Annotated in this window: 103 protein-coding genes, 1 tRNA gene and 3 pseudogenes (2 of these 107 running past the window's edge); 44 read left to right on the forward strand and 63 right to left on the reverse strand. The window is 65.1% G+C overall.

All coding sequences use genetic code 11. The features are described 5' to 3' along the window. From EEB15_RS06980 to EEB15_RS06990, 3 genes are all read right to left on the reverse strand, one after another. Nucleotides 1–628: the 5' portion of an ABC transporter permease gene (locus EEB15_RS06980; protein ID WP_141509313.1), read on the reverse strand. Its footprint begins 410 nt before the window's first position; the window shows 628 of its 1,038 coding nt (coding positions 1–628); it begins with the start codon at nucleotides 626–628; its stop codon lies beyond the left edge, outside the window. An 85-nt stretch (nucleotides 629–713) separates the two neighbouring features. After that, the gene (locus EEB15_RS06985) at nucleotides 714–1,733 is read right to left on the reverse strand and encodes a microcin C ABC transporter permease YejB (RefSeq protein WP_141509021.1); all 1,020 of its coding nucleotides are present in this window, start codon (nucleotides 1,731–1,733) and stop codon (nucleotides 714–716) included. Nucleotides 1,734–1,739: 6 nt separating this feature from the next. Beyond that, on the reverse strand, nucleotides 1,740–3,572 hold the full coding sequence (locus tag EEB15_RS06990; RefSeq protein WP_141509314.1) for an extracellular solute-binding protein: 1,833 nt from the start codon (nucleotides 3,570–3,572) through the stop codon (nucleotides 1,740–1,742). 37 nt (nucleotides 3,573–3,609) lie between these two features. On the opposite strand from EEB15_RS06990, the gene fabI reads away from it, so the two are divergent. Then, nucleotides 3,610–4,404, forward strand: coding sequence for an enoyl-ACP reductase FabI (gene fabI, locus EEB15_RS06995; protein WP_141509023.1), 795 nt, complete (start codon nucleotides 3,610–3,612; stop codon nucleotides 4,402–4,404). Between the two features lie 25 nt (nucleotides 4,405–4,429). Here the strand turns inward: fabI and EEB15_RS07000 are convergent, their stop codons facing one another. The 4 genes from EEB15_RS07000 to EEB15_RS07020 all read right to left on the reverse strand — a co-directional run bounded on the left by EEB15_RS07000 (nucleotide 4,430) and on the right by EEB15_RS07020 (nucleotide 9,263). Continuing rightward, nucleotides 4,430–5,239, reverse strand: coding sequence for a LytTR family DNA-binding domain-containing protein (locus tag EEB15_RS07000; RefSeq protein ID WP_141509025.1), 810 nt, complete (start codon nucleotides 5,237–5,239; stop codon nucleotides 4,430–4,432). Then, nucleotides 5,236–6,486 carry a sensor histidine kinase gene (locus tag EEB15_RS07005; protein ID WP_158290024.1) on the reverse strand — a complete coding sequence of 417 codons (1,251 nt, stop codon included), beginning with the start codon at nucleotides 6,484–6,486 and terminating at the stop codon, nucleotides 5,236–5,238. Before EEB15_RS07005 ends, EEB15_RS07000 begins: the two co-directional genes overlap by 4 nt. Continuing rightward, nucleotides 6,483–6,788: a hypothetical protein gene (locus tag EEB15_RS07015; RefSeq protein WP_141509031.1), complete on the reverse strand. Its 306-nt coding sequence runs from the start codon at nucleotides 6,786–6,788 to the stop codon at nucleotides 6,483–6,485. Before EEB15_RS07015 ends, EEB15_RS07005 begins: the two co-directional genes overlap by 4 nt. Nucleotides 6,789–6,998: 210 nt before the next feature. After that, entirely contained in the window at nucleotides 6,999–9,263 is a 2,265-nt protein-coding gene (locus EEB15_RS07020) for an arginine/lysine/ornithine decarboxylase (protein WP_141509033.1), read from the reverse strand. 129 nt (nucleotides 9,264–9,392) lie between these two features. On the opposite strand from EEB15_RS07020, the gene EEB15_RS07025 reads away from it, so the two are divergent. Further along, nucleotides 9,393–9,815: an NfeD family protein gene (locus EEB15_RS07025; protein ID WP_141509035.1), complete on the forward strand. Its 423-nt coding sequence runs from the start codon at nucleotides 9,393–9,395 to the stop codon at nucleotides 9,813–9,815. Between the two features lie 24 nt (nucleotides 9,816–9,839). After that, the gene (locus EEB15_RS07030) at nucleotides 9,840–10,754 is read left to right on the forward strand and encodes an SPFH domain-containing protein (protein WP_141509037.1); all 915 of its coding nucleotides are present in this window, start codon (nucleotides 9,840–9,842) and stop codon (nucleotides 10,752–10,754) included. A gap of 19 nt (nucleotides 10,755–10,773) precedes the next feature. On the opposite strand, the gene EEB15_RS07035 is transcribed toward EEB15_RS07030, so the two are convergent. Both EEB15_RS07035 and EEB15_RS07040 read right to left on the reverse strand, forming a co-directional pair. Continuing rightward, nucleotides 10,774–11,058: a hypothetical protein gene (locus EEB15_RS07035; RefSeq protein WP_233259387.1), complete on the reverse strand. Its 285-nt coding sequence runs from the start codon at nucleotides 11,056–11,058 to the stop codon at nucleotides 10,774–10,776. 89 nt (nucleotides 11,059–11,147) lie between these two features. Continuing rightward, a complete protein-coding gene (locus EEB15_RS07040; protein WP_141509041.1) occupies nucleotides 11,148–12,572 on the reverse strand; it encodes a MerR family transcriptional regulator in 1,425 nt (474 codons plus the stop codon). A 186-nt stretch (nucleotides 12,573–12,758) separates the two neighbouring features. Between EEB15_RS07040 and EEB15_RS07045 the strand changes: the two genes are divergently transcribed. After that, nucleotides 12,759–12,849: transfer RNA gene (locus EEB15_RS07045), tRNA-Ser, on the forward strand. Nucleotides 12,850–12,898: 49 nt separating this feature from the next. Here EEB15_RS07045 and EEB15_RS07050 read toward each other — a convergent pair. From EEB15_RS07050 to EEB15_RS07075, 6 genes are all read right to left on the reverse strand, one after another. After that, nucleotides 12,899–14,992: a response regulator gene (locus EEB15_RS07050; RefSeq protein ID WP_141509043.1), complete on the reverse strand. Its 2,094-nt coding sequence runs from the start codon at nucleotides 14,990–14,992 to the stop codon at nucleotides 12,899–12,901. Next, entirely contained in the window at nucleotides 14,977–21,006 is a 6,030-nt protein-coding gene (locus EEB15_RS07055; RefSeq protein ID WP_199236472.1) for a HAMP domain-containing protein, read from the reverse strand. Before EEB15_RS07055 ends, EEB15_RS07050 begins: the two co-directional genes overlap by 16 nt. Before the next feature lie 268 nt (nucleotides 21,007–21,274). Next, nucleotides 21,275–22,408, reverse strand: a complete 1,134-nt coding sequence (locus EEB15_RS07060) for a branched-chain amino acid ABC transporter substrate-binding protein (RefSeq protein ID WP_141509045.1) — start codon at nucleotides 22,406–22,408, stop codon at nucleotides 21,275–21,277. A gap of 167 nt (nucleotides 22,409–22,575) precedes the next feature. Beyond that, on the reverse strand, nucleotides 22,576–22,872 hold the full coding sequence (locus tag EEB15_RS07065; RefSeq protein ID WP_141509047.1) for a hypothetical protein: 297 nt from the start codon (nucleotides 22,870–22,872) through the stop codon (nucleotides 22,576–22,578). Further along, nucleotides 22,869–23,306 carry a DNA polymerase III subunit chi gene (locus EEB15_RS07070; protein ID WP_141509048.1) on the reverse strand — a complete coding sequence of 146 codons (438 nt, stop codon included), beginning with the start codon at nucleotides 23,304–23,306 and terminating at the stop codon, nucleotides 22,869–22,871. Before EEB15_RS07070 ends, EEB15_RS07065 begins: the two co-directional genes overlap by 4 nt. Further along, nucleotides 23,303–24,793, reverse strand: coding sequence for a leucyl aminopeptidase (locus EEB15_RS07075; RefSeq protein WP_141509050.1), 1,491 nt, complete (start codon nucleotides 24,791–24,793; stop codon nucleotides 23,303–23,305). The genes EEB15_RS07070 and EEB15_RS07075 overlap by 4 nt, the downstream gene beginning before the upstream one ends. Before the next feature lie 39 nt (nucleotides 24,794–24,832). Between EEB15_RS07075 and lptF the strand changes: the two genes are divergently transcribed. The 5 genes from lptF to EEB15_RS07100 all read left to right on the forward strand — a co-directional run bounded on the left by lptF (nucleotide 24,833) and on the right by EEB15_RS07100 (nucleotide 29,635). Then, nucleotides 24,833–25,930, forward strand: a complete 1,098-nt coding sequence (gene lptF / locus EEB15_RS07080; protein ID WP_141509052.1) for an LPS export ABC transporter permease LptF — start codon at nucleotides 24,833–24,835, stop codon at nucleotides 25,928–25,930. 55 nt (nucleotides 25,931–25,985) lie between these two features. Further along, nucleotides 25,986–27,089, forward strand: a complete 1,104-nt coding sequence (lptG, locus tag EEB15_RS07085; protein WP_141509054.1) for an LPS export ABC transporter permease LptG — start codon at nucleotides 25,986–25,988, stop codon at nucleotides 27,087–27,089. Then, nucleotides 27,086–27,454 carry a sirohydrochlorin chelatase gene (locus tag EEB15_RS07090; RefSeq protein WP_141509056.1) on the forward strand — a complete coding sequence of 123 codons (369 nt, stop codon included), beginning with the start codon at nucleotides 27,086–27,088 and terminating at the stop codon, nucleotides 27,452–27,454. Before lptG ends, EEB15_RS07090 begins: the two co-directional genes overlap by 4 nt. Nucleotides 27,455–27,537: 83 nt before the next feature. Beyond that, entirely contained in the window at nucleotides 27,538–28,482 is a 945-nt protein-coding gene (locus EEB15_RS07095; RefSeq protein WP_141509058.1) for a CysB family HTH-type transcriptional regulator, read from the forward strand. Then, on the forward strand, nucleotides 28,472–29,635 hold the full coding sequence (locus EEB15_RS07100; protein WP_141509060.1) for a pyridoxal phosphate-dependent aminotransferase: 1,164 nt from the start codon (nucleotides 28,472–28,474) through the stop codon (nucleotides 29,633–29,635). Before EEB15_RS07095 ends, EEB15_RS07100 begins: the two co-directional genes overlap by 11 nt. A 4-nt stretch (nucleotides 29,636–29,639) precedes the next feature. Here EEB15_RS07100 and EEB15_RS07105 read toward each other — a convergent pair whose 3' ends face one another. From EEB15_RS07105 to EEB15_RS07120, 4 genes are all read right to left on the reverse strand, one after another. Continuing rightward, entirely contained in the window at nucleotides 29,640–30,344 is a 705-nt protein-coding gene (locus tag EEB15_RS07105; RefSeq protein ID WP_141509062.1) for a (2Fe-2S)-binding protein, read from the reverse strand. Between the two features lie 145 nt (nucleotides 30,345–30,489). Beyond that, nucleotides 30,490–34,347, reverse strand: coding sequence for an ATP-dependent RNA helicase HrpA (gene hrpA / locus EEB15_RS07110; RefSeq protein ID WP_141509064.1), 3,858 nt, complete (start codon nucleotides 34,345–34,347; stop codon nucleotides 30,490–30,492). After that, on the reverse strand, nucleotides 34,340–34,756 hold the full coding sequence (locus tag EEB15_RS07115) for a type II toxin-antitoxin system VapC family toxin (protein ID WP_141509066.1): 417 nt from the start codon (nucleotides 34,754–34,756) through the stop codon (nucleotides 34,340–34,342). Before EEB15_RS07115 ends, hrpA begins: the two co-directional genes overlap by 8 nt. Next, entirely contained in the window at nucleotides 34,756–34,992 is a 237-nt protein-coding gene (locus EEB15_RS07120) for a DNA-binding protein (protein ID WP_141509068.1), read from the reverse strand. The genes EEB15_RS07115 and EEB15_RS07120 overlap by 1 nt, the downstream gene beginning before the upstream one ends. Nucleotides 34,993–35,332: 340 nt before the next feature. On the opposite strand from EEB15_RS07120, the gene EEB15_RS07125 reads away from it, so the two are divergent. After that, complete coding sequence (locus EEB15_RS07125) at nucleotides 35,333–37,297, forward strand: AAA family ATPase (RefSeq protein ID WP_141509070.1); 1,965 nt, start codon at nucleotides 35,333–35,335, stop codon at nucleotides 37,295–37,297. On the opposite strand, the gene EEB15_RS07130 is transcribed toward EEB15_RS07125, so the two are convergent. Next, nucleotides 37,261–38,484, reverse strand: coding sequence for a diguanylate cyclase domain-containing protein (locus tag EEB15_RS07130; protein WP_141509072.1), 1,224 nt, complete (start codon nucleotides 38,482–38,484; stop codon nucleotides 37,261–37,263). The two genes, EEB15_RS07125 and EEB15_RS07130, sit on opposite strands and share 37 nt — an antisense overlap. A gap of 103 nt (nucleotides 38,485–38,587) precedes the next feature. Here EEB15_RS07130 and argA point away from each other — a divergent pair, with 103 nt between their 5' ends. From argA to EEB15_RS07160, 6 genes are all read left to right on the forward strand, one after another. Next, nucleotides 38,588–39,937: an amino-acid N-acetyltransferase gene (gene argA, locus EEB15_RS07135; protein WP_141509316.1), complete on the forward strand. Its 1,350-nt coding sequence runs from the start codon at nucleotides 38,588–38,590 to the stop codon at nucleotides 39,935–39,937. 43 nt (nucleotides 39,938–39,980) lie between these two features. Further along, nucleotides 39,981–40,415 carry a hypothetical protein gene (locus EEB15_RS33945; protein ID WP_199236473.1) on the forward strand — a complete coding sequence of 145 codons (435 nt, stop codon included), beginning with the start codon at nucleotides 39,981–39,983 and terminating at the stop codon, nucleotides 40,413–40,415. Continuing rightward, nucleotides 40,415–40,837: a VOC family protein gene (locus EEB15_RS07145; RefSeq protein ID WP_141509074.1), complete on the forward strand. Its 423-nt coding sequence runs from the start codon at nucleotides 40,415–40,417 to the stop codon at nucleotides 40,835–40,837. The genes EEB15_RS33945 and EEB15_RS07145 overlap by 1 nt, the downstream gene beginning before the upstream one ends. Beyond that, nucleotides 40,834–41,469: a LysE family translocator gene (locus tag EEB15_RS07150; RefSeq protein ID WP_141509076.1), complete on the forward strand. Its 636-nt coding sequence runs from the start codon at nucleotides 40,834–40,836 to the stop codon at nucleotides 41,467–41,469. The genes EEB15_RS07145 and EEB15_RS07150 overlap by 4 nt, the downstream gene beginning before the upstream one ends. Before the next feature lie 94 nt (nucleotides 41,470–41,563). Then, nucleotides 41,564–42,268, forward strand: a complete 705-nt coding sequence (locus EEB15_RS07155; protein WP_141509078.1) for a dienelactone hydrolase family protein — start codon at nucleotides 41,564–41,566, stop codon at nucleotides 42,266–42,268. Next, the gene (locus tag EEB15_RS07160) at nucleotides 42,250–42,933 is read left to right on the forward strand and encodes a phosphoribosyltransferase (protein ID WP_233259388.1); all 684 of its coding nucleotides are present in this window, start codon (nucleotides 42,250–42,252) and stop codon (nucleotides 42,931–42,933) included. Before EEB15_RS07155 ends, EEB15_RS07160 begins: the two co-directional genes overlap by 19 nt. Nucleotides 42,934–43,047: 114 nt before the next feature. Here the strand turns inward: EEB15_RS07160 and EEB15_RS07165 are convergent, their stop codons facing one another. From EEB15_RS07165 to EEB15_RS07200, 8 genes are all read right to left on the reverse strand, one after another. After that, a complete protein-coding gene (locus tag EEB15_RS07165; protein WP_233259389.1) occupies nucleotides 43,048–43,518 on the reverse strand; it encodes a GNAT family N-acetyltransferase in 471 nt (156 codons plus the stop codon). Nucleotides 43,519–43,556: 38 nt separating this feature from the next. Next, nucleotides 43,557–43,850, reverse strand: coding sequence for a DUF1778 domain-containing protein (locus tag EEB15_RS07170; RefSeq protein ID WP_141509082.1), 294 nt, complete (start codon nucleotides 43,848–43,850; stop codon nucleotides 43,557–43,559). Between the two features lie 77 nt (nucleotides 43,851–43,927). Beyond that, nucleotides 43,928–44,428, reverse strand: coding sequence for a disulfide bond formation protein B (locus EEB15_RS07175; RefSeq protein ID WP_141509318.1), 501 nt, complete (start codon nucleotides 44,426–44,428; stop codon nucleotides 43,928–43,930). A gap of 52 nt (nucleotides 44,429–44,480) precedes the next feature. Further along, nucleotides 44,481–45,596: a sulfate/molybdate ABC transporter ATP-binding protein gene (locus EEB15_RS07180; protein ID WP_141509084.1), complete on the reverse strand. Its 1,116-nt coding sequence runs from the start codon at nucleotides 45,594–45,596 to the stop codon at nucleotides 44,481–44,483. 69 nt (nucleotides 45,597–45,665) lie between these two features. Then, nucleotides 45,666–46,568, reverse strand: a complete 903-nt coding sequence (gene cysW, locus EEB15_RS07185; protein ID WP_141509086.1) for a sulfate ABC transporter permease subunit CysW — start codon at nucleotides 46,566–46,568, stop codon at nucleotides 45,666–45,668. After that, complete coding sequence (gene cysT, locus EEB15_RS07190; protein ID WP_141509088.1) at nucleotides 46,565–47,443, reverse strand: sulfate ABC transporter permease subunit CysT; 879 nt, start codon at nucleotides 47,441–47,443, stop codon at nucleotides 46,565–46,567. The genes cysW and cysT overlap by 4 nt, the downstream gene beginning before the upstream one ends. Beyond that, nucleotides 47,444–48,436 carry a sulfate ABC transporter substrate-binding protein gene (locus EEB15_RS07195; RefSeq protein ID WP_141509090.1) on the reverse strand — a complete coding sequence of 331 codons (993 nt, stop codon included), beginning with the start codon at nucleotides 48,434–48,436 and terminating at the stop codon, nucleotides 47,444–47,446. 102 nt (nucleotides 48,437–48,538) lie between these two features. Continuing rightward, nucleotides 48,539–49,297, reverse strand: a complete 759-nt coding sequence (locus tag EEB15_RS07200) for an IclR family transcriptional regulator C-terminal domain-containing protein (protein WP_141509092.1) — start codon at nucleotides 49,295–49,297, stop codon at nucleotides 48,539–48,541. A 130-nt stretch (nucleotides 49,298–49,427) separates the two neighbouring features. Here EEB15_RS07200 and pobA point away from each other — a divergent pair, with 130 nt between their 5' ends. Beyond that, the gene (gene pobA / locus EEB15_RS07205) at nucleotides 49,428–50,603 is read left to right on the forward strand and encodes a 4-hydroxybenzoate 3-monooxygenase (RefSeq protein ID WP_141509094.1); all 1,176 of its coding nucleotides are present in this window, start codon (nucleotides 49,428–49,430) and stop codon (nucleotides 50,601–50,603) included. Here pobA and EEB15_RS07210 read toward each other — a convergent pair. Next, nucleotides 50,600–50,905, reverse strand: coding sequence for a hypothetical protein (locus EEB15_RS07210; protein ID WP_141509096.1), 306 nt, complete (start codon nucleotides 50,903–50,905; stop codon nucleotides 50,600–50,602). The two genes, pobA and EEB15_RS07210, sit on opposite strands and share 4 nt — an antisense overlap. 85 nt (nucleotides 50,906–50,990) lie before the next feature. On the opposite strand from EEB15_RS07210, the gene EEB15_RS07215 reads away from it, so the two are divergent. Then, entirely contained in the window at nucleotides 50,991–53,927 is a 2,937-nt protein-coding gene (locus EEB15_RS07215; protein WP_141509098.1) for a Tn3 family transposase, read from the forward strand. Nucleotides 53,928–54,139: 212 nt separating this feature from the next. Next, a pseudogene (locus tag EEB15_RS07220) lies at nucleotides 54,140–54,391 on the forward strand (efflux RND transporter permease subunit); the annotation flags it as partial. A 181-nt stretch (nucleotides 54,392–54,572) separates the two neighbouring features. On the opposite strand, the gene EEB15_RS07225 reads toward EEB15_RS07220, so the two are convergent. Further along, the gene (locus EEB15_RS07225) at nucleotides 54,573–55,235 is read right to left on the reverse strand and encodes a DJ-1/PfpI family protein (RefSeq protein ID WP_141509100.1); all 663 of its coding nucleotides are present in this window, start codon (nucleotides 55,233–55,235) and stop codon (nucleotides 54,573–54,575) included. Nucleotides 55,236–55,365: 130 nt separating this feature from the next. Between EEB15_RS07225 and EEB15_RS07230 the strand changes: the two genes are divergently transcribed. Together EEB15_RS07230 and EEB15_RS07235 are read left to right on the forward strand one after the other, a co-directional pair. Continuing rightward, nucleotides 55,366–56,355 (forward strand): GlxA family transcriptional regulator, encoded by a 990-nt coding sequence (locus tag EEB15_RS07230; protein ID WP_141509102.1) that lies wholly within the window; start codon nucleotides 55,366–55,368, stop codon nucleotides 56,353–56,355. A 136-nt stretch (nucleotides 56,356–56,491) separates the two neighbouring features. Continuing rightward, on the forward strand, nucleotides 56,492–56,782 hold the full coding sequence (locus tag EEB15_RS07235; RefSeq protein ID WP_199236474.1) for a TfoX/Sxy family protein: 291 nt from the start codon (nucleotides 56,492–56,494) through the stop codon (nucleotides 56,780–56,782). A 90-nt stretch (nucleotides 56,783–56,872) separates the two neighbouring features. Here EEB15_RS07235 and EEB15_RS07240 read toward each other — a convergent pair whose 3' ends face one another. Together EEB15_RS07240 and metE are read right to left on the reverse strand one after the other, a co-directional pair. Beyond that, complete coding sequence (locus EEB15_RS07240) at nucleotides 56,873–58,657, reverse strand: chorismate-binding protein (protein ID WP_141509106.1); 1,785 nt, start codon at nucleotides 58,655–58,657, stop codon at nucleotides 56,873–56,875. Nucleotides 58,658–58,661: 4 nt separating this feature from the next. After that, nucleotides 58,662–60,995, reverse strand: a complete 2,334-nt coding sequence (gene metE / locus EEB15_RS07245) for a 5-methyltetrahydropteroyltriglutamate--homocysteine S-methyltransferase (RefSeq protein ID WP_141509108.1) — start codon at nucleotides 60,993–60,995, stop codon at nucleotides 58,662–58,664. Nucleotides 60,996–61,097: 102 nt separating this feature from the next. On the opposite strand from metE, the gene EEB15_RS07250 reads away from it, so the two are divergent. Next, nucleotides 61,098–62,021 (forward strand): LysR family transcriptional regulator, encoded by a 924-nt coding sequence (locus EEB15_RS07250; protein WP_141509110.1) that lies wholly within the window; start codon nucleotides 61,098–61,100, stop codon nucleotides 62,019–62,021. Between the two features lie 65 nt (nucleotides 62,022–62,086). On the opposite strand, the gene mmsB is transcribed toward EEB15_RS07250, so the two are convergent. The 9 genes from mmsB to EEB15_RS07295 are packed head-to-tail and all read right to left on the reverse strand — an operon-like array spanning nucleotide 62,087 to nucleotide 71,487. After that, nucleotides 62,087–62,977 (reverse strand): 3-hydroxyisobutyrate dehydrogenase, encoded by an 891-nt coding sequence (mmsB, locus tag EEB15_RS07255; RefSeq protein ID WP_141509112.1) that lies wholly within the window; start codon nucleotides 62,975–62,977, stop codon nucleotides 62,087–62,089. A 16-nt stretch (nucleotides 62,978–62,993) separates the two neighbouring features. Next, nucleotides 62,994–64,103, reverse strand: coding sequence for an enoyl-CoA hydratase/isomerase family protein (locus EEB15_RS07260; RefSeq protein ID WP_141509114.1), 1,110 nt, complete (start codon nucleotides 64,101–64,103; stop codon nucleotides 62,994–62,996). A 10-nt stretch (nucleotides 64,104–64,113) separates the two neighbouring features. Further along, entirely contained in the window at nucleotides 64,114–64,899 is a 786-nt protein-coding gene (locus EEB15_RS07265) for an enoyl-CoA hydratase (protein WP_141509116.1), read from the reverse strand. After that, nucleotides 64,896–66,056 (reverse strand): acyl-CoA dehydrogenase family protein, encoded by a 1,161-nt coding sequence (locus EEB15_RS07270; protein WP_141509118.1) that lies wholly within the window; start codon nucleotides 66,054–66,056, stop codon nucleotides 64,896–64,898. The genes EEB15_RS07265 and EEB15_RS07270 overlap by 4 nt, the downstream gene beginning before the upstream one ends. Nucleotides 66,057–66,064: 8 nt before the next feature. After that, nucleotides 66,065–67,570: a CoA-acylating methylmalonate-semialdehyde dehydrogenase gene (locus EEB15_RS07275; RefSeq protein WP_141509120.1), complete on the reverse strand. Its 1,506-nt coding sequence runs from the start codon at nucleotides 67,568–67,570 to the stop codon at nucleotides 66,065–66,067. 23 nt (nucleotides 67,571–67,593) lie between these two features. Continuing rightward, nucleotides 67,594–68,460, reverse strand: coding sequence for an oxaloacetate decarboxylase (locus tag EEB15_RS07280; protein ID WP_141509122.1), 867 nt, complete (start codon nucleotides 68,458–68,460; stop codon nucleotides 67,594–67,596). Between the two features lies 1 nt (nucleotide 68,461). Beyond that, nucleotides 68,462–69,913 carry a bifunctional 2-methylcitrate dehydratase/aconitate hydratase gene (locus tag EEB15_RS07285; RefSeq protein ID WP_141509125.1) on the reverse strand — a complete coding sequence of 484 codons (1,452 nt, stop codon included), beginning with the start codon at nucleotides 69,911–69,913 and terminating at the stop codon, nucleotides 68,462–68,464. Nucleotides 69,914–69,955: 42 nt separating this feature from the next. Further along, nucleotides 69,956–71,110 carry a 2-methylcitrate synthase gene (prpC, locus tag EEB15_RS07290; RefSeq protein WP_141509126.1) on the reverse strand — a complete coding sequence of 385 codons (1,155 nt, stop codon included), beginning with the start codon at nucleotides 71,108–71,110 and terminating at the stop codon, nucleotides 69,956–69,958. Further along, nucleotides 71,107–71,487, reverse strand: coding sequence for an acyl-CoA thioesterase (locus EEB15_RS07295; protein WP_141509128.1), 381 nt, complete (start codon nucleotides 71,485–71,487; stop codon nucleotides 71,107–71,109). Before EEB15_RS07295 ends, prpC begins: the two co-directional genes overlap by 4 nt. A 103-nt stretch (nucleotides 71,488–71,590) precedes the next feature. On the opposite strand from EEB15_RS07295, the pseudogene EEB15_RS07300 reads away from it, so the two are divergent. Further along, nucleotides 71,591–73,015 (forward strand): annotated as a pseudogene (locus EEB15_RS07300) (short-chain fatty acyl-CoA regulator family protein); the annotation flags it as partial. Nucleotides 73,016–73,097: 82 nt separating this feature from the next. Continuing rightward, entirely contained in the window at nucleotides 73,098–73,319 is a 222-nt protein-coding gene (locus EEB15_RS07305) for a hypothetical protein (protein WP_141509132.1), read from the forward strand. Here the strand turns inward: EEB15_RS07305 and merR are convergent. After that, nucleotides 73,316–73,780 (reverse strand): Hg(II)-responsive transcriptional regulator, encoded by a 465-nt coding sequence (gene merR / locus EEB15_RS07310; RefSeq protein ID WP_141509134.1) that lies wholly within the window; start codon nucleotides 73,778–73,780, stop codon nucleotides 73,316–73,318. The two genes, EEB15_RS07305 and merR, sit on opposite strands and share 4 nt — an antisense overlap. A gap of 65 nt (nucleotides 73,781–73,845) precedes the next feature. On the opposite strand from merR, the gene merC reads away from it, so the two are divergent. Together merC and EEB15_RS34180 are read left to right on the forward strand one after the other, a co-directional pair. Continuing rightward, nucleotides 73,846–74,268, forward strand: a complete 423-nt coding sequence (merC, locus tag EEB15_RS07315; RefSeq protein ID WP_141509135.1) for an organomercurial transporter MerC — start codon at nucleotides 73,846–73,848, stop codon at nucleotides 74,266–74,268. Continuing rightward, entirely contained in the window at nucleotides 74,265–74,504 is a 240-nt protein-coding gene (locus tag EEB15_RS34180) for a GDCCVxC domain-containing (seleno)protein (RefSeq protein WP_141509136.1), read from the forward strand. Before merC ends, EEB15_RS34180 begins: the two co-directional genes overlap by 4 nt. A gap of 83 nt (nucleotides 74,505–74,587) precedes the next feature. Here the strand turns inward: EEB15_RS34180 and EEB15_RS07325 are convergent, their stop codons facing one another. The 4 genes from EEB15_RS07325 to EEB15_RS07340 are packed head-to-tail and all read right to left on the reverse strand — an operon-like array spanning nucleotide 74,588 to nucleotide 77,005. Then, nucleotides 74,588–75,076: a DoxX family protein gene (locus tag EEB15_RS07325; RefSeq protein WP_141509138.1), complete on the reverse strand. Its 489-nt coding sequence runs from the start codon at nucleotides 75,074–75,076 to the stop codon at nucleotides 74,588–74,590. After that, nucleotides 75,073–75,885, reverse strand: coding sequence for a DNA-binding domain-containing protein (locus EEB15_RS07330; RefSeq protein ID WP_233259390.1), 813 nt, complete (start codon nucleotides 75,883–75,885; stop codon nucleotides 75,073–75,075). Before EEB15_RS07330 ends, EEB15_RS07325 begins: the two co-directional genes overlap by 4 nt. After that, the gene (locus tag EEB15_RS07335) at nucleotides 75,858–76,700 is read right to left on the reverse strand and encodes a DUF692 domain-containing protein (RefSeq protein WP_141509140.1); all 843 of its coding nucleotides are present in this window, start codon (nucleotides 76,698–76,700) and stop codon (nucleotides 75,858–75,860) included. The genes EEB15_RS07330 and EEB15_RS07335 overlap by 28 nt, the downstream gene beginning before the upstream one ends. A 17-nt stretch (nucleotides 76,701–76,717) precedes the next feature. After that, nucleotides 76,718–77,005 (reverse strand): DUF2282 domain-containing protein, encoded by a 288-nt coding sequence (locus EEB15_RS07340; protein ID WP_141509142.1) that lies wholly within the window; start codon nucleotides 77,003–77,005, stop codon nucleotides 76,718–76,720. Between the two features lie 155 nt (nucleotides 77,006–77,160). Between EEB15_RS07340 and EEB15_RS07345 the strand changes: the two genes are divergently transcribed. Together EEB15_RS07345 and EEB15_RS07350 are read left to right on the forward strand one after the other, a co-directional pair. After that, complete coding sequence (locus EEB15_RS07345) at nucleotides 77,161–77,730, forward strand: sigma-70 family RNA polymerase sigma factor (protein ID WP_199236475.1); 570 nt, start codon at nucleotides 77,161–77,163, stop codon at nucleotides 77,728–77,730. Beyond that, nucleotides 77,727–78,368, forward strand: coding sequence for an NrsF family protein (locus tag EEB15_RS07350; RefSeq protein WP_141509143.1), 642 nt, complete (start codon nucleotides 77,727–77,729; stop codon nucleotides 78,366–78,368). Before EEB15_RS07345 ends, EEB15_RS07350 begins: the two co-directional genes overlap by 4 nt. 90 nt (nucleotides 78,369–78,458) lie before the next feature. Here EEB15_RS07350 and cadR read toward each other — a convergent pair whose 3' ends face one another. Then, nucleotides 78,459–78,980 (reverse strand): Cd(II)/Pb(II)-responsive transcriptional regulator, encoded by a 522-nt coding sequence (gene cadR, locus EEB15_RS07355; RefSeq protein WP_141509145.1) that lies wholly within the window; start codon nucleotides 78,978–78,980, stop codon nucleotides 78,459–78,461. A 51-nt stretch (nucleotides 78,981–79,031) separates the two neighbouring features. On the opposite strand from cadR, the gene EEB15_RS07360 reads away from it, so the two are divergent. From EEB15_RS07360 to EEB15_RS07405, 9 genes are all read left to right on the forward strand, one after another. Next, a complete protein-coding gene (locus tag EEB15_RS07360) occupies nucleotides 79,032–81,308 on the forward strand; it encodes a cation-translocating P-type ATPase (protein WP_141509147.1) in 2,277 nt (758 codons plus the stop codon). Next, nucleotides 81,298–81,699, forward strand: a complete 402-nt coding sequence (locus EEB15_RS07365; RefSeq protein ID WP_141509149.1) for a DUF3703 domain-containing protein — start codon at nucleotides 81,298–81,300, stop codon at nucleotides 81,697–81,699. The genes EEB15_RS07360 and EEB15_RS07365 overlap by 11 nt, the downstream gene beginning before the upstream one ends. Before the next feature lie 14 nt (nucleotides 81,700–81,713). Then, nucleotides 81,714–82,073, forward strand: a complete 360-nt coding sequence (locus EEB15_RS07370) for a hypothetical protein (RefSeq protein ID WP_141509151.1) — start codon at nucleotides 81,714–81,716, stop codon at nucleotides 82,071–82,073. A gap of 129 nt (nucleotides 82,074–82,202) precedes the next feature. Continuing rightward, nucleotides 82,203–83,354, forward strand: coding sequence for a TolC family protein (locus EEB15_RS07375; RefSeq protein ID WP_158290026.1), 1,152 nt, complete (start codon nucleotides 82,203–82,205; stop codon nucleotides 83,352–83,354). After that, on the forward strand, nucleotides 83,351–83,914 hold the full coding sequence (locus EEB15_RS07380; RefSeq protein ID WP_141509155.1) for a hypothetical protein: 564 nt from the start codon (nucleotides 83,351–83,353) through the stop codon (nucleotides 83,912–83,914). The genes EEB15_RS07375 and EEB15_RS07380 overlap by 4 nt, the downstream gene beginning before the upstream one ends. An 8-nt stretch (nucleotides 83,915–83,922) precedes the next feature. Next, nucleotides 83,923–85,029 carry an efflux RND transporter periplasmic adaptor subunit gene (locus tag EEB15_RS07385; protein WP_141509157.1) on the forward strand — a complete coding sequence of 369 codons (1,107 nt, stop codon included), beginning with the start codon at nucleotides 83,923–83,925 and terminating at the stop codon, nucleotides 85,027–85,029. A gap of 8 nt (nucleotides 85,030–85,037) precedes the next feature. Next, entirely contained in the window at nucleotides 85,038–88,151 is a 3,114-nt protein-coding gene (locus EEB15_RS07390) for an efflux RND transporter permease subunit (protein WP_141509159.1), read from the forward strand. 33 nt (nucleotides 88,152–88,184) lie between these two features. Continuing rightward, complete coding sequence (locus tag EEB15_RS07395; RefSeq protein ID WP_141509161.1) at nucleotides 88,185–88,562, forward strand: hypothetical protein; 378 nt, start codon at nucleotides 88,185–88,187, stop codon at nucleotides 88,560–88,562. A gap of 385 nt (nucleotides 88,563–88,947) precedes the next feature. Further along, nucleotides 88,948–89,592 (forward strand): thiol:disulfide interchange protein DsbA/DsbL, encoded by a 645-nt coding sequence (locus EEB15_RS07405; protein ID WP_141509165.1) that lies wholly within the window; start codon nucleotides 88,948–88,950, stop codon nucleotides 89,590–89,592. 17 nt (nucleotides 89,593–89,609) lie between these two features. Here the strand turns inward: EEB15_RS07405 and EEB15_RS07410 are convergent, their stop codons facing one another. The 5 genes from EEB15_RS07410 to EEB15_RS07430 all read right to left on the reverse strand — a co-directional run bounded on the left by EEB15_RS07410 (nucleotide 89,610) and on the right by EEB15_RS07430 (nucleotide 96,507). Then, nucleotides 89,610–89,957, reverse strand: coding sequence for a copper-binding protein (locus tag EEB15_RS07410; RefSeq protein WP_141509167.1), 348 nt, complete (start codon nucleotides 89,955–89,957; stop codon nucleotides 89,610–89,612). Next, a complete protein-coding gene (locus EEB15_RS07415; protein WP_141509169.1) occupies nucleotides 89,954–93,148 on the reverse strand; it encodes an efflux RND transporter permease subunit in 3,195 nt (1,064 codons plus the stop codon). The genes EEB15_RS07410 and EEB15_RS07415 overlap by 4 nt, the downstream gene beginning before the upstream one ends. Further along, complete coding sequence (locus EEB15_RS07420; RefSeq protein ID WP_141509171.1) at nucleotides 93,145–94,758, reverse strand: efflux RND transporter periplasmic adaptor subunit; 1,614 nt, start codon at nucleotides 94,756–94,758, stop codon at nucleotides 93,145–93,147. Before EEB15_RS07420 ends, EEB15_RS07415 begins: the two co-directional genes overlap by 4 nt. Further along, entirely contained in the window at nucleotides 94,755–96,038 is a 1,284-nt protein-coding gene (locus tag EEB15_RS07425; RefSeq protein ID WP_141509172.1) for a TolC family protein, read from the reverse strand. The genes EEB15_RS07420 and EEB15_RS07425 overlap by 4 nt, the downstream gene beginning before the upstream one ends. Before the next feature lie 76 nt (nucleotides 96,039–96,114). Then, complete coding sequence (locus EEB15_RS07430; protein WP_141509173.1) at nucleotides 96,115–96,507, reverse strand: hypothetical protein; 393 nt, start codon at nucleotides 96,505–96,507, stop codon at nucleotides 96,115–96,117. 60 nt (nucleotides 96,508–96,567) lie between these two features. On the opposite strand from EEB15_RS07430, the gene EEB15_RS07435 reads away from it, so the two are divergent. Beyond that, nucleotides 96,568–96,885, forward strand: a complete 318-nt coding sequence (locus EEB15_RS07435; RefSeq protein ID WP_141509174.1) for a YnfA family protein — start codon at nucleotides 96,568–96,570, stop codon at nucleotides 96,883–96,885. Between the two features lie 89 nt (nucleotides 96,886–96,974). Here EEB15_RS07435 and EEB15_RS07440 read toward each other — a convergent pair whose 3' ends face one another. The 4 genes from EEB15_RS07440 to EEB15_RS07455 all read right to left on the reverse strand — a co-directional run bounded on the left by EEB15_RS07440 (nucleotide 96,975) and on the right by EEB15_RS07455 (nucleotide 101,541). Next, complete coding sequence (locus tag EEB15_RS07440) at nucleotides 96,975–97,580, reverse strand: HAD family hydrolase (protein WP_141509175.1); 606 nt, start codon at nucleotides 97,578–97,580, stop codon at nucleotides 96,975–96,977. A 60-nt stretch (nucleotides 97,581–97,640) separates the two neighbouring features. After that, a complete protein-coding gene (locus EEB15_RS07445) occupies nucleotides 97,641–98,948 on the reverse strand; it encodes a hypothetical protein (protein WP_141509176.1) in 1,308 nt (435 codons plus the stop codon). Between the two features lie 39 nt (nucleotides 98,949–98,987). After that, nucleotides 98,988–100,226 (reverse strand): ATP-binding protein, encoded by a 1,239-nt coding sequence (locus tag EEB15_RS07450; protein WP_233259391.1) that lies wholly within the window; start codon nucleotides 100,224–100,226, stop codon nucleotides 98,988–98,990. Between the two features lie 145 nt (nucleotides 100,227–100,371). Next, entirely contained in the window at nucleotides 100,372–101,541 is a 1,170-nt protein-coding gene (locus tag EEB15_RS07455) for a tyrosine-type recombinase/integrase (protein ID WP_141509177.1), read from the reverse strand. A 167-nt stretch (nucleotides 101,542–101,708) separates the two neighbouring features. On the opposite strand from EEB15_RS07455, the gene EEB15_RS07460 reads away from it, so the two are divergent. Next, a complete protein-coding gene (locus EEB15_RS07460) occupies nucleotides 101,709–102,677 on the forward strand; it encodes a DNA-binding protein (RefSeq protein WP_158290027.1) in 969 nt (322 codons plus the stop codon). Between the two features lie 51 nt (nucleotides 102,678–102,728). Further along, a complete protein-coding gene (locus EEB15_RS07465) occupies nucleotides 102,729–103,046 on the forward strand; it encodes a peptidyl-tRNA hydrolase (RefSeq protein WP_141509179.1) in 318 nt (105 codons plus the stop codon). A gap of 161 nt (nucleotides 103,047–103,207) precedes the next feature. On the opposite strand, the gene EEB15_RS33610 is transcribed toward EEB15_RS07465, so the two are convergent. Beyond that, nucleotides 103,208–103,363, reverse strand: coding sequence for a hypothetical protein (locus EEB15_RS33610; RefSeq protein ID WP_158290028.1), 156 nt, complete (start codon nucleotides 103,361–103,363; stop codon nucleotides 103,208–103,210). Between the two features lie 204 nt (nucleotides 103,364–103,567). Here EEB15_RS33610 and EEB15_RS07470 point away from each other — a divergent pair, with 204 nt between their 5' ends. Then, a complete protein-coding gene (locus EEB15_RS07470; RefSeq protein WP_158290029.1) occupies nucleotides 103,568–103,891 on the forward strand; it encodes an H-NS family nucleoid-associated regulatory protein in 324 nt (107 codons plus the stop codon). 63 nt (nucleotides 103,892–103,954) lie between these two features. Here EEB15_RS07470 and EEB15_RS07475 read toward each other — a convergent pair. The 5 genes and pseudogenes from EEB15_RS07475 to EEB15_RS07495 form a co-directional block, all read right to left on the reverse strand. Then, a pseudogene (locus EEB15_RS07475) lies at nucleotides 103,955–104,488 on the reverse strand (class I SAM-dependent methyltransferase); the annotation flags it as partial. 104 nt (nucleotides 104,489–104,592) lie between these two features. Then, on the reverse strand, nucleotides 104,593–105,288 hold the full coding sequence (locus EEB15_RS07480) for a tetratricopeptide repeat protein (protein ID WP_158290030.1): 696 nt from the start codon (nucleotides 105,286–105,288) through the stop codon (nucleotides 104,593–104,595). Beyond that, nucleotides 105,279–106,715 carry a DUF3943 domain-containing protein gene (locus EEB15_RS07485; protein ID WP_141509183.1) on the reverse strand — a complete coding sequence of 479 codons (1,437 nt, stop codon included), beginning with the start codon at nucleotides 106,713–106,715 and terminating at the stop codon, nucleotides 105,279–105,281. The genes EEB15_RS07480 and EEB15_RS07485 overlap by 10 nt, the downstream gene beginning before the upstream one ends. 93 nt (nucleotides 106,716–106,808) lie before the next feature. Continuing rightward, a complete protein-coding gene (locus EEB15_RS07490; protein WP_141509184.1) occupies nucleotides 106,809–107,786 on the reverse strand; it encodes a tripartite tricarboxylate transporter substrate-binding protein in 978 nt (325 codons plus the stop codon). 80 nt (nucleotides 107,787–107,866) lie between these two features. Further along, on the reverse strand, nucleotides 107,867–108,712 hold the full coding sequence (locus EEB15_RS07495) for a MaoC family dehydratase N-terminal domain-containing protein (protein ID WP_141509185.1): 846 nt from the start codon (nucleotides 108,710–108,712) through the stop codon (nucleotides 107,867–107,869). A gap of 81 nt (nucleotides 108,713–108,793) precedes the next feature. Between EEB15_RS07495 and EEB15_RS07500 the strand changes: the two genes are divergently transcribed. After that, the gene (locus tag EEB15_RS07500; protein ID WP_141509186.1) at nucleotides 108,794–109,693 is read left to right on the forward strand and encodes a CoA transferase; all 900 of its coding nucleotides are present in this window, start codon (nucleotides 108,794–108,796) and stop codon (nucleotides 109,691–109,693) included. Between the two features lie 10 nt (nucleotides 109,694–109,703). On the opposite strand, the gene EEB15_RS07505 is transcribed toward EEB15_RS07500, so the two are convergent. After that, on the reverse strand, nucleotides 109,704–110,510 hold the full coding sequence (locus tag EEB15_RS07505) for a beta/gamma crystallin-related protein (RefSeq protein ID WP_141509187.1): 807 nt from the start codon (nucleotides 110,508–110,510) through the stop codon (nucleotides 109,704–109,706). A gap of 137 nt (nucleotides 110,511–110,647) precedes the next feature. On the opposite strand from EEB15_RS07505, the gene EEB15_RS33950 reads away from it, so the two are divergent. Beyond that, on the forward strand, nucleotides 110,648–110,818 hold the full coding sequence (locus tag EEB15_RS33950; protein ID WP_199236476.1) for a hypothetical protein: 171 nt from the start codon (nucleotides 110,648–110,650) through the stop codon (nucleotides 110,816–110,818). 180 nt (nucleotides 110,819–110,998) lie between these two features. Continuing rightward, nucleotides 110,999–111,223 carry the beginning of a Ku protein gene (locus EEB15_RS07510; protein WP_141509188.1) on the forward strand. Its footprint extends 759 nt past the window's final position, so only the first 225 of its 984 coding nucleotides appear in the window; the start codon lies at nucleotides 110,999–111,001; the stop codon falls past the right edge of the window.

Genomic DNA, 111,223 nt, shown 5'->3' on the forward strand with positions numbered 1-111,223 from the left:
GCAAGAGCGCCACGCTCGGCGCGAAGATCGCGCTGAAAATAATGAGCAGGTACAACTCCGGCATCGAGTCCCAGATTTCGATGAAGCGCTGGAAAGCGAGATCAGTCTTGCCGCCGAAGTAGCCCTGGATTGCGCCACTGATGACACCTATCGCCGTGCCGACGGCCATCAGCGCAAGGCCAAACAGCACGCTCAGGCGAAAGCCATACAGCAACTGCGCGAGAAGGTCGCGGCCCCGTTCATCGGTCCCCAGCCAATTGGTTCGCGAAGGGGGGCTCGGGAATGGGTGCGGTGTCCAGTAAGTGAGGGTCTTCGCGCCATAGGGATTAATGGTGTACAGCGCCCAGTTGGCACCTTCATTGAGCCGCGCCCGGACTACCGGATCCAGGTAGTCCGCCGGCCCCGGGAAGTCGCCGCCGAACGTTGTTTCCGGGTAGTCCTTCACCATCGGAAGATAGAACTGACCGTTGTACCGGACGACCAGCGGCTTGTCGTTGGAAATCACCTCGGCGAACAGGCTCACGATGACCAGCGTGCAGAAGATCACGAGGCTGATGAAGCCCATGCGGTTGCGGCGAAAACGCCGCCACGCCCTTGCGGCTGGACTCTGGGAAGCAGCGGGCTCCATTCGTGGGCCATCGCGGATCGGGCTTTGCCCGTCCGCTGATGGCGCCCCCTCGCGGGGGAGGCGGCCAGAGGCCGCTTCGGGGGGGCTAGTCAAATTTGACACGGGGGTCGGCCCAGACATAACTGAGGTCGCTGATGAGCTTGGTAAACAGCCCGATCAGCGTGAAGACGAACAGGGAACCGAGAACCACCGGATAGTCGCGCCGGATGATGCTCTCGTAACTGAGAAGGCCCAGACCATCGAGCGAAAACAGGGTCTCGATGAGCAGCGCGCCGGTGAAGAACGCCCCGATGAACGCCGCCGGAAAGCCCGTGAGGATCGGGATCAGCGCGTTGCGAAAGACGTGCTTCCAGAGCACGCGCCGTTCGGGCAAGCCCTTGGCCCGCGCAGTCAGGACGTATTGCTTGCGGATCTCTTCGAGGAACGAATTTTTCGTGAGCATGGTCGTCACTGCGAAGCTGCCCAACACCATGGCTGTGACGGGCAACGTGATGTGCCACAGGTAGTCGGCGATACGCGCACCCCAACTCAGCTCAACCCAGTTCGACGACGTGAGGCCGCGCAGCGGAAACCATTGGAAGTGGCCCCCGAAGATCACCAGCAGCGCCAAGCCCAGCACGAATCCGGGAATCGCATAGCCAATCAGTACCAGCAAGGTCGTAATGAAGTCGAACCTGGAACCCGCCCGCACAGCCTTGGCCACGCCCAGCGGTACCGCGATGAGGTAACTGATAAAAAAAGTCCACAAGCCCAGGCTGATCGACACCGGCAGCTTTTCCAGGATCAGTTGGCTGACCGGCTTGTTGTGCATGAAGCTGCGGCCCAGGTCGAAACGCGCGTACTGGCCGAGCATCTGCCAGAAGCGTTCCGTGGGCGGTTTGTCAAAACCATAGAGCTTCTTGATTTGCTCGATCCGCTTGGGGTCTACGCCCTGGCCACCCCGGTAGGCTGACGTATCGCCAGCGCCTTGCGCACGCCGGGCTTCCGCAATGTACTGTTCCACTGGCCCGCCGGGAACGAACTGGGTCACCACGAAGGTGAGCAACAGCACGCCAAACAGCGTGGGCAGCATCAGGAGGACGCGTTTAAGGATGTAGGCGAGCATGGGCGCTTAGCGTGAGGTCTTAGGCGGCATGCGAGCCCACCACGTCATCATGAACCAGTCCATGTAGGGCACGCCTTCCGGCGGATAGGCCGGGGTGACATCAGGCCGCGCCAGCTTCCAGTCACTGAAGGCGATGCGGCGGGTGGCACTGGTCCAGGCGGGAATGAGGTAATGGCCGTGGGCGATGACGCGCTCAAGGGAGCGGCAAGCGGCAAGGAACTCATCGCGGTTTTCAGCAACGGTGAGCTTTGCGACCAGCGCGTCGATGGCCGGGTTCTTGATGCCAGAGTAGTTGCCGGAGCCAGGCGTGTCGGCCGCTTTGCTGCCAAAAAGATCGGCGTAGTCGGCGCCCGGAAAGTGCGTACCCGGAAAGGAGATGCCCAACAATTCGAAGTTGTTGGAGTCGAGTCGCTCTTGCCAAAGGGCGTAGTCGACCTCCCGCAGCTTGAACTCAATGCCGAGTTGCTCCAGCGCGCGCCTCCAGGCTGCGGTGGTCGTGGCACCCTTGGCCTCGGTGCTGTCAAGGAATTCGACGGTAAGCGGCTCGCCCTTCGCGTTGCGCATGGCGCCATCGCGGTAGGTCCAGCCGGCCTCTTTCAGCAGCGCCTGGGCCTTGCGCAGGTTTTCTCGTAGCGAGTTCACGCCGTCGGTTCGCGGCGGCACGGCCATGGGCCCGAACACCTCCTGCGGCAGGCTCGCCCGGAAAGGTTCCATCAGAGCAACCTCGGCCGGCGAAGGCATGCCGTTGGCCTCGCAATCGGTGTTGCCGAACACGCCCTTCACCCTCGCGTAACTGCCTCGGAACAGGTGGACGTTCATCCACTCATAGTCCATGGCCAATTCGATTGCCATGCGTACCCGCCGGTCCTGGAACTTGGGCAGTCGCAGATTGAGCACGAAGCTGTAGTAGCCGAGCGGCAGCTTGTGCTGGAACTCTTTCTTCACCAGCTCGCCACTCTCGATGCGCTTGCCGTTCAGCCGCCGGGTCCAGTCGCCCGCCGAGAAGAACTGCATCAAGTCGAACTCACCTGCCTTCAGGGCTTCCAGCTGCGCGGTGTTGTCGCTGTATATCTTGATCGTGATTCTGTCAAAGTTATTCATGCCCCGGCGCACTGGCAAGTTGCGGGCCCAGTAGTTCGGGTCGCGCAGGTAGGTAACGTCCTTGCCGAACCGCACCGGGCCGATCTTGTAGCCGCCCGTGCCGATCGGAGTGTCCGTGATGATCTGGTCGAATTGCTTGATCTTGCCGTTCTCCATGCCCCACTTCGGGCTGAACACGGGCAGCGCCCCGACAACCAGAGGCATCTGTTTGTCTTTCTTCTTGAAGCGGAACCGCACGGTGCGCTCGTCGACCACGTCGCAGCCGGCGACGTCGGCGAGCAGGGTTGCGTACGAAGGCAGAGCGTACTGTGAAATCAGCGTCTCGAAGCTGTACTTGACATCGGCCGCGCGCACGGGATCACCGTTGTGGAAGCGCGCTTCTGGACGGATTCGAAAAGTCGCGGACATGAGGTCAGGCGGAACCTCGACGTCCTCCGCCAGCAGACCGTAGCCCACGCCGATCTCATCCATCGGCCCCGTCAGCAGTCCTTCGAACAGCAACTCGGCCGCGAAAGAAGGGGCGTTGCCTTTCAGGGTGAACGGGTTGTACTTATCGAACGTCGAAATGCGCGAGCCCGCGACCATGCGCAGTTCTCCCCCCTTCGGCGCATTCGGATTCACGTAATCAAAATGGGTGAAGCCCGGTTTGTATTTGAAGTCCCCCCAGACCGAATAACCGGGGGCGGCCCACCCGGATCGGGCAAGGAAGAGAAGGACGAACAGCAGCCAAACTCGCATGCGACAATTCTGCACAGATTTTTTACGCAAAGAGACTATGGGTTTCCTGACTGGCAAGAAATTGTTGATCACCGGCGTGTTGTCCAACCGCTCGATCGCCTACGGCATCGCGAGGGCCTGCCGGCAGCAAGGCGCCGAATTGGCGTTCAGCTACGTGGGCGAGCGTTTCAAGGACCGCATCACCGAGTTCGCCGCCGATTTTGATTCGAAGCTGATCTTCGACTGCGACGTCGGTGACGACGCCCAGATCGAAAAGCTGTTCACCGATCTCTCGGCCACCTGGCCCAAGTTCGACGGCTTCGTGCACAGCATCGGCTTTGCGCCGCGTGAGGCGATTGCCGGCAACTTCCTGGAGGGCCTCTCCCGCGAAAGCTTCCGCATTGCGCATGACATCAGCGCTTACAGCTTCCCCGCCATGGCCAAGGCGGCGCTGCCGATGCTCAATGACAAGTCGGCGATGCTCACCCTCACCTACCTCGGTGCGATGCGTGCAGTGCCGAACTACAACACCATGGGCCTCGCGAAAGCGAGCCTGGAAGCTTCTGTGCGCTACCTGGCCGAAGCGGTGGGCAAGTTGCCAGACGGGCGCAGCATGCGCGCCAACGGCATCAGCGCGGGCCCGATCAAGACCTTGGCTGCCAGCGGCATCAAGGACTTCGGCAAGCTGCTGGGCGTCGTGGCCAGCGCCTCGCCGCTGCGCCGCAACGTGACCATCGAAGACGTGGGCAACGTGGCGGCATTTCTGCTGAGCGATCTGGCCGCTGGCGTCACCGCCGAAATCACGTATGTCGATGGCGGCTTCAGCCACACCGCCGTAGCAGTAGAAACCTAGCAATAAAAAACCACCTGCCCCGCGCTTACGAGGCGCGGAACAGGTGGGCAAAGCTGCGGCTGACCTCGAGCACCTCGGGATGCCCGCTGATCTGAACCCGCTGACGACCGGTATCGTCGCGGGTTACTGCCGCAATCGCGCTTAAATTGACAATGGTGGACCGGTGGATCTGCCAGAACTGCTGGTTGTCCAGCCGCGGGAGCAGTTCGCGGATCGGCGTGCGGATCAACGCTTCCTGGTCGCGCGTCTGCACCCGCGTGTACTTTTCGTCGGAACGAAAGAACAGCACGTCCTTCACGTCGATGAGCTTGGTGGTTGAACCGGCAGTGCACTGGATGAATCGCATCGCCGGCTCGTGTGTTGAGCCGCGCCCGAGCGACTGCTGCGCGCTCACGAGTTTTTCCAGCAATGCGTCCAGCGCGGCTTCATCCGCCGGGCTTTCCGGCTTCGCAGCCAGCGGCCGCCGCGCCTGCAGCCGCGCCTTCACCCGCTGCACGGTCTGGGCCAGACGCTCGGGCTCCACAGGCTTCAGCAGGTAATCGAGCGCGCCCTGTTCGAATGCCGCGACCGCATACTCGTCATAGGCGGTGACGAACACGATCTCGCCCGACCAGGACGGCAGCGTGACGATCTCGCGGGCCGCCTCCAGGCCCGTCAGGGCCGGCATGCGAATGTCGAGAAACACCACGTCCGGATTCAGCGATTCGACCTTGTCGATCGCCTCCTGGCCGTCGCGGGCCTCGCCGCAAATCTCCAGATCGGGCCAGACCTCGGCCAGGCGCGTCTTGAGCTGCTCGCGCAGCAGCCGCTCGTCGTCCGCAACCACGGCTCTCATGCGGGCTTCCTCTCGTCGAAGGTGGCGTGTTCAGCGGCCACCACTTCGGGGCCCACCTGATAGGGAACCGAGATGCGCACGAGGGTGCCCGTGGCCGGGTCGGATCGCAGCATGAGGCGGCTCTTGCCCGGGTACAGCATCGCCAGCCGTTCACGGATGTTCTGCAGGCCGATGCCCGTCCCCGACGTGGGGCCGTCGAGCAGGTCGCCATCGGGCACGCCGACGCCGGTGTCGCTGACTTCGACCCACAACTGCGCGTTCTGCACGCCGGCGGCGACGCGGACCTTGCCGCCGTCGGCCTTCGGCTCGATGCCGTGCTTGATGGAGTTCTCCACGAGCGATTGCAGCATCATCGGCGGGAACTCCGCCGACTCCAGCCCTTCGGGCACGGCGATCTCCACTTCAAGCCGGTCCTCGATCCGCATCTTGATCAACTCCAGGTACGAGCGGATGAGGCGCATCTCGCGGCCGAGCGTCGAAGACTCCTGGCGCATTTGCGGGAGCGCGCCGCGCAAATAGGTGATGAGCGCCTTCTGCATGCGTGACGCGCGTGGCGGCTCGGTCTCGATCAGGTAGTCGACCGCGGCCAGGGTATTGAAAAGAAAGTGCGGCTCCACCTGGGCCTGCAGCACCTGCAGCCGCGCCTGCACCAGCTGGCGCTCCATCGCTTCCCGCTCGGCCGCATCGACGGCAGTGCGCACCTTCGCGTCGGCTTGCGCGACCTTCTTGACGACGATCTTGGCCGCCGCAAGGTAGGCGAAGAGGATCACCAGGATGGCCCCGGCCAGGTCGCCGACGATGCCGCGGAAGGTGACGATCTGCTTGCTGATCAACCTGTCGTCATCGTCGTCGTTCGACAACGGGTTGGGGTTCGGGTCCGGGTCAGGGTTCGGCTCCGCATCGGCGCTTGCATCCGCGGCGGCTTTAGGGTCCTTGGGCGCGGGCGGAGCGGGCGGCGTCGGCGGGATCACGACCGCGCCGTCCTTGCCCTGCACGATCCGGATGCCGTCCTTGCCCCCGATGCTGACCACGACCTCCTTGCCCTTGCCGGAGACCTTCACACGCTCGTGCTTGAGGTTGAGCAGGTCGCCGATGATGCCCGCGGCGATCAGGATCAGCAGGAAGAGCACGATCAGGCGCCACCACGACATCGAAGATGCCCATTGGGAAACCTGGGTGTTCACGTTCGCGAGCCACTCGATCAGGGAGCCGCGGGTCGGATTCGGATCGGGGCGCTGGGAATTCATTGACTGAGGGTAACGGTGTTGGCCGACGTATTTTGCGCCGTCGTCGTGACCGGTGTGCCCTCCAGGCTATCGCGCCGCCCGACGATGTGGACGGTGGGCAGCGTGACGTGAGTCACCGTCGGTGCCGGGGCCGCGTTGGCACTTTGCACCGCCTGCTGCGGTGCGATGCCCCAGGCGCCGACCGACAGCCAGATCGCGGCTGTGAATACCGCCGCGCCGGCGGCGAGGCCCACTTCCGCAATGGCTTCGGCCGTCCGCGACCGGGTGAAATGGGCGCTGGTGACACTGGTGAACTTGCTCATTGAAACTCCTCCAAGGGGCCGAGGCTGGCCCGTTGGGGAGAACTGTAGGGACGCGCCCTGCCCGTTGCACGCGGGTTGCGACAAACTGCGGGATGGTGCGACAAACCGCCGGAATCCGGGAACGGACGCGGAGTCGTCATTCCCGCGGAGGCGGGAATCCAGGGCTCCAACGCCTTGGATCCCCGCCTGCGCGGGGATGACGTTCCGGCCTCAAGCCTTCACGCAGTCCGCGAAATAGTGGATCTTGCCGTCCGGGCCTTCTTCTTCCACCAGCCCATGAATGTCCGTTTCGAAGCCGGGACACTGGGCATTGAACTCGCGCGAGAACTTGAGGTAGTCGACGATCTTCTTGTTGAAGACCTCGCCCGGGATCAGCAGCGGAATGCCCGGCGGGTAAGGCGTGACCAGCGATGTGGTGATGCGCCCTTCCAGCTCGTCGATCTCCACCCGCTCGGTCTTTCGGTGGGCGATGTAGGCGAAGGCGTCGCTCGGCTTCATGGCCGGCGTCAGGTCCGAAAGGTACATCTCGGTCGTCAGGCGGGCGATGTCGTACTTGGCGTAGAGCTCGTGCACGAACTGGCACAGGTCGGCCAGACCCATGCGCTCGTAGCGCGGGTACTGCTGGCAGAACTCCGGCAGGATCTTCCACATCGGCTGGTTCTTGGCGTAGTCGTCCTTGAACTGCTGCAGCGCCGTGAGCATGGTGTTCCAGCGGCCCTTGGTGATGCCGATGGTGAACATGATGAAGAAGCTGTACAGGCCCGTCTTCTCCACGATGATGCCGTGCTCGGCCAGGAACTTGGTGACGATGGACGCGGGGATGCCTGTCTTGTCGAACTTGCCGTTGAGGTTCATGCCCGGCGTCACGATGGTGGACTTGATCGGGTCCAGCATGTTGAAGCCCTCGGCCAGGTTGCCGAAGCCGTGCCACTTGGCGGTGCGCGCCTCGCCCTTGATGATCCAGTCGTCGGCGCGGCCGATGCCCTCTTCCACCAACTTGTCCGGGCCCCAGACCTTGAACCACCAGTCCTTGCCGTATTCCTCGTCCACCTTGCGCATGGCGCGGCGGAAGTCGAGTGCTTCGAGGATGGATTCCTCCACCAGCGCGGTTCCGCCGGGCGGCTCCATCATCGCCGCCGCCACGTCGCAGCTGGCGATGATCGCGTACTGCGGGCTGGTCGACGTGTGCATCAGGAAGGCTTCGTTGAACAGGTGCCGGTCGAGCTTGCGGTTCTGCGAGTCCTGGCACAGCACGTGGCTGGCCTGGCTGATGCCGGCCAGCAGCTTGTGCGTGGACTGGGTGGCGAAGGTCAGCGACTCCTTGGGTCGCACGCGGCTGCGGCCCATGGCGTGGTACATGCCGTAGAACGGGTGGAAGGCGGCGTGCGGCAGCCAAGCCTCGTCGAAGTGCAGCGTGTCCACGTAGCCATCGAGCATGTTCTTGATGGTCTGCGTGTTGTACAGGACACCGTCGTAGGTGGACTGCGTGAGCGTCATCACCCGCGGTTTGACCGTCTCAGGGTCCACACCTTTGAGCAATGGGTTGGCCGCGATCTTCGCCCTGATGGCCGCCGGCTCGAACTCGCTCTGCGGGATCGGCCCGATGATGCCGAAGTGGTTGCGTGTCGGCTTCATGAACACCGGGATGGAGCCGGTCATGATGATCGCGTGCAGGATGGACTTGTGGCAATTGCGGTCCACCACCACCACGTCGCCCGGCGCCACGGTGTGGTGCCACACCATCTTGTTGCTGGTGCTGGTGCCGTTCGTCACGAAGAAGCAATGATCGGCGTTGAAAATGCGCGCCGCATTGCGCTCGCTGGCAGCCACCGGGCCGGTGTGGTCCAGCAGCTGGCCCAGTTCTTCCACCGCATTGCACACGTCGGCGCGCAGCATGTTCTCGCCGAAGAACTGGTGGAACATCTGGCCGATCGGGCTCTTGAGGAACGCGACGCCGCCGGAGTGACCTGGACAGTGCCATGAATAGGAACCGTCTTCGGCGTAATCGAGCAGCGCCTTGAAGAACGGCGGCTGCACGCCTTCCAGGTAGCTCTTGGCCTCGCGGATGATGTGGCGCGCCATGAACTCCGGCGTGTCCTCGAACATGTGGATGAAGCCGTGCAGCTCGCGCAGGATGTCGTTCGGGATGTGGCGCGAGGTCTTGGTTTCGCCATAGACGTAGATCGGCACCTCCAGGTTCTTGCGCCGCACTTCCTCAATGAACTTGCGCAGGTTCAGCACGGCCGGGTCCAGATCGGGCCCGGGCGTGAACTCCTCGTCGTCGATCGACAGGATGAAAGCACTGGCGCGGCTTTGCTGCTGCGCGAATTGCGACAGGTCGCCGTAGCTGGTCACGCCAAGGATTTCGAAGCCCTCGGACTCGATGGCCTGCGCCAGCGCGCGGATGCCCAGGCCGGAGGAGTTCTCCGAGCGGAAATCTTCGTCGATGATGACGATGGGAAAGCGGAACTTCATGGGCGGCCTTTCGCGCGCGGGGGGCGAAAAATGGAAAACAGGCGCGAAGTGTATGAAATAACCCGCCACCCTTCTTGCGCCCTGCCGTAATTGACCCAAAATGTGGTGCGATCAAGACATGGAGACCTGATGACGGACTCGACGATCTGGTGGCTGCTGACCGGTGCGGCCGTGGCAGTCGAACTGCTGACCGGTACCTTCTACCTGCTGATGCTTGCGGTCGGCCTGGCCGCTGGAGCGCTGGCCGCGCACGCGGGCGCCGGCCCGTCGGTGCAACTGATCGTGGCAGCGGTGGTGGGCGGCGGCGCCGTCGCGGCCTGGCACCTGCTGCGGCCCAAGCAGCCGGATGGCCCGGCCGGCGCCAATCGCGACGTCAACCTGGACGTCGGTGAAACCGTCACCGTCGACGCCTGGAACAGCGACGGCACCGCGTCGGTCAAATACCGCGGCGCCAACTGGACGGTTGTGGCCGCACCCGGTGCCGGCAACGAGACGGGCCTGCACCGCGTTCGCCAGGTGGTCGGTAGCCGGCTGCTGGTCGAAAAAATCTAGTCACCCACAAGGAGGGGAATCCCCATGGAAGTCGCTGTCGTCATTCTGGTCATCGCCATCATCTTCGTCGTTCGAGCCGTCAAGGTTGTGCCCCAGCAGAATGCCTGGGTGGTCGAACGCCTGGGCAAGTACCACGCCGCGCTGGCGCCCGGTCTGAACTTCCTGGTGCCCTTCATCGACAAGGTGGCCTACAAGCACAGCCTGAAGGAAATCCCGCTCGACGTCCCGAGCCAGGTCTGCATCACGCGCGACAACACGCAGCTTCAGGTGGACGGCATCCTGTACTTCCAGGTGACCGACCCGATGCGCGCCAGCTACGGCTCGTCCAACTACATCGTCGCAGTGACGCAGCTGGCCCAGACCTCGCTGCGCAGCGTGATCGGCAAACTCGAACTGGACAAGACCTTTGAGGAGCGCGACATCATCAACGCGCAAGTCGTGCAGGCCATCGACGAGGCCGCGTTGAACTGGGGCGTGAAGGTGCTGCGCTACGAGATCAAGGACCTGACGCCGCCTAAGGAAATCCTGCACGCCATGCAGTCGCAGATCACGGCCGAGCGTGAAAAGCGCGCCTTGATCGCCGCCTCGGAAGGCCGCCGCCAGGAGCAGATCAACATCGCGACCGGCGAGCGCGAAGCGTTCATCGCCCGGTCCGAAGGCGAGAAGCAGTCGATCATCAACAACGCCCAAGGCGAGGCGGCGTCGATCTTGGCGGTGGCCAACGCCACCGCAGAGGCGATCGAACGCATTGCCTCTGCAATCCGCCAGCCGGGCGGCGAGCAGGCGGTGCAGCTGAAGGTTGCCGAAAAGGCCGTCGAGGCCTACAGCAAGGTGGCGTCCGATGCCACCACCACGCTCATCGTGCCCAGCAACATGACGGAAGTGTCGGCGCTGATCGGCTCGGCGATGAAGATGGTCCAGGGTACCAAAGGCGCCTGAAACACGACGCCAACCGAAGCTATTCCCTCGCGCTTGCGCCCAGCGGGCTCGGGCGCGAGCGCAATCCCTGCGGCAACAGGTTGTCGAACATGCCGGACACGCCCACGAGCATCTGGCGCGCCGCAGTCTCTCCATGGGCGGCGGCCAGCACCTCCATCAGGTCCCCGCGCAGGAACCAGAGTGCCTGCACGTCGCCTGCATAGCGGATTCGGCGTTTGACGTGCGAGGCGCGGTCGCCCTCGGCCCCGCCGAGCAAGGCCAGCATCGACTCGCGAATGTCCTCCACGCCGATGCCTTCCGCCACGGCTTGGGAGGAATCATGCGGGTGACTCGCGGAGAAGATTGCGTGGATGCTGCTTCTGAGATTGGGTTTGAACCAGCGCATGGCTTACCTCACTTCCGGTTGTCGGATGGGGGCCCGAAGTCCAGGACTTCGGTGACGGGCAGGCGCGCGACCGCTCGCAGCGCCTCCTGGGCGGGCGAATCCAGGTCCGCCAGGTTCTCTACACGCGAGAAGACGCTGTTCACGGGCGCATCGCCGCCGGCGGCATGGCGGCGTACGCCGTACTTCAGCCGGGCGCGCTCCTCGGGGAGGAGCCTGGCCACCAGGTCGCGCGTCGCCCAGACGGCTCCGTCGCACGCAATGCTCGACAGGGCGGCGGCATGGTCCGCCGCATCCCCCATGACCGTCATTTCCGATTGCGGTCCCGGGCGCACGTGCCCCAGCCATTCCCGGCCCTGGGCGAGGCCCGTGTTCATGAACAGCTCGGTGCTCCAACCCTTGCGGGATTGCCACTGCCGGCTCACGCGGCGCATGGCCGCGCGCACTTCCCATGCGGCCGCCAAGGCGTTGGACAAGTGGCTGGAGCCGGGCTGGGCAAGGAAGTAGCAGACCATTCCTTCGCTCGGGTGCCGTCCGCATGAGCCCTGGTGCCGTTCGAAGATGGGGTCCAGCTGCAGCCAGATGTCGTTCACGAGTTCGAAGTACTCTTCCGGCGGAAGCTCCGCCCACAGGCGGGCCGGCTGCTGCAGGCCCGCGAACAGCACGGCCATCTGGGTAAGGACGGGCCGGCCGGTGCCCGCATCGGTGGCCGCCCGGCCGGGCAGCGCCGCCATCGCAGTCAGCCCGGCCGCGTCCATGCCGCCCGGCAGGTAGATAAAGAGCGTCCCTTCCCTGAAACTGATCGCATAGAGGAACTGCGGCGAAGTGCCGCCAGGCAACGTGAGCACCACCGGTGTGCGCACGACCATCGGGTAGTCGAAGGGTTCGGCCTCGCCGTAGAAGCGTTCCAGAACCACCGCGTCGGGCGCGGCCAAGCCGCTGCAGAGATCGCCGAGGCCGACGCCGCGTTGCCGGGCCAACCCGGCGTGAAGCCGCAGGATGGCTTGGCGCGACTCGGGCGCGACCCCAGCCAACTCGGGCCAGGCTAAGGTTCCGGACCTCTCGTTTGCCCAGACCAGCTCGAACCGATTGTCCAGAAGGTAGGCGGGATGGTCGAGGCTGTCGAAAGACAAGGCGGGAACCGAGCCGGGGCGGGCTGCATTCGCCGCGCCCACCGGAGCCCTTGCGTTTTGCCCCACCCCTCCGCCGAAGTGTTCGGCGATGCGGTCGAGGTTCCAGCCCTCCCGCTTGAGGCGCTGGATTTCCTCAATGCGCTGCAAGACTTCCGCAGGAAAGTAGCCGATGCGCCGCGCCGTCGTGTCGCTCGCCTCGGGCGCCATGACCTCGGGCCGAGGCACGATGCCGCTGCTGATGTAGTTGTTCAGCGTGGCCCGGGAAATCCCGGTTTTCTCCAATACCTCTTTGCTGGAATACAAATCGGCCTCTGTATTTGGACTGTCCAAATTAACTATTAGACAGTCCAAATGCAATGTCAACCTATTTGCGCCCAGCGGCGCCCTTCCGTGTCCGGCCCGCTACACATGGAGTTTTCGGGCATCGCCGATCCGCCGGGCGCGCCGCCGCCGGAGGCCTGAATGCGCACTGCTACAATCGAGGGCTCCGGAGCGGTGGATGAGCGGTTTAAGTCGCACGCCTGGAAAGCGTGTGAGGGTTAATAGCCCTCCGCGGGTTCGAATCCCGCCTGCTCCGCCAGTGAAAACAAAAAAGCCCCGCAGCGCGGGGCTTTTTTACGCCTGCACCTTCATGCCACTTTGGCAGTCTTGCTGCCCCGGCGCGCTTGCTGCGGGTCGGCCAGCATCGACAGAAGCAGGTTGACGTCGGCGGGCTTGACCATGTGGAAGTCGAAACCGGCCTGGGCCGATCGCATGCGGCTTTCCGCCTCGCCATAGCCGGTCAGCGCAATCATCAGTGCATCGCGCGACTCTGGCAGCGTCCGAAGGCGATGCGCCACTTCGAAGCCGTTCATGCCCGGTAACCCGATGTCCAGCAACACCACGTCGGGCCGGAAGTCCTCGGCAATCTTCAGCGCGGCCATGCCTTCGTTGGCGATCTTCACCTCGAAGCCTTCCATTTCCAGCAACGTCATCAATGTTTCGGCGGAAGCAGCCAGGTCGTCGACGACCAGGATGCGCGAAGGCGCCTTGCCGCTGGCGGGCTTGCGGGCGCGGGGCGATGCATCCGGCACCTCGGCCCCACCCGCAACCTGGGCCGGCAAGGTCACGACGATCTCCGTGCCCCGCCCTACCCCCTCGCTGTGCGCGGCGACCCGCCCGCCATGAAGTTCCACCAGGTGTTTCACCAGCGTGAGGCCGATGCCCAAGCCGCCTTGGGCTCGGTCGAGCGACTGGTCGGCTTGGGCAAACAGATCGAAGATGTGTGGCAGGAACGCCGGGTCGATGCCCGCGCCCTCGTCCCGCACGGATATCCGCACCTCCCCGTTGGCGTAGCTCGCGGCCACGGTGATTGCCGTGTTCGGCCCCGAAAACTTGGACGCGTTGTTGACCAGGTTCGAGAGCACCTGGGCCAGCCGCACGGCATCGCCATTGAGCATGAGGTGTTCTTCGGGCAGTTCCACCCGCAGCGTCTGTTCGCGCGCAGCGAGCCGCGGCGAACTCGCTTCGACCGAACGCTCCACCAGGGATGCCAGGCTGAGTTTTTCCGGCTTGACCACGACCTTGCCCTGGACGATGCGCGAAACGTCGAGGAGGTCGTCGATGAGCCGCGCCATGTGGTCGGCCTGGCGGCCAATGACGTCGCGCGCCCAGTTCATGGTGGGCTGTGTGACGTTATCGCCCTGCATGATGTGCACCGCGTTGCGGATCGGTGCCAGGGGGTTGCGCAGCTCGTGGGCCAGCATGGCAAGGAATTCGTTCTTGCGCCGGTCGGCCTCCTGCACGGCGGTATAGAGCCTGGCGTTCTCCATCGCGATCGACGCGCGGCTCACCACTTCCTTGGCGAGTGCCACGCGGGACGAATCCATGGTTGCTCGTGGCCCGAACAGCACCAGCGCACCGCGCACGCGGCCTCCCGCGAGCAAGGGGCAGATGGCGGCCGCGTTGCCGCCATCTGTCCAAATCTCGAACGATTTCTTGTCCAGCACCCGCGACAAGGCGGCGCGCATGCCCTCGGGCATGGTTTCCGGCGCATCCTCGGCGACCCAGGGATGGCTTTCGATCCGCGTGATCGCGCCGTCCGTCACCAACGCCAGAATGGCGCGGTCCGCGAGCATCGGCACGGCCACGTCGAACATCGCCTGGATGGTGTCCTCGATGCTCAGCGAGCGCGACATCTGCTGGCTGGCCTCGGCCAGGAAGTCCGAGCGATGGATGGCGTCTTCCGCGGCTTCGCGCGCGGCTTCGGAGCGCGCCAGCGCCTCCCGCGCGGCTGCCTGCTGCTGCAGCTGGCGGTTCATGCGGAACAGCTCGACGAACACCCTCACCTTGGAGCGCAGCACCTCCGGCACGACGGGCGACGGGATGTAGTCGACGGCACCGAGCGCATAGCCACGCTTGGCCTGGCGCTCGTCCACATAGGCGGTGATGAAAACGATCGGTGTCTGCGACGACTTCTTGTACTGGCGGATCAGGCTGGCGGTTTCCAGGCCGTCGATGTCCGGCATGTTCACATCGAGCAGGATGACCGCGAATTCCATCTCGAGGATGTAGCGCAATGCCTCCTGGCCCGAGCGGGCGCTGACGATGTTCTGGCCCAGCTCGTCCAGGATGCTGCGGAAGACGACGTGCTTTTCCTGCAGGTCGTCCACCACCAGGATGTTGACCTTCTCCCGCTCGAGCTGCGCCGGTTGCGTGCCTTCGACGGTCACTGGTGCAGCCATGCCCGCAAGACCGCCAGGAGATCCTGCGTGTTGACCGGTTTGGAGAGGTAGTCCCATGCGCCTGCTTCGATGCATTTCTCGCGGTCGCCCTTCATGGCCTTGGCAGTCACCGCAATCATCGGCAGGTCTTTGCCCGCCGGCAGTTTGCGGATTTCCTTCATCGTGGCCATTCCGTCCATCTCCGGCATCATGATGTCCATCAGCACCACCTTGATCTGGGGATCGGTTGCCACGCGGGTGATCGCATCTCGACCATTATCGGCCCAGACGATGTCCATGGCGTGCTCTTCCAGCACCGTCGCCAGGGCAAAGATGTTGCGCATGTCGTCGTCGACGATCAGAACGCGCTTGCCGGCCAGCGGTTTGCTCGACTCGTGGATGTTGTAGATGAGCGAGCGCTTGGCTTCGGGCAGGCGTGCCAGGTTGTGGTGCAGCGCAAGCAGCGTGTTGTCGAACAGCGTGGGCACCGTATGGGCTTCAAACACCGTCACGGCGTCATCCGAGTGCCAGGACAATTTGCCCGAGTCCTTGGCGCCCCCGTGGTAGACCACCAGCTGCAGCGGGCCTAGCCCCGCCTGCGCAGAGAGCAGGCGCCGAGATTCGTGGGCGTCCAGGCCGGGGAAGCCGTCCTCCAGCACGACAGTGTCGAAGCGGCTCTCTTCCAACGCCTCGTTCAGCTTCTCGCCGCTCTTGACCACGGTGATCGCAATCTCCTCGCCCTCGATCTGCGTGAGGAAATCGCGGCGCGTGGCCACGTCCTTCAGCGCGACCAGCAGGTTCTTCTGCGGCCGAGCCAGGTAGGCGTGCAGCTTGTCAAGCATTTCGTCCAGCACTTCCTTGGACTGGATCGGTTTTTCGACGAAGGCCATGGCGCCTGAATGGAATGCCCGCTCCTTCGAGTCGTCGGTCGAGATCACGCACACCGGCAGGTGGCGCGCCCCCATGTCCTGCTTGATGCGGTCCAGCACGCGCCAGCCGTCCATGTCCGGCAGATACATGTCGAGCGTGATCGCCGAGGGCTTGTATTGCGTGGCGAGCGTCAGCGCACCTGCGCCCATCGCCGTGACCAGGCCCTTGAAGCCCTTGGCCCGTGCGGCGTCGAGCAGGAAGCGAGCGAAGGCCAAGTCGTTTTCCACGATCAGCAGGACCAGGTCGCCCTGCTGGATGGTGTCGCGGTCGTCGTTGGCCTCATTGGCCGCGACGCTGCCCTCCTCGGCCACGACGACAGCGTCCTGCACCGGTTCGACCCGGCCGATCCGCTTCATGCCCGGCGGCGGCAGCTCGACGCGCGTTTCCGCCACCTGCGCCGCACGGCGAACACCGCGGGTGCCGGAGTAGACCAAGGGCAGGTACAACGTGAAGGTGCTCCCCTGCCCGGGCGCGCTGGAAAGGCGAATCTCGCCACCCAGCAGCTTGGAGAGCTCGCGGCTGATGGCCAGGCCGAGCCCGGTGCCGCCGTATTTGCGGCTGGTCGAGCCGTCGGCCTGCTGGAATGCCTCGAAGATGATCTGCTGCTTGTCGCCCGAGATGCCGATGCCGGTGTCGGAGACCGAGAAGGCCAGCACCTGCTGCGTGCGATTCAGCTCTTCGTTGTCCGGCGTCCATCCGGTAAAGACCTCTTCCACCGTCAGCGTCACATGGCCCTGATGCGTGAACTTGAAGGCGTTGGACAGCAGGTTCTTCAGGATCTGCTGCAGGCGCTTCACGTCGGTGACCATCGACGTCGGCAGGTTCAGGCCGGTGTGGATCATGAAGTCCACGTTCTTCGCCTCGGCCACATGGCGGAAAGTGCGCTCAACATACAGCTGCAGGTCCGAGAGGCGCAGCTCGTTGACGTCGACGACCACCGTACCGGATTCGATCTTGGACAGGTCCAGGATGTCGTTGATCAGCATCAGCAGGTCATTGCCCGACGAGTGAATCGTCTTGGCGAACTCCACCTGCTTGGGCGAGAGATTGCCGTCCGGGTTCTTCGACAGCTGATCGGACAGGATCAGCAGCGAGTTGAGCGGCGTGCGCAGCTCATGCGACATGTTGGCCAGGAACTCGGACTTGTACTTGGACGTGAGGGCGAGCTGCTTGGCCTTGTCTTCCAGGGCCTGCCGCGCCTGCTCCACTTCCTGGTTCTTGCGTTCCACCTCGTGGTTCTGGTGCACGAGCAGCCGGGCCTTTTCCTGCAGCTCCTCGTTGGTCTGCTGCAGTTCCTGCTGGCGGCTTTGCAACTCTTGCGCGAGAGACTGCGACTGGGTCAGCAGGTCTTCCGTCCGCATGTTGGCTTCGATCGTGTTGATCACGATACCGATCGATTCCGTCAGCTGGTCCAGGAAGGCCTGGTGGGTCGGGTTGAAGCGCTCGATCGAAGCCAGCTCCACAACCCCGCGGACCTGGCCTTCGAAGATGATGGGCAGCACCAGCACGTTGAGCGGCGCCACTTCAGTGAGGCCGGAAGAGATCTTCAGGCTGTCGGGGATCGACGAGGTCAGCAGGATCTTCTTGCGGTCGTACGCGCACTGGCCGACCAGGCCCTGACCCAGGTCGACTTCCTTGCCGTACGAACCGTGGCCGTCCGACGCATAGCTGGCCATCAGGCGCAGCTTGGGCTGCTCGTGCGTGTAGCGCAGCACATAGAACTCGGCCTGCTGGGCGCCCACCACCGGTGCCAGCTCGGACAGGATCAGGTGACCCACCGCCACCAGGTCCTTCTGGCCCTGCAGCATTCGCGAGAACTTGGCCAGGTTGGTCTTCAGCCAGTCCTGCTCCGTGTTCACCTGCGTCGTGTCCTTCAGGTTACGGATCATCTCGTTGATGGTGTCCTTCAGCGCGGCCACTTCGCCCAGCGCCTCCACGGTGATCGACCGGGTCAAGTCACCCTGCGTCACGGCGGTGGCCACTTCGGCAATTGCTCGCACCTGCGTCGTGAGGTTGGCGGCCAGCTGGTTCACGTTTTCAGTGAGGCCCTTCCAGGTACCTGCCGCGCCCGGCACCTTGGCCTGGCCGCCGAGCTTGCCTTCTACGCCCACTTCGCGCGCCACCGTCGTCACCTGGTCGGCGAACGTGGCGAGCGTGTCGGTCATGGAGTTGATGGTGTCGGCCAAGGCGGCGATCTCGCCCTTGGCTTCCACGGTCAGCTTCTGGTCGAGGTCGCCGTTGGCCACGGCGGTCACCACCTTGGCGATACCGCGCACCTGCGAGGTCAGGTTACCGGCCATGAAGTTCACGTTGTCGGTCAGGTCCTTCCAGGTGCCGGCCACGCCCTGCACGTCGGCCTGGCCGCCCAGCTTGCCCTCGGTGCCCACCTCACGCGCCACGCGCGTCACTTCCGATGCGAATGATCGCAGTTGGTCCACCATGGTGTTGATCGTGGCTTTGAGTTCGAGAATCTCGCCCTTCACGTCCACCGTGATCTTCTTCGAGAGGTCGCCTGCCGCCACGGCCTTCGTCACGTCGGCGATGTTCCGCACCTGCGACGTCAGGTTGCCGGCCATGAAGTTCACGTTGTCGGTCAAGTCCTTCCAGGTACCGGCCACGCCTTGCACATCGGCCTGGCCGCCCAGCTTGCCTTCGGTACCCACTTCGCGCGCCACCCGCGTCACTTCCGATGCAAACGAACGGAGCTGGTCCACCATGGTATTGATGGTGTTCTTGAGCTCCAGGATTTCACCCTTCACGTCCACCGTGATCTTCTTGGACAAGTCGCCGGCCGCCACGGCCGTCGTCACTTCAGCGATGTTCCGCACCTGGGACGTCAGGTTACCGGCCATGAAGTTCACGTTGTCGGTCAAATCCTTCCACGTGCCCGCCACGCCCTGCACGTCGGCCTGGCCGCCCAGCTTGCCTTCGGTGCCCACTTCACGCGCCACCCGCGTCACTTCCGACGCGAATGACGAGAGCTGGTCCACCATCGTGTTGATCGTGGCCTTGAGTTCGAGAATTTCGCCCTTCACGTCCACCGTGATCTTTTTCGAGAGGTCACCGGCCGCCACGGCCTTGGTCACGTCGGCGATGTTCCGAACCTGGGCCGTCAAGTTGGAGCCCATGGAGTTCACTGAATCGGTCAAGTCCTTCCAGGTACCGGCCACGCCCTGCACGTCGGCTTGGCCGCCCAGCTTGCCTTCGGTGCCCACTTCACGAGCCACCCGCGTCACTTCCGACGCGAATGAGGAGAGCTGATCCACCATCGTGTTGATGGTGTTCTTCAGCTCCAGGATTTCGCCCTTCACGTCCACCGTGATCTTCTTGGACAAGTCGCCGGCCGCCACGGCCGTCGTCACATCGGCGATGTTCCGCACCTGAGATGTGAGGTTACCGGCCATGAAGTTCACCGAGTCGGTCAAATCCTTCCAGGTGCCGGCCACACCCTGCACGTCGGCTTGGCCGCCCAGCTTGCCTTCGGTACCCACTTCGCGCGCCACCCGCGTCACTTCAGAGGCAAACGATCGCAGTTGATCCACCATCGTGTTGATGGTGTTTTTGAGTTCGAGAATCTCGCCCTTCACGTCCACCGTGATCTTCTTGGACAGATCACCGGCCGCCACGGCGGTCGTCACCTCCGCGATATTTCGTACCTGGCCCGTGAGGTTCGAGCCCATGGAGTTGACCGAGTCGGTCAAGTCCTTCCACGTGCCGGCCACGCCTTGCACGTCGGCCTGACCGCCCAGTTTGCCTTCGGTACCCACTTCGCGCGCCACCCGCGTCACTTCAGAGGCAAACGATCGCAGCTGATCCACCATCGTGTTGATCGTGTTCTTCAGTTCGAGGATTTCGCCTTTCACGTCCACCGTGATCTTCTTGGAGAGGTCACCGGCGGCCACCGCCTTCGTCACTTCCGCGATGTTGCGCACCTGGGCCGTGAGATTCGAACCCATGGAGTTCACCGAGTCGGTCAAGTCCTTCCAGGTACCTGCAACGCCCTGCACATCGGCCTGGCCGCCAAGCTTGCCTTCGGTGCCCACCTCTCGCGCCACCCGCGTCACTTCCGAAGCGAATGACCGCAGTTGGTCCACCATGGTGTTGATGGTGTTCTTGAGTTCGAGGATTTCACCCTTCACGTCCACCGTGATCTTCTTCGACAGGTCACCGGTTGCCACGGCCTTCGTCACGCCGGCGATGTTCCGCACCTGGGCCGTGAGGTTCGACGCCATGAAGTTCACCGAGTCGGTCAAATCCTTCCAGGTACCGGCCACGCCCTGCACGTCGGCCTGGCCGCCCAGCTTGCCTTCGGTACCCACTTCACGGGCCACCCGCGTCACTTCGGCGGAGAAGGTGCCGAGCTGCTGCACCATCTTGTTGATGATCATGGCCGTCCGCAGGAATTCGCCTTCCAGCGGCCGGCCATCGGCCTCCAGGGCCATCGATTTCGAAAGATCACCCTGCGCCACCGCACCAATCACGCGCGCCACTTCGGAGGTCGGGTGCACCAGATCGGCGATCAGGGAGTTGATGGATTCGGCGGAGTCACGCCAGAAGCCACTGGCGTTGGGTACGAAGGCCCGCTCCTTGAGCTTGCCTTCCTTGCCGACCACGCGCGACAGGCGGGCCAGCTCGTGTGACATGCGCAGGTTCTCGGCGACCACGTCGTTGAAGGCGTCGGCCACCTTGCCGAAGACGCCCGTCCAGTCCTGCGGCAGCTGGGCCGCGGCGTTGCCCTTCTTGAGGTCGGTCAACGCGGTGAGGAACGTGCGCGTGTGGCCCGAGAGCACGTCCACTTCATCCAGCACGGAGTTCACGGCCGCGACGTCGGCCTGCCAGAAGCCGGTGAGCTTGTCGTCGGGCAAGCGGCGCTGCTGGGCCACCGTGCGTGCCCCAGCCTCCACCGCCTTGAGCTTGTGCGATGTGCGGGCTGTCTGCGCCGTCAATTCATTGAATTCGGCGGCAATCTTGCCGTACACGCCGTCCCACTCCGTGGGCAGCGTCACGCCGCTCTGGCCGCGCCTGAACGCGCCCAGCGCTTTCAGGACGAGCTTGAGCTCGCTCTCGCGCTGTTCCGCCGAAGGCAGTTTTGCCACTACTTCCATGCTTAGCCCCCAATAGGTCAGAGTCACCCTCGCCCCACCGCGATGCGGCCGGGCATCCGCCTGTTTGCAACAATTCGCAGCAGAGTACTGTTTTAGATGTTTCCAGACAACCGCGAGAAAATACCCGACGCCCCGCAAACCCAGTACTGGCGCGGCCTGTAGGAGCGCACCTACAGTAACAATCGGTGGCGCATTACAAGCTCTGTGGGCTGGCCGCCAAAGTAAAAAAGCCGCCTCGCGGCGGCTTTTTTACTGGAAGCGCTGGAACTCAGTTCAGCGGAATCTTCTTGGCGTCCTTGTAGACGTACAGGGTCATGGCCGGGTTCTTCAGTTCGCCGTTGGACTCGAACTGCACCGTGGTCGTCACGCCCTTGTAGTTGGTCTTGCCGATTTCGGCGGTGTAGACCTTCGGGTCGACGCTCTTGGCACGCTTCATCGCGTCCACCAGCACCATCACGGCGTCATACACGTACGGGCTGTAGACCTGGAACTGGCCGGGGAACTTGGCGTCGTACTTGGCCTTCCAGGCCTTGCCGCTGGGCATCTTGTCCAGCGAAGCGCCGCCTTCTGCGCAGATCACGTTTTCCAGGGTCTTGGCGCCGCCGGCCTGCTTGATCAGGTCCATGGTGCAGATGCCGTCGCCGCCGAAGAACTTCTGCTTCGTCAGGCCCAGTTGTTCCATCTGACGCAGCATCGGGCCGGCTTGCGGGTCCATGCCGCCGTAGAAGATGGCGTCGGGGTTCTTGGCCTTGATGGCCGTCAGGATGGCCATGAAGTCGACGGCCTTGTCGGTCGTGAACTGCTCGTCCACCACGGTCATGCCCTTGGTCTTGGCGGTGTTCTTGAACACGTCGGCGACGCCTTGGCCGTAGGCCGTGCGGTCGTCGATGATGGCCACGGTCTTGAGCTTCAGGCCGTCGGCGGCGTAGAAGGCCAGGCCGGCGCCCAGGGCATTGTCATTGGCCAGCAGGCGGAAGGTGGTCTTGTAGCCCGGCTTCGTCAGGTTGGGGTTGGTGGCCGAAGGCGTGATGTGGGGGATGCCGCAGTCGTTGTAGACCTTGGACGCGGGGATCGTCGTGCCCGAGTTCAGGTGACCTGCCACGCCGGCGACCTTGGCGTCGCACAGTTTCTGTGCAGCGGCCGTGCCCTGCTTCGGATCGGCGGCGTCGTCTTCAGCGACCAGCTCGAACTTGATCTTCTTGCCGTTGATGACGATGTTCTGGGCATTGAGGTCTTCGATGGCCATGCGCGCACCGTTCTCGTTGTCCTTGCCGTAGGAGGCCTGGGGACCCGAGATGGGAGCGACGTGGCCGATCTTGACCGTCTGAACGTCTTGCGCGCTGGCCACGCCTGCAATAGCGGCGAGAGCAGCGACAACCGTCAGTTTGAACTTCATTTGCATAAATTGACCTCCAGAGTAGGAAAAAGGTTGAGATATCTTTTAAGGCTCAACGGCGGCGAACATATCGCAATTTCCAGACCCGAACCATAGGGAAAGGTCTAGGTCGGCGCCGATAAGGGGGATTACCCCGAGTACAGCCGCGCTAATGCATGACCTGCCGCATGCATTCATCGGGGGCGTTTGGGGCCGAGCTCATCGGCAAATGCCTGGGATACCGTCTCGCGCACGACCGACTCGATCTCCTCGCGCAGCAACGGCGCGATGGTCCGCGTCTGTTCGAGCACCGTCTCCGCGATGGCCTCGCGCAACTTGCGCTCCAGCGCCAAGTCGACACGCTGCATGACACGCATGATCAGCTGGTCTTGCGAGAGCTCGGTCTCGCCGACGCGGCGCGTCTCGACCGACGACTTCACCACTTCGGTGAGCGTCGGCACGAAGCGCGGTGGCGTGCGCCCGGGCGTCATGACGCCTCCCGCGCAGCCAGGTCATGGCGCGTGATCGCGTAGCCGCGGTCGGCATAATGCTTCCAGCGCCTGCGGCCCTGCTGCCGCTCTTCTTCGTCCACCGTCACGACCTCGATCAGGCGCTCGAAGCGCTCGAAACCTTCGGGCACCGACGAGCCCAGGTTCACCAGCACCTGTTGATGCGGCGCGGACCGGGCGGATTCCGACAGCACCACCGGCGACGCGGCCAGCACGGCGGGCGGGCTGCCGCTGCCCAGACAGTGCGGCACGAATTCAAGCGGCGAAAACGTCCACAACGCGGTGTCCAGCTCGCGCAGGAGCGCGCTGTCCCCGGTCACGACCACCTTGGCGCCGGTACCGACCGCCTTGCGCAGCAGCCGGCACGCATACCCCGTCTTGTCGGGCGCGTTGAAGTGGAACGTGACCTCGGTCATGCCGCCTTTTTGCGTTTGGCGCCGGCCTTGGCGGCCTTCGGCGGGGCGGTGCCCTGCTGGTCGATCAGGAACTGCACGAGCATGCCGACCGGGCGGCCCGTGGAGCCTTTCGCGCCGCCGCTTTTCCACGCGGTTCCGGCGATGTCGACGTGAGCCCACGGGTAAGCGCCTGCGAAGCGCTGGAGGAACTTGGCCGCGTTCACGGCGCCGCCTGCGCGGCCCGCCACGTTGGCAACGTCCGCGAAGTTGCTCTTCAGGCCATCGGCATATTCGTCGTCCAGCGGCATGCGCCAGCACGGGTCCAGGGCCGTGTCGCCGGCGTCGAGCAGGGCCTGCGCCAATGCGTCGTCGCTGGAGAACAGGCCGCTGCGCACACCGCCCAACGCAACGACGCAAGCGCCCGTCAGCGTGGCGATATCCACCACCGCGCGCGGCTTGAAACGCTCGGCGTAGGTGAGCGCGTCGCACAGGATCAGGCGGCCCTCGGCGTCGGTGTTGAGGATCTCGATGGTCTGGCCCGACAGGCTCTTGACGATATCGCCCGGCTTGACCGATCGGCCATCGGGCATGTTCTCGCAGCTGGGGATGAGGCCGATCAGGTTGATCGCCGGCTTCAATTCGGCGATGGCGCGGAAGGTGCCCAGCACGCTGGCCGCGCCACCCATGTCGAACTTCATCTCGTCCATGTCCTGCGAAGGTTTGATCGAGATGCCGCCGCTGTCGAAGGTGATGCCCTTGCCGACCAGCACCACCGGCGCCTCGGAAGCAGCAGCGCCGTTGTAGCGCAGCACGATAAAGCGCAGCGGCTCGTCGGAGCCCTGGGCCACCGACATGAAGGAGCCCATGCCGATCTTGGCGACTTCCTTGGGGCCCAGCACCTCGACCTTCAGGCCGTGGGCCTTGGCCAGCTTCTTGGCTTCCTCGCCCAGGCGCGTCGGCGTGGCGTGATTGGGAGGCAGGTTACCCAGCTCGCGCGCGAATTCGATGCCGTTGGCCGCAGCTTTTGCGGCGGTGAAGGCGGCACGGTGGCGCGTCGCGTCGGCCACGGCGATCGTCACGCGCTCGAGCTCGCGCCCTTCGGGCTTAGACTTGGTCGCGACGTAAACGTAGGTCGACTCCGCGGTCGCCGAGACGGCGGCGCGCACCGCGTCCTCCTGTGCGTCAGCGGGCAGGCAGATGACCAGCCGCTTGACACCGGAGGTGCGCAACGCTCCCACCGCCGCCTGGACAGCGGCCTGAACCCGCTTGCCCGAACCGTCGCCACAACCCGCCAGCACGACGCGTGCCGCGGCAATGCCGGCCGCGCGATAGGCCTGCAGCAGCCGTCCGGGCTTGGTTTCGAGGTGGCGCGCCTTCAAGGCTTCGCCGGCGAGCGCCGAGAGTGCGTCCTTGCCGGGCTTGAAGCCCTCGCCCACCAACAGCACGATCGCATCGCATTTTTCGCTCGCTGCGGCGGCGACGTTCAGGGTCTTGAGTTCGAAGTCCATAATTCGCTGTTTTTCTTTCGCATATTGCCGATCGCGCTGATGTTATTCCATTCGTCCCTCCGCAAGGAACTCGCTCGCAGTTTCGGCGCGACCCTGGTGGTGCTGGTGACGATCGTCATGACCATGACGTTGATCCGCACGTTGGGCCAGGCCACGCGCGGCTCGGTCAATCCCCAGGAAATCATGATGGTGATGGGCTACACCGTGCTGGGTTACCTGCCCACCATCCTCACGTTGTCCCTGTTCATCGCCATCGTCGGCACCCTGTCGCGCATGTACCGCGACAGCGAGATGGTCATCTGGTTCGCCGCCGGCCGGGGCCTGTCCGGCTTCCTGGGCCCGCTGTTCCGGTTCGCATGGCCCGTGCTGCTGGTGGTCGCCCTTCTCGCGCTGGTCGTTTGGCCCTGGGCCAACCAGCAGACGCAGGAGTTGAAGGACCGTTACGGCAAGCGCGGGGACCTGGAGCGCGTTGCGCCGGGCCAGTTCCAGGAGTCGGCCAGCGGCAACCGCGTGTTCTTCCTGGACAAGGACACACCCGATAACAAGTCGGGCAAGAACATCTTCATTTCGACCAACGAGCATGGCAAGGAAACGGTGACTTCGGCACGCAGCGGACGTGTCGACAGCATCGGCGACGGCCAGTTCCTCGTGCTCTCGAACGGGCAGCGCCTGGAAACGACCGCTTCGAAAGATCAACTGAAGATCAGCGAATTCGAGGAGTACGCGGCGCGCGTCGGCGCCAATGAATTGACCGCCAGCGACAACGCACCGGCCAAGACCCGTTCGACCTTCGCGCTCGTGATGGAACCGACGCGGCAGCACCTGGCCGAGCTGGGATGGCGGCTGGGCCTGGCGCTCGCCGCGCTCAATTTCGTCGTCATCGCGATCACGGTGTCGAGCGTCAACCCGCGTGCCGGCCGCAGCGGCAACCTCGTGTTCGCGCTGTTCGCCTTTGTCGTGTACTACAACCTCCTCAACCTGGGCCAGAGCTGGATCGGCTCGGGCCAGGCGGGCTTCGGCGGGTTCATCGTCGGCCTGCACGGCGGCGTGATGCTGGCCGGCCTGCTGTGGCTGGCCAAGCAGCACAACAACTGGGCGCTGCGCCAGCTCTGGCGCCGTCAAGGGCGCGCGCAATGAGCCGCCGGGCCGCTCCCAAGGCAAATACCGCAGCGCTTGGCGCGGAGGTTTCCGAATGAGGACGATCCGCCGCCTGATCTACCGTGAAGTGCTGGGCGCGGTGGTGTTCGTCGCCATCGGCTTTCTCGCGCTGTTCTTCTTCTTCGACTTCGTCGACGACCTGCCGAACGTCGGCAAGGCCGGCGGCGCCTACCGCCTTACCCAGGCCCTCGCCTACGTGACGCTGCTGATTCCCAGCCACCTGTACGAGCTTCTGCCGATCGCGGTGCTGATCGGCACCATTTTCGTGATGGCGCGGCTCGCGCAAAGCTCGGAATACACGATCCTGCGCACCAGCGGCCTGGGGCCGTGGCGCGCGATGCGCACGCTCTTGACGCTGGGCATGATGTTCACCGTACTCACGTTCGCGGCGGGCGACTATCTTGCACCCGTGGCCGGGCGCACGGCGCAGCTGCTCAAGGCGCGGCTGGAAGGCCGCGTCAGCATCGGCCAGACCGGCGCGTGGCTGAAGGAGCGCCAGCCCTATCACACGTACAACGTGAATGTCAGCGCGCTCACGCCCGAAGGCGACATGCAGGGTGTGCGCATCTTCGAATCCGACGCGCGAGGCTTCCTGGTTTCGGTCACCCAGGCTCCAAAAGGCCGCTTTGCGGACGACGGCGCCTGGCTGCTGGAGAACGCCGAGCGCAGCGAATTCACGACCAAGGCCGGAGATGTAGCCAAGGTCGACCGTATCAAGGTGCCGTCACTGCGCTGGCCCACTGAAATCACGCCGGAAATGGTGTCCGTGGCGCTGCTCAAGCCCGACCGCATGAGCACCATCGACTTGTTCCAGTACATCCGCCACCTGGAAGCCAACGGCCAGACCTCGCAGCGCTACGAGATCGAGTTCTGGCGCAAGGTCTTCTATCCCCTGAGCTGCATGGTGATGGTGGTGCTGGCCCTGCCCTTCGCCTACTTGCACTTCCGCTCCGGCGGCATCACGAGCTACGTGTTCGTGGGCGTGCTGATCGGCATCAGTTTCTTCCTGCTCAACAACGTATTCGGCTACATCGGCAACCTCCAGAACTGGCGGCCCTGGTTGACCGCGGCCGCGCCCGGGCTGATCTACAGCATGTTCTCGCTGGGGGCCTTCGGGTGGCTGGTGTTGCGAAGATGACGATCTCTGACAAAGCCATCGTCCTGTTCGGCCATGGTTCGCGGGACCCGCTGTGGCGCGAGCCGATCGAAGCCGTGGCGGCGCGGGTCACGCAGTTGCAACCCGGCGTGCCTGTGCGCTGTGCCTATCTCGAGCTTGAGCAGCCCGACCTCGCGACGGCCGCTGCGCAGTTGGTTGCCGAAGGCGCGACGCGGATCACCATCGTGCCGATGTTCCTGGGTACGGGCCGGCATGCGCGCGAAGACCTGCCCGTGCTGGTCGAGGCGCTGCGGCAGGCACACCCGGGAGTGTCCTTTTCCTTGAAGCCGGCGGTCGGCGAAGATTCGCGCGTCATTGACGTGCTCGCAGGCGTGGCTCTCGAATAATCGTCGCCGCGCGCAGCGCCTGCGGGGCGAGTGGTTATAAGAAACTCATGCATAATGAATTTCTCTCTTAGAAGAAATTCGGTATGAATCTTCACCAATTCAGATTCGTCCAGGAGGCCGTGCGCCGCAACCTGAACTTGACCGAGGCGGCCAAGGCATTGCACACCTCCCAGCCCGGCGTTTCGAAGGCCATTATCGAGTTGGAGGAAGAGCTGGGCGTCGAGATCTTCGCGCGCCACGGCAAACGCCTGAAACGCGTGACCGAGCCCGGCCAGCACGTGCTCAAGAGCATCGAGCTGATCATGCGGGAGGTCGGCAACCTGAAGCGCATCGGCGAGCAGTTCAGCGCCGAGGACAGCGGAACCCTCTCCATCGCCACGACCCACACCCAGGCACGCTATGTCCTGCCGGTGCCTGTGGCGAAACTGCGCGAGGCCTACCCCAAGGTGAACGTCAGCCTGCACCAGGGCTCCCCGGACCAGGTGGCACGCATGGTGATCGACGAGGTCGCCGAGATCGGTATCGCGACCGAGTCCCTGTCGGATTACCAGGAACTGGTCACCCTGCCCTGCTACGAATGGCAGCACGTGCTGGTCTTGCCCTTGAACCATCCGCTGGTCAAGAAGGAGCGCATCCACCTGGAGGAGCTCGCGGCCGAGCCGATCATCACGTATCACCCTTCGTTCACGGGCCGCACCCGCATCGACACCGCCTTCGCCAGCAAGAAGCTGGTGCCGCGCATTGCCCTGGAGGCGATCGATTCGGACGTGATCAAGACCTACGTGAGGCTGGGCCTGGGCATCGGGATCGTGGCCGAGATGGCCGTGCGTGACGATGGCAGCAACACAGACTTGGCGGTGCGTCCGCTGGGCCACCTGTTCGGCCCCAACCTGGCCCGGGTCGCTTTCAAGCGCAGCGCGTACTTGCGCAACTTCGTGTACAAATTCGCCGAGCTGCTGTCCGACCGCCTGGACCGCAACCTCATCGCCAAAGCCATGACTGGCCATGTAAACGACTATGAGCTCTGAGCCCCGCACGCCCGTCCTGCAGACCAAGCTGCCCGCCGTCGGCACGACCATCTTCACTGTCATGTCGACGCTGGCCGCCGAGCGCGGCGCGGTGAATCTCGGCCAGGGCTTTCCGGATTTCGATTGCGACCCGCGCCTGGTGGAAGCCGTTACCGACGCGATGACCCAGGGCCTGAACCAGTATCCGCCCATGACCGGCGTGCCGGCGCTGCGCGCGGCAGTGGCAGCCAAGATCGAGGCGATGTACGGCCACAGCTACGACCCGGCATCGGAAATCACCATCACCGCCGGTGCGACGCAGGCCATCATCACGGCGATCCTTGCGGTCGTCCGGCCGGGCGACGAGGTGATCGTGCTGGAGCCTTGCTACGACAGCTACGTTCCCAACATCGAATTGGCCGGCGGCACGGTGGTGCGTGTGCCGCTGGTGCCGGGCACCTTCCGCCCCGATTTCGACAAGATCGCGTCAGCCATCAACTCGAAGACGCGCGCGATCCTCGTCAACAGCCCGCACAACCCGAGCGCGACCGTGTGGTCGGCGCAGGACATGCTCAAGCTGCAGGACCTGCTGGCGCCGACGGACGTGCTGCTGATCAGCGACGAGGTCTACGAGCACATGGTGTTCGACGGCCAGGCGCACCAGAGCGCGGCCCGCTTTCCCGGGCTCGCAGCGCGCGCGTTCATCGTCTCGAGCTTCGGCAAGACTTACCACGTGACGGGCTGGAAGGTCGGCTACGTGGCTGCACCCGCGTCCCTGACGGCGGAATTCCGCAAGGTGCACCAGTTCAACGTATTCACCGTCAACACGCCGGTTCAGCACGCACTGGCGGCCTATATGGCCGACCCGACGCCCTATCTCCAATTGCCGGCGTTCTACCAGCGCAAGCGCGACCTGTTCCGTGAAGGACTGTCGCGTACCCGGTTCAAACTTCTCCCCAGCCAGGGTAGCTATTTCCAGTGCGTGGACATCTCGCAGGTCAGCGACCTGGGTGAGGCGGAATTCTGCAAATGGCTCACCGCGGAAATCGGCGTCGCCGCCATCCCGCTGTCGGCGTTCTACGGCAACGGCTTCGACCAGCGCGTCGTGCGTTTCTGTTTCGCCAAGAAGGAAGAAACGCTGCACTCGGCACTGGATCGGCTGGCGAAGCTGTAGCGCATCAACACTGGATCGCGTTGCGGCAGAACTTCTCCAGCTCGCTCACCACCGCTTGCCCGGCGACGGGATTCCTGGCTTTGGGACCCACCTCCAGGCTCAGCTTCATTTCGTACTTCTTGAAGAAGTCGTCGAACAGCTCGCCACCCAGCGTTGCATAAGCGGTGAGGGTGTCATGCTGGGTGTCGTGCGACAGCAGCACGGCGCACAAGGGCTGTGACGCGGGGCCGGACAGCACTTCGGCGCCGCGGGCCGGGTCGTACTGGCTGTGATCGGCGCAGCAGTGGATCAAGGCGTCCTGCACACCCCGTTGTGCCCGGTTTTTGCGAAAGCTGATGAAGCTCACGTCGCGTGTGGGGTAGACCAGCTGGTGCGCGCAGATCGCGGAAAAAGCCACCACGCTCCGGTTCGCGCCGACCCCGCCGGGCCAGGCATAGGCGTCCCGGGCCTTGGTGCTCAGCGACTGCGGATTGGCGGGCTTGCCCAGGTCCAGCAGGAACGCCGGCGTCGCTTCGTAGGGGTAATGGAAGACGTAATTGGTGAGCGGCTTGAGACGCGACGCCTTGAGCGGCTCGCCCTGCGCGTTGACCAGCAACGCTTTCGCATAGGACCTGGGCTTGGCGTTGGCAGCAAATGCGGGGAGCGCCGTGCCCGCCGACAGGCATGCCGCGCCCGCCGTGCACGACTCGATGAAGCTGCGTCGATCCATAGTCGCTCGAAGTAGACCATGCGACCCGGCCGCGCAGCACCGGGCTTTGTACCGAAGATGAAAGTAGCCATGCACGCCGAATGCGCAGCCGTATGGATGCACCGTTCGGGCCGATGGGCAATCTCCAGGCCGGCGAGCCTGCCTTTCAGCTATTGAGCTGGCCCCACAATTTCTCCAACCGCTTCACGCTCACGGGCTGCGGCGTGCGCAGCTCCTGGGCGAAGAAGCTCACCCGCAGTTCTTCGAGCAGCCAGCGGAACTCCTGCATGCGGTCATCGACTGCGCCCTTGCGCTCGGCGACCAATCGCCAATAGCGCTGTTCCTGCGGCTTCAGTTCGGCCATGCGGGACACATCGCGTGCCGGATCGGCACGCAGCTTGTCCAGCCGCAGCACGATGGCTTTCAGGTAGCGCGGGAAGTGCTGCAGCTGTGCCCAAGGGGTCACGGCCAGGAATCGCTTGGGCATCAGCCGCTGTAGTTGCTGGGCCGCGTCGCCTGTAGCGTCGGGCTGGTTCTTCGTGTCCTTGATCTTGCGCACCGCCGACGCGTACTCAATCAGCACCGTGCCCGCCAGGCGCGCCACTTCGTTGGCAATGAGCGTCAGGCGGCCGCGCCCCTCCTCGATCCGCCGCTTGAAGCCGGGCTCGTCGTCCGGCAACGGCGTCTGCATGAAGGCGCGGTCCAGGGCGACTTCGATGATCTGTTCCCGCAGTTCTTCGTGGGTGCCGAGCGGCATGTAGGCCACGGCCATCTTCTGCAGGTCCGGGATGTTCTTTTCCAGGTACTTGAGCGCATCCCGGATCTGCAGCGCGAACAGGCGGCGCAGTCCCGTGCGGTGCTTCGCCGCCGCCACTTCCGGTTCGTCGAAAACCTCGATCGTGACGGCGTCGCCCAAGTCGACCAGGGCAGGAAAGCCGATGAGGCTCGTGCCGCCCTTGCGCACTTCCATCAGTTCGGGAAGCTCGCCGAACGTCCAGGCGGTGTATCGCTGGTCTGATACACCCCTCACCCCCGCCCTCTCCCCGGTGGGGAGAGGGAGTTTGGCTCCCTCTCCCGCTTGCGGGAGAGGGCTGGGGTGAGGGTCGGTCTTCGCCGCCACCTTCATCCCCGCGAGTGCCTGAAACGCGCCCCGCGCCTGCGCCCCCAGCTCCGCCTTCAACGCACCCAGGTTGCGCCCCATGCCCATCTGCCGGCCGTGCTCGTCGACCACGCGGATATTCATGAACAGGTGGGCCGGCAGCATGTCCAGCTTGAAGTCGGCACGCTTCACATCGAGGCTCGTGGCGTCTCGCACCAGCTTCAGAAGCGCATCGGTCAGCGACCCGACTGCCCAGGCCTGCGGCTGCGACAGCTGGCCGGCGAGCCGCGTCGCCGACTCCGGCAACGGCACGAAACGCGAACGCGGCCGCTGCGGCAGGCTCTTGAGCAGCGCTTGCACCTTGTCCTTGAGCATGCCCGGCACCAGCCACTCGGCTCGCTCCTCGCTCACCTGGTTCAGCACGAACAGCGGCACCGTCACCGTGAGGCCATCGCGTATGTCACCGGGCTCGTGCAGGTAGGCCGCGGCGCAATCGACGCCGCCAAGCCGGATCGTTTTCGGAAACGCGTCGGTGGTGATGCCGGCCGCCTCGTGCCGCATCAGCTCGTCGCGCGTGAGTTTCAGCAACGCCGGGTTGGACCGGCTCGCTTCACGGAACCAGCGCTCGAAGGTCGCGCCGCTGAACACGTCGCGCGGGATGAACTTGTCGTAGAACGCGTAGATCAGTTCCTCGTCCACCAGCACGTCCTGCCGGCGCGACTTGTGTTCCAGCTCCTCGACCTGCTTGACGAGCTTCTGGTTGGCGGCAAGAAAAGGCAGCTTCGTGTCCCACTGCCCGGCCACCAGCCCTTCGCGGATGAAGATCTCTCGCGCGCCTTGCAGGTCGACACGCGCGAACGGCACGCGCCGGCCGCTGTAGATCACCAGGCCATAGAGCGTCGCGCGTTCCAGCGACATCACTTCAGCCGCCTTCTTTTCCCAGTGCGGATCGAGCAGCTGCTTCTTGAGCAGGTGGCCCGCCACGTGCTCGATCCACAGCGGCTCGATGTTCGCGATGCCGCGGCCGAAGAGGCGCGTCGTCTCCACCAGTTCCGCGCTGACGATCCAGCGGCCGGGCTTCTTTTTCAGGTGCGCGCCGGGATGGCGATAGAACTTGATGCCGCGCGCGCCGAGGTACACATCCTCGTCCTCCGGCTTGACGCCGATGTTGCCCAGCAGGCCCGCCAGCATCGACTTGTGCAGTTCCTCGTAGCTCGCCGGCTGGCTGTTGAGCCGCCACTTGTGCTCCGCCACCACCGTGTGCAATTGGCTATGGATGTCGCGCCACTCACGCACGCGACGGACATTGACGAAGTTCTGCCGCAGCAGCTGTTCGTACTGCCGGTTCGACAGCTTGTGCTCCTTACCGTGCCCGCCCTTCGAGTCTTCCAGCCACTTCCACAGTTTCAGGTAGCCGGAGAACTCGCTCTTCTCGTCGTCGAATTTCGCGTGCTGCTGGTCGGCCTGCGTCTGCATCTCCATCGGCCGGTCGCGCACGTCCTGCACGGAAAGTGCAGATGCAATGACAAGCACTTCGTCCAGCGCACCGCGCTCGCGCCCTTCCAGGATCATCCGGCCCACGCGCGGGTCCAGCGGCAGCTTGGCCAACTCGCCACCCATGGGCGTCAGCTCGTTGCCGTCGTCCACGGCGCCCAGCTCGTTCAGCAACTGGTAGCCATCCGCGATGGCGCGTCGAGAAGGCGCCTCGATGAAGGGGAAGTCTTCCACCGAGCCCAGGCGCAGCGACTTCATCCGCAGAATGACGCCGGCCAGTGAGGAGCGCAGGATTTCCGGATCGGTAAACCGTGGCCGCCCCGCGAAATCCTTCTCGTCGTAAAGGCGGATGCAGATACCGTTGGCCACGCGGCCGCAGCGGCCCGCGCGCTGGTTGGCGGCGGCCTGGCTGATCGGCTCCACCAGCAACTGCTCCACCTTGCTGCGGAAGCTGTACCGCTTCACGCGCGCCGTGCCGGCATCGATCACGTAGCGGATACCCGGCACGGTCAGCGAAGTCTCGGCCACGTTGGTGGCGAGCACGATGCGCCGGCCGTTGTGGTCGTCGAAGATGCGGTCCTGCTCGGCCTGCGAGAGGCGCGCGAAGAGCGGCAGCACTTCCGCGTTGCGCGTCAGCGGCTGATGCGACAGGTGCTTGCGCAGGTGGTCCGCAGCCTCGCGGATCTCGCGCTCGCCGGGCAGAAAGACCAATATGTCGCCACCACCGCCGCCCTGCCAGAGTTCATCCACGCCATCGGCGATGGCCTCGTTCAGCCCGTAGTCGCGCGAGTCCTCGAACGGCCGCCAACGCTGCTCCACCGGAAACATCCGACCCGAGACGTAGATCACCGGCGCCGGCCCCTTGGCCGACCCGAAGTGCTGCGCGAAGCGGTCCGCGTCGATAGTGGCCGACGTGACGATGATCTTCAGGTCGGGCCGCCGCGGCAGGATCTCGCGCAGATAGCCGAGCAGGAAATCGATGTTGAGGCTGCGCTCGTGCGCCTCGTCGATGATGATGGTGTCGTAGGCCTTGAGCAGGGGATCGGTCTGCGTCTCCGCCAGCAGGATGCCGTCGGTCATCAGCTTGACCGAGGCGTCGCGCGACAGCCTGTCCTGGAAGCGCACCTTGAAGCCGACCACCTCGCCCAGCGGCGTCTTCAACTCCTCGGCGATGCGCTTGGCCACGCTGGATGCGGCGATCCGGCGCGGCTGCGTGTGGCCGATCAATGGCCCTTTGCCACCCGGATAGTTCAGCTTGCCCCGGCCCATCGCGAGGGCGATCTTGGGCAGCTGAGTCGTCTTGCCCGAGCCGGTCTCGCCACAGACGATGACCACCTGGTGCGCCGCGATCGCGGCCGTGATCTCCTCGCGCTTGGCGGAGACCGGCAGGGATTCGGGGAAGGTGATCGAAACCGGCAGTCGATCAGACAAAGGGATTTTCCAAGGCTGCGCCGGTGGGCTTGTAGTGCGCGGTGTTGCGTGTCACCACCGTCAGGCCATGCACCAGGGCAATGGCCGCGACCTGCTTGTCGACGATGTTCTGGGCGTGCGGCACGAGAAGGCGCCCCCAAACCTGCGCCGCCTCCTCGCCGAAGGGAAGGATCTGCCCTTCGAACTCGCCTGTCACCCGGTCCAGCCACTTTTCCAGCAGCGCGCTCTGGGATGCGTCACCGCGGTGCCGCACTTTCTCGATGCCGTGCCTCAGCTCGCCGAGTGTGATGACGGACAGGTAGACGGCACGCCGCGCTGCCTGGGCATCGCGCAGGAACGCCACCGCGCCTCGATTGGCGCGGGCCCCTTTGCGCAGTTCACTCACCACGTCGGTGTCCAGCAGGTACATCAGTTCTTCTTGCGTGCGGTTCGGGTCTTGGCCGGGTGGCGGGCGAAATCTTCATCCAGGCCCACATCGGGCATGCTCATCAACACCTCGACGAAGCTCTTCTTTTTCGGCGCCCTCAGGGCCTCTTCGAGAATGCGCCGATGCTCTTCTTCCGCGCTGTGGCCATGCTTGGCGGCGCGCTGCTTGAGCGCCAGCACCAGCGGCGGGTCGACGTTGCGGACAACCAGTTGGCTCATGGGTGGCTCCTTTCGACCTTGTTGATAGCAATGATAGCACCAGGGCGCCATCGTTGCGGCCAGGCCACAAGTGGGCAACACGCTGCCGAAAGCCCTTCCAGAAACCGGGGCACTGCTCGTATCATCGCCCTCCCATGTTTGCAATCACCATGCCCTCCCGCTTGTGCTTAGGCACCGCAAGCCGCGCTTTGCGCGGCGGGGTCATGCGTTTCTCCCTGGCCTGACGCCGCCCCGCGCGCGTCCTGCCGGACGCGACGCCCGACCCCACCTGGTTTCTTGCTGCCTGCCACGGTCGGGCCGGCCGTGGCCCGTCATTATTTTTCTTGTTTCGTTGCACACCATGCAAACCATCGTCGATCCCGCGCTGCGCGCCGTCTTGTCGGAGCGCACCGCCCGCTTGCGCGAAGTCGCGCAGGAACTGAAGGCCGAGCTGTTCGGCATCGATGACGTGATCGACCGCGTCATCGATTCGCTGCGCGCCTGGTACGTCCTGCCGCAGATCATCAGCCGGCCGGTCATCGTCTGCCTGTGGGGCCTGACCGGCACCGGCAAGACTCAGCTGACGCGCAAGCTCGCGCAGAAGCTGGGTTTCTACGACCGCTTCATCGAAGTCCAGATGGACGGCTTCAGCCATGGCTCCGGCTACCGTACCGCGGGCTCGGTCTCTGCCATGCTGGCCGAATCCGGCATCGAGGAAGGCGAGCCCGGCATCCTGGTGCTGGACGAGTTCCAGCGCTTTCGCACCGTCGACACCAAGGGCACCGACATCAAGGTCGAGCGCTACCAGGACGTCTGGGCGCTGCTGTCCGACGGCCGGCTCGCACCTTCGCTGTCCTTTCTCGGCGAGATTGAGTCCACGCTGGCCTGGTCGCAGTACGGCGAAGACGAACGCACTGACGAGGAAAAGGCAAAGAAGGCCAAGTTCCGCCTGTCGCCTTACGAAGCCAAGGAACTCAAGCGCAGCCTCAAGCTGAAGGAACCGCTGTTGGAGATCATGGCCTGGGAGCCCGCGCAGCTGCAGGCCCGCATTTACGAATTCCGCGGCCAGCAGCAGACCTGGGAGACCGACTACAGCAAACTGCTGGTGTTCGTGGCCGGCAACCTGGACGAGATGTACAGCGAGATGGCCACGCGCGTGGAGGACTGCGACACCGACGCCGACATCTTCCACGAGCTCACGCGCAAGTTGTCGCTGATCGACGTGAAGAAGGCCCTATCCGACCGCTTCAAGCCGGAGCAGATCGCGCGCCTGGGCAACAACCACGTCATTTACCCTTCGTTCAGCCGCGCGACCTACGAGCGCCTGATCGTGTCCATCTGCGACCGCTACCTGGCCGAAGTCACCGCCACGTCAGGCGTTCGCTTTCGCATCGACGCCAGCCTGCTGGAGCAAATCTACGCCAATGCCGTCTTCCCGGCGCAGGGCACGCGGCCGCTGTTCTCGTCCATTCACGCGATCCTGAGCGCGACGCTGGTGGACGCGGCGCTGTGGGCATTGGAAGGCGGCGTTGCGGCCGGCGACACGGGCACGATCTCGTTCGACGTCGCGCGACAAGGCCTGCGGGTGCGCTTCGACGGCCACGAGCGCTTCTTTGCCGCCAACTTCGAGCTGAACCGGCTCAAGCAGCGTGCCAACCCGGACTTCCGCGCGCTGCTGGCGGTGCACGAGGCCGGCCACGGCCTGGCATATGGCCTGCTGTTTGGCCGGCCGCCGCAAGAGATCAAGATCAACGTGGCGTCTTTCGAGGGCGGCTACAACAGCTACAGCGCGCTCAAGGCCAGTTCGCGCCGCAACTGCCTGGACCGCATCTGCGTGGGCCTGTCGGGCCGCGCCGCCGAGCACATGGTGTTCGGCAAGGCGGCCTGCACCACCGGCGCCGAGCAGGACCTGCGCACCGCGACGGCGGCAGCCGCGCAGTTCGTGCGGCACCACGGCTTCGGCAGCCGCTTGAGCCGCACCGACGTCGCGCGCGATCCGGACGAGAACCTCAACACCGGCGTCGACGCGACCAATGAGGAAATCGAGGCCCTGCTGGCACAGGAATACGCTCGCGCCCTGGCGCTGTTGAACGGCCATGCCGCCGTCTTCGTCAAGCTGGTGGACTGCCTGGTGCAGAACGGCAGCGTGCCGCGCGAGGAAGTCGCGCATCTGCTTGGCCTCAAGACCGGCGGCGACCTGAGCGTCCTGGAACCCTACGCCGCGCGGCTGGAGGCTTTTCGCGCCGGTGCTGCCGCACTGGACAAAGTCAGCTCGACGCGCGCATCCGCTCACGCCGGCTCAACGTCCGGCACCTCGGCAATCTGACCCGATGCCTGGTCGTGCCAGGCGACGCGGCTGTCATAGCTCCACGCGGTGCGAGACATCGCTCGCGACATCGCCACGGCCGCAGAGGGCCGCACTTGCGCGGTCGTCGCTAGCACGCCGACACCGACTTGGGCGCCCCACTCCGCCCGCCCCACATCCAGGTCAGTGGGCGCGGCGCCTTCGCTGAGCACCACGGGCCGCGACAACCGGTCGGCGACCAGCCGGCCCAGCTGCAGCAGGCGCTGCATGTCGGCCGTGCGGCGCACCAGGAGCAGGAAGCCATCGTCGCCGAGGCGCCCGATCTCGACTTCGGCCGGCACACAGCGGCGCAGGCGGCTGGCGCAGACGAACAGCGCGTGATTGAGGGCCGATCGACCGTGAAGGTTCTCGAGCGTGTAGAGATTGCCGATCGAGACCACGATCACGCCCAACGCGCGGGTCACATCCTCGTGCTGCTTGTAGAAAGCGAGTCCCACCATCTGCCCCGTCTCGGCGTGCGAGCGCATGCGTGTGACCGGGTCGTAGCTGGGGCCATGGGCCACTGCCGCGCGCAACTCGATCAGGTACGAGTAGCGGGCCCACAAGGCTGTCGCCATGGTAGCCAGATAGGCCATGCCTGCCACGGCGCTGACCGCGTGCACGGGCCAGGAAACGCCGTCGCGGTGCAGCGCGATCCAGGAGAGCCCGCCGACCGCCACCAGCATGAACGAGACGCCCGACACCGCGACCCAGGCGAGCCGGTCGCCGCGCCGCGCACTGCGCACGCAGGCCACCAGCATGGCCGCTCCCACTGCGAAAGCCATCATCGAGCTCAGCGCCAGCGATTGCTCGGCCTCGAGCGTCCAGCCGACCAGCAACACCACGCCGGCCAGCGCCAACAGCGCTCCTCGAATCCTTCGGGCCTTGGAGCGGTCGCGCATCAAGCCCAGCATGGCCAGGAGCATCTGGCCGAGCACGACCGCGCTGATGGCTGCAACGTGGGCCAGCAGGCGGGCCTGCACCGTGGGATCGGCAATCGGCAGCCAGCCCAGGTAAGCCACGGCGAAGACGGCTGACACCATCGCCGACAGCGCCGCGGTCAGGGCCACCCGCTGGAGCGAAGCCGCGAACGCGGCCAGAGACCCAGCCAGCATCAAGGCCACGCTGCCGAAGAAGGCTCCCCAGAAACCGATCGCAACCGCATCCATTGGCCACAGACCATACCTGCCGGCCCCACGAAAGGCAATCGGGCCACCCAGGTGATTGCCTTACACTTTCCCGACACCTTTCATGCTTTCGCCTGCCGCGCCGATGTCCACCGTCTTCAACTTCACGTTCGTGCCCTGGTTCCGCTCGGTCGCGCCCTACATCCACATGCACCGCGGCAAGACCTTCGTCGTGGGCATGGCGGGCGAAGCCATCGCCGCCGGAAAGCTGCAACACATCGCGCAGGATCTGGCGCTCATTCAGAGCATGGGCGTGAAAGTGGTGCTGGTGCACGGCTTCCGACCGCAGGTGAACGAACAGCTCAAGGCCAAGGGCCACGCGGCGAAGTATTCGCACGGCATGCGCATCACCGACGAAGTGGCGCTGGACTCGGCGCAGGAGGCTGCTGGCCAGCTGCGCTACGAAATCGAGGCCGCATTCAGCCAGGGCCTTCCGAACACGCCCATGGCCGGCTCCACCGTGCGAGTGATCTCCGGCAACTTCATCACGGCCCGCCCGGTGGGCGTGGTCGATGGCGTCGATTTCAAGCATTCCGGCCTCGTTCGCAAGGTCGACGTGGGCGGCATCACGCGCACGCTCGATTTCGGGGCGATGGTGCTGCTGTCGCCTTTCGGGTTTTCGCCCACCGGCGAGGCTTTCAACCTGACGATGGAAGAGGTGGCGACGAGCGTGGCCATCGCGCTGCAAGCCGACAAGCTGGTCTTCCTGTCTGAGATCCCCGGGGTGCGCGTCAAGCCGCTGGAACCGGATGGGGAAGACAATCCGATCGACACCGAGCTGCCGCTGGCCGCCGCCGAGCAACTGCTGGCCAGCCTGCCGCCGCCGCAAAACCCGACGGACACCTCCTTCTACCTGCAGCACTGCGTCAAGGCCTGCAAGGCCGGCGTCGAACGCAGCCACATCATCCCCTTTGCCACCGATGGTTCGCTGCTGCTGGAGGTGTACGTGCACGACGGCATCGGCACCATGGTGATCGACGAGAAGCTGGAGGAACTGCGCGAAGCCACCGCCGACGACGTGGGCGGCATCCTGCAGCTGATCGAACCGTTCGAGCAGGACGGCACGCTGGTCAAGCGCGATCGCACCGAGATCGAGCGTGATATCGCCAACTACACCATCGTGGAGCACGACGGCGTGATCTTCGCTTGCGCGGCGCTCTATCCGTATCCCGAGTCAAAGACCGGCGAAATGGCGGCTCTGACGGTCTCGCCGCAAAGCCAGGGCCAGGGCGACGGAGAAAAAGTCCTGAAGCGCGTCGAGCAACGCGCCCGCGCCATGGGCCTGGACAGCATCTTCGTGCTCACCACCCGCACCATGCATTGGTTCTTGAAGCGCGGCTTCGTCCAGGTCGACCCGGACTGGTTGCCGGAAGCGCGCAAGCGCAAGTACAACTGGAACCGCAAGAGCCTGGTGTTCGTCAAGAAACTCAACTGAAACTGAAACTGAAACTGAAACTGAGACAGACAGGGAGTCACACATGTACCCATGGCTATGGTTCTGGTCACCGCAATTCCACTTTCCGTTTTCGGGCAGCGTGGCGCAGCGCATCGACCCTGACTTTTTTTCCCAGATTCCGCCTGAGGCAGGCAACGGCGAGGTCGAGAAGCAGATTGCCGACATCGCTTCGTACGGGCGGCAGCTGGGCTGGCTCACCGAGGTGCTGCTGTCGCGCACCAGCCCCGACACGGTGCCGCCTGAACAGGCGGCAGAGGCCCAGGCCAAGCTGGAAGCGACCTATCACGAGATCGAGACCGTGAAGCGCCTCAACAAGGCCAAGCTCTCGCGCTCCGCGATGGCCGTGCTCGAAAAACTGGAAGCGACCGATCCCGATGCGTTGGCGCTCGTCCTGGCTCGATTCGCAAAGACCACGCCGCGCCGCCTCACCAGCGAGGGCACAGCGGCCAAGCGCTGATGTTCATGATCCTGCAGCTGGACCACATCGTCCTGCGTGTGCGGGACGTGGACGCCATGCTGCGCTTCTACATCGATGTGCTCGGCTGCACGATGGAGCGCCAGCAGGAGGAGCTGGGCCTGTACCAGGTGCGCGCGGGCGCATCGCTCATCGACTTCGTCACGCTGGACGGCAAACTCGGCCGGGCCGGCGGCGCCGCACCGGGGCGCGAGGGCCGCAACCTGGATCACTTCTGCCTGCGCGTCGATCCCTTCGAGGGCGAAGCATTGAGGGCCTGGCTGGTCGGCAAAGGCGCCGATCCCGGCGAGATCGGCCAACGCTATGGTGCCGACGGAGAAGGGCCATCCGTTTACCTGCCCGATCCGGAAGGCAACGTGGTAGAACTCAAAGGCCCACCCAATCCACCCCCTGCCACGACATGAACCTCACCACCCTGCTGCTGTTTGCCGCCGTTGCCCTGGTGGCCATCGCCACGCCCGGCCCCACCGTCCTGCTCGCATTGGCCAACGGTTCGCGTTTCGGCGTGCGCCGGTCGCTGCCGGGGATGTTGGGCGCGGTGTTGTCCGATCTCGTTCTGGTCGGCGCCGTGGCGCTCGGACTGGGCGCGCTGCTGGCGGCGTCCGAATTCTGGTTCTCGGTGCTCAAATGGGTCGGCGCTGCCTATCTGGCGTGGCTGGGCATCCGCATGCTGCGTTCGCAAGGCGGCTTCGAAGTGCCCGCCGCCGGCACCGGCGCCTCCCACGACACGACGGCCCGGTCGATCTTCATGAAGTCTTTCCTGGTCGCGGTGACCAACCCCAAGGGCTACCTGTTCTGCTCGGCCTTGCTGCCCCAGTTCATCGACCCGGCGGCCGCGCAAGCGCCGCAGTACGTCACGATCGCGATCGTGTTCGCCTCATTGGATTTCGTCGTCATGTTCGCCTATGCCGTCACGGGAGCGCGCGCCGTCCGGCTACTGAAAGCCTCAGCCACGAAATGGCTGGACAGGGGCTGCGGCGGCGCCTTGCTCGCGCTGGCCGGCTCGCTGGCGTTCTATCGCCGCGCCAACGCCTGAGGCTTGAACCCGAAGGGGTCTCCTACACAGGTATGGCCCCGGTCTGACACCGGTTGCGCGGCGCAGAGCCTAGCGTTGTGCGTGGAGATGCCCCATGCAAAACAACTCTACGCCCGCTTCCGCTGCGCGAGAGGTCCGTATTCCGTCAGGCGATGCCTGGTTGTACGGCGATCTGGTGCTGCCAACAGCGTTCACGGGAGTGGCGCTGTTCGCGCATGGCAGCGGCAGCGGCCGGCACAGCGCGCGGAATCGCCAGGTAGCACTGCGGCTGCAGCAAGCGGGCATCGGCACCCTGCTGTTCGATCTGCTGACCGCGCAGGAAGAACAGGTCGACCTGCATACCCGCGAGCACCGCTTCGATATTCCTCTCCTCACGCGCCGGATGCAGGACGCGACAACGTGGGTTGGGTCACGGCCTGAACTGAGCAACGCGCCGGTGGGGTACTTCGGGGCCAGCACCGGCAGCGCTGCGGCGCTGATCGCCGCGGCCCGCCTCGGCAACAAGGTCGCCGCCGTCGTGTCTCGGGGCGGACGGCCCGACCTCGCAGGCCCGGCCGCACTGGCCGCCGTCAAAGCGCCCACCCTGCTCATCGTCGGCGGCGCCGACCATGGCGTGATCGAGCTCAATCAGGAAGCATTCAAGCGGATGCAGTGCGAAAAGGAGCTGAAGATCGTGCCCGGCGCCACGCACCTCTTCGAAGAGCGTGGCGCGCTGGAACAGGTTCAGGAACTCGCCACCGCCTGGTTCACCGCCCACATGGCGAAGGCAGAGCACACCGCATGGGAGCACGCCACATGAAGGACGTGCAGCTGCCGCTGCGTGACCGGCGCCAGGCAGGCCGGGTATTGGCAGAACGGCTGGAACATCTTCGGGGTGATCCCAACCTGCTGGTGCTGGGCGTGCCCCGCGGCGGTGTCGCAGTGGCTTTCGAAGTGGCGCTGGCGCTGCAGGCGCCGCTGGACATCTTCGTGGTTCGCAAGCTCGGCTATCCGGGCCACGAGGAGTACGCGCTGGGTGCCATCGCCAGCGGCGGTGTGCGCGTGATGAACCCTGCGGTGGATGTTCCGGTGTCGCCTGAAGACCTGGCCGCCGTCGTGGCACGCGAACAGGACGAACTGGTGCGCCGTGAGCTGCTGTACCGCGGTAGCCGCCCCGCCATCGCCATCCAGGGGCGCACCGTGGTGTTGGTCGATGATGGCCTGGCCACCGGCTCCACGATGCGCGCCGCGGTACTGGCAGTGCGCCAGCAAAAGCCGCACCGGCTCGTCGTCGGCGTGCCGGTGGGCGCGGAGGACACCTGCGCCATGCTGCGCCGCGACGCCGACGAAGTGATCTGTGCTGCCATGCCGAGCCCCTTCCGTGCGGTGGGGCTGTGGTACCAGGAATTCCCACAGGCCAGCGACGAAGAAGTGCACCAGCTGCTCGACGAGTCAAGGCGTCTACGCGCGTTGTCGATCCACTGAAAGCAGGCGCAATCATGGTCACCCGCGAATCGCGGTTTCGTTCGGACTACTGTGCCAAGTGGCGTTGATGGGGCGTGCAAACCAATGGAGCGTTTCGCGGTAGCGGCCCTCGTCTCATCCGAGGAGCAGCCGCTGGGCGTCCTTGAGCAACAGGAGCAACATGCCCTCGCCGGCGGGGGATGGAATAAACCCGAATTTGAGATAGAAGCTGATGGCCTCTGCGTCGAGCGGATGCGTCATCATGGCGCGCACGCCAGCCTGTTCGGAGATCGTCAGGGCCCGGGTGATGGCATCACGAAGCAGCCCCTGTCCAACGCCTTGCCCGTGGTAGCGTTGGTCCACCGCGAGTCTGGCGAGCAAGACCACCGGAATCGGGTATTGGCCCATGCCTTTGCGAACACGTTCAGGCACCTCCAGACTATCGACTTGGCCAACGGCCAGGCTGTAGTAACCAGCGACCGTGCGAGCATCGTTCGCGTCGTCCACGACGGCGAAGGCGCGAGCCGAACCACTGGCGCTGGCTTGGCGGGCATGCCGAGCCAACCATTCGTTCAGGGAAGGTTTGCCGCAGTCGAATCCGTCCAACAGGTCATCCGCGGCCAACGGCCGCGGCGCGCACAACATCAGCGCTTCTCCCAGGACGCCTTCTTGGAGAACAACCGCTCAAGCCCGGGGTTCGGCTGCGCCGGACGATCCAGCATGTCCATGAGCGTCTCGTACTGGCCGGTCGGCACGACGAATAGACGCTGGTCGAGCAAGGTTTGCTCAGCTGCGCTGCAGGCGCTATCAAGGATGAATTCGGTCAGCGATTTATGCCGGGCTTCCGCCGCGCGCTTGAGGATGGCTTCTTGCTCCGGAGTCGCGCGGATTCCCAAACGCGCGGAGCGCGAAGATGGTCGCAGGACAACTTCAGCCATGATGCGGATCCCTGTTTGTCAATGTACGTCATGTTAGTACATTGGGCGAACACTTGCAAGCGCTGCGCGCTTGCGACTCAGGCGGTCGCGAGGCGCGGCTGCCGCGCCAGGCGAATCACCAGCGCGACCGCGACCAGCGCGAAGAACACGAACCAGACGAACGACCAGTTCGCGATGGAGCCGCCCAGGAAGGTCCAGTCGATCTTCGTGCAATCGCCGCTGCCCTTGAAGATCATGGGAATGGCGCGTTGCAGCGGGAAAGTCTCGATCATTCCGTAGAAATCGCGGCCGCACGACGCGATCTCGGGCGGATACCACTGCAGCCAGCTCTGGCGGGCCGCGACGAAAGCACCGAAGCCCGAGAACAGCAGCATCAGCACGCTGCCGGCAATCCATGCGCCGCGGCTGCGGGAGAAGGCGGCAAGGCCCGCGGCCAGCGTCACCAGCACCAATGCATAGCGCTGCACGATGCACATCGGGCAAGGCTCCAGGCCCACGACGTGCTGCAGGTACATGCCGAACGCAAGCATCGCCACGCAGGCAGCGGCAACGAGCGCCAAGATGCGGCGCGGCGCCATGTCAAACCAATCGATCAAGACTCATCCTCCAAACCAGCCAATGAAGGGCCGGTCAGGCGGCACCTTCCACGAAAACGCGGGCCCGGCGCGGTGTCACCACCAGCGTCTCACCCTCCTTGAACCCCATCTCACGGAACTGCTGCGCGGGAATCTGCGCTTCGATGATGGAATCCTGATTGTCCCCCGCCGGTTTGTTGTCGTCGGCCGGAATAAGTTCCAGCCGGGCGATCGGACCCACCACAATGGCGCGGCTCAATTGAACCACGATGCCGCGCGGGCGTCCGGAGGCGTCCAGGCCCTCCCCGGGCGAATAGCGTTGCACGTCCAGGTCGTGCGGCCGCACGTACGCGGACGCCTTGGCATTCTGCGCATGCGCATGCTCCGGCGAATCGAGCTGCATGCCTTCCAGGTGAACCTCGCCCTCGTGGGCGCGGCCGTGGAACAGGTTGACGTCGCCCAGGAACCCGTAGACGAACGGGCTGGCCGGATGGTCCCAAACCTCCTGGGGCGAACCGACCTGCTCCACCTTGCCGCTGTTCATCAGCACCACGCGGTCGGCCACTTCCAGCGCTTCTTCCTGGTCGTGCGTCACGAAGATGCTGGTGACGTGCAATTCGTCGTGCAGGCGGCGCAGCCAGCGGCGCAACTCCTTCCGGACCTTCGCGTCCAGCGCACCGAACGGCTCGTCCAGCAGCAGCACCTTGGGCTCGACCGCCAGGGCGCGGGCCAGCGCGATCCGCTGGCGCTGCCCGCCGGACAGCTGCGAGGGGAAGCGGTCGGCGAGCCAGCCCAGCTGCACCAGGCCCAGCAGGTCGTGCACCTTCTTCTTGATCTGCGCTTCGCTCGGGCGTTGGCCGCGCGGCTTGACGCGCAGGCCGAAGGCCACGTTTTCGAATACCGTCATGTGGCGGAACAGCGCGTAGTGCTGGAACACGAAACCCACCTGGCGATCGCGCACGTGCACATCCGTGGTGTCCTCTCCCGAAAAAAGGATGCTGCCCGCGTCGCCTGTTTCCAACCCCGCGATGATGCGCAGCAGCGTGGTCTTGCCGCAGCCCGATGGGCCGAGCAGCGCGATCAGTTCGCCGGAGTTGATGTCCAGCGACACGTCGCGCAACGCGTGAAAGTCGCCGAACTTCTTGCTGACGTTGCGGATTTCGATGCTCATGGTTCTTCTCTCTTTCTCCCTCGCCCCTCTGGGGAGAGGGTTGGGGTGAGGGGCTCGCGTGCCCTCACCCTAGCCCTCTCCCAACGGGCGAGGGGACAATACAGGCCGTTCGGGCGGCGCTTCCGCCGCCGCTTTCATTTCGCGCTCGTGGCGCCACTCCACCACCGACTTGATGACCAGCGTCACCAAGGCCAGCAGGGCCAGCAGCGAAGCGACGGAAAACGCCGCCACCGACTGGTATTCGTTGTAGAGAATTTCCACGTGCAGCGGCATGGTGTTGGTCTGGCCCCGGATGTGGCCCGACACCACCGAGACCGCGCCGAACTCGCCCATGGCCCGCGCGTTGCACAGGATCACGCCGTAGATCAGGCCCCACTTGATGTTGGGCAGCGTCACGAGCCAGAAGGTCTGCCAGCCGTTGGCGCCCAGCACGATGGCGGCCTGCTCCTCGTCGTTGCCTTGCGACTGCATCAACGGGATCAGCTCGCGCGCGATGAACGGAAACGTCACGAAGATGGTCGCGAGCACGATGCCCGGCACTGCGAAGATGATCTTGATGTCGTGCGCCGCCAGCCAGGGGCCGAACCAGCCTTGCGCGCCGAACATCAGCACGTAGATCAGACCGGCGACCACAGGCGACACCGAAAACGGCAAGTCGACCAACGTGGTGAGGAACGCCTTGCCGCGGAACTCGTACTTGGCGATGCACCACGCCGCGGCGACGCCGAACACCAGGTTCAGCGGCACAGCGATGGCGGCGGTGATCAGCGTGAGCTTGATCGCCGACCAGGCGTCGGGTTCACGCAAGCCCTCCAGGTAGGCACCGAAGCCCTTGCGCATCGCTTCGGTGAACACCGCCGCGAGCGGCAGCACCAGGAACAGCAGCAGGAATACCAGTGCGATGCCGATGAGCGTGTAGCGTACCCACGGCGCTTCGGTGGTGATCACGCGCTTCTTGGTGAGATTGCTCATGAGCCCCCCGATCGGCGGCGCTGCCAGCCCTGCAGGGCATTGATCACCAACAGCAGCACGAACGAGATGACGAGCATCACCACGGCCACGGCGGTTGCGCCGGCGTAGTCGTATTGCTCCAGCTTGCCGATGATGACCAGCGGCGTGATCTCCGACACCATCGGCATGTTGCCGGCGATGAAGATCACCGATCCGTATTCGCCGATGGCTCGGGCGAAGGCCATCGCGAAGCCTGTCAACAGCGCTGGTGCGATGGACGGGAAGATCACGCGGGTGAAGGTCTGGAAGCGCGTCGCGCCCAGGCACATTGCGGCTTCCTCAAGCTCCTTCTCGGTGTCTTCCAGCACAGGCTGCACCGTGCGAACCACGAACGGCAGGCCGATGAAGATGAGCGCGATCACCACCCCGTTCGGGTTGAAAGCCAGCTTGATGCCCAGCGGCTCGAGGTATTGCCCGATCCAGCCGTTGCCCGCTAGCAGCGCCGTGAGGGAGATGCCCGCCACGGCCGTGGGCAGCGCAAACGGCAAGTCCACCAGCGCGTCGACGATCTTCTTGCCCGGAAAGGTGTAGCGCACCAGCACCCATGCCACCAGCAGGCCGAAGACCACGTTGACCAGTGCCGCGATGAACGAGGCGCCGAAAGTCAACCGGTACGACGCGAGCACGCGTGGCGAGCTGATCGCCGCCCAGAACTGGTCCCAGGTCAGCGTGAAGGTCTTGAACACCAGCGCCGAGAGCGGGATCAGGACGATCAGGCTCAGGTACAGGAGCGTATAGCCCAGGGTGAGGTTGAAGCCGGGGAGAACCTTCTTGTTCCCGCCCCGGGAAGGCACCGCCGCTCCAGGCAGCGGCACTCCAATGGCAGCAGCGCTCATCTACTTGACGGTGTAGATCTTGTCGAACTGGCCGCCGTCGTTGAAGTGCACTTTCTGCGCTTCAGACAGGGAACCGTACAACTCCTGCACCGTGAACAGCTTGATCGGCTTGAAGGTGTTGGCGTATTTTTTCAGCACCGCTTGCGAGCGCGGGCGGATGGAGTGCTTGGCGGCGATCTCCTGCCCTTCTTCCGAGTACAGGTACTGCAGATAGGCCCTGGCCAGATCGCCGGTGCCCTTCTTCGCGACCGTGCGCTCGACCACCGCCACGGGGTTCTCGGCCACGATGCTGATCGACGGATAGACGACGTCGACCTTGTCGGCGCCGAATTCCTTGTTGACGGATTCCACCTCGGATTCGAAGGTGATCAGCACGTCGCCGGTACTGCGCTGCAGGAAAGCTGTGGTGGCATCGCGGCCGCCGCGCGCGAGCACCGGCACGTTCTTGTACAGCTTGCCCATGAACTCCTGCTGCTGCGTGTCGGTGACGCCTTTCTTCTTCTGATAGCCCAGGGCGGCGAGGTACGCATAGCGGCCATTGCCGCCGGTCTTCGGGTTGACGACGACCACCTGCACGCCGGGCTTGACCAGGTCGTCCCAGTCCTTGATGCCCTTGGGGTTGCCATTGCGCACCAGGAACAGCATCGTCGACGTGGTGGGAGCGGCGTTGTCCGGGAAGCGCTTGGCCCAGTCTTTGGCCACCACGCCCCTCTCCGCCAGAAATTCGACATCGGTCGTCGTGTTCATGGTCACGACGTCGGCGTCCAGGCCGTCGGCCACGGCACGCGCCTGCGCGCTGGACCCGCCATGGGCCTGGTCGATCTTGATGTCCTTGCCCGTGGTCTTCTTGTAGTGCGCGACGAACGCCCCGTTGTAGTCCTTGTAGAACTCGCGGGCTACGTCGTAAGAGGCATTGAGCAGCGTCTGCGCGCCGGCGATACCGCTGGCTGCAAGCGCCAGGCCGGCGATGAAGGTTTTGGTCTTGAAGTTCATGGTTGAGCTTTCCAATGCAAGCAACCTGTGATTTTGGGGTTGGAACCCCACTTCCCAACGACCGTCTTGTTGTTAGCTAATGCGAAGGGCTGAATAAGCCCGCTACAACAAAGGTCGCAGTTCCCTTGCTGCATCCAGCAGCATTGGCAGCAGGTCGCGCTGCATTTGGCCCGCTTCGAGGCGGTGCGGAGCCGCCACCACATTGAGCGCGGCCACGGTCTGCCCTTGCATGTTTCGAAGCGGGACAGCGAGGGCGTGGACACCCAGCTCATGCTCTTCGCTGGCAACACACCAGTCCTGGCTGCGCACCTCATCGATGAGCGCGCGGAACTTGCGGGGCTCGACGGTCGTGCGCGCCGTGAGGCGCGCCAGTTCCCGGCCCTTCATCCAGGCATTGAAGTCGGTCTTGGTCTTGGCAGCCAGCAGCACGCGACCTGTCGATGTGGCGTGTGCTGGCAGCCGCGCACCGAGGTGCAGCCCATAAGCCAGCACACGGGTGGACCCGCTGCGGGCAATGATGACGACTTGCTCACCGTCGAGCACCACGGCCGAGAAGGACTCTGCCGTTAGCGCCGCCAGCCGGTTGAGCGTGGGCTGCAGCACGCGCGGCAGCCGCGCCGACGCCAGGTAGCTGCCGGAGAAGCGCAGCACCTTGGGTGCGAGCCAGAAATAACTGCCGTCGGTTTCGAGATAGCCGAGGTGCGTGAGCGTGAGCAGGTGCCGGCGCGCCGCCGCGCGCGTGATTCCGGCGCGCTGCGACGCCAGCGTGGCATTGAGCCGTTGGCGCTCGGTGTCGAAACTCTCCAGCACCGCCATGCCTTTGGCCATGCCTTCGATGAAGTCTGCTTTGGCGATGGGCATGGAAGGAAGGTCGAGCGTGAAGGCTTGCGCGATGATCGCGCAAGCCCGGCAATCATCGCACAAACGCGCCCTTGTCGGCCTATCGGGAAACCCTCACGCCGCCTAAGCTCCATCGCAGGAGAAATTCATCATGCGTACCCAGGTTGCCATCATCGGTGCCGGCCCTTCGGGCCTGCTGCTCGGCCAGTTGCTGTTCAAGGCCGGCATCGACAACGTCATCATCGAGCGGCAAAGCGCCGACTATGTTCTCGGCCGCATCCGCGCCGGTGTGCTCGAGCAGGTCACCACCGATTTGCTGGACGAATGCGGCGTGAGCGCGCGGCTGCACGAACAGGGGCTGGTGCACGGCGGCATCGAGCTGCTGTTCAAGGGCGCCCGGCACCGCATCGACATGCGCACGCTCACCGGCGGCAAGACAGTGACCGTGTACGGCCAGACCGAGGTCACGCACGACCTGATGGACGCCCGCAAGGCCGAAGGGCTCACGACCGTCTACAGCGTCGGCAACAGCGTCACGCTCCATGACTTCGACGGTGCGAATCCCAAAGTGCGCTACATGAAGGACGGCCAGCAGCACGAGCTCGAATGCGACTTCATCGCCGGCTGCGACGGCTACCACGGCGTCAGCCGCGCGAGCGTGCCCGAAGCCGCGCTCACGACCTACGAGAAGGTCTACCCTTTCGGTTGGCTCGGCATCCTCGCCGACGTCCCGCCGGTGTCGCATGAACTGATCTACGCCAACACCGGGCGCGGCTTCGCGCTGTGCTCCATGCGCAGCCCCACGCGCAGCCGCTTCTACGTGCAGGTGCCGATGGAAGAGAAGGCGGAAAACTGGACCGACGACGCGTTCTGGAACGAACTGAGAACGCGGTTGGACCCGCAAGCGCGAGATCACCTGGTCACCGGCCCCTCGCTGGAAAAAAGCGTGGCGCCACTGCGCAGTTTCGTCGCGGAGCCGATGCGCTTCGGCAGGCTGTTCCTGGCCGGCGACGCCGCGCACATCGTGCCTCCTACCGGAGCGAAGGGCCTGAACCTGGCGGCCTCGGACGTGAAGTATCTGTCCGCCGCCTTCATCGAGCACTACCGCGACAAGAGCAGCGCGGGCGTCGACCACTACTCCGAAAAATGCCTGCGCCGCGTGTGGAAGGCAGAGCGTTTCTCATGGTGGTTCACCTCGCTGATGCACCGCTTCCCCGACGCGGGCGAGTTCGGGCAGAAGCTGCAAGAGGCCGAGCTGGACTACCTGGTGGGATCGAAGGCCGCGTCGACGGCGCTTGCGGAGAACTACGTCGGGCTGCCGCTCTAGCGAGAAACCGTCACCACGTGTGCCTGGATCTTGCCGTCCACGGCGCCTGATCCAAACTGCTTTTCGATCGCCCGCGCCGCCGCGGCAGTGACCTCACCCAGTCCAGGGGAGCCCTTTGCCTCGATCTCGGCGCGCCACGGTGACCCCTGGCAGTAGGCCATGGCGGCGGTGCGCGCCGACGGCGCCCGGCTGCGTGCCGTCACGGTTTCGACGACAGGTTTCGCGGTGAACCCGCCGTTGGCGACGTCGCGCTTGATCGCATCGATGTCGTGATAGCCGGGGTGATCTCGGTTTCCACGCAAGATCGGAATCGACCCGAGAATAAGCGTCTAGTGACAACAACTTAGCTGCGTTTTATAGTGCCCTCCGGAGCGAAGGAGGACATTGATGTCGAGTTACCGGTACAGATTCGTCGGCTACGAGAAGTTGCCATCTGGCTTGAACGCTGAAGACGTGCAACTGCACTGCCGGCTCCCGGAAGACTTGGTCAAGGAGATCCGAAACAGCAGCTTTTCGAAGCGCTATCACCTGGGGCTGGCCGTCCAGCTTTCATTCCTTGCTCTGACTGGCAAGAATCCCGACGCCAAGTTGAAGATGCCGCCGGCGATGTTGAATCTGCTGTGCGAGCAGCTCGGCATCCACACCACCGCGATCGCGTCTCTCAAATCGCTGTATCACAACGCTGACCGGACCCTTGGCAATCACCGCGCCTGGGTTCGAGAGAAGCTTCTCTTTTCCGCCTTCGACTCGAGCGCCGAGGAACGCTTGAAAGCCGCCTTGTCGCAGCGCGCGATCGACGCGTCATCAGCCGATGAACTCTTCAACTCGGCACAGGAATGGCTCTTCGACAACAAGATCGTTCTGCCCGGAAAGCGCATCGTTGAAGACCTTGCCCGAGCCGCTTTTCGAGTTATCGAGGAACTGGCACTGGCGACGATTCGTGCGACTGTCACGCCGATCCGCCTTCGCGCAATTCTGAAGGTCATGCATGAGGAAAGCACAGCGCCTGGCACCTCGGTTCTCGAATGGCTGAAGCAGTCGGCGGGCAAACACGGCGTGAAGGGCCTCAAGGAGGTGAACTCGCGCATCGACTACCTCAAAACGCTGGAGGTCCACCTCTGGGATCTGCAAGCACTTTCCATCGGCCGCATCCATGCCTTTGCGCAGTGCGTGGTTAACCGACCGCCATCCGAGACCGCCCGGCGCGTCAAAGACACCCGCTCGGTCGAAATCGTGTGCTTTCTCAAACACCTACTCGGCGAACTCAGCGACGAAGCGATCTTTCGGAACAACCGGCGCACCAGCGACATCGTGCGCAGCGGCGCCAAGCGGGTTCAGGCCAAGCAGGCACAACGCTCGGCCGAGTACCGTAGTTCGATCGAATCGATGCGGGGCATCGCTGCGGACACCGCGCGCAACGCGGATGAACGGCTGGCAGCCATCATTGCGCTGGCCGACGATATGTTGGGCCGGCCCGCAGTGAGCCACGCGGAAGTCGTCCGAGAAACCCTCACCGAGCAGAACGCGCGCGTTCGCACAGTCCTCGACGGCATGACCTGTCTGGATCTGCAGGCCGATCCTGAACATGCGGATGGGCGGCTGGTGGCGGCCCTGCAGGCCCTGCGCAGCGCAGGCGCCAAAGAGCTTCCAGTCGACTTTGACAGCTCGCTGGTGGGTTCGAAATGGCGGCCACTGCTCGAGGTGCCCGACCGAAGTGCCGCACTGAAGGCCTTCGAGGGCTGCGCCTTGATGCGCATCCGCAAGGGCTTGCTGGGGGGAAGCGTGTGGGTGAACCACAGTGCCACCTACCAGAGCAAAGCGAGCCTTCTGATTCCGCAGGACGAGTGGGAGCGCGACAAAGTCGCCCTCTGCGAGGCCTATGGTCTGGAACTCGACCCTCAACGAGCGATCGACCTTCAGTACGAGTTGCTGCGCGCCGGCTTGGAAGACGTCGAGGCGGGGCTCGACAAAGGATTGCTCGAGATCGACGAGGCCGGCTGCGTGCGGCTGCCGGCGATTCGCGCCGCCGAAGAGGATCCCGATCTTCGACGCACCAACCAGGCCCTCAGCGACCTGATCGGAACGACTCAGCTGCCAGATGTGATCCTCGAGATCGACAGTCGCACTCAGATCAGCACCACCCTGCTGGGCCGGCGACCCGAAAGTGCCCAGGAGCTGATCGCCCTGTACGCGGGCTTGCTGGCCCACGGCAGCGAGATCGACGCCAAAGGCGCGGCCGCCATGATCCCAGGCGTGCCCGTGAGCCACGTCACAGCCGCCATGCGCATGCTGGAAGCGCCTGGGCGGCTGCGGGCAGCCAACGACAGCGTCGTGGCCTTTCAGCAACGGTTTCCGATCGTCAACCTGTGGAGCGATGGGAAGAAGGCGTCAGCCGACATGATGGCGCTCGACGCGACGCGGCACCTATCCATTGCCCGCACCGATCCCCGTCGCAAAACCGCCGCGGCGGGCATCTACACCCATGTGCTGGGCAGCTATCCGGAGCCCATCGTGCTGATGACGCGCCAGGACGCTCCGGCCGTCCATGGGATCGAGGCTTACAACAGCAGCAGCGAGGACCGCATCAAAGTGGATCTGCTTGCGGTCGACACCCATGGCTACACCTATTCCGGGATGAGCATTGCCAAGCTGTTGAGGTTCGATCTGTGTCCGCAGTTGGCCGGCTTGCCTGACCGAAAAATCTGGATGCCTCGCACGATCGAGATCTCGGAGGCACTCGAGAAAATTGCGATTCCAGCCATCACCGAGAAAGCCATCCGCGAAGGCTGGGACCAGACCCAGCGCCTCATCGCCTCGATCAAATCTGGGCGAGTCAGTGTCGCGTGGGCTCTCGCCCGGCACGGCAGCGCCGCAGCAGGAGACAAAGTACGAAGCTGCCTGGACCAGTATGGCCGCCTGCTGCGCTCAGTGTTTCTGTGCGACTACTTCTCCAACGACACCTTCCGGCGAGAGATTCATACCTTGCTCAACCGCGGTGAATCCGTGCACCTGCTGCAGCGGGCCATCTACTACGGCCGGATCACTGCCGAGCGCGGACGGCGCCGCGATGAGCTGAAGTCAATCTCGGGCGCACATGCGCTGCTGACGAACATCGTGATCGCCTGGAACACGATGAAGCTGCAAGAGACCGTCGACCGCCTCAAAGCCATCGGCCAGCGGATTGAGGACAGCATCTTGCGTCAGATCGGTCCGGTTCACTTCGGTCACATCAACTTCCGGGGCACGATGAGCTTCAGCGTGGACCGCTACGCCAGCGTACTGCTCAAGGGGGCAATGGCATCGAAACGAGCTCGCGCGAATTAAGCCGGTCGGCGTCATTCATTTCGCTTTTTCATTTTTGTTTTGCAGAATCGGAAAGCCGCCCCATATGAATCAACGACTTAGCGCACTCGTTCATTTCTCCATTTCATTTTTTCTGTGCAGAAAAAGAAATCCGTGCTGTTTGGCTGGGTTGGCTTGAGAAGGCGTCGCGTGCGGCCTTACCTGGATGTCGAGCCCCACACCTCAGGGCCACCGTGCAGCAACTGCGGCCCAAGGCGATGGCTGTGGCCGTCATCCTGGTCGGCCTGTTTCCGATCATGCAAGGGACCGGAACCGGTTCGGAGGTGATGCAGCGCATTGCCGCGCCGATGGTGGGCGGGATGATCACGGCGCCCCTGTTGTCCACGTTCGTCATTCCAGCGGCCTATCTGCTGCTGCGCAAGCCGCGCGAGCCGGCGAGCTCACCACGCCTCAGGTTCTGGAGGAAACGCCGTACTGCCGCGTAGCGGCCCTGCCGCCAGCGCCACGGCGAACTGGAGGGGCGAGCGGCCGAAGTGGTGGCGCAACGTGACCCATTGAATTGCGACCTCGCGGGCTCCGCAACAGGTTTCGAGGCGGGCTTCTCGGCTTTCAAAGTGGCTTATGTGTCATTTCTGGCCTTGTCCCGGCTTGCCCCCCCAAGCAGCCTCAGACGGGTGGGCGCAGCGCCTTGATGCGGCGCGGCCCGTTCTGTTCGTTGTGGCGGATCAGCGCCTGTGACTGCGCGGGCGCTTCCTCGGGGCTGCGATACGGCAGGGGCGGCGCAGGGTAGTACTCGATGCCGAGCTGCAGCGTCGCCGCCAGCTCGGGCCCGCGCAGCAGTTGCACCAGGAACAGGCCGGCATCGATGCTCGCCGAAACACCCGCGCCGGTCACGAGCTTGCCGTCGCGATGGAAGCGTTGGCTGTTGACTGCGGCGCCGTAAGCGCGCACTCGATCGCGGCACCCCCAGTTGGTGGTGACCTGCTTGCCGTCGAGGAGGCCGGCGCGGCCCAGCAGCTCGACGCCGTTGCAGATGCCGACCGTCCAGGTGGAAGTTTCGTGCAGTCGGCGGATGGTCTCGATCATCTCGTTGTCGTTCAGCGCGGCCGCGACGCCGGGACCACCGGGAACATAGAGGATGTCCGTGGACGACAGCTCCGCGAAGCTGCGCCAGGCATGCAGCGCAAGCCGCCGGCTGTCGGCCCACACCAAGCCTTGGGCCTGGGCCGCGAACTCGGTTTCCGTGCCCGGCACATTGGCCAGCACCTCATAGCCGCCGACAATATCGAGGGCGGTGAATCCGTCCATCAGCAGGATGGTCAATCTCATGGGGAACTCCGTTGGTTTGCGCCGGGCCGGGCCGCGGCTCACGCATGATCGAAGCTGCGTCCCGCGCGGCCAATTGGCGTTTTCGACCGATTTGCGGTAGAAATCGCCAACACCTTACCTGGGAGATCACATGCGCGACGTGGCGATCCTGGCCTATCCGGGTTGCATGGGCACCGGCCTGTTCGCGCTGGCCGACGTGCTGATGGTGGCCAACCACCTGAGCGCCGCCCTGTCTCCGGGCAGGCCGCCGCCGTTCGACGCACGCATCGTCGGCGTCGAGGCGGGCGAGGTTGTCTTGGCCGGTGGCGCCATGATGCGGGTCGGGCGCCTGTCGGCCACGCCCGATGTGCTGCTGGTGCCCGGCCTCGAGGTCAGCGGCGCCGGGCAATGGGACGAGAAGCTCGCCGGCCTGCGCCGCGAGATTGCGCTCATCCGCCGGCACGCGGCGCGCGGCGCCGAAGTGGCGACGGTGTGCATCGGCAGTTTCCTGCTGGCGGAGGCGGGTCTGCTGGCGGGCCGCCGAGCGACCACGGGCTGGCCATTCGCGTTGGAGTTCTCGAAGCGTTATCCCGACGTGCTGATGGAACACGATGCGGTCCTGGTGCGTGACGGCCAGTTCAGCACGACCGGCGCGGTGACGGCGGCCTTCGACCTCGCGACGGACGTGGTGCGCCGCACGGCTGGCGACCGCGTGGCAGCCGCCGCCGCCAAGTTCCTCTTGATAGGCAGCCCGCGTTCCAGCCAAGCACCCTATGTGGATTCTTCGCTAATCCCGGCCCATGTGCCGCGATTCGCTGCGGATGTGAACGCCTGGCTGCGCGAACGCATGGGGCAGGCCTACGATCTGGATGCGCTGGCTCGCACCTTCAACGTGAGCAGCCGAACCTTGCTGCGCCGCTACACCAAGCAGACGGGCCAGTCGCCACTGTCGTGGCTCAAGCGGGCTCGCGTCGCCAAGGCGCGGCGGCTGCTGGAGCAGTCCCGGATGAGCCTACCCCAGGTGGTCGAGGCCGTGGGCTACAGCGACGTGGCGACCTTCTCGCGGCTGTTCGCTCGCGAGGTTGGTGAAACGCCGGCGCAGTACCGGCGTCGGTATTCGGGTCGCGCCGTGTCGGGGTGATCGCAAGCGGCGATTTCGACGCTGTCCTTGGGAACGTTCAATCCTGCGTACAAAGTGGTAGATTTACCCATGGCCCGTCTCCTTGACAAACATGCGGCCGCGTCAGCGGACCGCCTTGCAGCCATAGCAAGTCTTGTTGTTCGAGTCCAGTGCCATGTTGAACGAGCCAGCGCTCGCTAGCCTCAAAGGTCTTGGCCCAAAGTCCCAGGCCATGCTGGGCAACGCTGGCATCATGTCTGTTCAGCAACTGCGAAAGCTTGGCTCGGTTCGCGCGTTTGTCATGGTCAAGCGCTCGGGGCTTCAACCCAGCCTCAACTTGCTGTGGGCTCTGGAGGGCGCCCTTTCCGGCGAGCATTGGCAACAAGTCGCCCGGGAGCACCGAACAAGCCTACTGCTCGCCGTCGAGGACCACGAACGCGATGCATAGCAGTCCCGACGCGCGCTACCAGGGGTGATCTCTGTTTTTGTGTTGATTGTCCCGCTCTGACGCCCGGGAAAACCCGTGGGCCGAACCGCCCTAGCATTGCGATAGCTGCGCCCTCAGCCAGCCGCGCACGCTGTTATAGAAAGCCACGGCCTCGGCCCGCTCCAGGTCGGCGGGCATGAGCACGGCTTCGACCAGCTCGCCGCGCGCCAGCAACTGGCCGCGATAGGTTCCCGCCAGCAGCCCGCAGCGCAGGGCCGGTGTCAGCCATCGCCCGTCCAGCTTCAGGGCGATGTTGCCTCGGGTGAATTCGGTCAACTCGCCGCGTTCGTTAACCAGCAAGGTGTCAAACAGGCCGGACTCGGGCCGCAGGCGCGTTTCGTAGTGCTCGCGCTGCGTGGTCTTGTGCAGCACAAACTCGCGGTTGCCGGCCTGGGTATCCAGGGGCTGTCGGCTCAAGGCAAACAGCACGGGCTCGGCCGTGGCGGGCAGTGTGAAGGCCTGGGCCCCGGCTTTGCCGGAGGCTGCCAGCGTGAGCCGGATCCGCCAGGCACCGCCACTGTGTTCGCGCGCCAGCGACTGCAGCAGCGCCTCAACCTGCGCGCGGTCCCACGCGAAGGCAAAGTACGCCGCGCTGGTGGCCATGCGCGCCAGATGCTCTTCCAGCAGCCAGTAGTGGCCGTGTTCCAGCCGCAAGGTCTCCAGCAGCTCGAGGCTCTGGCCCGTGCGCTCGGGCAGGCGCGACTTGGCGGCGAGCTCCTGCCACTCGGCCTGCGCTGTGGCGTCGTGCGTGATGCCGCTGCCCACGCCGTAGCGGGCGGACCACGAGGGCGCGCCATGAGCCGCCATCCGCTCCAGCGCCACGGTGCGGATGGGCACGTTGAAAGTGGCATGCCCGCCCGGCCGCAGCACACCGGCCGCGCCGCAGTAGATGCCGCGCGGCCCGTCTTCCAGCTCCCTGATCCAGTGCATGGCCCGGCCCTTGGGCGCGCCGGTCACCGAGCCGCAGGGAAACAGCGCGCCGAACACCTCGGCCAGGCCGGTGCGGGGCCGTGTGGTAGCCGTGACGGTGGAAGTCATCTGCCAGACCGTGGGCAGGGCCTGCGCCTCGAACAGCCGCGGCACCCGCACGCTGCCCGGCTGGGCGATGCGGCCCAGGTCATTGCGCAGCAGGTCCACGATCATCACGTTCTCGGCGCGTTCCTTGGCGCTGGCCAGCAAGCCCTGCCGCGCCCGCTCGTCCTCGGCGGCGCCGGCGTGGCGCGCGGCCGTGCCCTTCATCGGCTGGCACACCAGGGCCCCTCCGGCCGAGCCCGGCCGCCAGTCGAAAAACAGCTCGGGCGAGGCGCTCAGCACCTGCTGCTCGCCCCAGTCGAGCCACAGCAGGTAGGCCTGTGGCTGGGCCGCCTGCAGCCGCGCCATCCACTGGCCCACGTCCCCGGAGAACTCCGCTTGCAGAGACCCCGTCAAGTTGACCTGGTAGCACTCACCCGCCGCCATGGCGTCGCGCGCCCGCTCCAACTGCCGGGCGTACGTATCGCGCTGCATCGAGAAATGCCATGACGTGCACTGGCCGCCGTCGGCGCTGGCCTGCGCTTCGTGCCAGGGCAGTGCCCGGTCGAAGACAGCGAAGCGCGCCAGCGGCCAGCCGGGCTGCGGCGCGTGGGTGGGCAATGCCGCGTCAAAGGCGCCGGCCGCCTCATAAGCCACGGCACCCAGGCACCAGCGGCCCGCCTCGGCATGGGCCTGTGCCTGCCGCAGCACGTCTTGCACCTCGCCGGCCTTCCAGGCCGTGAGCACCTGGATGGGCTCGGTGAACCGCGCGCGCCAGCGGCCGGGTGCGTCCTCGCTTTGCGGAAAGTCGATCCAGGCCCGCACGCGGCTACGTGGGCACCGCCAGCGTGGCGCGCACTGCCTTGGCCGCCTGCACCATGTTGGCCAACGCTTGCTCGGTTTCGGGCCAGCCGCGGGTCTTCAGGCCGCAGTCGGGGTTGACCCACAGCTGGCCCGGCGCGATGACGTGGGCCGCCTTTTCCAGCAGTGCGACCATCTGCTGCACCGTCGGCACGCGCGGCGAATGGATGTCGTAGACGCCCGGCCCGATTTCGTTGGGGTATTTGAAATCGCCAAAGCCCTGCAGCAGCTCCATGTCCGAGCGGCTGGTCTCGATGGTGATGACGTCGGCGTCCATCGCGGCGATCTCAGGCAGGATGTCGTTGAATTCCGAATAGCACATGTGGGTGTGGATCTGGGTCTCGTCGCGCACGCCGCTGGCGCTGATGCGGAAGGCCTCGGTGGCCCAGGCCAGGTACGGCTTCCAGCCCGCGTGCCGCAGCGGCAAGCCTTCGCGGATGGCCGGCTCGTCGATCTGGATGATACCGATGCCGGCCCGCTCCAGGTCCACCACCTCGTCACGGATCGCCCAGGCGATCTGCCGGGCCGTGGTGCTGCGGGCCTGGTCGTCGCGCACGAACGACCATTGCAGGATGGTGATGGGCCCGGTCAGCATGCCCTTCATGGGCTTGCGCGTCAGGCTCTGCGCATAGACCGTCCAATCCACCGTCATGGCCCTGGGCCGCGCCACGTCCCCGTAGATCAACGGTGGCTTGACGCAGCGCGAGCCGTAGGACTGGACCCAGCCGTTGGCGGTGAAGGCGAAGCCGTCGAGCTGTTCGCCGAAGTACTCCACCATGTCGTTGCGCTCGGCCTCGCCGTGCACCAGCACGTCCAGGCCCAAGGCTTCCTGCTTGCGCACGGCGAGCGTGATTTCGGCTTGCATCTTCGCGCGGTACTGTGCCTCGTCCAGCTGGCCCCGCTTGAAGGCCGCCCGGGCGGCACGGATGTCCGCCGTCTGGGGGAAGGAGCCGATGGTGGTGGTTGGCAAGGACGGCAGGGCAAAGCGGCGGCGCTGCAGCTGTTGGCGCGCCGCAAAACCCGAGCCGCGCTGGTCGGCGCGAGGTTCCGCGTCGGCCAGGCGGGCCGCCACGGCCGCGCGGTTCACGCGCGGGCTGCCGCGGCGCGAGGCCACGGCGCTGCGCGAGTCCAACAGCTCGGCATCGACGGACGATTCCTTGCCGTGCAGCACGGCCTGCAGCACGCGCAACTCGGACAGCTTCTCCACGGCAAACGCCAGCCAGGATTTGAGTTCGGCGTCGAGCCCGGCTTCGGCCTGCAGGCTGTAGGGCAGGTGCAGCAGAGAACACGAGGGGGCCAGCCAGAGCTCGCCGCCGTGCTTGGCGACAAGGGGCCGCAGCCTGGCCAGCGCGGCATCCAGGTCGGTGCGCCAGATGTTGCGGCCATCGACGATGCCCAGCGACAGGACCTTGTGGCTGGGCAGCCAGTCGGCCACGCCAACCAAGTCCTCGGCCGCGCGCAGCGCGTCCACATGCAGGCCGGCCACCGGCAGCTGGCAGGCCAGGCGCAGGTTGTCCGCCAGCGGCGAGAAGTAGGTGGCCAGCAGCAGCTTCACGCCGCCGCGCGCCAGCCGCCAGTAGGTGGGCTCAAAGGCGTGGCGCCAGGCGTCCGGCAGGTCCAGGCCCAGGATGGGTTCGTCGATCTGCACCCATTCCACGCCCTGCATCCTCAGGCGGTGCAGGATTTGCTCGTAGACCGGCAACAGCCTTTCCAGCAGGTTGAAGCGGTCGAAACCCGCCTCTTTCTCCTTGCCCAGCCACAGAAAGCTTAAGGGGCCCAGCAGCACTGCCTTGACCTTGTGGCCGGCCAGGGTGGCCTGGGCGACCTCATCAAAGAGGCGCTGCGAGGCCAGGCGGAATTCGGTGTCGGCGCGGAACTCGGGCACCATGTAGTGGTAGTTGGTGTCGAACCACTTGGTCATTTCCAGCGCGAAACGGCCACTGGCGTTGTTCTCGTCGCAGCCGCAATCGGAGTCGTGAGCGTGGTCCCCGGCATCGATGCCCCGGGCCATGGCGAAATATCGGTTCAGCTCGGGCTCTTCACCCGTAAAGCCGAAACGGGCCGGCTCGCAGCCCAGCAGCTGGATGTGATTGGCCACATGGTCGTAGAAGGCGAAGTCGCCCACGGCCACGGCATCCAGCGCGGCGGCTTGCTGCACCGACCAATGGCGGGCGCGCAACTCGGCCCCCACAGCCTCCAGAGCGGCTGCGCCGATCTCACCGCGCCAATGCTTTTCCAGCGCGAATTTCAGTTCCCGGTGCGCGCCCATGCGCGGAAAACCCAGGGTGTGTGTGCGGACCATGGCTATCCCTTTTTTTGTGTTTGCGGTTCAAGCCGGCGATGGTCGGGTATTTCGTACTATTATTCAAACGAAAGATATTGCCGCTCAACTTGAAAATTACTCATGACCCAATCCCTGCTTGAACTGCGCCATCTGCGCACCCTTGCCGCCCTGCGCGACACCGGCAGCCTGGTGCGGGCGGCGCAGCTGCTCAGCCTGACGCAGTCGGCCCTGTCGCACCAGGTCAAGCTGCTGGAAGAGCTGTACGGCGCGGCGCTGTTCGAGCGCAAGTCGGTGCCGCCGCAGTTCAGCACCACCGGCCTGCGCCTGCTGGCCCTGGCCGATGCGGTGTTGCCCAAGATCGAGGAAGCCGAGCGTGACGTGGCGCGCCTGGCGCTGGGCAAAGCCGGCCAGTTGCGCATCGTGGTGGAGTGCCACACCTGCTTCGACTGGCTGATGCCGGCAATGGACGCCTTTCGCAGCCGCTGGCCCGAGGTCGAGCTGGACATCGTCTCGGGCTTTCACCCGGATCCGATCGCCCTGGTTCTGCAAGACCGCGCCGACGTGGCCATCGTGTCGGAGCAGGACGCGGGCGAGACGGTGGACTTTCACCCGCTGTTCAGCTTCGAGATCGTGGCGCTGCTGGCCAACGACCATCCCCTGGCCGCCAAGCCGCACCTGACGGCCAGGGATTTCGCCAAGGAAACCCTGATCACCTACCCCGTGCCCGACGAAATGCTGGACCTGGTGCGCCAGGTGCTGGAGCCCGCCGGCATCAAGCCCGCGCGCCGCACCACTGAATTGACAATAGCCATGTTGCAGCTGGTGGCCAGCGGCCGTGGCGTGGCGACGTTGCCGGTCTGGGCCGTACAAAGCTACCTGGACCGTGGCTACGTCACCGCGCGCCCGGTGGGGCGCAAGGGCCTGACCGGCTACCTGTACCTGGCATGTACCGGCGCCACCTCCAGCCGGCCCTGGCTGGCCGACTTCGTGGCGGTGACGCGGGAAACCAGCTTCCTCACGTTGAGTGAGATTGAGCTTCTCTAGCCGGTGCCGAGCCGCCTCAAACCGGCTGCGCCCCTCAGGGGGCAGCGCGCAGCGCGTGGGGGAGCCTATTTAGGCTGAACCAGGCGAATCACGCTGGAGAAATCCAGCGCTCCGCTGCCGTCCAGGCTGTGCGCCGCGTAGAGGTTGCGCGCCAAGCCGCCCAGCGGCGTGGCGGCCCGCACGGCGGCCGCGCTCTCCTGGGCCAGGCCCAGGTCCTTGAGCATCAGGTCGGTGCCGAAGCCTCCCGCATAGCTTCTTGAGGCGGGTGCGGCTTCCATCACCCCGGGGACGGGGTTGTACTTTTCCAGCGCCCAGTTGCCGCCCGAGCTGCGCCGCATGATCTCGGACAGCACCTTGGGCTCAAGCCCGTTGGCCACGCCCAGCGCCAGTGCTTCCGAGGTGCCGATCATCAGGATGCCCAGCAGCATGTTGTTGCAGATCTTGGCGGTCTGGCCCGCGCCCGCTGAACCGGCGTGGAAGATGTTCTGCCCCATCTTCTCCAGCAGAGGTCGCGCCCGCTCCAGGTCCGACATGCTGCCTCCGACCATGAAAGTCAGCGTGCCCGCAATGGCCCCACCGGTGCCGCCAGAGACCGGTGCATCGATGCAAGCAATCTGACGGGAAGCCGCAGCCTCGGCCACCTTGCGCGCGCTGGCCGCTGCAATGGTGCTGCAGTCGATCACCAGGGTGCCGGCCGGCAGTTGGTTCAGCAGGCCGGGACGGCCGTTGCCCAGGTAGAGCGATTCCACATGCTGGCTGGCCGGCAGCATGCTGATGACGACTTCCGCGCCGCGAACCACGTTGTCGGCCGAGTCGGCGATTCGCAGGCCTTCGCCGGCCAGGCGCTTGCACGCGTCTTCCGACAGGTCGAAGGCTGCGACCTCTTGGCCACCTTTGTGCAGGTTAAGCGCCATCGGGCCACCCATGTTGCCCAGGCCGATGAATGCGATCTTCATGTTCGTCTCCTTGTGTTCAGTTCAATGCGGCCAGCGGGTGGGTTGCCGCAAAACGCGGTTTGAAGTGGTCTTCGATCAGTTCGGGCACGACCTGCTCCAGCGAGGAAGGCGTCCACTGCGGCTTGCGGTCCTTGTCGATCAGCAGGGCGCGAATGCCTTCGGCAAAGTCGGCATGGGCGCAGCACCCCAGCGAAGCGCGGTACTCCAGGCGGAAGACCTCCGCCAGCGACAGGCGCGGCACGCGGCGCCACAACTCAAAGGCCAGCGCCGCCGACGTGGGCGAGCCCTTCATGAAGGCCCCAGCCGCCCCCGACAGCCAGGGGTCATCGCTTTGCAAGCCGCGCAGGCGGGCCGTGATGTCCATCAAGTCGTCGCCGGCCATCAGGCCATTGATCTGGTCGAAGTGTTGGCGCAGCTTGGACTCGGGCAAGGTGCTTGCGCCATGGCCGGCCAGCAGGCGTGACAGGATGGCGCGGTTGTCGCCGGCCACATCGCTCCAGCGTGTCCCGGTGATGGCGGCCAGCACGTCGGCCCGGCTTTGCGCACCCAGGCAGAAATCAGCCAGGCCGCAGAACAGCGCATCGGCCGCATTGAGCGGCGCGCCGGTCAGCGCCAGGAATAGGCCCACGCGGCCCGGCATGCGGCGCAGGAACCAGCTGCCGCCCACGTCGGGGTACAGGCCGATGCCGATCTCGGGCATGGCCAGCCGGCTGGCGGGAGTAACGACCCGATGCGAGGCGCCAGCCATCAGGCCGATGCCACCGCCCATCACGATGCCTTGGCCCCAGCACAGCACGGGTTTGGGGTAGGTGTGGATCAGGTGGTCGAGCTGGTACTCCTGGGCAAAGAATCCGTGGGCATAGGGATTCGGGCCGGCGCCGCAGCTGCGCATGGACTGGTATAGCTCGCGCAGGTCACCGCCCGCGCAGAAAGCCTTGTCCCCCGTGGCCTGCAGCACCACCCCCGCGATCGCGGGGTCGGCCGCCCAGCCGCGCAGCGCGGGCGTGAGCAACTGCACCATGGCCAGCGACAAGGCATTGAGCGTCGCGGGTGAATTGAGCGTTGCCATGCCGAAGCGCCGGCCGCAGGCGGTGGACATTTCCTCGAACAGGACGGCGTCGGTCATCGCAGGCTCCTCAGGCGTTGCGCCACACGGCCGCGCGCTTAGCCAGGAAGGCGTTAACGCCTTCGCGCTGGTCCTCGGTGTCGAAAAGATCGACGAAGGCCTCGCGCTCGGCCACCAGCATGGCTGCGGGCGACTGCGTGCGGGCGCCATGGATCAGGCGCTTGCAGGCCGCCACGCTGGTCGGGCTCTGCTTTTCCACACGCTGCGCCATCACGAGGGCTTGGGCCAGAGCCTGGCCGCGCGGCACGACTTCTTCAACCAAGCCGATGCGCAACGCGGTGGCCGCGTCCACGCGCTCGCCGCACAGCACCATGCGCTTGGCCCAGCCTTCGCCCACCAGCCAGCTTAGCCACTGCGTGCCGCCGGCGCAGGGCAGCAGGCCTACGGCGGCTTCCGGCAAGGCCATCACCGCTTGTTCTTCGGCAATGCGCAGGTCGCAGGCCAGCGCGCATTCCAGGCCGCCGCCCATGGCATAGCCGTTGATCGCGGCAATGGACACACCGCGAAAACCGGCCAGCGCCTCGAAGGCTTCGCCGAAGCATCGTGCCATGTCGCGGGCCACGGCCTTGTCGCCCTCGGCGAACAGTTTGAGGTCGGCGCCGGCGGAAAAAAACTTTTCGCCCTGGCCGGTGACGACCAGGCTGTAGACCTCGCGGTTGGCGTTGAGGTCGGCCACCAAACGCTTGAGGGCTGCCAGGCTGTGCTGGGTCCAGGTGTTGGCGGGCGGATTGGCCAGGGTCAGGATGGCCGTGTGGCCACGCAGCTCCAGCTGCAGGCCTTCATAAGTGCTTGTCATCGAATGTCCTCGGTGGTGTGGGTTTCCAGAAGGCGGCGCGAGACGATCACGCGCATGATTTCGTTGGTGCCTTCCAGGATCTGGTGAACTCGCGCGTCGCGCAGGAAGCGCTCCAGCGGGTACTCGCGCGTGTAGCCGTAACCGCCGTGGATCTGCAGCGCTTCGTTGCAGATGCGAAAGCCCGCGTCGGTGGCCAGCTGCTTGGCCATGGCGCAATAGATCGTCGCCTGCTCGGAGCCAGCGTCAAGCTTGGCTGCCGCGAGCCGCACCATCTGACGCGCGGCCACCAGTTCGGTCGCCATGTCGGCGATCTTGAACTGCAGCGCCTGGAAGCTCGACAGCTTGCGCTTGAACTGGCTGCGCTCGTTCATGTAGCGCCGCGCGGCGTCCAGCGCGCCCTGGGCGGCACCGACCGAGCAGGTGGCGATGTTGATGCGCCCGCCGTCCAGGCCCTTCATGGCGATGCGAAAGCCCTCGCCCTCCTCGCCCAGCAGGTGGCCGGCCGGCACCCGCACGTTGTCGAAGGCGATGGAGCGGGTGGGCTGGCTGTTCCAGCCCATCTTTTCTTCCTTGCGGCCAAAGCTGATGCCCGGGCTGTCGGCGGGCACCAGCAGTGCCGAGATGCCCGCGGCCCCGTCACCGCCGGTGCGCGCCATCACCACCAGCGCGTCGGTGGCGCCGGCGCCTGAAATGAAGGCCTTGCCGCCGTTGAGCACGTAGTCGCCGCCTTCGCGCCGGGCCGTGGTGCTCAAGGCGGCGGCGTCCGATCCGGCTCCCGGCTCCGTCAGGCAATACGAAGCGAGCTTGCGGCCCGAGGCCAGAGCCGGGCCCCAATCCGCCGCGACTTCCGGCCGGGCCCAGGCAGTGACCATCCACGTCGCCATGTTGTGGATGGTCAGATAGGCCGTGGTCGAGGGACAGGCGGCTGCCAGCTCCTCGAATACCACCGTAGCATCCAGCCGCGACAGGCCCATGCCGCCGTGGCGTTCGGCGGCGTACAGCCCGCAAAACCCCAGCCGGCCCGCTGCGGACAGCACCTCGCGCGGGAAGATCCCTTCGGCGTCCCAGCGCGCGGCGTGCGGCGCGAACTCGCCGGCGGCGAAATCGCGCCCGCTCTGCTGGAAGGCTCGCTGGTCGTCGGACAGCTCAAAGTCCATGCCGTGCTTCAGCGAAGGCTAATGGTGGTGTTGACGCCGGTGGACACGCTGCTGTCGTCGAACCAGCGTTCCGTGATCGTCTTGGTCTGGGTGTAGAACAGCACGACCTGCTTGCCGTAGGGGCCCAGGTCGCCCAGCTTGGAAGCGCGCGAGCCGGTGAAGGAGAACAGCGGTACCGGCACCGGGATTGGCACATTGATGCCGACCTGGCCGACGTCGATTTCTTCCTGGAACCTGCGCGCCGCGGCGCCAGACTGGGTGAACAAGGCCGTGCCATTGCCGTTGGGATTGGCGTTGGTCATGGCAATGGCTTCATCCAGGCTGGCCGCGCCCGCGATACACAGCACCGGCCCAAAGATTTCCTGCTCGTAAAGCGCCATGCCGGGCTTCACGCCGGAGAAGATGGTCGGACCGATGAAGTTGCCTTCGCTGGATGCGCCGGCCAGCGACGGCAGGCGGCCGTCGAGTTCGAGCCTGGCGCCCTCGGTCTCGCCACGCGCGATCAGGTCTTCCACCCGCTCCTTGGCCGCGCAGGAGATGACCGGGCCGACGTCGGTGCCCGGCAGCGCGCCGTTGCCCACGGTGAGCTTCCTCGCCCGCTCCACCAGCTCGGGAATCCAGGCCTGGGCCTCGCCCACCAGCACAGCGACCGAGACCGCCATGCAGCGCTGGCCGGCGGCGCCGAAAGCCGCACCCACCAGGTTGTTGAGCGTCTGCTCCTTGTGCGCGTCGGGCAGCACCACGGCATGGTTCTTGGCGCCCATCATGCATTGCACGCGCTTGCCCGCTTGCGAGGCCCGATGGTAGACATGCGTGCCCACGCGCGTGGAGCCGACGAAGGACACCGCCTTGATGTCGGCGTGATCGCAGATCGCATTGACCACGTCCTCGCCGCCGTGGACCACATTGAGCACGCCGGGCGGAATGCCGGCTTCGATCGCCAGTTCCACCAGCCGCATGGTGCTCATGGGGTCCTGCTCGGACGGCTTGAGAATAAAGGTGTTGCCACAGGCGATGGCCATGGGGAACATCCACAGCGGGATCATCGCGGGAAAGTTGAAGGGCGTGATGCCGGCGCAAACGCCCAGCGGCTGCTGCACGGTGTAGGTGTCCACGCCCGTGGCCACGTTGTTGGCGATCTCGCCCATCTGCAGGTTGCCGATGTTGGCGGCATGCTCCACCACCTCCAGACCGCGGAAGATGTCGCCCTCCGCGTCGGCCAAGGTCTTGCCTTGCTCCGCCGTGAGGATGGCTGCGACTTCCTTGATGTGCTCGCGGATCAGCTGCTGGTATTTCAGGAAGATGCGGGCGCGTGTGCCGATGGGCGTGTGGCGCCAGGTCTTGAAGGCGCGCTTGCCGGCCGTGACGGCGGCGTCCACCTCCTCGGCGGTGGCCATGGGGACGCGCGCCAGGATTTCCTGCGTGGCCGGGTTGATGACGTTGCGCCATTCGGCGCTGCGGGACTCGACGAACTCACCGGCTATCAGCAGCTTGACGGTGGGGATGGTACTCATGAATGTCTCCAGGTTGTTGGGTATCACGCGTAGCGCTTCTCCAGCGCATCGAGATAGGGCTTGTTCACCAGCCGTTGCCGCTCGGCGAACGGGGTCACCAGGGCCGGGTCCTCGTCGATGCGCTTCCTATCGCGCAGGACGGTCAGGGCCTTCTGCATGCCCGCGACCGCGCCCTGCAACGCGGCGTTGGCGTAGAGCACGATGCCGAAGCCCAGGTCGGCGAGTTCGGCGGCATCGAAGAGCGGGGTCCGCCCGCCGATCACCATGTTCATGAGCTGCGGCCTGCCCAGCAGTTGCGGCAGGCGGCGGATTTCCTCGGCGCTCTCGCAGGCTTCGACGAACAGGATGTCGGCGCCGGCCTCGCTGAACTTCAGGGCGCGCTCGACGGCTGCCTCGAAACCGTGGACGCTGCGCGCGTCGGTGCGGGCCATGATGAGCAGGTCTTCGTCGTGGCGCGCGTCCACGGCCGCCTTGATCTTGCCAACCATCTCCTCGGCGGGAATCACGTCCTTGCCCGAGAAATGGCCGCAGCGCTTGGGACTGACCTGGTCTTCCAGCTGAATGCAGTCGGCCCCGGCGCGTTCCAGCTGGCGTACCGTGTGCCGCACGTTCAGCGCGTTGCCGAAGCCGGTGTCGGCATCCACCAGCAGCGGCAGTTCCACCGCGTCGCGGATGCGAGCGGTGTGCTCGCAGATTTCGTGCAAACCCATGAAGCCCTGGTCGGGCAGGCCCAGCGACATGTTGGTGACGCCGGCGCCGGTGACGTAGATCGCCTCGAAGCCCAGGTCCGCGATCACGCGGGCCGACAGGGCGTTGAAAGCGCCCGGCACCAGCAAGCCTCGCCGCGCTTCGGCCAGGGCGCGCAGGGTTTTCTTCGTGCTCCTCGTCATGTCAGATCACGTAGAGATCGACGTACTCGTTCACCGGCATGGCTTCCAGCGCCCGCTGGTCCAGGCTGGCCGCCAGGATGGCGTCCTGCTGCTTCTTCGGAAAGCGCCGGGCGAGGTTGGTGCGGAACTTGGCTTCCAGCAAGGGAATGCCGTCCTTGCGGCGGCGCTTATGGCCAATGGGGTACTCGACCACGACCTCCTCCACCCGGCTGCCATCCTTGAACTGCACGGTCAGCGCGTTGGCGATACTGCGTTTCTCGGGGTCGTGGTAGTCGGCCGTGAACGCCGCATCCTCCACGCACACGATCTTGTCGCGCAGCGTGTCGATGCGCTTGTCGGCGGCGACCGCATCCTCGTAGTCGGCGGCAGTGAGGCGGCCGAAGATCAGCGGCACGGCCACCATGTACTGGATGCAATGGTCGCGGTCGGCCGGGTTGTCCAGGGGGCCCTTCTTGTCGATGATGCGGATGCAGGCCTCGTGGGTGCGGATGGTGAGCTTCTCGATGTCTTCCACGGTTTTGCCGGTTTCTTTCAGCCGGGTGTGCAAGGCCATGGCGGCTTCTACCGCGGTCTGGCTGTGGAATTCGGCCGGGAAGCTGATCTTGAACAGCACGTTCTCCATCACGTAGCTGCCGTAGGGGCGCTGGAACTTGAACTCCTGGCCCTTGAACAGCACGTCGTAGAAACCCCAGCCTTTGGCGCTGAGCACGCTCGGGTAGCCCATCTCCCCGGTCTTGGCGATCAGCGCCAGGCGCACCGCGCGGCTGGTGGCGTCGCCGGCGGCCCAGCTCTTGCGGCTGCCGGTGTTGGGCGCATGACGGTAGGTGCGCAGGCTCTGACCATCGACCCAGGCCAGCGATACGGCGTTGATGATTTCGTCGCGACTGAGGCCCAGCATCCGCGCCACCACCGCGGTGGATGCCACCTTCACCAGCACCACATGGTCCAGCCCGACCTTGTTGAAGGAGTTCTCCAGCGCAAGGCAGCCCTGGATTTCATGCGCCTTGATCATGCCCGTGAGTACGTCCCTCATGGTCAGCGGCTTCTTGCCGGCGGCCACCGCGTTGCGGCTCAGCCAGTCGGCCACGGCCAGGATGCCGCCCAGGTTGTCGCTGGGGTGGCCCCACTCGGCTGCCAGCCAGGTGTCGTTGAAGTCCAGCCAGCGGATCATGGCGCCGATATTGAAGGCCGCCTGCACCGGGTCGAGCTGGAACTGGGTGCCGGGCACCTTGGCACCGTGGGGCACCACCGTGCCCGGTACGACGGGCCCCAGCAGCTTGGTGCAGGCCGGGTAGTCGAGCGCCTCCAGGCCACAGCCCAGTGTGTCGATCAGGCAGTTGCGGGCGGTGTCGTAGGCCAGACTGCTGTCGATTTGGTAGCCGAGGGCGTAATCGACGATGTCGGTAAGAACCTGGTCGGGCTGGGGGCGGACGTTGCTGATGTGTGCGGACATGGGAGGAACTGTTGGGGATAAGAGGAAGGCGGCGCGGGCGGCTCAGGCTCGCTGCGCGATGGGCACGAAGACCAGGTCATCCGGCCCCGTGTAGTTGGCGCTGGGCCGGATGATCTTGTTGTCGATGCGCTGCTCGACGATGTGCGCCGCCCAGCCGGAAGTGCGGGCGATCACGAACAAGGGCGTGAACATCGCGGTGGGCACGCTCATCATGTGATAGCTGACGGCGCTGAACCAGTCGAGGTTGGGGAACATCTTCTTGGCGTCCCACATCACCCGCTCCAGCCGCTCGGCGATGCCGAACATCTTGGTGGATTCGGCTTCCTGCGAGAGCTTCCTGGCGACGCGCTTGATGACCTCGTTGCGCGGATCGGACACGGTGTAGACCGGGTGGCCAAAGCCGATGACCACTTCTTTGGCTTCGACGCGGCGGCGGATGTCGGCCTCGGCCTCGTCCTGGCTGCCGTAGCGTTTCTGGATTTCGAACGCCATCTCGTTGGCGCCGCCGTGCTTGGGGCCGCGCAGCGCGCCGATGGCACCGGTGATAGCGGAGTACACGTCCGAGCCGGTGCCGGCAATCACCCTGCTGGCGAAGGTGGAGGCGTTGAATTCGTGCTCGGCGTAGAGGTTGAGCGAGGTGTGCATGGCGCGCTCCCAGCTTGCAGAGGGCTTGCGGCCGTGCAGCAGGTGCAGGAAGTGGGCGCCGATGGAGTCGTCGTCGGTTTCGACCGCGATGCGCTGGCCGTTGGTGGACCAGTGGTACCAGTAGAGCAACATCGAGCCCAGCGAGGCCATCAGCCGGTCGGCGATGTCGCGCGCACCGGGCAGGTTGTGGTCGTCCTTTTCCGGCAGCACGCAGCCCAGCGCGGAGACGCCGGTGCGCAGCACGTCCATCGGGTGGGACGAGGCGGGCAGGCGCTCCAAAGCCTCCTTCACGCTGTTGGGCAAGCCGCGCAGCGCCTTGAGCTTGGCCTTGTAGGCGCGCAGCTCGGAGAGGGTGGGCAGCTTGCCATGCACCAGCAAATGGGCCACTTCCTCGAATTCGCAGACCTCGGCGATGTCCAGGATGTCATAGCCGCGGTAATGCAGGTCATTGCCGGTGCGGCCTACGGTGCACAGCGCTGTATTGCCCGCCGTCACGCCCGAAAGCGCGACGGACTTCTTCGGCTTGAAGCCGGCTTGCGAGAGATCGCTCATGCGAATTCCTTTTCAAGGGTGAAGCGGACGGGCTTGCCGCTGGCATCGACCGCCACCATTTCGAAGCGACCTTCCAGAGCCAGCTCGTTTTCGCCGCTGGCCAGGGTTTCGGCCATGCCCTGGACCGTGACGGTCATCGAGCTGCGGCCGCTGCGGGTGACGCGGGCCGTGAGTTCGAGCGCCTGGCCAACCCTCACCGGCAGATGGAACTGCACATCGCTGCAAGCGGCCATCACCACGTCGCGGCGCGCATGGCGGCTGGCGGCAAGAAAGGCGGCCTTGCCCAGCAGGTTCAGCGCGTTGCCGCCGAACAAGGTGCCGTAGTGGTTGGCTTGCTCGGGAAAAATGATCTCGGCCAGCCGTGTGGGTTGCGTCATGGGTTCGCAATGTACGCAAACCTCGCGTCATAATGAAGGACTGAATTGGCGAATGAATGCGAATGAAACCCTTCATGTTTGCAAATTGTGCGAATAGTCGCTTATGAAAAAAACCTTCATGGGCGTGCGCCTGCGGCGCCTGCGCGAAGAGCGCGGCATGAACCAGGTCACGCTGGCGAATGCGCTCGGCTTGTCGCCGAGCTACCTGAATCAGCTGGAACAGAACCAGCGGCCCCTCACGGTGCCTGTGCTGCTGAAGATCAACCAGGCCTTTGGCCTGGACGTGCAGATGTTTTCGGAAGACGACGAGGCGCGCGTGATCTCCGACCTGCGCGAAGTGCTGGCCCACGCGGCGGCGCCGGACACGATCTCATTGGCCGAGATCAAGGAGCTGGCCTCGGGTATGCCGGCCGTGGCGCGCACGCTGATCCGCATGCAAAACCGCCACCGCGAGGCGATGGAGCGGCTTGAGGCCATGGCCGCGCGCCTGGGCGACGACCGCAGCGGCCTCACCGGCATCCAGCCCATGCCCTACGAAGAGGTGCGCGATTTCTTCGTCGCACGGCACAACCACATTGCCGAACTGGACGACGCCGCGGAACGAATGGCCCGCGAGTGGAAGCTTGAAACCGGCAATCCAACGGACGGCCTGGTTCGCCGCCTGCACGAGAAGCATGGAGTTCGCGTCCTGCGTATGGCCGATAGCGCCCAGATGCAGGCCGACATGGGCGCGCAACGCCAGTTCGACCCCAAGGCCAAGGTGCTGCAGGTCTCGCCCTATCTTGAGCCCGGGCAGGCCGCCTTCCAGATGGCGACTCAACTCGCCTTCCTGGAACTGGGCGGCGAACTCGCGCGGCTGTCGGAAGGCGGCGGGCTGTCGGGCGAGCCGGCCAGGGCGCTGGCCCGCATCGGTCTGGCCAACTACTTCGCCGGCGCGCTGCTGCTGCCCTATGGCCAGTTCCTGGAAGCCGCGGAGGCGATGCGCTACGACATCGACCGCCTGGGGCGGCGCTTCGGTGTCGGCTTCGAGACGGTGTGCCACCGGCTGAGCACACTGCAGCGCCCCAGCGCGCGCGGCGTGCCGTTCTTTTTTATCCGGGTGGACCGGGCGGGCAATATTTCCAAGCGGCAATCCGCCACGCATTTCCACTTTTCCAAAGTGGGCGGCACCTGCCCTCTGTGGAACGTGTACGAGGCGTTCGCGCAACCGGGTCGCGTGCTGACCCAGCTGGCGCGCATGCCGGATGGGCGGGCCTACCTGTGGGTGGCCAGGAGTGTCTCAGGTGGGCAGGAAGGCCACGGGTCGCTGGGCAAGACCTTCGCCATCGCGCTGGGCTGCGACATTCAGCATGCCGGGCGCCTGGTCTACTCCAAGGGCCTGGATCTCAAGGACCCCGAAGTCCCCACGCCCATCGGCATGGGCTGCAAGGTCTGCGAGCGCGAAGCCTGTCCGCAGCGCGCCTTTCCCTTCATCGGGCGGCAGATCGACATCAACGAGAACCGGCGGCCGCTCGCGCCGTACGCAGTGCAGTCGACCGGCACCGTGAAGTTGAAACACCCGCTTGGCCAGGTCGATGCCGAGAATGTCGATTTCCATGGTGGCCCTCCGTATGAGAACGGTTGATGAGACGCGCAGTCTGAAAGAACTCCTGCCCAAGGACGAAAAGTCAGAGCCCAACAGACATGCGGCCCTCATTCGGCAGTCGCTCACCGACGATGCCGCGCGCGTCACGGCCCTGCTCAATTCGTTCTCGGACCTGGACCTAGCCGACCAGCTCGGCCGCCTACTGCACACGCTGTCCCCGTGCGACTACTTCGGCAACAATTCTTAGGCCGCGTTGTTTCTCGTGCGATTTGTAGCGGTAGGGGTGTTCGGCCTGGCGACTGAGTGATGCTGCAGCGCCGCGATCAAGGGGCACGACACGGTGCCCCGAGTGTTCTCGCAATCCATGACCAGATGGGCCAGGACTGACTCGATGCGGCGCAGGTCGGCCAGTTTTTCGCGGACGTTCTCCAGCTTTTGTTGCCCGAGCTCGCGCGCCTCGCGGCAATGGGTTCCGTCGTCCAGCGCGAGCAGGCCTTTGACCTCGTCAAGGCTGAAGCCCAAGCGTTGAGCCGACTTGATGAACCGCACGCGTTCCACATCCGGCATGCCGTAGCGGCGGATACTGCCGCTGGGCTTGCTGGGCTCACTCAACAGGCCCTCACGCTGGTAGTAGCGCACCGTCTCCACGTTGACGCCCGCGGCCGCCGCAAAGGCCCCGATGGTCATCCGTTCCAGATCTGGGTTCATTGGCTTGACTCCGTACTTGACTACGGGAGTATTGTCGGCTGATTCAAGCAACAAGGAGTTGGCCAATGGACAGGATAACGCGCGCCGCCGACAAGGCAGGAGCCCTGGGCAGCGTGATTGCCGCGGCTTCGTGCCCAGCCTGCTTTCCGGCCCTGGCAGGGCTGGGGGCGGCGCTGGGCCTCGGCTTCCTGGACGGATACGAGGGCTTGTTCATCAACACGCTGCTGCCGCTGTTCGCAGCGATCGCGCTGGTCGCCAACGCGCTGGGCTGGTTCAGGCATCGGCAGTGGCACCGCAGCGTGCTGGGGATGGTCGGCCCGGCGATGGTCCTGGCAGCCATGCTGCTGTTCTTCGGCCACTGGTGGACCGCCAACTTGCTTTATGCGGGACTGGCCTTCATGGTCGCCATTTCACTGTGGGACCTGTTCTGGCCAGCGAACAAGCGTTGTGCGGCAGACGGGTGCGAAGCGAGTCAGGTGGGGGCATGACCCGGGTAGCGGCCTTGCCAAGCGTGCCGGTGCTCGAGTCGGTGTTGACATGCCCGAATTGCGGCCATGCGCAGCGGCTGGAGATGCCCACGAACGCCTGCCTGTTCTTTCATGAATGTGAGACCTGCAAGGGCGTATTGAGACCGAAGCCTGGGGACTGCTGCGTCTTCTGCTCCTACGGCACGGCACCGTGCCCGCCGAAGCAGTCGGCCGCCGGCGACAAAGCCTGCTCCTAATCGTTCCATCGACGGTCTGAGGTGTGAGCCCGGGGGCCGCTGGCGGTTCGTGGTACAGCCGCACCACCTCCAACTGCAGCCCGTCAGCGAATGCCCAGGGCGTGGTCGAGCGACAGGCGGCCGGCCCCGCGGCCCACCAGATAGAGCAGCAATGCCGCCCATGAGAGATGCGTCGGCCACGCGTCCGGATAGACAAAGATCTGGATCACCAGTGTCATTCCCAGCAAGGCCAGCGCCGACAAGCGCGTGGCCAGGCCCAGCACCAGCAACAGCGGGAACAAATGCTCCGCATAGGCCGCCAGATGCGCCGCGATTTCTGGAGGCACGAACGGCAGCCTGTATTCGGTGCGGAACAGTTCATAGGCGCTGTCGGTCAGGGTCAGGAAGCCCTCGACTTTGGTGCGGCCAGAGTAGAAGAAGATCGCGGCTACGCCTGCGCGCGCGGCTGGCGCCAGCAGCAGATCGTGAGCAATGATGCGCGTGAGCCGATCGGCCGCCGCGTTCCAGTGGGCGCGAAGACCACGCTGGCTGCCGCTGGCGACCGACCGGGGAACTTGAAGGTTTGTGCTCATGGTGCTCTTTCGTCAGAGGCGTGTGGCGCAGCAGTACCGGCAAACGCGCCGGCTTGCAGCAGTGTCGTAAAGGTGGCCGCGAGGTCTGCCTGCGGGTCGGCCGCCAGTGCGCGCTCCCCCGCCTCGGCGAGGTCGACCCCAGCGGCACAGGCATCGAGGAAGACGCAACCGGCCTTCGTGATGTCGCGCCAGCTCACCGCGTCGCGAGGCCGGGTCAGCAGCGCGCCTTCGCCTCTCCAGGTCAACTCCTCGGGAACTTCGACCTGCCGGCGATTGCGCTCCCAGACGGTGTAGATCGGCTGGTCGTCGAACCAAATCCAGCGGGCCGCCGGATGTGGACTCAGGGCCAGGCCAGCCATCTGCTCCGGACTGTGGCGGGCGAGCCATGCGGCATCGGCAGCAGGTTCATCTTGCGCGCCGTGGGCCTCGCGCCAGAGGGTGTCGAGTTGGGCCACGCCGGGCAGATAGACCAGTTCCGCCGCTGGCTCGAAGTCGCGGAGGAAGCCAGCGAACCCGCTGCCGTAGTGCAGAAAGCGTCCGTCGCGTGGCGCGTCGGCGGCCACGTAGAGCGCGGCCGCGGCACGAAACCATTCGTCGCCCACCAGCCGCGCGACCACCGGAAAGTTGGCTTGCAGCGCATCGATGCAAGCCTTCATTACTGTGTTGCGGTAAACCGCGAACGCGGGTTGCGCTGCCAACTCCCACATCTCGGGTTGCGCCGCTTCCAGCGGCGCGAACAAGGCCAGCGCGAAGGCTTGCTGGAATTGGCCATGCGGCGTGCTCACGTCGTGGCCTCTTGCGTCACGCATTCGAGTTCGGCCACGGCCCGACCCCGCTCGGCCATCAGTTCCTCGAAGGCCGGCACATTGCCATCGCGCTCGATCAGCGTGGGCCGGGCGCCGGCACGTTCGATGAAGCGGCGATAGAGATGCCAGACTTCCGGTGCGACGGGGGCGTCGTGCGAATCGATCAACAGGGAGTCCCCCAGCGCCGGATCGACGGTATGGCCCGCGAGATGAATCTCGCTGACCAGCGCATGCGGAAACCGGTCGAGCCACTGCGTCGCAGAAAATCCAAGGTTGCGCGCCGACACATGCACGTTGTTGATGTCGAGCAGCAGCGTGCAGCCGGTACGCTGCGCCAGTTCGCAGAGGAAGTCGATCTCGTCCCACTCATGCCCGTCGATACGCAGGTAGTGCGACGGGTTTTCGATGGCGATCGCAGTCTTCAGCACGTCCTGGCTGCGCGCGATATTGGCAGCGATTCGGTGCAGCGCGGCGGTGCTGCGCGGGAAAGGCAGCAGATCGGGAAAGTACTGGCCGTTCCACGTGGACCAGGCCAGATGCTCGGAAATCAGCGTCGGCTGGACGCGCCGAGCCAGCGCCGCCAGCCTTTGAAGATGCGCGGCATCCGGCTCTTCATCGCCCGCGAGCGAAAGTGACACGCCGTGCAGCGACACCGGATGGCGGGAGCGGATTGCCTCCAGCCATCCGAGCCGCGGGCCGCCCGCCACCATGTAGTTCTCGGGGTGCACCTCGAACCACAGACCCTCGGCTTCGGCCGACAACGCCGGTGCGTAGTGCTCCGGCTTGAGGCCGAGACCGGCCGTGAGGACGTCGTTCATGGCGGCGCAACGGCGAATCAGGATTTGATGGGCGCCAGTGAGCCGGTGCCCTTGGGGGTCTTGATCGTGGTACAGGTACCGGCCGCCACGTTCTTCCAGGAGTTGCCCTGGTAGTCGACCTTCGACGTGCCCGCGCAGGTGGTGCCGGGCCCGGCGGCGCAGTCGTTCTTGCCGGCCATCGAGACGCCGTAGCACTTCTCCATCTTGGCCATCTTGTCGGCCATCGGTTTGTCTTGGGCCGCGGCGGAGCCGGCGGCGAGGGCGCCCAGCGCAAGGGCGGCGATGACGAGAGGGCGATTGATCATGGATGAACTCCGAGGGTTGGTTGAAGAGTGCAATCGCGCCGGAACGCGCGGTCACTTTCGCTAGTTCGCCGTTCGTGCCGACGCGGTTACAGTGCACGGCACAATCGGCCGGATATTTTTGACGCTGCCTGTAACCGGGCGAGCCGAGAGTTCGAATGACAAGATGGGATGCGATGGTGAAGAGCGATGCGGAACCGGTGCTACACGACTTGTTCGTGCGCGGCCTCAATGGAGACGCCGCTGCGTACCGGGCCTTCCTGCAGAAGCTCAGCGTCCATTTGCGCGCCTTTTTGGGCAGGCGCCTCTTTGGCTGGCCCGATGAAGTGGAAGACCTCGTCCAGGAATGCTTGCTCGCCATGCACAACCAGCGCCACACCTACCAGAGCGACCAGCCGCTGACGGCCTGGGTGCATGCGATTGCGCGTTACAAGATGATCGACCTGCTGCGCGCCAAGTCGGTCCGCGAGGACCTAAATGACCCACTGGACGACGACCTGGCCGTCTTCGCCGAGTCGGCGATTGAGGCGAGCGACGCGAAACGCGATCTCGGTGGCCTGCTCGATACGCTGCCCGAACGCCAGCGCTTGCCGATCCTGCACGTGAAGATCGAAGGACTCTCGGTGGCTGAAACCGCAAGCCTGACCGGCATGTCCGAGTCGGCGGTGAAGGTCGGCATCCACCGCGGCCTCAAGGCCCTGGCTGCCAGATGCAGGAGCGCTGCATGAAGACCGACGATCTCGTGGCAATGCTCGCTACCGGCGTCACCGCCGTTCCGCGGCGTGCCGCCCACCGACGCATCGGGCTGGCGCTGCTGGCCGGGGTACCGCTGTCGCTGGCGATCCTATTCACCGGCTACGGATTGCGCGACGACTTGGGGCAAGTGATCTCGCTGCCGATGTTCTGGGCCAAGCTGTTGTTCCCGCTGTGCATCGCCGTCTCGGCTTTTGTCACGGTGGAACGCCTTGCGCGGCCGGGCGTCGAGGTGCGGCGAGCCTGGATGGGCTTGGTGGCGCCGGTGCTGGTGGTCTGGGCGATGGCCGTCGCGGCCTGGTTCACCGCGCCGATGGAGGACCGGATTCCGGCCTTGCTGGGGCAGTCGTGGCGCACCTGCGCGCTGAGCATTGGCCTCATGGCTCTGCCCGTTTTTGTGACGGCGCTGCTGGCGCTCAGGGGGCTGGCCCCGACACGGCCGGCGCTCGCGGGTGCTGCCGCGGGGGCGCTGGCAGGGGGCGTTGGGGCCGCAATCTACGCGCTGTACTGCATAGAACTCGCCGCACCGTTTCTCGCGGTCTGGTACGTGATCGGCATGATGGTGCCGGTGCTTGCGGGCGCCATGCTGGGGCGTTGGTTGCTGCGCTGGTAGGGGTGATCTTGGTTTCCGTGCCGATTGTTGCGCTTGGACGTGCGGGATAACCCGCAGTTGCTCAGCAAGTAGGCGGCACTGGCCACGCGCCTACCGATCGCGCACCGGGTCCGGGCCTTTTGCCGCATCGTGCCCTTTGCGGGTCGCGAGCCGTTCATGATGGGACCCGCCGACGTGATGCCGCTGCCCGCCTGCCGGCGCGGCGTGGTCGTGCTCGCGGGCGGCGCGTTCCAGGCCTTCAAGAATGCCGCACTCGGCTGTGGCGCGGCCGACGGAACAACTGGCACGAAGAGCACGCAGCTCTTTTGCCAACGCCTTCAATTCCTGAATCCGCGTGGTCACGTGGCCGATATGTTCATCCAGCAGCTCGTCGACCTCACCGCAATTTCCCCGGGGCGAGTCCTTGTACCCGAGCAACGTCCGGATTTCATCAAGCGTCATGTCCAGGCATCGGCAATGCCGAATGAACGCCAGCCGCTGCTTGTGGCTCTCGTCATAGACCCTGTAGTTCCCGTCCGTCCTTCCCGCCACAGATAGCAGCCCTTGCCGTTCGTAGTACCGGATGGTCTCGACCTGCGTCCCGGTGGCCGCCGCCAACTGCCCGATCTTCATGTTTATGCTCCAGCTTGACTCTAATGTCGCTACAGGGTTTCCAATTAGGCCATGGACACAAAAACCCTGCCCCAAGAAGAAACAGGCTCGTGCGGCTCTCCTGCCTGCGCCGCGCCCGCCGCCCCGCAGGCTGCGCCGCTCACTGCAGGCCAACGCTTTCGCATCGCGACCATGGATTGCAGCGCCGAGGAGGCCGAGATTCGCCGGGCCCTGGAGCCGATTGCCGGGATTCGCTCGCTGAACTTTCAGCTGGGCGCTCGCACCCTCGGCATCGATGCCGCCGACGAGGCTTTTCCGCTTGCGCTTGAAGCCATTCGGAAAGCCGGCTTCGCCCCGGAGCCGATCATCTCCAAAGACACTGTTGAATCACAGACGCGCGAGGGTCATAGTGACGTTCACGACCACGATCACGACATCGGACGTGGGGTCGCGCGCCTGGCGATGGCGCTTGGGATGGCCGTCGCGGCGGAGGCCACGGAGTTCTTCGCACCCGAAGGCTTGGTTTGGAAGCTGATCGGGATGGCGCTGGCGGCGGTCGCGATCTGGCTCGCCGGCCTGGACGTTTACAAGAAGGGCGTGGCGGCGCTCTTACGCGGCAAATTGAATATCAATGCCCTGATGTCCGTCGCGGTCACCGGCGCCTTCGTCATTGGGCAGTGGCCCGAGGCGGCCATGGTGATGGCTCTCTATGCCATCGCGGAATTGATCGAGGCGCGCGCAGTCGATCGAGCCCGCAACGCGATCAAAGGCTTGCTGGCGCTGGCCCCGGAAGAGGCCCTTGTCCAGGCGGCTGACGGCAGTTGGAAGCTCACCCCGGTGGTCGACGTTCCGCTTGAGGCCATCGTGCGCATCAAGCCGGGCGAGCGGCTGCCGCTGGACGGAGTCATCACCAAGGGGACGGGCGCGGTCAACCAGGCTCCGGTCACCGGCGAGAGCATCCCGGTGGACAAAGCCCCCGGCGATCAGGTCTTCGCGGGGACCATCAACGAGACTGGAGAGCTGGAATTCCGGGTGACGGCCGCGGCCGGCAACACGACATTGGCCCGCATCATCCATGCGGTGGAACAGGCGCAGGGCACGCGCGCGCCGACCCAGCGTTTCGTGGACCGCTTCGCCGCGATCTACACCCCTGCCGTCTTTGTGCTGGCCATCGCGGTCGCCGTGTTGACGCCGTTCCTGCTGGAGTTGACCTGGCTGGAAGCCCTGTACAAGGCGCTCGTGCTGCTGGTGATCGCGTGTCCTTGCGCGTTGGTGATTTCCACACCGGTGACCGTCGTGAGCGGACTTGCTGCCGGCGCCAGGCGCGGCATCCTGATCAAGGGCGGTGTCTACCTGGAGTCCGCCCGCAATCTCAAGGCGGTCGCGCTGGACAAGACAGGCACCATCACCGAAGGCAAACCGAAGCTGGTGGAATGGCGCACATGGGCCGGCGCCGAAGATGCAAGCACCAAACTGCTGGCAGCCAGCCTGTCGAGCCGCTCCGACCATCCGGTTTCTCAAGCCATCGCCGCGGGTCTGGACGGCGAGCGCGCCGAGGTAGAGGACTTCGCCGCCTTGCCCGGGCGCGGCGTCACGGGGGTCGTCAACGGCAAGAGCCTGCTGCTGGGCAACCATCGCGCCGTGCATGAGCGCGGCCTTTGCGGACCCGAAGTCGAGGCCGAACTGAGCAAGCACGAACAGGAGGGCCGGACCGTCACGCTGCTGGCCCAGGACGACCAGGTGCTGGCGATCTTCGCCGTCGCCGACACGATCAAGGAGACGTCTCGACAGGCGATCGCGGACCTCAAGACACTCGGCGTCGTTCCGGTCATGCTGACCGGCGACAACATGGCCACGGCCAAGGCCATCGCCGCGCAAGCCGGCATCGAGGATGCTCGCGGAGACCTCTTGCCGGAAGCGAAGCTGGAGGCCATCACCGCGATGCGTCAACGCTACGGCGCCACGGGAATGACGGGCGACGGTATCAACGACGCACCGGCCCTCGCCCAGGCCGACATCGGCTTCGCGATGGGCGGCGCCGGCACCGACATCGCCATGGAAGCAGCTGACGTCATCATCATGAACGACAACCTGCAGCGGGTGGCAGAGACGGTGCGGCTTTCCAGGCGCACGCATGGCGTGCTGTGGCAGAACATCTCGCTCGCGCTGGGCATCAAGGCTGTGTTCCTCGTGCTCGCCGTGTTCGGATCGGCCACCATGTGGATGGCAGTGTTTGCGGACATGGGCGCGAGCCTCTTAGTGGTGGGCAATGGCTTGCGGCTTCTGCGTGGCGCGAAGGACTCTTCGCCCGCCGCGCCATCCCGCAAGGAGCCTGTCCATGCACATTGATCGCGAACAACAGCGGCGTGTCTACGCTCGCCTGGTCGACGGCTTTCGCGCCGGCGCGACCGAAGGCGTCGAGCAGCGCTGGCAATGGCTGATGGCGGCTCACATCATCGGACAGATGGATTTCCGGCTCCATGTTCACAGCCACGTCGTCATGCTGGCCTTCGCCGCCAAGACCGGCGACTGGCCCGAGGTGGGCGGTCAACTGATCCGGCTGGCACTGGTGCCGCTCGGTCACTTGGTCGGACGTCTGCCGACAGGCAACATTGGCCGAGCGACCGTGAACGCCTTCCAACCCATGCCTTTGTCTATGGAGCTTCAGCAGCTCATCGGCGAAGCGCGACTTGCCGCGGTTGCAAAGCCCGCCCGTAACTCGGCGGAAACGTCTTCCTGATAGGATTCGCGCCGATGCGTCGTTTTTGGTTGTTGTTGTTGGCCTTGGTCATGCCCCTGCAGATGAGCTGGGCAGCCGTGCATTTCTGCGACGACCAAGTGCCGACAATCTCCGCCGATGCGGCAGCCAAGGGCGCTGAAAGAATTCTGCACGTCCACGATGAACAGGCCAAACAAGGCCTGGGTTCGGACGCCGCTGCCGAACCTTGCTGCGGCGCCGCCCACGGCTGCCACGGCCTGCACAACCTGATCGCCCAGGCTGCACCCGGCGATTCCACCGCTCCCTCCCGCTGCCCCCTTGTGGCATCTGACGATCGCATGGCGCGGCGGCAGTTCTCCGACCGGCACGAACGCCCGCAGTGGCTCCCCGCCTAAACGGCGGGCCGCACCTCTTCCCCCTTTCTTTCCCGCGGTTCGCCGAAGTCTCGTGTTTGACTTTCGGAGAACTGAATGCATTGCTGCGTTTCGAGGCCCGCTGTGGCCGTTTTGTTGGGCTGGATGGCCATGTCGGGCCCGTCCCTGGCCCAGCCCGCGCCGTCATTGCGCCAAGCCGTTGAAGCAGCTTGGTCGCTGAGTCCCCAGGCGCGGGCGCTCGCCAGCCGCCAAGCTGAACTGGAGGCCCGAGCCCGGGCCGCGTCTTCGCTGATAGCGGGCCCGCCCAGCTTGTCGCTGGGTCATCGCACCGATCGCGTCGGCAGCAACGGCGGGCTGCGCGAGTCCGAGTTCGAGGTCACCGCGCCGCTCTGGACACCGGGTGTGCGCCGCGCCACAGCGGACCAGGTCGAGGCTGACCGTGCTTCGTTCGAGCAACAGCAGGCACTGGCCAAGATGAAGTTGGCCGCCGAGGTGCGGGAACTGGCGGCTCAGGCCGCTATCGCGCAGATCGAACGCGAGGTGGCCCAGAGCAAGTTGCGCGAGGCCCAGGTGCTGGCCGGAGACGTCGAGCGGCGCGTCAAGGTCGGTGAAGTCGCCCGAGTGGATCTGCTGCAGGCGCAATCGGTCCAGCGCCAGGCCGCCGCCGCCCAAGCGCAGGCGCAGAGCGCGCAGGCCCGTTCGCTGGCGCAGTGGCGGGCGTTGACCGGACTCGCCCAGTCGGCATCACTCGACGAACAGGCTGGCAGTGCGCAGGAGCATCCGGCGGTGACCGCGGCGCAGGCTCAGCTGCGCGCCGCACAGGCCAAGCTTGCCTGGACGCAGGCCGATCACCGCGATCCCGTGGAGGTCGGTGTGGGCATGGTTCGCGAGCGCGCCGCGTTCGGTGCGCCGAACGAAACCTCCCTCAAGCTGTCCCTGCGCGTGCCCTTGGGCAGCCACGGCCGCAACGCACCGAAGCTCGCGGCTGCGCAAGCGGAGGTATATGCGGCCGAAGCCGAAGCCCAGGCCACCGTGCGCAGCGTGGACGCCGAACAGGAGGCCACACGCGCCGAGCTGGCAGCCGCCCAGCGTGCCGAAGCACTCGCTGCCGAACGGGAAACCGCCAGCCGCGAAGTTCAGGCCCTGATCGCCAAGTCGTACCGCCTCGGTGAGAGCGATCTGCCCACGCGCCTGCGTGCCGAGAGCGAACGCTTCGAGGCCGAACTCGCACACGCCAAGGCACGGCTGGAGACTCGCCGCGCCATCGCAAAACTCAATCAAGCCAACGGAATCCTTCCATGAGCGTCACGTACTTCTTCTTCCATGCCTTGCGGCGCGGCCTTGCCGCCACCGCGCTGCTCGCCGCCGCCGGGGCGGCCCTGGCGGGCGACGGGCACAACCATGGCGATGAAGCGCCGGTGGCTACCGGCACGGCCAGCCCACGCATCCAGGCCCACTCCGACCTGTTCGAATTGGTGGGCATCGTCGACAAGGGCCAGATGGCCGTCTACCTCGACCGCTTCGCCACCAACGAGCCGATCCTCAACGCCAAGATCGAGTACGAGTCGGGAACGAACAAGGGCGTAGCCACACCGCAGGCCGACGGCACCTACCTGATCAAGTTCGACGCCTTGGCCAAGCCGGGCGAGTTGCCCTTCTCGTTCACGGTGACGGCCGGAGCCGACACGGACCTTCTGGCCGCGGACCTGGACCTGAAGGACCCGCACGACCATCACGACGAAGCAGGCCGCACGTGGCTGCACTGGCTCGGGTACGCCCTGGCAGCCGCCGCTACGATCGCACTCGCCGTGTTCCTCACACGCAAATACAGGACCACGCGGCTGGCCCGCGCGAACGGTTGAAGAAGATGATGAAACGAATCCTTTCCAGCCTGGTCCTTGCCAGTGTGTTCCTGACGCCGGCGGCGCTGGCCGGCCCCGGGCACGACCACGGCGAATCCGCGCCGGCGGCCAGCAGCAATTCGCCCAAGCGCAACCCGGACGGCAGTGTGTTCCTGCCCAAGACCTCCCAGCGGCAGCTGGCGGTGCGCACCGTGCTCACGGAAGCCAAGACGGTGCCCCAGACCGTGGAACTCACCGGCCGCGTCCTGATGGATGCGAACGCCGGCGGCCGCGTCCAGCCGACCCAGGCCGGGCGTATCGAGGCCGGCGCGCGCGGCCTGCCGCAACTCGGGCAGTCCGTTCGCAAGGGCGAGGTGCTGGCGATCGTTCGGTCATCCGCCGGAGCGATCGAGCGCGCCAACCAGCAGGCGCAGAGCGCCGAGCTGAGCGCGCAGCTTGAGCTCGCGCGCCGCCGCGCGGCTCGTTTGGCGCAGCTGGAGGGCACCGTCCCGCAAAAGGACATCGAGGCCGCCCAAGCCGATGTCGGGAGCCTGCAGCAGCGCGTTGCCGCCGTGCGCGGTTCCGTCTCCGCGTCAGAGTCGCTCGTGGCGCCGATCAGCGGTGTGATCTCGGCGGCCAATGTGGTGGCAGGCCAGGTCGTCGACGCGCGCGAACTGCTGTTCGAGATCGTGGACCCAGCCCGGCTGATGGTGGAGGCGCTGGCCTTCGATGCCTCGTTGCTTTCGGGCATTTCTTCGGCCAGCGCTTCGCCGGCCGCCGGTGTGAGTGTGCCGCTGCGCTTTGTGGGCGCCGGGCGCGCCCAACGGGAAGGCGCGATCCCTCTGCTGTTTCGCACTACGGCGACCGGTGCCGTTCCCCTGGCCGTCAACCAACCGGTCAAGGTTGTGGTGAACACGCGAAACGCCATTCAGGGCATTCCGGTTCCGGCCGCATCCGTGGTCAAGAACCCGAGCAACCAGGACACGGTCTGGGTCCACACCGGAGCCGAGACTTTTGTACCGCGACCGGTTCGCACGGTTGCGCTGGACGGTGCCACGGTGTCCGTGGTCGATGGGCTGAAGGCGGGTGAGCGGGTGGTGACCCAGGGCGCTGCGCTGGTCAACCAGGTGCGCTGAGGTCCACGATGTTCGAAAAACTCGTTGACTTTTCCCTGCACAACCGGCTCATCGTGGTGGTCGCCGCGATGATCCTGATGTTCTACGGCGCATTCACGCTCACACAGATGCCCGTGGACGTGTTCCCAGATCTGAACAAACCGACGGTCACGTTGCAGGCCGAGGCCGGCGGCATGGCGCCGGAAGAGGTCGAGCAGCTGATCACCGCGCCGCTGGAAACCGCCATGGGCGGCATTCCCGGCGTCGAAAGCATTCGCTCGGTGTCCAGCGTCGGCCTGGCGTTCGTCTACGTCACCTTCGACTGGAAGACCGACATCTACCGGGCCCGCCAGATGGTGGGCGAGCGCCTGTCCACCGCGCGCGAGCAGCTGCCGCCCGGCATCGAGCACGTGGGCATGGGCCCGGTCAGCTCGATCATGGGTGAGATCATGTCCGTGGCCCTGCCGATCGACCCCGCAAAGATCAATCCGATGGCGGTGCGCGAGTACGCCGACTTCGTGATCCGGCCGCGGCTGCTGACCATTCCGGGAGTCGCCCAGGTGGTGCCGATCGGCGGCGAGGTGCGGCAATACCAGGTGCAGCCCGATACGCAGCGCATGGCAGCGTTCGGAATCACCGTGGAGACGATCGAAGACACCCTCAAGGGCTTCTCCGGCAACACCAGCGGCGGCTTCCTGGAACTCAACTCGCGTGAGTACCTGATCCGCAACATCGGCCGAACCACGCGCATCGAGGACCTGGAGCGGCTGCCGGTGGCGTTTCGCAATGGCCAGCCGATAAGTCTGAAACAGGTCGCGACGGTTGCCTTTGCGCCGGCGATCAAGCGTGGCGACGCGGGCTACAACGGCAAGCCGGCGGTTCTGCTGGGCATCCAGAAACAGCCCGATGCCGACACCGTCAAGCTGACGGCAAAGGTGGAAGAGGCCCTGGAAGGCTTCAAGAAGAGCCTGCCCGCCGGCATGGGCGCGCCCATCGTCACGATGCGGCAAGCCAGCTTCATCGAGGCGTCGGTGAACACGCTGCAAGGCAAGTTCCTGGCCGCCGGTGCCGTGGTGGCGGCTGTCCTGTACCTGTTCCTCATGAACGTGCGCACGACCCTGATCGCGCTCACGGCCATCCCGCTGTCCGTGATGATCACCGTGCTGGTGTTCAAGTACTTCGGCTTCTCGATCAACACCATGACACTGGGTGGCCTGACCATCGCCATCGGCGGCCTGGTCGACGATGCGGTGGTTGGCGTCGAAAACGTTCTGCGGCGGCTGAAGATGGACCGCGCCGCCCATCCCGACCACCGCATGGGCCCGCTGGAACTGATCGCGCGTTCGACGCTGGAGGTGCGGTCCGCCATCCTGTACGCCACGGTGATCATCGTGCTGGTGCTGTTGCCGCTGTTCTTCCTGCCCGGGATCGAGGGACGGCTGATGCAGCCGCTGGCGGTGGCCTACATCGTTTCGTTGCTCGCCTCCATGCTGGTGTCCGTGACCGTGACCCCGGTGATGGCCTACTACCTGCTGCCCCGGATCAAGGGCCTGGACCACGGCGATACGCGGGTCCAGGCGTGGATCAAGAGTCGCTACCAGCTCGGTCTGCGGCGTGTCCTGGAGCGGCCCAAACCCTGGCTGGTGGCGGGCGGGGTGGCGGTGATCGTGGCCGGTGTCGCCGTGCCGTTCTTCCCAACGACATTCCTGCCGCCCTTCAATGAAGGTGTGGCGCTGGTCGGCCTGAGGCTCAACCCGGGCACCACCTTGGCGGAGACATCCCGCATCGGCGCGGTGGCCGAGGTCAACCTGCAGGCGGTGCCGGAGGTCGAGCATGTCGGACGGAGATCCGGTCGGGCCGAGCTGGACGAGCACGCTGAGGGCGTCCACGTGTCGGAGCTGGACGTCAAGTTGAAGCGCAGCGATCGCAGCGTCGAGGAGGTCTACGCCGACCTGCGAAGCAAGGTGTCCGCACTACCCGCCGCCATCGGCATCGGCCAGCCGATCAGCCACCGCATCGACCACATGCTGTCGGGGGTGCGCACGCAGATCGCGATCAAGGTCTACGGCGACGACCTGGATACCCTGCGCGGCCAGGCGGAGGCGCTGCGCCAGCAGCTGGCCGGCATCAAGGGCGTGGTCGATCTGGAAGTGGAGAAACAGGTCCTGACGCCACAGATCAAGGTGCGCGTCGACTATGACAAGGCGCTGGGCTACGGTCTGCCGCCAGCCAAGCTGCTGCGCGAGCTGCAGATGATGATCGATGGCGAGAAGGTGACCCAGATCGTGGAGGGCAACCGCCGTTTCAACCTGGTGCTGCGGCTGCCGGAGTCCGCCCGCGGGATCGAGGGCCTGCGCAACATCTTCATCGACACGCCAGGCGGGCGGGTGCCGCTGTCGCAGCTGGCTACGGTGGAAGAGTCCGACGGGCCCAACCAGATCAGCCGCGACGACGGGCGCCGCCGCATCGTGATCTCGGCCAATGCGCAGGGACGGGCGCTGAGCGACGTGGTGGGCGATATCCGGCGCGTCACCTCCGAGGTCAAGCTGCCCGAGGGGTACTTCATCACCATCGGCGGGCAGTTCCAGGCGCAGGAGGACGCGAGCCGGCTGATCGGGCTCCTGTCGATCGCGTCAGTCGTGCTGATCTACCTGATCCTGTTCTCGCGCTACAAGTCGGCGGTCCTGGCCTTCATCATCATGGCCAACATCCCGCTGGCCCTGGTGGGAGCGGTGTTCGGCCTGTGGCTGTCCGGCCAGCCACTGTCCATCGCGGCTCTGGTGGGATTCATCACGCTGGCTGGCATCGCGATCCGCAACGGCATCATGAAGGTGTCGCACTACATCAACCTGTGTGCCTTCGAGCGCGAGAGCTTCGACGATCAGATGCTGGTGCGCGGCTCGCTCGAGCGGCTGACGCCGGTGCTGATGACGGCGCTCGTGGCTGCTTTGGCGCTCGCGCCCTTGCTCTTCGAGGCCGACCGGCCGGGCACCGAGATCCTGCATCCGGTGGCCGTTGTGATTTTCTTTGGCCTCATCACCTCCACGCTGCTGGACTCTTTCCTCACGCCCGCCATGGTCAAGCTGTTCGGCCGCGAGCCGATCGAGAACCTGGTGGACGACTCCGGCACCGAGGCTTACTAGTTTTCTTCAACCTGTCCCATGAAAGGCAATCCCATGAAACTCCAGACCATCGTCATCGCAGCAGCCATCGCCTTCAGCGGTGCCGTATTCGCCCAGAAGAAGGACGACCACAACGCGCCCAAGCACGGCGGCATCGCCATCGAGACCAAGGCGCTCGACTTCGAAGTGGTCGCCAAACCCGACCTGATCCAGGTTTATGTCGGCGAGCACGGCAAGGCCGTGAAACTCGACGGTGCCAAGGGCAAGGTCACCTTGCTCAATGGCTCCGAAAAGACGGAAGTCGACTTGGCCCCGACCGGCGACAAGCTGGAGGCCAAGGGCACCTTCAAGGTGACCAAAGGCACGAAAGGAATCGCCTCAGTGACTCTCGCGGGCAAGCCGGCCGCAACCGCCCGATTCGAGATCAAATGAGGGCATTGCCCTTTGTTGGCGCATTGCTCGTTGCCATGGTGGCGCCTGGCTGCGCCACGGTTTACGAGGGCAAGTACAGCTGGAGCGACGGCTGGCGCAAAGCCGAGGTCCTGAAAGTCGGGAGTGCCACGGAAATCGGGAAGCGACAGTATTCTGATTGCCGTGACAAGAACGCCCCCGCGCCGCGGGTCGATCGTTTCGCCGTGCTGTCATACACCGAAATGAGTCGCAAGCGGCACCGAGTCGTGCCGCTCCAGCCAAGCGACGATGTCCGCGTAGGCGGCCAAGTCTATTTGAACCTGGCGAATTGCGACGCCCCTCTTGTGCCGCGAGCGCCCTCGGCCTCCTGAGCATGCGCAATGCACCCCTCAACCATGGACCCGCCATGACCAGTCGTCGCCATATCTGCACGTTTGCGGTCTCTTCGCTGTTTGGCGTTCACCTCGGAGCCTCCGGGCAAGACCGGCTCGTTGAGGGCCAGCACTACGTGCCCGTTTCGCCACGGCAGCGCACTCGCAGCCCGCAGCAGATCGAGGTGATCGAGTTCTTCGCCTACAGCTGCTCGCACTGCAGCGTATTCGAGCCTGCACTGGATGCATGGCAGAAAAAGCTCCCAGGGGACGTTCTCTTTCGCCGCATCCCTGTGGCTTTTCGCCCGGAATACGTGATCCACCAGGCGCTGTATTTCGCCATCGAGGCATTGGGGTTGGTGGAGCAGCTGCACCGGAAGGTGTTTCATTCCAATCACGAGGCCCATCCACACCAGCACCTGGACAACGCCGACGACATCGCCGCCTTTGTTGCAAAGAACGGCGTTGACCGGTCCCGCTTCATCGAGACGATGAACTCTTTCTCCGTCGCCGCCAAGATTCGGCAGGCGAACCAGTTGGCCGAGGGCTACAAGATCGAGGGGACGCCGTCACTGGGGGTGGACGGCAGATGGCTGACATCCGGCTCCCTTGCGGGCTCGAACCAGCGCTCCCTCCTTGTTGCCGACTATCTGATTGCACAGGCAAGGAAGGTACGCTGAGCAGCAGGCGAGCCGGTCTACTTCACCGACTTGACGACATAGTCATTGCCGTCCTTGACGAACTCGACCTCGACGCTCTTGCCCTCACTGAACTTGTCCATCAGCTTTTTCTCCTTGACTTTGAAGGCCATGGTCATCGACGGCCAGTTCAAGCTGGGCACAGGCTCATGCGCCAACGTCACGTTGCCGGCCTTCGCATCGACCTTCTTGACGGTTGCCTTCGTCTGGTGAGTGGCAGTTGCGCCGGCGGCCGACTTCTTGGCCATGTCCATCCCCTTCATGTCATCCATTTTTTGCTGCGCCAGGGCACCACCCGACGTCGCAACTCCCAGGACCATGGCCAAAACTAACGCTGACTTGCTCATGAAATTCTCCTTGTGAACAGGTTGAAGAAAACTGATTTGCGACTCGGCAACTTGGTTCCCGTCGCCGCACCCTCTCGCCGGCGCCGGAGCAACAGGTAGGCCGCCGGGATGACGAACATGGACAGCAGCGGCGCGGTGATCATTCCCCCGACCATCGGGGCGGCGATCCGCTGCATGACCTCCGAGCCGGTGCCCGATCCCCACATGATCGGGAACAGGCCGGCCAGGATGACCGCGACGGTCATGGCCTTGGGGCGGACCCGCAGGACCGCGCCCTCGCGGATGGCGTCCAGCAAGTCCTGCTCGCCGGTTGTGCCCCGCTTGAGTCGCGCTTCCCAGGCGTGCTTCAGGTACAGCAGCATGATCACGCCGAACTCGGCCGAAACTCCTGCCAGCGCGATGAAGCCCACGGCGCCGGCGACCGAGAGGTTGTAGTCCAGGAGGTAGAGCAGCCAGATGCCACCCACCAGCGCGAACGGCAGCGTCGCCATGATCAGGAACGCCTCCTCGAAGCGTTTGAAGGTCAGGTACAGCAACACGAAGATGATCAGCAGCGTGAACGGCACGACCACCTTCAGCTTGGCCGTGGCGCGCTCGAGGAACTCGAACTGACCCGACCAGGAGATTGAGTAGCCGGGCGGCAGCTTCACCTTCGCGGCGACCGCCTCTTGCATGTCGCGAACGGCGGACCTCAGGTCACGGCCGCGGATATCCACGTACACCCAGCCGGACAGCCGGGCGTTCTCGCTTCGCAGCATCGGCGGACCGTCGGTGATGCGCACTTCCGCCACGTCGGACAGCAGGAGGCGGGCGCCCTGCGGGCTGACGATCGGCAGGGTCCGCAGTTTTTCCAGGGAATCGCGGATCTCGCGGGGGTAGCGCATGTTGATCGGGAAGCGCTGCAGGCCCTCCACGGTCTCGCCGATGTTCTCGCCGCCGACGGCTGACGCGATGACCGACTGGACGTCGGCGATGTTCATGCCGAAACGCGCGGCGGCATCGCGGCGGATGTTCACGTCGACATAGCGCCCGCCCGTGAGGCGCTCGGCAAGAGCGCTGGTGACGCCAGGCACGTCCTTCAGCACCTTCTCGATGTCCGCCGTTGCCCGGTCGATCTCGGCCAGGTTCTCGCCCGCGACCTTCACGCCCACCGGGCTCTTGATGCCAGTGGCAAGCATGTCGATCCGGTTTCGGATGGGCGGCACCCAGATGTTGGCCAGGCCGGGGACCTTCACGAGCTGATCAAGTTCCTCCACCAGCTTGTCGGAGGTCATACCCTCGCGCCACTGGTCGCGCGGCTTGAACTGGATCGTGGTCTCGAACATCTCCAGGGGCGCGGGGTCGGTCGCCGTTTCCGCGCGTCCCGCTTTGCCGTACACGCTGGCGACTTCAGGCAGCGTCTTGATCAGCCGGTCGGTCTGCTGCAGCAGTTCGGCGGCCTTTCCCGCCGACAGTCCCGGCAGCGCCGACGGCATGTACAGCAGGTCGCCTTCATCGAGCTTGGGCATGAACTCGCCGCCGATGTGCTGCAGCGGCCACAGGCTCACAGCCAGCACCAGGGCCGCGATCCCCAACGTGGTCTTGGGCGCGCGCAGGACCCGTTCGAGCAGCGGCTGGTAGGCCGCGATCAGGAAGCGACTGAGGGGATTGGCCTTCTCGTCCGGGATGCTTCCGCGAATCAGGTACCCCATCAACACGGGGATGAGCGTGACCGACAGGCCCGCCGCTGCCGCCATCGCGTAGGTCTTGGTGAAGGCGAGCGGCGAAAAGAGCCGGCCCTCCTGCGCTTCCAGCGTGAACACCGGGATGAACGACAGCGTGATGATCAGCAGCGAGAAGAACAGCGCTGGCCCCACTTCCGCCGCCGAGTCCCCGATCACCCGCCAGCGCGCCTCGCCTTCGAGCTTCCCGCCGGGGTGGTCGTGCTTCCAGGTCTCGAGGTGCTTGTGGGCGTTCTCGATCATCACCACCGCCGCGTCCACCATCGCACCGATGGCGATGGCGATGCCACCGAGCGACATGATGTTGGCGTTGACGCCCTGGTAGTGCATGACGATGAAGGCCGCCAGGATGCCCAGGGGCAGCGAGATGATGGCCACGAAGGCTGAGCGCAGGTGGAACAGGAACGCAAAGCAGACCAGCGCGACCACCAGGAACTCCTCCGTCAGCTTGAAGGCCAGGTTGTCGACGGCGCGCTCGATGAGGCTGGAGCGGTCGTACACCGGGACGATCTCCACGCCCTTGGGCAGGCCGGCCTGCAGCGACTTGAGCTTGGCCTTCACGGCCGCGATGGTCTCCAGCGCATTCTTGCCGGAGCGCATGACGATGATGCCACCGGCGGCTTCGCCTTCACCGTCCAGCTCGCCGATGCCGCGCCGCATCTCCGGGCCGACCTGGATGCGGGCCACGTCGCCCAGGCGCACGGAAACGCCGGCCGGCGTGGTCATGAGCGGGATCTGCCGGAAGTCGTCGAGTGACTGCAGGTAGCCCGAGGCGCGCACCATGTATTCGGCCTCGCCCAATTCGAGCACGGAGCCGCCGCTTTCCTGGTTGGCCTTTTGAACCGCTTCCGCCACCTTGGTGTGAGGGATGGAATAGGCGGCCAGCTTGTCCGGGTCCAGCACGATCTGGTACTGGCGCACCATGCCGCCCACCGAGGCGACCTCGGCGACATTGGCCACGGACTTGAGCTCGTACTTGAGGAACCAGTCCTGCAGGGCGCGCAGCTGGCTCGCGTCCATGGTGCCGCCGCGGTCGACCAGCGCGTATTGGTAGATCCAGCCGACGCCGGTCGCGTCCGGCCCGAGCGAGGGCTTGGCCGCAGCCGGCAGGCGGGACTGGACCTGGCTGAGGTATTCAAGCACCCGGGAGCGCGCCCAGTACAGGTCCGTGCCGTCCTCGAACAGCACGTACACGAAAGAGTCTCCGAAGAACGAGTAACCGCGTACGGTCTTGGCGCCCGGCACCGAGAGCATGGTTGTCGTGAGCGGGTAGGTGACCTGGTTCTCGACGATGCGCGGCGCCTGCCCGGGGTAGGTCGTGCGGATGATGACCTGGACGTCCGACAGGTCGGGCAGCGCGTCCAGCGGCGTCCGAAGCAGCGAGTAGACCCCCCAGGCGCTGATGACGAGCGTGGCCAGGAGCACCAGGAACCGGTTGACGATGGACCAGCGGATCAGCCGCGCGATCATTTCTTGCCCCCGGCGGCGGTGGCCGGGGCTGCGCCGGGAGAGACACGGGTCAGCTGCGGTCCCTCGGCGCCCATGTAGAACTCGAAGGTGATGCGGTCGCCGACTTCCAGGTTGCGCGGCATCGCGCCCGCGGGCGGCAGCTTGAAGTCCATGGTCATCGGTCCCCACTGGATCGAAGGGATCGGCCCATGAGACAACGTCAGCGCGTCGCGGCCGATGGCTTCCACCTTGGCCTCGCCTTCGTGCCGGGCGGCGGTGTTGGCCGCCGAAGGCTTCGGTGCGTCGTTCAATCGGGCCTCGACACCTTTCAGGCTCGCTTCCGAGTCGATCAGGAACTGGGAGGAGACCACGACTTTCTGGCCGGCTTGCAGGCCACGCTTGATCTCGGTCTGGCCGCCCGACTCGATACCCGCCTGCACTTCCACCGGCCGGAACCTGCCGTTGTCTTCGGCGACCATCACCACGGTGCGCCTGCCGGTCTGGATCACGGCTTCGGTGGGAATCAGCAAGACGTTTTCGCCACGCATGTCCATGAACTGCATGGAGACGAACATGCCCGGCACCAGTCGCCCACCGGGGTTGGCCAACTCGAGGCGGGCCTTGAGCGTGCGCGTGGCGGCGTTGACGTCTGGCAAGAGCGCCTGGACCCGACCTTCGAACGAAACACCCGGCACCGCCGGGGTCTGGGCCCGCACCATCGCCCCTGGCCGAATCAGGGCGGCTTGGCTCTCGGGGACTTCGGCGTTCGCCCACACCGTGGCGAGCCCATTGATGCGAAACAGCGGAGCGCCGGCCATCACGGTCATGCCCTCGCGCGCCGTCAGTTCCGCGACGACGCCCCCGATAGGCGCCAAGATCGTGGTGCGCGCCTGCGCCTTGCCGGTGCGCTCCACCAGCCGGATCTGGTCCTCGCTCATGCCCGCCTGCCGCATGCGCTGGCGGGCGCCGTCGACCAGGTCCGCCAGGTCGGTGCTCTCCATCCGCTTGAGCGACAGGAACTCCTCCTGCGCCGCCACCCAGTCGGGCACGTAGAGGTCGACCAGCGGCTGGCCCTTGTTGACGCGGTCCAGCGTCGCGCGCACGTGCAAGCGTTCCACGTAGCCGGTGGCGCGCGCCTGGACGATGGCCTGGTCGCGCTCGTTGAAGGCGATGCTGCCCACCGCGGCCACTTGCGGCGTCAGTTTGCCCTCGGTGACGAGCGCCGTGCGCACGCCCAGGTTTTGCTGGATGCGTGGACTGACGGCGACCTTGCCCTGGTCGGTGTCGCCCTGCGCATAGACCGGCACCAGCATCATGTCCATGAAAGGCGACTTGGCCGGTTTGTCGAACTTGTTTCCGGGCACCATCGGGTCGTGGTAGTAGAGGATCTTGTGGCCGTTGGCCGGGTCCATGTCGCCGGCCTTGATGCCGGCCGCCATGTGGCGGCGCGTGGCCTCTTCGCCTTGCGCAATGGTTTGCGGGAGGTTTTCCGGCGATGTCGAAGCGGGCGTCGCCGAGACGCTCGCACCCGTGCTGCCCGCTTGCCGCTTGCCCAGTTCGAAAGCCGCATACACGACCAGCGCGATCGCAGCAGCGGTGGCTATCACCGTGACGGCAAGTTTCCTGTTCATGGTTTCTCCTGGCGCTGCGCGGCGGGGTTGTGATCCGGGATGAGGAAGTTGAGTTGCGCCCAGGCGCGGGCGGTTTCCATCTCGACCGTCAACGCCTGCATGCGCGCATCGACTTCGTCGCGCCGCGCCAGCAACGTGGCCGCGAGCGAACCCTTGCCGCTGCGGTACTCGGTCAGGGAAGCCTCGGAACGCCGCTTCGCCAACGGGACCAGCGCATCCTGGTGACGTGCCACCCGGGTCTTTCCGGTCTTCCACTCGTTCAGCAGGGTGCGGAGTTCGGCCTCATGGTGGCGCCGCATCTCCTCGTATCTCGCGCGCGCCTCGTCGACCATGGCGAGCTTGGCCGCGACTTCACGGTCCTGGCGGTTCTTCTGGTCCCATTGCAGAGGAATCGAGACTCCGACGGAAACCATATTGGAGTAGGCGGAGCCCCGTTGGCTGTACATGGCCTCGATGCTCCAGTCGGCGTTCTTGTTGGCCTGCGCCAGGCGCGCCTCGGTGTGCGCGGCTTCCACCTCCGCCCTGAGCATCGCAAGGTCGGGGTGGTACAGGATGTGGTCATTCAACGGGCCCTCCTCGAGACTGGTGGACTGCCAAGGCGGGGCACCGCTGGTGGACCGCGCGGCATCGGGACCCAGCCAGCGGTTGAGCATCCAGGCGGCGTTCGTGTCCTGCTTGTCGACCTGGCTCAATCGGTCCTCCAGCATGACCAGCGCCGTCTGCGCAGCGAAGACATCCGCCTGGCTGTTGCGCCCCGCGCCGAAGCCCGACTGGGTGGCCTGAAGCTGAAGTTCGGCTTCCTGGAGCTGCCGCAGGACCAGCTCGCGCATCTGCTGCGTGTAGTAACGCTCGATCCAGGCGATGGCTGTCTCGCGCTGGATGGTGGCCAGGTTCAGCTGGCTTTCGGCTCGGGTGCGGTCGGCTTCCCGCTCGAAACGCTCCGCGCGCAGCTGGCGCTTGTGCGGGCCCGGCAACTCCTGCGACAAACCGATGCGGCGCATCGTCATGAAGTCTCGCGACAGGCTCAGGCGGTCCGGCCCGTTGACGGGAAGATTCTCGACGCCCAGCTTGAGCACGGGGTCCGGCAACCGGCCGGCGACGACGGCCATGTGGCGAGACGCCGCGATGGAGGCGTTGTTGGCCGCGAGTTGCTGCGACCGGGCAACGGCAAGCGCTTGCGCCTGCGGCAGCGTCAAAGGTTCGACCGCCCACACGGGCACGCCGAGGTAGGCGGCCAACACGGCCGGCGCGCATAGGCGCCTCAATAGAAAAACAGGCATGGCAACTCCAGACAACGAAGAACACTCTGCCGTTGCACGCGAAATGCGTCAGGCAGCGGTCAAACGGTCTGGGCTGTCAAATGCGGAAGCAGCAGTTGCGTACCGAGATCGGCGGAGCCGTGGTGCGCAACATAGAGGGGGCGCGCCCGAGGGGCGCGGCCACCGGCGCGCGCGCCGGCTCGATGGTGTAGGTGAAGCCGGTCGCCACGGCACCGACAGGGGCCACGGACGGCAGTTTGTCGGCGGTCTGTGGCGCGGACTGGCAGTGCGCATGGCACAGGCCGGGCTGCTCGGCGTCCACCGTGGGCATGTCACCGGCACAGGGCATGCCGACCTCGGCCATGGCTGCCACTTCGGCGACCTTGTCTTCGACCGGGCAAACATAGCCCGCCACCGCCAGCTGCATGAACAGCAGGCTGACCAGCGCGAAGAGCACCGTGATCAGGCGATGACGTCGACGAGGGAACATGGAGGGAATTGTAGTTGTACGCTTGGCGCCATGCTCGCACCGCGTAAAGGAGCCTCGATAGTGAAAACATTCTTCCTCTACGTCGTCACCGCCATCGCCGAGATCGTCGGCTGCTACCTGCCTTTCCTCTGGTGGGTCAAAGGAGGTAGTGGCTGGCTGCTGGTTCCCGCGGCCTTGAGCCTGGTCGCGTTCGCCTGGTTGCTCACCCTTCATGACGCAGCAGCTGGACGCGTCTATGCAGCCTACGGCGGCGTCTACATCGGTGTGGCTCTCGCGTGGCTGTGGGCCATCGACGGGATAAGGCCGACCCCGTGGGACGTCGCCGGGGTCGCCATCAGCCTGGCCGGCATGGGCCTCATCGCATTCCAGCCTCGATAGCGGGGTGATCGTCCTTTCGGTGCAGATTGACACGGTTGCCGCAACTCATCTCCGCCTCCCGCAGCACAGGACTCAGGCTCCCCAGGTGCTCACTGGCGCGTCCACGATTTGGCGAATGCCGACAGGTCAGCGTGCTGCGAGTCGGCGAAGCGCAATGCTTCACCGACATTGGGTGAGCCAGTTGCGGCCCGCATGATCAGTGCGCGGTGGATGCTGCTGTCGATCCCGATGAGGTACGGCAGGTAGTCGTCGACGAACGCTACCGGCCGCAGCCGATGCAAGGTCTCCGCCTTCGGACTGTGGCCACCTGGTGCGATGTTGTCGGTGGCGTGGACCATGTCGATCGGGAAACCGTGGGCGCGCAAGTTGCGCTCGCGGGCCGAGCGAAATTCTTCGGGTAGCGCCGTGACGCATACCAACTCAAACCCGGCTGCAATGAGCAGGTGGCAGGCTTCCACGGCGCCTGGCACCGGTGGAATGCCGCACCAGAACTCTTCGTCGAAACAGCGCCGCAACATGTCCAGGCGTTCGTCAGCCAGACGCTCAACGTCCCAACGGTCGATCGGCCAATAGGCAAGTGGGTCGCGCTCGCGCGGAAGCTGGCCAAAGGCCTTCTGCCACGCGCCGGCGTAGGCCAAGCCGTAGTCCAGCAGGACCCCGTCCGCGTCCAGCGCAATGATCCCTTTTCTTGCCATGAAAGCTCTTGTTGCTCGTTCGATTTAAGGGTGATTCTGTGTTGGATGCAGATTGTCGCTTCACGCAGGCAACAACAGCCGCTGCGCGCGTATCGCCGCGATCTTCTGCGGGATGCGGAACGAGTGTTCCTGTGACCCTTGCAAGAAGCGCTCGATGGTGTCGAGCATGTCGGGCGTGAAGTCGGGATGCCGGTAGCGGAGAAGGCCGTTCAGCATCATCAGCGCGTTGCTCAGCCCGAAATCCTTTCGGTCATCCTCAGGCAATCCGAACATCGCGGCCTCCAGCGCCTCGCCAAGCAGGCCGATCTTCCACAGCACCAAGACGATCAGGTATGCGACGCACGCATAGCCCATGTCGTCCTGAAGGCGGTTCAGCAGTGCATTGACGAAGCGCGCGCGCTCATCATCAGTAGCCAGCCGCCCATGAAGGGCCAGGAGTGCGTCGAGGTTGTCGGACTTCACTTCGGCGGTTCCCGCTTCGGACACGATCTCCTGATTCGTCGTGGCCTGCATGACGCGCATGTCATTGCCGAGTTGCTTGATCTCTTTCCCCTCCATCACGATATGGACACTGCCAAGACCACCGGCCTGGCGACCATTCAGCTCGTAGCGGCTGAGTTCCGTCTGCAGGACCGAAGCAACGTCCTTCTCAATCGGATCCACTATCGCATGCAGCGCCTCGACTGGGATCGGCAGGTCACTAGGCTTCGGCTTGCGCATGCCCTTGCACACCACCCTGACGTGCTGCTCATGACCGTCTTCATCGCTGACGCCGAAGACTACAGTGAGGTCTTCGCCCTCATCTTTCCGAGGTTTGCCGCGGATCATCACCATCGCCCTCGATGGCAACGAGGTTCCGGGGGCGATGCGATAGTCGAAGTGGGCAGTGCCGTGCATGTGCCCACGCTGCTCGCGCACGGTAATCATGTCAGTCAGAACCTCGCCACGAATTTTTGGTTTGATGATGCGGACGCGCATCAATCCAATAGGTGCGGCACTTTGATTCTTGACAGCGAAATCCGCGACGATCTGTGTGACCAAGGAACCGTCTGCCTGTTTGGCGACTGACCATCGGCAGTGTTGGGCAATGGGCGTCATGTAGAAGGTCTTGCGCGCCTTGGCCTCGATTCGCCCGCCTCGCCATGCGGCAACCAGAACGTTGATCCATTTGAAAGCTGCCAACACGCCGAACAAGACAACGCTGACTACTAGCCAAGGCCGGTAGTCCTTCGGCAGCTCGCCGTTGATTTGCGGCACGAACAGCAGCAGCCCGGCCGCGATCGCGAGTGCCGTGAGCAGCCAAGCTGGTAGGTCTTTGACCGCTGAAACGAATTTGGCTGTGAGGTCAGTGCCTTCGGCGGGTGTCATCGATGCGTTCCGGTACGGTGCAGTGTACTGCCGCAAAAATTACTCTAAAGGTTTGTGTTTCGTTTTGGGCTGCAGAGGCTCGACCGCCACATTGGGCGGTGCGCCCTCCAGAGCAAGTGTGGCGCCCGCCGGCCTCAGGTGATGCTTGCGCTCGTTCCAAGCCTGCCGAACGAAAGGATCCGTCACCGCATACGCTCCGTGAGCGATCCGCATAATGATGTTGGCATCGCGCATCTCCTCCGTCATCCGTTGAACCTGAATTGCCGTCACGTCCCCGCCAACAGCCTGGCGGTATTCAGCCAGCGCGTCTGCAGCGTACAAGCCCGTCGCGGCCTCCTCGGCACGCGCAACCCGATCGAAGATCGCCTCGGCGAGCGTGCCGAGGTCCTCGAGCTTGCGCAGCTCTGTGTCCGCGGCGCTTGTCTTCAGCGCGTGGGCAATGGCCGGAAACACCAGGTCCGCTTGTGAAGGATTCTCCTGCTGCAGGATGCGCAGCGCCCGAACCATTTCCTCGGGCCGGAAGCCCATGGTTTCGAAGGCGGTCGTGGCCAGCGGCAGGCTGGGGATGGCCGGCGCCTTTTGCGCGGCCAACTCTTGGAGCAGGTACTCGACGTATTCGCCGTCGAGTGTCGGGTACGGGATCGATGTCGCCCCCACGAAAGCCTGGTTGCGGCCGCGCGTGAGTTCGGCCACCTGCGCACGGTGTGACCCTGTCCCGATGAAGATGAAGAACCCGGGCGTGTTCGGGCGCGGATTGATCGCATCCCGCGCGGCCTTGATCGCCAGCATCATTTGAGCACCGCTATCGGAGGCGAGGGTCTGCTGGACCTCGTCGATGATCAGCACGACGTCGGTCTTTGCCCGGTCGACGACCTCTGTGAGCGCCTGGGCGAGCGTTGTTCCACCCGGCTCCCCCACGTCGCCGAGGTTGAAGGCAAATTTGAATCCTGCCGCACCGACGTCTACGCCCTTCAGCCGCTTGACGCGATCCCACAGGCCAGAACCTGGTGCCTGCATGTCCTCGAGCGTGCGCCGGACGGCGGCATTCACCAAGGCTGCCGGGTCGGCCTTGGTGTCGCTCCACAGGTCGACGTAGACCACGATCGCGCCACGCTCTTCGAGGGCAGGGATCAGGTCCTGGCGAAGGAATGTGGTCTTGCCGGTGCGCCGCTGGCCAGCGATGAACAAACCGGACCGAAGTCCTTGATCCAGTACCCCTGGATTGAGTAGTTGCTGGGCCATCTGGGTCGCCAGTGGCGTTCGCTTGAAATAGGTCATTTTATCTCCGATTATGACAATAGGATAATTATCAAGATTGGATAAATCAAGATAAAAGCTCCCCTTTCCTAACGCACCTCAGCTCGGGATCGTCCTTCTCGTACAAATTGGCGCGTTTTGAGGGTTGCGGTTCGCTACCGCCCAATCACGAGGTCGCCCACCCAACCCGATGCACAGCCGCCGTGGCGTCGTGGCGGGCGTCATCTTCGGAATGCAAATAGACACTGGTCGTGCTGATATTGGCGTGGCCCAGGTTGTCGCGAACCACCTTGATATCGGCTTTCTCGCTCAGGTGTGAGCCCGCTGTGTGGCGCATCCAGTGCGTGGACGCCTGCTCAAGGTGAGCGGCAGCAGCCTCGAATTCGGGCCCGCGCTGGCGCAGCCGGGCTGCGCTGTCGCGCATCACCGCCTTGACGATCTCGTGGATCGCGCTACGTGCCATGGGTCTGGCAGGGCCGATCAGCGGAATCATGAGGGGCAAGGCCTCGCCTTCGAGTGGCAGCGGGCTCAAGCTGGCCACCTTGCGGTAGCGGATCAATTCAGCCATGAGTTCACTGGTGGCCGGTACCAGCCGGGCCTTGCCTCCTTTGCCAATGACTTCGAGCCACCAGCGCTCGCGGCCGTCGGCGCCGCGGCGGCTAAAGAAACCGCCCATAGTTGCATTGCAAATCTCCGAAACCCGCAGCCCACCGACGTAGAGCAAAGAAAACAACCAGCGGCAGCGTGAGGCGTGCAGTCGGTCCCGCTCGGTGGTGACGGGCATCGCCTCGATCGTGGTCTTGACGATTGTCCAATGCTCCATGGGGAGGAAGCGGCTGACGCGCGGCGCCGCGTGCCTTCGTTTGCGCCGGCTGAGGGCCAGCGGGTTTCCGGCGAGATACCCCGCTTCCACGAGCCAAGACAGCATGGCATTCAGGATCGACAGAGCTTGGCGCTGACTCGACGCACCTAGCGGACCCGCAAAAGGTCGCCACAACGGCGAAGTCCGGCTGGGCTTTTGACCGGGTGCCATCACCCAGCGCTCGGCCGGCTGCGGGTCGGCCAGGAACCGCTGGTAGATCAACAGGTCCTCGTGAGTCAGGTCTGACAGCGCCACGCCATGCTGTAGCCCGCACCACAGCATGAGGCGCTCGGCCTCTTTGCGGTAGCTGGCCAGGGTCGCCGGAGAGTCCGTATATCGAGCCAGCCAGGCGAGGACTGCCGAGCGGTCGTCGGTCGCGGTCAACTGCCCCGGCGAGGTAGCGCGATTGCGCCCGTGGCTGCCATCCAGGCGAGCGGGAAATACCAACTGATCCGGGGTGACCAGCGGATTCACGGTGAGCTACTTGGAAATGGCCGCATCGCCTGATATTATGGACATTAGATTGATTATGTCCATAGACTTGATGAAATTGAAAATTACTCAACGTATTACGTTGTATTATTTTCAGTATTAGAACGAAAGCGGCTCCCATGGACACTCTACCCGCCACTGAAGCCCGGATGCAGGCCGAGATCGAGGCCCTGCGCGCGCAGCATCCCGAGACGCAGGATCTGTACCGCGAGGTGTGCGTGCTGCTGTTCTTCCGCTATGGGCTCACCCCCACCGCCAACAAGCTGTACCAGCTGGTGCGCAAAGGCAGCATGAGCGCGCCGGCCGAGGCGCTGGCCAGGTTCTGGGAAACCTTGCGCGAGAAGAGTCGCGTGCGCATCGAGCATCCCGATCTCCCCCAGCCGCTGCAGGCCGCCGCCGGCGAGATGGTCGGCGCCCTGTGGCAGCAGGCGCAGGCGGCCGCGCAGGACACCTTGGCGCAACAGCGCGAGGAAGCGCGCGCGACCGTGGTGGCGGCCGAAGGGCTCGCCCAGTCCGCCGGCGCGCGGGCGGACGCCGCAGAGGCGACGCTGGGTACCACAAGGGATGAGCTGCGGACCGCTCAGGGGCGGGTGATGGAGCTGCAAAGCGAGTTGGCCCGAGCCCAAGGCGAGGTCACCGCCCAGCAGCGCCAGGTCGAAGCCGCCGCGGTCCACCGCCAGGAGTTGCAGGCAGCGCTGAATGCAGCCCAGGAACGATTCACCCGGGAACTCGAACAACAACGCACAGTGGCAACCGCGACCGAGGAGCGCCATGCGGGCGAGATGAAACGGGCGTTGCTGGAGGTGGACCGTGAGCGCGGCAACGCCGGCAAGCTCCAGAAGGAAATCGAGCAACTGCGACGCGAGATGGCCGGGCATGCGGATGGACACCGTCAGGAAGTCCTGGAGCGCCAACAGCAGATCGACGCGCTACGCCAGCGCAGTGGCGAGTTGGAGGGCCGCGTCGCGGAACTGCTGGAGCAGCGCGAGCAGCAGACCCGCGAACTGGATGCGACGAGGCAGAGGCTGGAGGCCGCCGCTGTCAAGAGAGCGCCAGGCACTCGCACCGCACAACGTAGCACCCCAGCAAAGTCCAAGCCCTCCAAGGCTGCGATCTGACTCGAGCGGGCTCGAAGATCGGGGGTACAGCCCTTCAGCCAAAATCCGCTGATGAAGATGTACATCTTGGTCCGCGACGACATCCCGCTTGGCTTCGCCATGGTGGCCGTCGCGCACGCGTCCCTCGCCGGCTACCTCAGGTTTCAGAACGAGCCGGAAGTGCGAGAGTGGCTGTCCGGGCCGTTCTTCAAGGCGGTGTGCAAGGTGAACGCTAAGGAGTTCGAAAACGCCAAGCAGGTGGCCGACCACGTGGTGCTGACCGAGTCGGCGCTCGGTGACCAGGAAGTCGCGATCGTCTTCAAGCCGCGGCACGAATGGCCAAAGATGTTCAAGTTCCTGAAGCTGTACCGCGACCCGCCGGCCGTTTAGTGAATTTGGTCAAACCGGCTAGTTTTTGTCGATTCGACTTATTCCTGAGGTAGTGGCACCCAGCGGCGCCGACCTCTTGACGACCCTGAGGGTGAGGTCCGTGTGGGTCGGACGACCACTCCAGCTGGAGCAACGTCGCGCCGCGGAAAGCTGCCTATGTGTCATTTCTGGCCGTATCCCGGCTTGCCCCCGAGGAATCGGATCGAAACGATGTCGACGGCGAAACCCTCAAGGGAGCGCCCAAGGAAGTCGAATTCTGCCAGTCCCGCGAAGACCAGCAAATCGAAGCATGTTCGGTGAATGCCCGCCGTATCCATGCACGAAATTACGAACAGTCCACAGTCTTGAAATCGCGCAGTGACGCGTAATCCAAGAATTTTCAATGCCGATGGCGAAAAATTCGCGAATCTCAGCCAAGCCTCATGCCGTCAAGCGGTAGGCTCCTCAAGGAGCGTCGGAAATAGTTGCAGCCGTCCCAGCATCCTGAACCGGAGAAATCGGTGCCAAAGACATTTAACCAGATGAAAAAGCGCCTCGAAGAAGCCATGACCGAGGCCAGCGAGGCGGAGGAGATTATTCCGCTCCTGAAGGAGGCGATCGCCAAGTTCGAGCTCGTGCCTGCCGACTTGTTTGAATTGACCGCAGGCAAGACGAAGGTGGCTCAGCAGAAAGCATCTCAGTCGGGTAAGGGTTCAGGCAATGGGGCGCCCATGTATCGAGACGCGGAAGGCAACACTTGGGCTGGCAGAGGACGCCGTCCAGCCTGGGTCAACGAAGCTCTTGCACTGGGAAAGACGCTGGAAGATTTTCGAGCACGAGGCCGGCATCTGCGCAGCGCTAAGTAGCTGTCGCTAAACAAGATTCGGCGACCAAATCAGGTTTGCGCTCGAAAACCGAGATCACCCCTAGCCATGCGGCGTGCGAGACATGAATCGCGGCGGGTCCGTGGGGAAGATGGATTCGAGCGTTGTTTGCACCACGCTCGCGAATTCGTTCTCCCCGATCCGGTCCCATACGTTGAAGACGAAGACACCGCCCGACCGCAGCACGCGCCGCGTTTCCGCGAAGGCCTTGGCCTTGTCCGGAAAGAACATGGCGCCGAACTGGCAAACCACCGCATCGAAGGACTCGTCCTCGAAGGGCAACTGCATCGCATCGGCCTGGCGCCATTCGACCGGCCGGGCGGTCCCCACGGAAGCAGCTTGGTCGAGCATCGCCTGGTTGAGGTCGGTGGCCACGATGGCCACATCCTTGCCGAACGTCGACGCCAGCACCCGCGTCACGACGCCGGTCCCGGCCGCCAGCTCGAGCACACGCGAGAGTTTCATCGCGCGCAGCCGGTTCGCCAGGTCGACGGCATAGGGCTCGAAGAGCATCGGCACCATGCAGGCGTCGTAGAGCTTCGGGATGGAGCCGGCGAAAACGGAATCGATTGTGGACATGGGCTTGGTCCTCCCTGGTTGCGCGTATGCCGAGGCAGACGCGCAGGATGCGCCCCGCCGCTGGCCCCGTCAAGGGCACGGCTCGCTCGGCGCTCGCTGCGGCCCTAGATCGGCAACCGCTTGTCCAGCCCGTACTGCGCGAGCTTCTCCCGCAGCGCCGGCAAAACCTCGCCCGCGGCCGCCACTTCGCGTTTGTCGATGAGCAGTTGCGCGCAGCGCTCGAAATCGCGCGCGGCCAATTCCTTGTTGCCCAGGGCCTCGTGAGCCAGGCCGCGACGCCAGTAGACATACGCGTAGTCGGGCTGCGCCGGAATGCCCTCCGTGAACGCTTCCACGGCCTCCTTGTAGCGGCCAAGCCCGGACAGTGCCCAACCCTTGTGGTACTGGGTCATCATGCTGGGCCTGCTGCCGCCCTCGGCCCGTTCGGCCGACAGGACCGCGTACAGACTCTGATCGTGCCGGCCCGCCTGCCTCAGGTACACCGCATAGTTGATGAACTCCCGGTGGTCCTTCGCCGGCCGGAGTTTGAACGCCGCTTCCTGGTCCGCCAGGGCCAGCGCATGTTGCGACAGGTTCGAATGCGACCAGGCCCGGCTCTGCAGGGCGTGCGCGCGCGTCATGTCGGACAGCCCCGTCTGGCCAAGGCATTTGGCGATGGCCGGCACCGCTTCCTCATGCCGGCCCTCGCGAGCCAGCCTTGTGCCGCCGTCGCACAGGGCCTCGGCAACGTCATTGCCACATCCCGCGGCCAGCAACAGCCACGCGCATACCCATCCCGCCCTCAAGCCAGCTACTTCCAATCGACCTTCCCGAAGTGCTCGTACCCGAGCAGCGTGTAGAAGATGCCGATTGTGCCTCGCGACTGGGTGCGGTCACCCAGGGTGGCGAACGTGGCGTGCCGGCGGTTCCACAAGTACTTCAGCGTGAAGGCGTGCTGATCGCGAACCCTCCAGGTGTACGAGACATCGGCGCGCGAGATGTTGTCGTGCCCGCCCTGCCCGATCCCCGCGACCCGGCTGACGTAGTACTCGCGGCCGGTGATGTCCAGGCTGCTCTTGCCGCCGAAGATCACGCGCAGCGAAGCCAGTGCCTGGGGCGCGACGCCATAGCGGTAGGCGTTCTCGCTTGCGCCGTTGATGGTGCCGACGGCCGCGTAGCCCAGCCCACCCATCACCGTGCCCTGGACAGCGACGTTCTCGCTCGCACGCCATTGACCCGTGGTGCCCAGCGACAGCGCGGTGCTCGAAACGCGGAAGGTCTGCGGCGAAATGAAGTCGTAGCTGCCGTACAGGCCCCAGATGCCGCGATAGTCCTTGCCGGCGCGGTAGTCGCGGCCCACCAGCAGCCCGCGCGTCAGCACGCTTTCGAAAGTGCCCGCGCTCGAAACGGTGGTATGGAAGGAGAAGTAATCGAATGGCCGGGTGTACTGGTATCCATCTTTCCCCGGCATGCCGTAGTCCAGCGAAAAATCGGCCTGGAGTTCGTTGCGCTTCACGACAGTGGACGTGCCCGGTGCGCTGCGCGCCGTGCCCATGTAGCCCACCTGCACCTGGCTGTAGTACGCCGGGTTCCGGCTCGCGAAGACGCTGTCGAGGCGGCGTCCCATGACCAGCCGGTTGAATCCGTTGGCAGGCGAGATGACGGCCGCAGCGGTTTCGCGCCAGAACGGCGACATCCCGCCACCCTTTTCCAGCAAGAGGCTCGACATGCGGTAGAGCGCTTCTCCGAGGAAGCTGCCACCGATGCCGGACGAGACCTGGTCGTTGCGCGACGGCGGCGTCTGCTCGCCGAAGACTTCCCACATCGCGCTGCCGGCGAACGTGTAGCCTGCCGCCTCCCAATAGCTCAGGCCGGCCGATCGCGCGAAGCCGTGGTACATGGAACCCTGGTACGGGTGGCCGAGCTGGTTGGTCAGGAACGGGTCCGCGTCGACCCCCCAGCTGCTGCGCAGGTTGCGGCGGATCGAGTCCCTGCTCACCGCGTAGTCGTCGCGGCCCGTGCCGCAGCAGCGGTTGGCTCGATTGAGAAGAAAGTCGAAACCGATGATCTCCATCGCCGGCAGCACGTAGTCTTTCCCGGCGGGTTCGGCGGGTTGTGCTGAAGCCGCATCGGCAACCGGCTCATTCGGCGCCCCATCCTGTGCGTACGCCTGAAGGGCGAATGCCCACGGCACCGCGAACACAAAGGCAAGGCACGTTCTGCGAAGTCTGCTGACTGCAAATCTCATGGAGGGCTCCCACGCCGGCGGCGCCCTGCCATTCTGTTGAGCTTGATGCGCCCGGACTGTAGGACGCAAAGCCGCGAATCGTTCAGCGGGTTTCTAGTCGGCGAAGGTGCCCGTGGCGCGGATGATCGGGCCCCACTTGTCGATCTCGGATTTGAGCCAGGTTTGCAGGCCCTCGGGACTGAGCTTGCTGTCTGGAACGATCTCGGCGCCCAGGTCGGCCATGCGCCTGCCGACGTCGGGATCCTTCAGTGCCGCACGCACCGCGGCATTCATGCGGTCGATGATGGGCTTGGGCGTTCCCTTGGGCGCGTAGATGCCGTGCCACACCACGACCTCGAAGTCTTTCAGGCCCTGCTCGTGCAAGGTCGGCGCATCCGGCAGCGCCTTGATGCGGCTCTTCGTCGTGACGCCATAGAACTTGACGTTGCCCGCCTTGATCTGCGGAATGGTCTGCGTGGTCTGGTCGCACAGGATGTCGACCTGCCCGCCCAGCAGCGCGTTCATGGCCGGCGCCGTTCCCTGGAACGGCACGGCCGTCAGTTTCACGTCGAGCGCGCGCTCGAACAGCATGCCGCACAGCTGCGACACCGCCCCGAGTCCGGCGTTGGCCAGGTTGATCTTCTGCGGATTGGTCTTGACGTAGGCGGCCAGCTCCTGGAAGTTGTTCGCGGGAAAGTCCTTGCGCGCCAGCAGCGTCATCGGCACGTCCACGGCCTGGCTCACGAACTCGAAGTCAGTCAGCGGGTTGTACGCGAGCTTGCGGTACAGCGCCGTCGACGTCGCCATGCCGTTGTGGTGAATGAAGAAGGTGTAGCCGTCCGGCGCGGCGCGGGCCACGTACCCCGCCGCCACGGTGCCGCCGGCGCCGAGTTTGTTTTCCACGACGACGGTCTGACCCAGCGTCTTGCTGATGGAAGCCGCAAGCGTGCGCGCCACGACGTCGGTGGGACCTCCGGCCGCGAATGGAACGACCAGCGTCACCGATTTCGCCGGCCAGGCTTGCTGCGCTTGCGGCGCGGTGCTGAACAGGCCGGCGATAGCGGCGACGAGCAAACGACGATTCAACTTCATGGAGTCTCCTGCGGTGGGTTCAGCCTACCGCGAGTTCGCGCCCCGGAAATCGGTATGTACCCGTGCGTGCCCAGCTCAGCTCAGCTCGCGAATTCCATGCGGGCGGCCATTGCCTTGTGCCCCGCAACGTCGCGTATCCACAGTTCGGCCGCATCGGGTCCATCGGGGCGCCCACAGGCCTCGAACGGATGCAGGTCGAACACCGGCTTCAATGCCCGGAATGAGAACGCGGCTGCCACGCGCCCAACGAACTGGCGCCCCGCGAGGCCGGCCAGCAAAGTGGCCATCAGCGGCCCATGCACCACCAGGCCGGGATAGCCTTCGACCTGGGTCGCGTAGCGGCGGTCGTAATGGATACGGTGGCCGTTGAACGTCAGCGCCGAATAGCGGAACAGCAGCACGTCGTCAGGCACAACCCGTCGCGCCAGCACGCTGACGGGCGCCGACTCATATGTCGGTTCCGCCGCACCCGCCAGCGGTTCGGGGCGGTACACGATGTCGTGGAACTCGCGCAGCGCCAGCCCGCGCGGACTGCTCACTTCATGGCGCACACGCACGAAGCACAGCTCGCCGGTGCGGCCGGTCTTGACCTTGACATCGTCGATGGTGGAAACGCGCCGCACCGCGTCGCCTACACGCAGCGGCGAAAAGAACTCCAGCTGCCCGCCGGCCCACATGCGCCGCGGCAGGGGCACCGGCGGCAGGAAACCGCCGCGTTCGGGATGCCCGTCGACACCCAGCTGCGATTGCCGCGCCGACGGCAGGAAGTAGAGCCAGTGCCACAACGGCGGCAGCTCGGTGGCGCTGTCGTCGGGAGGCATGTCGAGGGCAGCGCGGAGCATGCGCACCGGCGCGGGCGTGACGAGGTCTTCGGCGCTCTCGCTGCGGCCTTTCCAGGCGGTGAGGGATTCGGCCTCGAGTGTCATGGATGCTGTGACCGGCTTGGTGTTGTGGACGCTTTGCGCTGTCTGCTAGTCTCACACAAAAGCCCTTCCGGAAGCAGCACCATGGCCACGACTTCCTCCGCGCTTCGCGGCACCCGCATCCTCAGCCTCGCGCTCAACCTCCCAGGCCCCGCCGCGCTCATGCGCTGCCGGCAGATGGGGGCCACCTGCGTCAAGCTCGAGCCGCCCGCGGGCGACCCCATGGGGCACTACAACAAGCCGGCCTATGCGCAACTGCATGAAGGCGTCAAAGTGCTCACGGCGGACCTCAAGACGGATGCCGGGCAGAAGATCCTGCACAACGAGCTGGCCAAGACGGACGTGCTGCTGACCTCATTCCGTCCCTCCGCGATCGACAAGCTGGGCCTGGACTGGAAAATGCTGCACACGCGGTACCCGTCCCTTTGCCACGTGGCCATCGTCGGCGCGCCCGGCGCCGGTGCCGAAGAGCCCGGCCATGACCTGACCTACATGGCGGGCCTGGGCCTGGTGCAAGGCGTGGAACTTCCGGCGACCCTGTACGCCGACATGAGCGGGTCGTTGATGGCGAGCGAAGCCGTGCTGCAGGCCGCCCTGCTCCAGAGCGAGCGGTATGCCGGCACGGGCGACACGCATCCGGTCGGCGTGTTCATCGAAGTCGCGCTGTCCGAGGCCGCCCGCTACCTCGCCTTGCCGCGCGAATGGGGCCTCACCCTGCCTACGGGCTCGGTGGGTGGTGCGCACGCGGGCTATCGCGTGTACGCCTGCAAGGATGGTCGCGTGGCCGTCGCGGCACTGGAGCCGCACTTTGCGGCTGCCCTGTGCGAGGCCGCCGGCGCGCCGGTGCCGCCTGGCATGCGCCCGATGCTTGCCCCGGCCACCCACCAGGCCATCGAGGCATTCCTGCTTACGCAAACGCGCGGCCAGCTCGACCGGCTGGCCGCGGAGAAAGACATACCGCTGCACACGATGGCAGCGGAATGAACCTGGCCGCTTACTGGCGCGGCTCGCCGTTGCCGTTGACGGTGATGGTGCGGCCGGGGGGCGCCGTCATCTGCACGTGGTGCTCCATGCCGCGGTAGACATAGGCGACATCCCAGTACGCCGGTGTGGTGCTGGCCACCTGCTGGCAGCGCTGCACGTCCTGGTAGCCCACGGAGCCGGTGCTTCCGCCGCCGGTGTTGGCGCCGATAGCCGCACCCGCGACCACACCGCCGGCCGTGGCCACGTCGCGGCCGGAACCCTTGCCCACCTGGTGGCCCAGGATGCCGCCGATCAATGCACCTGCCACGGCGCCGCCCACGTTGGGCTGGCCGGGCTGCGCCACCTGCTGGCGCTCGACCCAGCAGCGCTGGTTCGGCGGGCCGACCACGGCCCGCACCGACGTGACAGGCACTTCATAGAGGCGCTCGCTGGCGCGGCGGCGCCAGGCGTAGTTGGGCGTTTCCATCGGAGGCGGCACCTCGCTCACGTCGCGGCCCTGGCCGCGTTCGACCGGGCGGACCGACGAGATGCGGTCGTTCATGCCGAAGGGCTGCATGGAGTCGTAGCTGCCGCGCCGCAGGAGGACGCAACGGCCCTCGAAGCGGGCGTCTTCGCAGACCTCCCAACGGCCGTGCTCCACGACGATGGAGCTCACCCTGTCGTTGAAGCCCTGGCGCACCAGATCGCCCATGCGCCTGTCCGTCGTCAGCGCCCGGCCGCGGAAGCCATCGTGCTCGTACATGGTGATCTGGGCCATGGCCTGCGAGCCCAGGAGGATCGCAGTGGCGACTAGCGCGGATTTGAGCTTCAAGTTCATTCGAGTTCTCCTGTTGAGATGCTTTTAGCGTAAGCCACGAAGGCTCACGGCAATGTAAGACATTGCCCCCATTCAACGGCCCACGCGCGGGTATGGCCTAATGTCGGGTTTGCAAAGTTCGTAACAGGAGCAATTACATGGGCAACAAGATCGTCACCGAAGCAGACCGCAAGGCCAGCCCCGCAGTCAAGGTGCAAGAGGGCATCAAGGTCAAGAAGGCGGGCGGCGGCCAAAAGGGCAGCCAGGAGCGCGGCACCGCCACCCGCAACAAGAAGAACCCCGGCAAGCGCCCTCACAAAGGCGGATAAACAGGTCCACCCCCGAAGCGCCTTCGGCGATGCCCCCTCGGGCGTTGCCCTCTCCCCCTCAAGGGGGCGCCACCAGCGGCCCGGCAAAGCCGGTTCCGCGGTGGCCCCCGTATTGGCCCACACCGCGATTCAGCAGTGTCCTACAGCGCCGCGGCGGGCATCGCGTAGGGTTAAGCCATCATGGCACCCTCCAGCACCCGAACCCTGTGGAAAGGCGCGATCAGCTTCGGTCTCGTCTACATTCCCGTCACCCTGCACTCGGCCACGGCCGAGCATCGCATGAAGTTCAACCTGCTCGACAAGCGCACCATGAACCCGGTGGGCAACAGGCAGGTGAATAAGGCGACGGGCGAAGAAATGACGAAGGAAGAAGTCGTCAAGGGCTTCGAATACGAGAAAGACCAG

It is taken from the genome of Ramlibacter sp. WS9 (genome assembly GCF_003797765.1).
Classification (GTDB): Bacteria; Pseudomonadota; Gammaproteobacteria; order Burkholderiales; family Burkholderiaceae_C; genus Ramlibacter.

Coding starts and splice junctions, on each gene's coding strand:
- EEB15_RS07450 (WP_233259391.1), bottom strand. CDS start 100,226: ATGACCTATTTCAAGCGAACGCCACTGGCGACCCAGATGGCCCAGCAA.
- EEB15_RS07325 (WP_141509138.1), bottom strand. CDS start 75,076: ATGAGCACAAACCTTCAAGTTCCCCGGTCGGTCGCCAGCGGCAGCCAG.
- EEB15_RS07305 (WP_141509132.1), top strand. CDS start 73,098: ATGAGAACGGTTGATGAGACGCGCAGTCTGAAAGAACTCCTGCCCAAG.
- EEB15_RS07195 (WP_141509090.1), bottom strand. CDS start 48,436: ATGAACTTCAAGACCAAAACCTTCATCGCCGGCCTGGCGCTTGCAGCC.
- EEB15_RS07405 (WP_141509165.1), top strand. CDS start 88,948: ATGACCAGTCGTCGCCATATCTGCACGTTTGCGGTCTCTTCGCTGTTT.
- EEB15_RS07260 (WP_141509114.1), bottom strand. CDS start 64,103: ATGACCGACGCCGTCCTGTTCGAGGAAATGTCCACCGCCTGCGGCCGG.
- metE (WP_141509108.1), bottom strand. CDS start 60,995: ATGGTCCGCACACACACCCTGGGTTTTCCGCGCATGGGCGCGCACCGG.
- EEB15_RS07425 (WP_141509172.1), bottom strand. CDS start 96,038: ATGCCTGTTTTTCTATTGAGGCGCCTATGCGCGCCGGCCGTGTTGGCC.
- EEB15_RS33945 (WP_199236473.1), top strand. CDS start 39,981: ATGTACCCATGGCTATGGTTCTGGTCACCGCAATTCCACTTTCCGTTT.
- EEB15_RS07070 (WP_141509048.1), bottom strand. CDS start 23,306: ATGACCGAGGTCACGTTCCACTTCAACGCGCCCGACAAGACGGGGTAT.
- EEB15_RS07375 (WP_158290026.1), top strand. CDS start 82,203: ATGTCGGGCCCGTCCCTGGCCCAGCCCGCGCCGTCATTGCGCCAAGCC.
- EEB15_RS07385 (WP_141509157.1), top strand. CDS start 83,923: ATGAAACGAATCCTTTCCAGCCTGGTCCTTGCCAGTGTGTTCCTGACG.
- argA (WP_141509316.1), top strand. CDS start 38,588: ATGTCCACCGTCTTCAACTTCACGTTCGTGCCCTGGTTCCGCTCGGTC.
- EEB15_RS07090 (WP_141509056.1), top strand. CDS start 27,086: ATGACGATCTCTGACAAAGCCATCGTCCTGTTCGGCCATGGTTCGCGG.
- EEB15_RS07485 (WP_141509183.1), bottom strand. CDS start 106,715: ATGAGATTTGCAGTCAGCAGACTTCGCAGAACGTGCCTTGCCTTTGTG.
- EEB15_RS07270 (WP_141509118.1), bottom strand. CDS start 66,056: ATGGACTTTGAGCTGTCCGACGACCAGCGAGCCTTCCAGCAGAGCGGG.
- EEB15_RS07055 (WP_199236472.1), bottom strand. CDS start 21,006: ATGGAAGTAGTGGCAAAACTGCCTTCGGCGGAACAGCGCGAGAGCGAG.
- EEB15_RS07500 (WP_141509186.1), top strand. CDS start 108,794: ATGGCCACGACTTCCTCCGCGCTTCGCGGCACCCGCATCCTCAGCCTC.
- EEB15_RS07075 (WP_141509050.1), bottom strand. CDS start 24,793: ATGGACTTCGAACTCAAGACCCTGAACGTCGCCGCCGCAGCGAGCGAA.
- EEB15_RS07250 (WP_141509110.1), top strand. CDS start 61,098: ATGACCCAATCCCTGCTTGAACTGCGCCATCTGCGCACCCTTGCCGCC.
- EEB15_RS07350 (WP_141509143.1), top strand. CDS start 77,727: ATGAAGACCGACGATCTCGTGGCAATGCTCGCTACCGGCGTCACCGCC.
- EEB15_RS06985 (WP_141509021.1), bottom strand. CDS start 1,733: ATGCTCGCCTACATCCTTAAACGCGTCCTCCTGATGCTGCCCACGCTG.
- EEB15_RS07420 (WP_141509171.1), bottom strand. CDS start 94,758: ATGAACAGGAAACTTGCCGTCACGGTGATAGCCACCGCTGCTGCGATC.
- EEB15_RS07360 (WP_141509147.1), top strand. CDS start 79,032: ATGGACACAAAAACCCTGCCCCAAGAAGAAACAGGCTCGTGCGGCTCT.
- EEB15_RS34180 (WP_141509136.1), top strand. CDS start 74,265: ATGACCCGGGTAGCGGCCTTGCCAAGCGTGCCGGTGCTCGAGTCGGTG.
- prpC (WP_141509126.1), bottom strand. CDS start 71,110: ATGAGCGATCTCTCGCAAGCCGGCTTCAAGCCGAAGAAGTCCGTCGCG.
- EEB15_RS07440 (WP_141509175.1), bottom strand. CDS start 97,580: ATGGCAAGAAAAGGGATCATTGCGCTGGACGCGGACGGGGTCCTGCTG.
- EEB15_RS07390 (WP_141509159.1), top strand. CDS start 85,038: ATGTTCGAAAAACTCGTTGACTTTTCCCTGCACAACCGGCTCATCGTG.
- EEB15_RS07215 (WP_141509098.1), top strand. CDS start 50,991: ATGTCGAGTTACCGGTACAGATTCGTCGGCTACGAGAAGTTGCCATCT.
- EEB15_RS07030 (WP_141509037.1), top strand. CDS start 9,840: ATGGAAGTCGCTGTCGTCATTCTGGTCATCGCCATCATCTTCGTCGTT.
- lptG (WP_141509054.1), top strand. CDS start 25,986: ATGAGGACGATCCGCCGCCTGATCTACCGTGAAGTGCTGGGCGCGGTG.
- EEB15_RS07465 (WP_141509179.1), top strand. CDS start 102,729: ATGAAGATGTACATCTTGGTCCGCGACGACATCCCGCTTGGCTTCGCC.
- merC (WP_141509135.1), top strand. CDS start 73,846: ATGGACAGGATAACGCGCGCCGCCGACAAGGCAGGAGCCCTGGGCAGC.
- EEB15_RS07470 (WP_158290029.1), top strand. CDS start 103,568: ATGAAAAAGCGCCTCGAAGAAGCCATGACCGAGGCCAGCGAGGCGGAG.
- EEB15_RS07160 (WP_233259388.1), top strand. CDS start 42,250: ATGGGAGCACGCCACATGAAGGACGTGCAGCTGCCGCTGCGTGACCGG.
- EEB15_RS07050 (WP_141509043.1), bottom strand. CDS start 14,992: ATGGCTGCACCAGTGACCGTCGAAGGCACGCAACCGGCGCAGCTCGAG.
- EEB15_RS07155 (WP_141509078.1), top strand. CDS start 41,564: ATGCAAAACAACTCTACGCCCGCTTCCGCTGCGCGAGAGGTCCGTATT.
- EEB15_RS07365 (WP_141509149.1), top strand. CDS start 81,298: ATGCACATTGATCGCGAACAACAGCGGCGTGTCTACGCTCGCCTGGTC.
- EEB15_RS07345 (WP_199236475.1), top strand. CDS start 77,161: ATGACAAGATGGGATGCGATGGTGAAGAGCGATGCGGAACCGGTGCTA.
- pobA (WP_141509094.1), top strand. CDS start 49,428: ATGCGTACCCAGGTTGCCATCATCGGTGCCGGCCCTTCGGGCCTGCTG.
- EEB15_RS07495 (WP_141509185.1), bottom strand. CDS start 108,712: ATGACACTCGAGGCCGAATCCCTCACCGCCTGGAAAGGCCGCAGCGAG.
- EEB15_RS07340 (WP_141509142.1), bottom strand. CDS start 77,005: ATGATCAATCGCCCTCTCGTCATCGCCGCCCTTGCGCTGGGCGCCCTC.
- EEB15_RS07150 (WP_141509076.1), top strand. CDS start 40,834: ATGAACCTCACCACCCTGCTGCTGTTTGCCGCCGTTGCCCTGGTGGCC.
- EEB15_RS06990 (WP_141509314.1), bottom strand. CDS start 3,572: ATGCGAGTTTGGCTGCTGTTCGTCCTTCTCTTCCTTGCCCGATCCGGG.
- mmsB (WP_141509112.1), bottom strand. CDS start 62,977: ATGAAGATCGCATTCATCGGCCTGGGCAACATGGGTGGCCCGATGGCG.
- EEB15_RS07335 (WP_141509140.1), bottom strand. CDS start 76,700: ATGAACGACGTCCTCACGGCCGGTCTCGGCCTCAAGCCGGAGCACTAC.
- cysT (WP_141509088.1), bottom strand. CDS start 47,443: ATGAGCGCTGCTGCCATTGGAGTGCCGCTGCCTGGAGCGGCGGTGCCT.
- merR (WP_141509134.1), bottom strand. CDS start 73,780: ATGAACCCAGATCTGGAACGGATGACCATCGGGGCCTTTGCGGCGGCC.
- EEB15_RS07105 (WP_141509062.1), bottom strand. CDS start 30,344: ATGGATCGACGCAGCTTCATCGAGTCGTGCACGGCGGGCGCGGCATGC.
- EEB15_RS07265 (WP_141509116.1), bottom strand. CDS start 64,899: ATGACAAGCACTTATGAAGGCCTGCAGCTGGAGCTGCGTGGCCACACG.
- EEB15_RS07095 (WP_141509058.1), top strand. CDS start 27,538: ATGAATCTTCACCAATTCAGATTCGTCCAGGAGGCCGTGCGCCGCAAC.
- EEB15_RS07180 (WP_141509084.1), bottom strand. CDS start 45,596: ATGAGCATCGAAATCCGCAACGTCAGCAAGAAGTTCGGCGACTTTCAC.
- EEB15_RS07145 (WP_141509074.1), top strand. CDS start 40,415: ATGTTCATGATCCTGCAGCTGGACCACATCGTCCTGCGTGTGCGGGAC.
- cadR (WP_141509145.1), bottom strand. CDS start 78,980: ATGAAGATCGGGCAGTTGGCGGCGGCCACCGGGACGCAGGTCGAGACC.
- EEB15_RS07230 (WP_141509102.1), top strand. CDS start 55,366: ATGCGCGACGTGGCGATCCTGGCCTATCCGGGTTGCATGGGCACCGGC.
- EEB15_RS07120 (WP_141509068.1), bottom strand. CDS start 34,992: ATGAGCCAACTGGTTGTCCGCAACGTCGACCCGCCGCTGGTGCTGGCG.
- fabI (WP_141509023.1), top strand. CDS start 3,610: ATGGGTTTCCTGACTGGCAAGAAATTGTTGATCACCGGCGTGTTGTCC.
- EEB15_RS07415 (WP_141509169.1), bottom strand. CDS start 93,148: ATGATCGCGCGGCTGATCCGCTGGTCCATCGTCAACCGGTTCCTGGTG.
- EEB15_RS07100 (WP_141509060.1), top strand. CDS start 28,472: ATGAGCTCTGAGCCCCGCACGCCCGTCCTGCAGACCAAGCTGCCCGCC.
- EEB15_RS07410 (WP_141509167.1), bottom strand. CDS start 89,957: ATGAGCAAGTCAGCGTTAGTTTTGGCCATGGTCCTGGGAGTTGCGACG.
- EEB15_RS07285 (WP_141509125.1), bottom strand. CDS start 69,913: ATGTCCGCACACATCAGCAACGTCCGCCCCCAGCCCGACCAGGTTCTT.
- EEB15_RS07130 (WP_141509072.1), bottom strand. CDS start 38,484: ATGGATGCGGTTGCGATCGGTTTCTGGGGAGCCTTCTTCGGCAGCGTG.
- EEB15_RS07380 (WP_141509155.1), top strand. CDS start 83,351: ATGAGCGTCACGTACTTCTTCTTCCATGCCTTGCGGCGCGGCCTTGCC.
- EEB15_RS07115 (WP_141509066.1), bottom strand. CDS start 34,756: ATGTACCTGCTGGACACCGACGTGGTGAGTGAACTGCGCAAAGGGGCC.
- EEB15_RS33950 (WP_199236476.1), top strand. CDS start 110,648: ATGGGCAACAAGATCGTCACCGAAGCAGACCGCAAGGCCAGCCCCGCA.
- EEB15_RS07295 (WP_141509128.1), bottom strand. CDS start 71,487: ATGACGCAACCCACACGGCTGGCCGAGATCATTTTTCCCGAGCAAGCC.
- EEB15_RS07370 (WP_141509151.1), top strand. CDS start 81,714: ATGCGTCGTTTTTGGTTGTTGTTGTTGGCCTTGGTCATGCCCCTGCAG.
- EEB15_RS07125 (WP_141509070.1), top strand. CDS start 35,333: ATGCAAACCATCGTCGATCCCGCGCTGCGCGCCGTCTTGTCGGAGCGC.
- EEB15_RS07200 (WP_141509092.1), bottom strand. CDS start 49,297: ATGCCCATCGCCAAAGCAGACTTCATCGAAGGCATGGCCAAAGGCATG.
- EEB15_RS07280 (WP_141509122.1), bottom strand. CDS start 68,460: ATGACGAGGAGCACGAAGAAAACCCTGCGCGCCCTGGCCGAAGCGCGG.
- EEB15_RS07025 (WP_141509035.1), top strand. CDS start 9,393: ATGACGGACTCGACGATCTGGTGGCTGCTGACCGGTGCGGCCGTGGCA.
- EEB15_RS07330 (WP_233259390.1), bottom strand. CDS start 75,885: ATGCGTGACGCAAGAGGCCACGACGTGAGCACGCCGCATGGCCAATTC.
- EEB15_RS07505 (WP_141509187.1), bottom strand. CDS start 110,510: ATGAACTTGAAGCTCAAATCCGCGCTAGTCGCCACTGCGATCCTCCTG.
- EEB15_RS07460 (WP_158290027.1), top strand. CDS start 101,709: ATGCAGGCCGAGATCGAGGCCCTGCGCGCGCAGCATCCCGAGACGCAG.
- cysW (WP_141509086.1), bottom strand. CDS start 46,568: ATGAGCAATCTCACCAAGAAGCGCGTGATCACCACCGAAGCGCCGTGG.
- EEB15_RS07065 (WP_141509047.1), bottom strand. CDS start 22,872: ATGACGCCCGGGCGCACGCCACCGCGCTTCGTGCCGACGCTCACCGAA.
- EEB15_RS07490 (WP_141509184.1), bottom strand. CDS start 107,786: ATGAAGTTGAATCGTCGTTTGCTCGTCGCCGCTATCGCCGGCCTGTTC.
- EEB15_RS07275 (WP_141509120.1), bottom strand. CDS start 67,570: ATGAGTACCATCCCCACCGTCAAGCTGCTGATAGCCGGTGAGTTCGTC.
- EEB15_RS07000 (WP_141509025.1), bottom strand. CDS start 5,239: ATGAGAGCCGTGGTTGCGGACGACGAGCGGCTGCTGCGCGAGCAGCTC.
- EEB15_RS07430 (WP_141509173.1), bottom strand. CDS start 96,507: ATGTTCCCTCGTCGACGTCATCGCCTGATCACGGTGCTCTTCGCGCTG.
- EEB15_RS07060 (WP_141509045.1), bottom strand. CDS start 22,408: ATGCAAATGAAGTTCAAACTGACGGTTGTCGCTGCTCTCGCCGCTATT.
- EEB15_RS07445 (WP_141509176.1), bottom strand. CDS start 98,948: ATGACACCCGCCGAAGGCACTGACCTCACAGCCAAATTCGTTTCAGCG.
- EEB15_RS07020 (WP_141509033.1), bottom strand. CDS start 9,263: ATGAAGTTCCGCTTTCCCATCGTCATCATCGACGAAGATTTCCGCTCG.
- EEB15_RS07170 (WP_141509082.1), bottom strand. CDS start 43,850: ATGGCTGAAGTTGTCCTGCGACCATCTTCGCGCTCCGCGCGTTTGGGA.
- EEB15_RS07005 (WP_158290024.1), bottom strand. CDS start 6,486: ATGAATTCCCAGCGCCCCGATCCGAATCCGACCCGCGGCTCCCTGATC.
- lptF (WP_141509052.1), top strand. CDS start 24,833: ATGTTATTCCATTCGTCCCTCCGCAAGGAACTCGCTCGCAGTTTCGGC.
- EEB15_RS07395 (WP_141509161.1), top strand. CDS start 88,185: ATGAAACTCCAGACCATCGTCATCGCAGCAGCCATCGCCTTCAGCGGT.
- EEB15_RS07015 (WP_141509031.1), bottom strand. CDS start 6,788: ATGAGCAAGTTCACCAGTGTCACCAGCGCCCATTTCACCCGGTCGCGG.
- EEB15_RS33610 (WP_158290028.1), bottom strand. CDS start 103,363: ATGGATACGGCGGGCATTCACCGAACATGCTTCGATTTGCTGGTCTTC.
- EEB15_RS07225 (WP_141509100.1), bottom strand. CDS start 55,235: ATGAGATTGACCATCCTGCTGATGGACGGATTCACCGCCCTCGATATT.
- EEB15_RS07175 (WP_141509318.1), bottom strand. CDS start 44,428: ATGGCGCCGCGCCGCATCTTGGCGCTCGTTGCCGCTGCCTGCGTGGCG.